This is a genomic window from Aneurinibacillus tyrosinisolvens (genome assembly GCF_001015055.1).
GTDB lineage: Bacteria > Bacillota > Bacilli > Aneurinibacillales > Aneurinibacillaceae > Aneurinibacillus_A > Aneurinibacillus_A tyrosinisolvens.
Genome location: NZ_BBWZ01000007.1, coordinates 57,672 through 172,782, shown reverse-complemented (window position 1 = coordinate 172,782; position 115,111 = coordinate 57,672). Strand labels below are relative to the sequence as shown.

Below are 115,111 nucleotides of genomic sequence, written 5' to 3'. Positions count from 1 at the left end.
ATCGATTTGCTGCTGCGTAAAGTACAGCCGTATAATTTCGAGCACATTTGTATCGTCTCTGCGACAAGAACTTTCGTGCGGTTCATACAACATTCCCCCTCCGTTCACGGACTTCCCTATTGTAACACATTCACATTGCTTTTTTTGAGTATAGAACGCGCAGAGAGGAAGGAAGTCCTAACCAGGTATATGAAAACAGCCGGCACTTATCGCACCGGCTGTTTTAGGAAGAAGAAGCGTGAAGCTTATATTAAATTTGTAAGTATTGTGTAAAACGTGAAGTTTTTAAGATAGAGACGGTAGTTTTTAGCTGGTCATATTTCATACAGGCGTTTTGCTCGTTTGTTCATTTTCAGGTGATGTCATTTCCATAGGGTACATCAGCTTACCGTCTTATGTGCCCGTCACCTCCTTATGCTTCTACTTTACTGCAGAAGTATGACCGGACTGTTTCAGAAGTTGGAATTTTTTTTAAACAAAATGTGATCATTGTATGTTCGCCTGTTTAATTTTTTGCTTTACATGCTCTTCCAATTGTTTTTCAGACATGCCGAAATGCTTCTGTAAATATTCATTGGTTAACTTTGTTGTCACCGCTTCCCATTTATATTTGTTCTTGCTCTCTTTGTCCCGGGGCACATCGCCCTTAATTGCAGACCAGGAGGTGCTGCTATACGATTGAATCAAGTCATTAAGCTTTTCCTGTCCATATGTTTCGATAATATATTTGACCATGCAGTACGAGAAAGCGTATTCCTGCTGCTGTTTTCTCCCGCTCACACCGAACCCTACCTCGCCAAGTTTTTCGCTTGCCGTAAGCTTAGTTAAATCAATCTCATTTAATCGTTCCATCCCGTCCGATCCCTTGAACACATAGGACATATCATCACCGCTGTAGTACATGGCCATCCCCTCAAGCAGCCATACGGGCACATAGGGAGGAAGCTGCGGGAATTGATACACATGCACGATTTCGTGTTTCAATGTCGTATAAACGCTGTCATCTTCATTGGATTGTTCAAGTGCCTCCATATTTAATGAGACAAATTGATTGGTTACTTTGTACCCTGCAGCGTTAATAAAATATTGCCCGGAAGCCGTTGCCACTGTATGCCCGCCCTGCCACATGCTTTCCTTAGGATAAACAAGCACCGGATACGGCGGATTGCCAGCCGCGTTTAGTGTCTTCCCAATCTCTTGATATGCCTGCTCTGTTTTTTCAATAATTTGCTCTATCTGCGGCTCGCTTTGCGCATGATAAAAGAAAAGAAAATTCTTACTTTTTCTTGCCTTTGTTTCTCCCATTTCGAAGAGGACGGGCTGATCCACTGGCCGGTAATTGCTAATTTTCCAGGGCTGACCATTCCTCTTTAGTAGATCAAAGGACCGTATCATCGGATATTCTTCGGATTCCTTTCCGCCGTTGTAGCGATACTTTATTTCTGCCTTCACGTTTTTCAGGATGGCTTCACCCTGTGCCGTCTCCAGGTTACCTGCACCTGTCAATTTAATTTTCACATGGCTTATCGGCGCAACTGCCAGCCTGCGGATAATCTGCTTGTTGTTTTCCGGCTCCATCCACTGCTCTACTGCACGCTCGTTCCGCCCGCCAATTGCTGCCGCCCATTGCTCCAATGCTTTCTTGGCTTCCCGGTGTGCGTCTCCTCTTGCTGATTTTTCACTTAATACACTAAGCCTATCATCTGCCAGTACAGAGGAAATCCACTTATTATTCTTCACCTGGCTTATCCACTCGGCCAGTGAGTCGGCTTGGAATCCTCCTTTATCTAGGGCGAAAAATCCACTGAAGAGGAAGAACGCAGCGGCAAGAACCAACAACATCCTTCCTGTTTTTTTCATTCAGGTCACCTCATGCTGTGCTTTGTTGTATTCTTCCATTACCACCTGTACATATGGCAAAAACCGGGGTATCATATCTTTAGAAAACATGGATTTTAATAGATAATGGAGGGAAATGGATGAAAGCATCGCTGGAAATTGTCGTGCGTTCGACAGAAATTGATGTGAATGGCCATGTAAACAATGCCAAATACCTTGAATATTTAGAGTGGGGCCGTGAAGAATGGTATGAGCAGGCCCATCTTGATTATGACACGTTCGACGCCATGGGAATTCAAACCGTTACCGTTAATATTACGATTAACTATCGTAAAGAATGCCGGCAGAACGACAGGCTGACGATTACGACATCCCCCGAAAAGCTAGGGCGAACAAGCTATGTGCTGAAGCAGGAGATACATAATCAGGATGGGGTCCCGGTGGCGGACGCGCTAGTTACAAGCGTAACGATGGATAGCGAAACCCGTACGGCACGTCCTGTGCCGGCCGAACTGGCACGGATTTTTGAATGACAACCGATAGACACCAAAAATCGGTTGTCTATTTGTATGTCATAAATACTGGGAATTAAATAACAAATTACTGGAAACAAAATAGTAGGAAGACCTTGTTATAACAGCATTTTTTATAAACCTGGTATATTCAAAAAAAATAGTAGCATAATTTACCACCTCATTCGTGGTCAAAGTTCCCTTATAATAATCCATGTTAGTGATTTTGGTCAACTCAGAAATAAGGTACTTTTCGGACATCAAGAAAACACAAAAAAACGGAGGTAATTTATGAAGAAGTTAATCCCATTAACATTCGCAACAGCATTACTTTTAGGTGGCGTAGTTTCTCCAGCAAGTGCAAGCAGCCCTCGCTACGATGATTATCAAGCAGGAAACGGAAACTATTCAGACCAGCAGGACGAGTCTAATTATATACACAATAGAGTGCATCATTACCGTTCACACCAGCCAAAAGTAAACCAGGAACCTCAGGATTTTGCTGTGGCGCCTGATACATCAACAACTGCACCAGCACCGCAAGCGAACCCGGCACCACAAGATTCTGCCGCAGCAGCGCCAGATGTATCAACGCCTGCACCAACGCAGCCAGCTCCCACAAACAGCAGCGCCAGTAAAGCTGACGGAATCGTAAACTATGCTCTTAGCCTGGTTGGCAAAGCGCGTTATGGACACACGAACCCTAGTACGCTGACATTCGATTGTTCAGGCTTTACTTATTATGTATTCCAGAAATACGGCGTTGACCTCCATTCACGCAGCCCGCAAGGACAAGCTAAGGTTGGCGTTCCTGTATCTAAATCACAGCTGCAAAAAGGCGACCTCGTATTTTTCAACAACAGCCACAAGCCATTAGGACACGTGGGAATTTACATTGGGAACAATAAAATCGTTCATGCCGCTAATTCACAAAGCGATATTAAAATCAGCGACTTAAATGGAAGCTGGTATCAACAGAATTACGCAACGGCACGCCGCGTTTTATAAGAGTAATAACTTATTAAGCAAGCAAGCTGAATCCTGCTCGATAAATTTAAAATCCTTATAATAATAAAGAGCAGCCAGCCTGGATACACCAGGCTGGCTGCTTTCTTTACCCGCCTATTAAACTAGGCGGCGGATTTAAGATGAATGGTAAATGTACTTCCCTTCCCTACTGCGCTTTCCACCTCAATTGTTCCCTTGTGCAATTCTACCAATTGCTTTGCAATGGGCAATCCTAAACCTGTACCCCCTGTTTTCCGTGAACGTGTTTTATCTACACGATAAAAACGGTCAAATATTTTAGGTATGTCTTCCTCAGGAATCCCGATGCCGGTATCCTGAACGCTGACTTTAACAATACCACGTTCCTGACATGCAGATACTTTCACGCTTCCCCCGGTATTGGTGTATTTTTTAGCATTTTCAAGTAAGATTACGATAATTTGCCTGAGTTGATCTGCATCACCCATTACACAAATCAGCTCATCTGCGTGCACTGATAACGATATGTCTTTGCTATTCTGCCACGACTGCTCCACCGCTTCTTTTATCACTGTCGCTACATTCACCTGCGTTTTTTTTATCTGCATATGATCGGAACGGGCTAACTCCAATAGCTGAACAATGAGGCGCTGCATCCGAATCCCTTCTTCATCCATTGATTCAATGGATTTCTCTAAGATATCAGGGTTATCTTTTCCCCAGCGTTTTAGAAGCTTTAGATGGCCTCGTAAAGCGGTAAGGGGAGTGCGCAATTCATGGGACGCATCAGCGATAAACCCTTTCTCACGTTCAAATTGTTTTTCCAGCTCGTTTAACATCGTGTTAAACGTAGTAGATAGGTTCGTTAGCTCCTGGGGACCTTTTGGTACCGGAATCCGCTGGCTAAGCGTAGAGAAATGCTTAATTTTATCAACTGCATCCGTAATCGCAAATAAAGGGCGCATATTGCGGCGTGTTAAATGATAAATCAAGAACGAACCAACAATCGTACCAACTAACGTAGTTAACCCTAATACTTTAACAATAAGGAGCAGCAAGTTTTCGATGTTGTTAAGCTGGACGGCAATATGCATCTGTCCATTTTTCCCGTTTTTCTGGCTCCAGTTTTTTTTGTCTATAAAGAATAAGCCATCCTGATCATCCCATAGCAATCCTTTAAACCAGTTCTTCTGGGCCTGCTGATCATCACTGTTAAAGTCCCTTTCCCAGCCGCGTGAATGGGCCAGTGTCTTTCCCGCTGCATCATTTATCTGAATATAATAGTTAGCATGGTCCGGGTACAATATTTCATCCAGTGTTTCCTGCCAATTTACTTTATCCTCCTGGGAGGCTGCCTGTAATTTGTACTGAATGGCCTCCATTTCCTGTTTCGTATTCTGGAACAAAAAATACCCGACGGTTCCAATCATTATGACTCCGATTAACAGGATAACAGCTAGCAGACTAACGATATACCATACAGTAAAACGAACCATCAGTGTACTATTGGAAATAGCAAATCTCTTTAGCCAAGCTTCCTTCACCGTTGCTCTCCTTTCTTATACGCATAGACGATTTATAGCACCTTTTCCGGCCGTTTACGAAGAACGAAGCACGTATCCTATCCCACGGACGGTCTGGATCAGCTTTGGTGTAAAATCCCGATCCAATTTATTGCGAAGATAGCGAATGTAAACATCGACAACGTTTGTTTCCCCAACAAAATCGAAACCCCAAACGTTAGATAGTAACTGTTCCCTGGTCAACACTGTACCCGCATTCTGCATCAGGTACAGCAACAAATCAAACTCCCGCTGCGTTAACTCTATCTGATTTTCCGAACGAAATACGAGCCGTTTTCTTTCGTCTAAAAGCAAATCTTCCAGTTGCATTATCCCCTCATTCGCTGCACCCTTTTCCTTGTTATGCCGCCGTAAATTCGCCCGTATGCGGGCTAGAAGCTCCTCGATTTCGAACGGTTTTGTAATATAGTCATCCGCTCCTGTGTCCAGGCCTGCGATTTTATCCCCTACATAATCCCGGGCGGTTAATACAATAATAGGTATCTCACTGAGTTTGCGAATCCTGCGGCACACTTCCAACCCGTTTAATTTGGGCAGCATCCAGTCCAAAAGAATTAAATCCCATTCTTTCTGCTGGGATAACTCCCAACCCTGCTGTCCATCGGAAGCCACCTCAACATAATAACCTTCAAATTCTAACTCTAACTGAATAAACCGTGCGACGTTATCTTCGTCTTCAACTAATAAAATAGATTCTTGTGCCATTTACCCCTCCCCTTTCACGGTTTTTGTACTGAACCAGGGTTAAGCAGGAAAAGTACAGACCGAATGCAGGATTCGACTGTACTTTTCGAAGAGAATGTATTTTTAACATATGAAGCGGCTCACAACCGAATATGAATTCGAATATTGCTATTGTATCATTTATAGAGTAACCAATGATCGTTAAAATAGCGGCAATAAATGTTACATCAACCTCTAATTTACGAGCACCCGCTGGATCCACGGCGGCTCGCTTGAAGCCGCCGGCTCTTGCTTTACTCCTCAGCTACGTTCGGACTCGGAAGCTGGTCTCTTCTCGTCTTGGTCAGGTAGATGACCAAGACCAGGATAATTACGAGGAAGATCGCACTGGTTCCCACAGTACCCAGACCAAGGCCGCCCGCATCGCGAGGCTGTGACAGGTAGTCGCCAAGAGAGGCGCCGAGAGGACGGGTCAAGATGTAGGCAATCCAGAAGGCCAGCACTCCATTCAGTTTGAAGAAGTAGTGGGCAATGGTCACCACCCCGATTAGTGCGGCGAACATGAGCGCTGAGTTCAAGTAACCCAGGTTGAGACCCTCTGCTGTGAGGTCACCGGCTGCAGTACCCAGGGCGAAGGTGAACAGGATGATCAACCAATAGAACGCTTCCCGCCTGGTCGTGTAGATGGAGTGAATGGACAGTGTCTTCTCACTCGCGTACCAGGCCGCAAAGGTCGCCAGCAGCGCGATGGTGAAGACGATGGTCGTCGTCTCCAGAGCGACTCCGAAGTTGTCCACGAGGTTGTCGGTGATCAGCGTGCCGACAACGCTAATCAGCACGACCGCAAGCCAGTAAATCCCTGGTACATACTTCCTCGCTTTGAACTGGAAGAACAGCGTGATAAGCAAGAGGGCACTCATGAGATAGGTCGTGTTGGTCAAGCCCCAGTTCAGGTTAAAGTTCAGGAAGTCTGCGGCCGTCTCGCCCACCGTTGTTGCCAGTATCTTGATGATCCAGAAGAAGATCGTAACTTCTGGAACCTTGTTCAACATCTGCCGATATTCCACTTTATAAACCCTCCTTATTCTGTCTTATCGTTCCCTTTTCCGTTAAAAGTAAAAGCGGTTTTTTGCATAAATAATTGCGTTTTCCTCCCACATATTTAATTGATATTATTCCGCATAAAGTTAGTGTATATAATTAATATGGCAGTTTCTATTACTGCCACATTAGATGCAAATGAGAATTTGATGAGAAAGCACCTAAATTAAATAAGGGCGTTTGAGCTCTATCCAGCACTTCTTCAGCATAAACGAAGGATCGCAAAAACAGCAAAAGCAAGAGCAGTAACAAAATAAGCCGTTTCATATTGCATCCGCTCCCTTAATCTGCGGGAAATCATCTGGAATCAAAGCAGCGTCTCCGCCCTCCATGTAAATCTGGTGCCATATGATGAAAATAATTATCGTCCACAGTTTCCGGCTGTAATCTATTTTTCCCTCCTTATGCTGTTCTAACATTTGCAATGCAGCGGATTTGTTTATAAAGTTTTCAACATTTGCAGAGTGAATCACTTCTTTTGCCCACCCATAAAATTCCCCCCGTAACCAAACTCGAATCGGAACAGGAAAGCCTAATTTCCTTCGGTGCTGCACCGAAGGCGGTAAAATATCTTTCATCGCTTCCCGAAGGACAAATTTTGTTGCACTGTTAGAAAGTTTATATTTTGTTGGAATCGCAGCAGCCAATTCAAAAACTTTCTTATCGATAAAAGGAACCCGCAATTCAAGGGAATGGGCCATCGACATTTTATCTGCCTTCATTAGAATATCTCCCCGCAGCCATGTATGAATGTCGATGTACTGCATCTTTGTTGCTTCATCATAGCCATGCGCGCGCTCGTAAAGCGGCTTTGTCACATCATAGGAAGAAATAGGCTCCTCTAATTTATTAAGGTGAAAACCGAGGATCTGTTGTTTTGCTTCCTCTGTAAAAATCTTAGCGTTGCCAAAGAAACGCTGCTCAAGAGGCTGGGCTCCCCTTTCCAGGAAGCTTTTTCCCTTCATCCCTTCAGGCAGCACATTGGCAAACTTTCTCAGCAGAATTTTGAGCCAGGCAGGCAGATACTGAAAGTGGCGCAGGGAATGAGGCTCGCCATAAATGTTATACCCACCAAAAAACTCATCCGCTCCTTCGCCGGAAAACACTACTTTGACAAAGTTACTTGCCAGCTGTGAAACAAAATAAAGCCCGATCGCCGATGGATCAGCAACCGGTTCATCCATATGCCAGATGATTTTTGGGAGAGTGGAGAGATATTGCTGTGAAGTTATGCATATTTCATGGTGATCCGTCCCCAGGTACTGCGCCGTTGAACTGGCCTGCTCTAGCTCGCTATATCCAAACATATCAAATCCGACCGAGAACGTTTGGGTCGGTTCGTGTTTTTGCAGCAGAGATACAAGGCTGCTGGAATCGATTCCTCCGGATAAGAAAGCCCCTCTGGATACATCACTTATGCGGTGAATGCTAACCGATTCCTGAAGAATATCGCGAACTCCTTCAACGAAATAGGAAAGAGGTTTTTCTTCATCCGGATTAAAGGTAACGCTATAGTAAGGCTCCATCATCAGTTTATCCTCTGAAATAAGAAAGAGGTGCCCGGCCTGGAGCTTAGAAATGTTCTGAAACATCGTTCCCGGTTCAGGAACGTATTGAAAAGTAAGGTAATGATAAAAAGAAGTTACGTCCACTTCACGTTTCGTTTTTTCTGCCAGAAGCAGGCTCTTTATTTCTGAACCAAAAATAAAGCCTTCCGGTGTTTCTGTCCAGTACAAAGGCTTTACTCCAAAGGGATCACGCGCACCAAATAAGACATCCTGCTCCTTATCCCAGATAACAAAGCTAAACATGCCACGCAAAAGTTTCGGACATTCCGTACCAACTTCTTCGTATAAATGAACGATTACTTCGGTATCGGACTGTGTATGGAAGGTATGCCCTTTCCCGATTAACCATTGTCTTAATTCTTGGTAATTATAAATTTCTCCATTAAAGGTAACCCAGATGTCTTTAGATGGATGGCGGAGAGGCTGGGCTCCATGGTTTAAATCAATAATACTAAGCCTGCGAAATCCTAATCCGACGTGTTCTGACACATGCACTCTTTCATCATCTGGCCCACGGTGTGCAATAACACGAGTCATTTCCAGTAATTGTTGTTGTGAAACAGGTCGTTGATTTTTATTATAAATGGTTACAAATCCACACATCGTTTTATTCTCTCCTTATATGTGATATCCCCTGGCAGCAATCGGCAGCAGCAAGCTTTCAATGAACCGAGAAAAGTACAGAGCGAATTTTAAGATTCGACTGTACTTTCGGAAGAGAATCTATCGATAGCGGGCTGGTTTTAAGTATTCCCCATAAAACAAGTCTATATAATTAATATGGTCCTTTCTATTACTGCCGCATGAGATGTTAATGAGAATTCGATGAGAACCCGTTTTCTACACAAAAAACGAGCGAGTGCGCATATTAAGTATGGTTGTACTTACTAAGAAAAGGCGGCCTGTGTGCGGGCCGCCTTTTCTCTAAGATAGATAGATTTATTTTAATTTGCCATTCTGGATTTACCATCTGCCTGGCCGGCTTGATGACGCAGCAGCCTGATCGGCCTGGCGATGCAGCAACCTGAAGAAAGGCGGCAGGATGAGAAAAATAGTAATAAGACGCAGCGATTGAACGGCTACGACAAAGCCGGCATCTGCATGAAGCGCGAGCGATGTTGTAGCCATCTCGGCGACTCCGCCGGGGGCAAATGCTAATACACATGTAACGAGGGGGATTTGTGTTACCTCAGATACCCCCGCTGCGCAAAGCGCCATGACAAGCACAAGCCCGAAAGAGCTTAGTACACCTACCACTACGATTCGCCCGGCTCCCGCAAACATCTCTTTATGCAGCCGGGAACCGATGCTTGCTCCGATAAAAACCTGGGCCAGTATGATGAATTCATGCGGCCACCAGGCCGTAACCCCTCCCCCTATAAAGGAAGACGCGAGCATCTGGGCAGCGGCGGTTCCCAGCATTCCGCCCACCAGCCAGGGAGCCGGCAGTTTTATTTTTTTTGCCACATAGTATCCCCCCCCTGCTGCCAGTGCCAGCAGACCTGTCCACAGAAGGGAACTGAGAGAGAAGGCTGCAATAGAATTCGCTGCGCTTGTATGCGGCGCACCTCCTGCCGGGGTATGAGACGTTCCGGTTCCTGAATTCCAATATAAAGCAAGAAATGGAATCGTACCTACAACAAGAAAAATACGAATCAACTGAACGATACTTACCACGACAGGATTGGCACCGACCTCTTCAGCAATGCTGGGCATAGCTGAAATTCCGCCCGGAGTCGTTCCGAAAAGACTCGTCATCATATCCGCTTTCGTGTATCGCCATAGAATTAACCCAGAAATCAAAGCAAAAACAATAGATAGAATGAGCATTACTGTAATCGTTATTGAATTGTCTTCAAATGCATCCAGCATCGATACATTCATACTTTGTCCTAATTCTATACCTAAAACTGCTTGTCCAATATACCGCCAATAAGGTGGATGCCTTTCTTTTGCTTTGCCATCCCCAACCACCCTGGCTTCCAAAAGGAAAGAATGCCGGCCATGAGCAGTGTTCCAACCATCCACCCAATCGACATCCCTGTTAAGGAAAGAACATATCCTCCAAGACCGCTGATCACGATAAGACCGCTGTTTTGCCAAAATGTCTTATTCTTCATGCGTATCGAATCTGCTCCCTTCCTGGAATTTATTCGAGCCTTCTATTTCATAATAAATAACATATATGACGTTATTGTTACATAAAAGTAAACATTTAATGAAAAACAAACTTTTTTTCTAAGAGAATTTTAAGCTTTTTCTAATGAAAATCTTGGGAGAATCCAATGCACTGTCCTATAAGATAAGACCTGTAAGACATCAAAAAAACTTAGGAGGAACATGATCATGAATAAAAAAATTGTCGCTTCAGCATTAGCACTAACTTTGGTTGGAGGAGGAGCTTTTACAATTGCACAAGCCAACGCAGCATCAACTCCTGCACCAAACCAACAAGTAACAGCAGATAACCAAAAAGACGGGGAAGTTCCTGACGCAGTAGAAAAAGCAGCTCCAGTTGCTGCAGCACCAAAGGCTACTGTTCAAACTAACGCCAAAGCAGCCGTAGACGACCAAAAAGATGGTGAAGTTCCTGACGCTCAAGAAAAAGCAAACGGAACAGTAGATGACCAGAAAGATGGTGAAGTTCCTGACGCTCAAGAAAAAGCAAACGGAACAGTAGATGACCAGAAAGATGGTGAAGTTCCTGATAGCCAGGAAAAAGCTGGAAAGTAAAACAATATAATCAAAAATGAGTAAATCCAGCAGAACTCTCCTTCAAAATTTGAGGAGAGTTCTGCTCTTTTTATGGTATGCTCGATTAGATGGTGTCTATTCGGAAATAATGCGGAATAACAATCCATAAAGAGGGGAAAGAAATGAAAGAAAAAATACTTGTAATAGAAGATGAAGTGAAAATCTCCAGGGTTATTAGTTTAGAGCTGGAGTACGGTGGATACGAGGTAAACTGTGCAGAAACAGGCAGAATTGGATTGGAGAAAGCATTAAGGGAAAGCTGGGATTTAATTCTTTTGGATGTGATGCTGCCTGAGCTCAGCGGGATTGAAGTATTGAGAAGGATTCGAACTACGGATTCCCATACACCGATTATTCTGTTAACAGCACGTGATACCATACCTGATAAAGTAATGGGGTTAGATCAAGGAGCAAACGATTATATAACGAAACCGTTTGAGATTGAAGAACTGCTGGCGAGGATACGAGCCTCTATTCGTTCCTCCCAACTACAAAAAGACGAATCAAATGAAAGTACAGAGGAAGAAGCTCTCTCGGTAGATGATTTAACTGTTCACATTGAAACACGTATCATTACGAGAAGCGGCCGGGAAATTTCTCTTACGCCAAGAGAATTCGATTTACTCGTCTATTTAATGAAACATAAAAACCAGGTTGTGAACCGCGAAAAAATCATTTTAAATGTTTGGGGAGATAACTTTTTCGGAGAAACAAGCGTTGTAGATGTCTATATTCGGTACTTGAGAAAGAAAATCGATGAGGGATTTTCTTATCCCCTGATTCATACGATTCGAGGCGTTGGGTATAGCATAAAGGAGAGGCAGGTATGAGGTTAAAAACCAAATTGAATTTGGTAACAACAGTGTGGTTACTTTTTATTTTAATTCTTTTGAATACAACGATTTACTATCTTTTCATAAGGATAACAACGGAAACAGAAACGGACATGCTGCAGAGAAAGGGACAAGAAATTGCTGAAAAACTGACAAATGGCCAGGTTAACGGGAAAACAGATAATATTCTTGCCTCGTTTTTACCTGAAAGCTCAATCATACGCATTGTAAACTTGAACAGACGTGTGATAAATGAGGTCACAAATGATCCTTCCCTACGGCAAATTGAGCCGGATTTTAATGTGCTACGAGAATGGGAATTAAACAGCCTGCAAGATTACCAGGTTCTCACCGTTCGTGTACCTATCCAATCAAATGGCCATACGGTTGAATGTATAGAGATTTCTGAAAAGCTAATAGCCCTGGCAGAAAGCGTGAACACTCTTCTTTATGCTCTTTTTATGTCTTCTGTAGCTGCTATTTTATTATCCCTGGTCGGAGGGACTCTTCTATCCCGCTTTATTCTCCGGCCCATTTCAAAAATGATTCATACAATGGAAGGCATTCAAAAAAGCGGTGTTTTAAAAAACATAGCAATTGAAAGAAAAGCTCAGGATGAACTTTCTATTATGGCTAAAACGTTCAATGGAATGATGGATCGACTCCAGGATAACTTTGATAAACAGCAGCAATTCGTTTCAGATGCTTCCCACGAATTGAAAACACCGCTAACGATTATTGAAAGTTATGCCAATTTACTGAGAAGATGGGGAATGAAAGACGAGGCTTTACAGCGGGAGTCGATTGATGCCATTTACTCTGAAGCAATTCGGATGAAAAAAATGACGCAGCAGCTCCTGGATTTAGCTTCATTAGAAAAAGAAAATACGTTAGATATCCAGCAGATTGACCTGCTTCCTTTCTGTGAAGAGGTAGCAAACCCTTTGCGAAAAGTATATAAACGAGAAATTAAGCTCATTTATCCGGATGAGCCTGTCGTTATTTGGGCGGATGAGATGAAGATGAACCAGGTTTTACTCATCTTACTTGATAATGCTTTGAAATATAGCAAGGGAAAAATCGAAATTTACGTAAGTAAAAAAAAGGAATGGGCTTTTATAAAGATAAAAGATTACGGGATTGGGATTCCTAAGGACGAACTGTCCATTATTTTTGAGCGTTTTTATCGCGTAGATAAAGCGCGCCATAGGGAAACAGGAGGATCAGGATTAGGATTATCCATAGCGAAGCATATTGTTTCCATGCACTTCGGAAAGATTAAGCTGGAAAGTGAGGAAGGAAAAGGAACAGAAGTAACTATATGCCTTCCTATTAAAAATTCGAGTAAGGGGAATAGCGAACTATAACAAAAAATCCCGTACACAGCATCCATTCGCCGGCACGGGATTTTCTTTCATATCATATTTGAAGGCAGTCAGACACCAAACCGATAGCCTGCCCCCCAGAGTGTCTCAATATATTGTGGATTCGAGGGGTCAACTTCAGTCTTTTCTCTTATCTTTCTTATGTGTACACTTACCGTTCCGTTGTCCCCTACAGAATCAAATCCCCATATTCGTTCAAACAACTCCTCTTTAGAAAACACACGGTTTGGATTGGACGCCAGCATAGTAAATAAGTCAAATTCCTTCGTTGTCAACGTTACTTCTTTATCATTAACGTAAACCCTTCTCGCGCTCTTATCGATAACAATGCCTCTAATCTTAATTTCGTCATGGAGCTGTTCCCGTTTTCCCATCAAACGCTCATACCGCGAAAGGTGGGCTTTTACCCTGGCGACCAATTCACTCGGGCTGAACGGTTTCGTAATGTAGTCATCTGCTCCAAAGCCCAATCCCTTAATTTTATCGATTTCTTCTTTTCTGGCGGAGACCATAAGAATCGGCATATCTTTTTCAATTCTAATCTGCTTGCATATTTCAAAACCATCCATCCCCGGCAGCATCAAGTCAAGAATAACCAGGTCATACTCTTCCGTTACGGCTCTTCTCAGGCCGCTATTTCCATCCTGCTCAATTTCAACGGCATAGCCGTTAATCTCAAAATAATCACGTTCAAGTTCGGCGATACTGAGCTCATCTTCAATAATGAGAATCCTCTTCATTCCCTCTCCCCCCTTCCTATGCCTGTACTCTTTTTAACGTAAACAAAATGTTTGTCCCTTTCCCCTCTATACTTTCCGCCCATATCCGGCCGCCATGTTCTTCAATAATGCGCCTGGATATAGCAAGTCCAAGCCCGCTTCCCCCTGTAGAAGAATTTCTGGATCCGTCTGCCCGGTAAAATATATCAAAGATAAAAGGAAGCATATCGCCTGAAATTCCCTGCCCGTTATCTTCTATTTTTATCGTCGCCATTGTTTGATTTGCAGTTAAATACACATTGATTTTTCCGTTCTCCCGCCCCATATATTTCACTGCATTTTCAATAAGGTTCGTCATTACCCGTTTTAGTTTTCCCTGTCCCCCATTATTATGAGCGGCTCTTGAATCTCTGTGTGGTAAGTAAGAGAAATCCCGCTTCTCTCTGTGTCAAACTGCATTTCTTCTGTACTGTCCGCTAAATATCGATGGATATCAATTTCTTCAAAATTAAAAGGAAGTTTCTTTACATCGAGTTTAGAAAAAAGAAATAGCTGTTCAATAAGTTTATCGAGATCGTTGGCTTTTACATACACGGTTTTAATATACCGCTCAATCTTTTCCGGAGAATCGGCCACCCCATCCATAATTCCTTCTACATATCCTTTAATCGCAGTAATCGGGGTTTTCAGATCGTGTGAAATACTGGAGATTAATTCTTTCCGGTTATTTTCATACTGCAGCTGTTGTTCTACGGAAGCTTTTAATTGAAGCCGCATTCCTTCAAACGCCCTGGCTAGTTCGCTAATCTCATCTTTGCCATATGGCTCCATCGCAAAATTCAAATTTCCTTCTTTGATTTGTTCGGCTGCTTTTTTTAAGGATTTCAATGGCTTCACAATGCTTCGAGAAACAATATAAGTCAGGATGCCATTTGTAAAAATAATAATCAATATGACCGCAAACACCATCGTGATGATGAGCTTATGCGCAAACTGGCCAATTGGCCCTACATTTGTTAATAAAAACACACTTCCCGGCTGTTGATTCTTGAAGTAAAAATCATGCTGCTTAATTAAATATAGATGATTACCAACAAATTCCGGATCATGATTTTCTTCATGGCGATACCCAAACTTCGGAAGATCATCCGCGATATTTTCTCCATTAAACAGCTTCGAAGCGTACATTACCTTATTATTCTGCCTAACAATAATTCCAGTATTAATAATGGACAGCTTTTGATCGAGCTGCGCAAGGTACGCTTCCTCTTTTAGCCGATCCGGATTTTTATTCGCTGTTAACTTTATATCTGTAAATATTTTAGCTCCTTCTAATAATAGGCTTTTTTCCGTCTCACCAAGGTGGGTAAGGTTACGAATGCTGCCTACGTTTGTTATGGTTAGGACTAGAGCAACGACAATTGTTAAAATGATCGGAACAATAAGCATGGCAACATAAGATAATAGCAAGCGTACTTTTATAGACATATCTCTCACCTACAGCTCTTTTCTGTCAAACAAATAAAATCCTCCAACAAAAAATAGTATACTGTAGGAAAGGAGATACATAAATGCTTGGAATATGTTTCCTATTCCAACCGTATGTCCAAGCCATAAGGAATACCAGTCTGTGTAAGTAAAAGGTAAAAGCCTGGCCAGCCAGGGAAAAATAAAGGGGATAGCTTTTGTACATAGATAGATTACAATAGAAGTCGTCAGGGCACTGGTTGCGCTTTTAAAAAACTGCGCAAAGAAAACCGCGGCGAAAGCCAATGAAATCATAGGGATAAAGGAGACTGTGTACGCTTTTATCCCTTCCCACAAGCCTGAAAGCAGATTTCCGCCTCCCTCTAAAAACAACCCGGAAATAACAGATGTTATAAAGATAATCGCTAAATGAATAGCAATTAACATTCCGACTGCGGCATTTTTAGAGAGAAACACTTTAAACCTTGTAATAGGCCGGGTTAGGACGATTTTTAATGTATGATCCCCCTGTTCACCGGCAAATAGATCTGAAGCCGTCATGAAAATAAGCAGGGGAAGAAGAAAATTAACAACAATTCCTAAAATAAAGAGCGGAAAGCTTGCGCCCGCAACGACTGTAACACCTGATTTGCTTTGCAAAAGAGAAAAAATAAAGGCCATGCCCACAGGGAAAACGGCGGAAAAGAAAAGAAAAACAGACGCTTTCTTTTTCAAAATTATTTTTTGTGTTTCATTTATCACGCCTGCAGATAAAGGACTCATTGTGCTGCCTTCCCCCTTTCTTCTCTCACCTGTTTAATAAAGAAACTTTCCAGCGTTTCTTCCTGGTTATTTATTAAATCAGAAACCAAACCTTCTTTGATTAATTGTCCATTGTTAATAATTCCAATTTTATTGCATATCATTTCAATCTCATGAATGAGATGGCTTGAAATAAAAAAGGTAACATTCTGCTCGCGAGCCAGGTGAGTGATAATATCCCTGACTTTTACGGTTCCTTCCACATCAAGCCCATTCGTCGGTTCATCAAGAATAACAAACGCCGGCTTTGATAGCAGGGCAGCTGCCAGCCCAAGCCTTTGCTTCATTCCTAAGGAATAACCGGCTGCTTTTTCATGCTTGAAGGGCAATAAATCAACAAGCTCTAACACTTCATCTATTCTTGCGCGTGTTACGTCTTTATAAAATCTGGAAGCAAGAAGTAAGTTCTTGTATCCGCTCATGTATTCATAGACAACCGCATTTTCAATCATGTTGCCTACCCTTTGCCAGGCTTTTTCTGGTTCGGCAGCAATATCGTATCCGAAAATTTTCACTTCACCCTTTTGCGCCCGGCACAGGCCCGTGATGATTTTCATCACCGTTGTCTTCCCGGCTCCATTCGGACCGAGAAAGCCATACACATCTCCCTCGAATATATCGAAATTGATATCGTGTATGCCTCTGCTGTTCTTATATATCTTCGTAAGATTTTTTACTTCGAGCACTTTCTCCATTTATTTCCCCATCCTTATAGTAACAGATAGAGCTCATCCTGAGCTCTACCTGCCAGTGTGTTACCTATTCTTGTTCATCGTGCTTGTTTACTATCTTTTCTACCTGTTTCCCTGTTAAATCTACTGTATCCGCTATGGTGTTATTGTAATTTGAGAAGTCAGCTGTGATATTGACGCTAATGTCATGGGCTTTGCCGCTTGCATCGTTCCCTGTAATTTCAATTACTGCCGTTTGCTGTTCAATTGTGTTGTCTTTGCTGACTTTTGCGGTAATATCAACATTGTCTACTTTGATATTGCCTACCAGCTTTGGCAGGGTGGATTTTAGATTGCCGATGAACGCATCCTCCGCTCCCTTACTCTGGTACCCTTTTTCGTTCATGCCATTTTGTACAGCAACGGAAGCAAGTGCGTTTACTACCGGCGGAAGCTCAGCGTTGGAAAGCTTTAATTCCATATTACTAGTACCATCAGCTTCGGTTTTTGACGTAATGTTGTTTTGCAGGTTTTGGGTAAGGGCGTCCACCACGTTTTCAACCGCATTGATTTTACCCTGCTATCCGCATTGTCTTTTTCTTCTTGTTTTTTCTGCCCATCGAAGGAAAGCACTTTGTACACATCACTATCGCTGTTTTTTATAATTCTCGTGCCATCCTGTGCATACATGTCCATCGTTTTTTGCTGATTCCCGGCAGTAATTGTGGTCGCTCCACTCATCAATTTCTTGTCGCGATTCATTTTCATTTCGGAAGTGACATCTGCAAGCTTGTTTCCATTGTCAGTTGCTGATACATGAACTGTGGTTGTTAGGCTTTTTGCCTGCTGTGTGTTTTTAAATGCTGTTTTGTACGTATCATACCCGGAAACACCCGATGCTCCCACATAGGCTGTTGTAACGAGCATCGCCGCTCCAACAGCAGCGCTTATGCCCATTGCTGCGAATTTTTTCTTCATAACATATTATCCTCCTGACCCAAAGTAAAAGAATGAGATTGCTTGTTGCATTCTCATTCTATCGGGCAATCCTAAAATTCACTTAAAGAAAAGTTTAAAATTTTCTTAAATGCTACCTTTGTTATATAAAGAAGCCATATGCTTTATTTTCCTGTATATCGTTTTGTCTTCTAGTCTTGCGAATAAGGCATGGGACGGGGTGCGGCGATTGGCCTCAATTAACCAAATCTTTCTGCTGCTGTCAATGCCGATATCATATCCAATTTGCCAATCGTAACGATAACGGTCACATATGCGGTTACAATCATACCCAAGGCGAATTATTCTTCCATGCTTTAATGATACCGATTCCCCGTGCTCCGACATCAGGCTTAATAAAAACAGTTTTATATTTATGAAGATACGATTTTAATGTAGATTGATTGCATATGGCTGTATTTGGCAAATGAGGACGAACCGAGGGGCTTTGGCTAAACCACTTAAACTTTCCGTATTTTCCCATATAATTACCCCCAAATAATACCCATCTACCTTTGTGACCACCTGCTGTCAGCTTTCTTTATTCAACCTATGCCTGCGTGTCGTTAAGGGAACGGCATTCGCCCAAAGTTATGATGAATAGGCGTCCGTACAAACGAAATATGTATTTTTCACATAGAATTCGGTACTATATAAGATTATTTTCGACGACGCCAGTCAATAAAGGAGCGATTCCATTCGTTATGCGAAGACTGATGTGCAAAGGGAAAATTCATAGAGCCACCGTGACAGAAGCTAATCTTGATTATGTGGGAAGCATTACGATTGACTCTCATCTCATGAAAGCAGCAAATATTCATCCTTACGAAATGGTGCAAGTCACCAGCTTACGCAGTGCAGCTCGTTGGAAGACCTATGCCCTGCCCGGAGAAGAGGGGTCAGGAAAAGTTTGCTTAAATGGTCCGCCTGCACATCTGTTTCAGCCAGGCGATCTGGTCATTATATTAAGTCTTGGAATTTACTCCGAAGAGGAACTGCACCATCTTGTACCGAGAGTCGTTTTTGTGGATAAAGACAATCAGGTCGTCCGTTACGAGGATCATTCCTTATTCAATGATAAAAAAGAAGTAAATTGGAATGGCCTCCAGCCCAGGCAGATGAGCTAAATGAGCACAACCAAACATTGGCTAGCCCCTGGAACCTCTTTCGATACGCCTTATTATGTAATTAAAGGAAACAGCAAAGGACCTACTTTTATGATAACGGCAGGTATACACGGAAGCGAAATTGCCAGCATTTTAGCAGCTCAAAAATTGACAAATATCCAAATTAAAAGAGGGACGATAATCTTAGTTCCAATTGTTAATATGCGCGCTTTCCACAGGCGCATTCGAGGAGTTCCTGATGTAAATCGAACTTTCCCACGTACGCCTAACGATGCAGCACGCGGCCTGCTCGCCAAAAATCTATTTCGCCTGACCAGGCATTTCCGTCCAAAATGGGTTCTCGATCTTCACGAAGCAATCGGATTTTCCAAAATAGATCCACGTAAGTTAGGTCAATCCATTCTTACTAACCCAAGAAGCATGGCAATATCAACCGCAAAACGTGTCATAAACCACATTAATCACAGTATACAAAGAAAATCCAGGCAATTTACTATTCATCTTTGGGAAAAACCAGGAACATTTCGGACAGCTACAGCACGCTTATTGGGCACTCAAGCTTTAACTGTTGAAACATCGATACATCTTCCTCTTTCCGTTCGAGTGAAATTTCAGGAGAGAATTGTGCGTAGTTTTTTGCGTGAGGCTGGATTGCTTTAAGATGTATATTCCCGAGAAAAAAGGGGTGCGTAACCGCACCCCTTTTTGCCATGATATTCGGTTTTAAGCGTTGTTTAGCGAGAAGTTCCGCTAGTTCCACCAAGAGTTCCGCCGAGTTGCGACTCAGCTAATGTAATCATACGCTTCACCATTTCTCCTCCAACGGAACCGTTCAAACGGGAAACTTGGTCAGCGCCAAGCTGGATACCGAACTCTGTCGCGATTTCATACTTGAATTGTTCCAATCCCTGTCTAGCCTGAGGAACAAGAAGCTTATTACGACCTCCACTACGTCCTGACATTCTTTTCACCCCCTTTGCTTATAAAACAGCTACAAGGTTTTGGCCTTGTAAGTGTAGTGTTGTATAAACAGCACCATCCTATGCATGGAGTTTTAAAGAAGAAAATAAAGAAAGAGGATGAAATCCGAAGATTTCATCCTCTTTCTTCTGTTGCGGTTCTGTAGGTGGAGAAATGACAAAACTGTCACCCCTTTAGCCTATCCAGCATCCCTTTAATTATACAACAACGGCAAAAACAAGATTGCCGGACATACATCCAAAAATACCAGATGAATGAATAAAAGAAACAGTAAAAAGGCAAAATAACCCCGATGGAGTTTAACGCTTAAAGGCCGGATAATGATTTCCGGTCTTTTTCACTACTTTACGTAATGAGGGACAACACATGAAAGAAGAAACAAAAAAGACACCAGACATTACCCACCCATCTTATTACAACAATAGAGAGCTTAGCTGGCTTGCGTTTAATGAACGGGTATTACAGGAAGCACAGGACGAGACGAACCCATTGTTGGAAAGACTAAAGTTTCTCGCCATTTTCAGTTCAAACCTGGACGAGTTTTTCATGGTCCGGGTTGCCGGTCTAAAAGACCAGGTTAAAGTCGGTTTTAACAAACCTGAAAACAAGGCAGGATTAACGCCGAAAAAACAACTGGAGCAAATTTCCAGGAAAACTTCCAGCATGGTTTTCACCCAGTACGAAATCTACAATCACGAGCTGCTTCCCCAACTGGAAAAGGAAAATATTCAATTTGTGACCATTAGCGATTTGACAAAGAAACAAGCGAAGTTTCTTGAAGAATTGTTCGAGAATACTCTACTTCCTATCCTTACGCCGATGGCCATTGACGCTTACCATCCCTTTCCCATGCTGCTAAATAAACGGATTAACCTGGCCATTCTTTTACGTCAGCAAAGGGAAGGCAAGGAGGAAGAAAAGCTGGCGATTGTTCAAGTACCCACCGTATTCAGCCGGTTTATTGAACTGCCTGGTGAAGGAGAAGCACGGCGATTTATTCTGCTTGAGGATGTACTGAGTCACTTTATTTACAGGCTCTTTATCGGTTTCACCGTTCTTTCGGTTTCCCAATTTCGGATTACGCGCAATGCTGATCTGACCATTCACGAAGAAGGAGCCCGGGACTTATTGCGTGAAATTGAAAAAGAGCTAAAAAAACGGGAACTTGGCACAGCCGTGCGTTTGGAAATTCGGCAGGACGGCATAGACGCCAGAATTCTTTCTTTGCTCATGAAAGTTCTCGATATTCATGAAAAGGACGTATATAACGTAAATGGTCCATTGGATCTTACTTTTCTCTTTGCATTTTACAATGAATTGGCCGATGAGAAAGAGCACCTTGTGTATGAAGACTTTATGCCGCAACAGCCAATGGATTTTTTAGAAAACGAGGATGTGTTCGATGTTATTTCTAAATACGACGTCTTGCTTCATCACCCGTACGAATCCTTTCATCCTGTCATTGATTTTCTGTCGGAAGCCGCCGATGATCCAAATGTTTTGGCCATTAAGCAAACTCTGTACCGGGTGAGCGGCCATTCGCCAATTATTCAAGCCCTGAGAAGAGCGGCGGAAAATGGAAAGCAGGTAACTGTACTGCTTGAATTAAAAGCCCGTTTTGATGAAAAAAACAACGTCAACTGGGCTAAAGCACTGGAACAGGCCGGCTGCCAGGTCATCTACGGTATGCACCATCTAAAAACGCATAGTAAAATCACACTCGTTGTCCGCCGCCAGGAAGAGAAGGTCCAGCGCTATGTTCACCTGAGCACCGGAAACTACAATGACATTACAGCTAAGATTTATACTGACATTGGTTTCTTCACTTCCAATCCTGAGTTTGGACAGGATGCAACGAACTTTTTTAACTACTTAAGCGGATTTAGTGAAAAACCGTCGTTTCATCATCTTCGCACCTCCCCTTTCGACATTCGGGAAGAATTAATGAGGCTAATCGACAGTGAAATTGATTTTCAAAAAAAGAATGGAAAAGGCAAGATTATGGCGACAATGAACGCCATTACCGATAAAAAGCTCATTATGAAACTGTATGAAGCTTCCCGTGCCGGTGTGCAAATCGATTTGATTGTAAGAGGAATTTGCTGTCTTCGCCCGGGAATCAAGGGAGTAAGTGAAAACATTACGGTGCGAAGCATTGTGGGAAGGTTTTTGGAGCATACGCGGATTTTATATTTCTTGCATGGCGGGGAAGAAAAGCTTTTTGTTTCTTCAGCAGACTGGATGACTCGAAATATGGAAAATCGCGTAGAAATTATGTTTCCCATCTATGAGCCCCGGCTAAAAAACCGATTAAAGGGCATCCTGCTCTGTATGCTAAGCGACAATGTAAAGGCCCGGGAACAGGATGAGAATGGCGAATACCATTATGTTCATGTTGATCAGAATGAAGAGCCGGTAAATAGCCAGCTCACATTTTTGGAAGTCATCTATGACACCCGGGGAATGGAAGAAGATTAGAGCAAAATCATATATAGCGGTGTGCATAAGGATGTGAATATTAGGCTGGTAATAAGGACAATTTAAAAAAAGAAAATAAGGCAGGGGGATTAAATATGAAAAAGAAAATTTTTCTGGGCACCTTTTTAGCCTTGATGTTATTCCAGGGAACAGGTTTTGCTGTTCCTTATGATCAATATACCACGACAGATGAGGATACGTTCTGGACGATTGCCCAGAAGGCCGGTGTTAGCCCCAATGAAATGAAAGCTATTAATCCAAATGTTGACGCAAGAAACATCTGGAAGGGACTGCTGATGAACCTTCCAAAGGGACACAAATCAATGACTGGATTAATTCCAGCGAGTCAAGTTTCGAGGAGAACCTACACCGTTCAGAAAAATGATACGTTCTGGACAATATCGAGAAAATTCCACATCAGCCTTTCGTACTTGATGAGTGCAAATCCCAAAATCAAAGATACAGACAGCATACATATAGGATTGATTCTAAACATCCCTACCGCCCCGATCTCAATCTCCCCATCTACAGATTGGAAGACGAAGGCGGATTATGTTATCGCACTGGCTAAAGATCAATTTGACGTCCCATACATATGGGGAGATGCGACACCGTGGGTTGGCCTGGACTGTTCCTCGTTCGCCCAGCACGTATTTAGTAAAATAGGGGTCAATCTTCCCCGGACGGCAAACTGGCAATTTCAATATGGTACCCCTGTGGCAGAGAATGATCTGCGTAAAGGAGACTTAGTATTTTTTAAGGAACACGGTTCTGCTACCATAACGCATGTGGGTATTTATATTGGAAACGACTTGATGATTAATGCCGATACAGGCCCTAAAGACGGTGTTCAGCTTGCGTACGTGTTTAGTGATGCTTATTACAATGCCTCTTATGCAGGGGCAAAGCGTTTTATCCATTAATGGAAACGAGACTTTCTGCAAGGAAAGTCTCCTGAGGGTTCATTTGCTTAACGGAAAGGCTCCGTGCGGCCCATATTGCGGATTAATGTTCCAACGCCATCGGCCTGTGTGCGAGCCGAATGTCCATTGCTTCGTTGTGTATTCAAAGTGCGAATTCGCTGGTGCAGTGCTCCATCGGTTGTTACATGAACGTTGTACCCGGGCTCTGCTGCTTGCACAGCCCGACGCACCTGAAATTCGATGTTAGGCCTGCTCACTGCAGTGTTGTCAACATCAAGCCCGACAACAGCGTTGTTCCCGTCCACAACTGCAGTAACATGCGTAACGCCGGGAACCTTTGCAGCCGCCTGGGTTATGCGTGCAGTAACAGTATGATTCCCGTCGCTCCTATTGTATGTGCGGCTTCCGTCATCAGGCATCCCCGCCCGATGAACAGAATTATAATGAGGAGCCGCACTATTGGTTCGATACCCGTTCACCTGGTTTTCCTGCGCCCGGTTCGTATTTGGAACTCCCCCCGGACTGCAGGCAGCCATAGAACCCGCGATTAAGGCTGTAAAAGATGCCACGGTGATCCTTTTTATCGTCTTCTTCATCTCTTCACCTCCCCTGTTAGTATGCGCAGTTCCCCCATTCCTAAATCGGCATGCCATCTCCAGAAAAGCCCGCAATAAAAACAAACCAAAATGCACGAGCTATAAAACAAACACGGCGGGAGATGATAACTATCCGGGAAAAGCGAAAAGAGGATAGGCTCCTCTTTTCGCACTCTTCTTACTCTTCAATTTCGCTTGCTCCGCCAAGACCTGTTTTAGGCATTCCCGGCTGGGTTGCAGCTTTTGTACGTGTACCGCCGCCGCGTGTTGATTTTGTGTGCATCTTGCCCTGTTGGGTTGATTTTGCGCGCATATGGCCCTGCTGTGTTCCTTTCGCGTGTTTCGTGTGCGTAGCACCCTGGTGTTGTGACTCAGCAAAGGCTGGTGCTGATGAGCATACAACACATGCCGCGAGAGCTAATGTGGCAATTTTTTTCATGGTTGTTCCTCCTTCAAAAGTAGTCGTCCTGCACCAATATTTTGCCCAATAGCCTTATTCATATTATGTGAATTTTTCCCTTGCACCGCCTTCTAAAAGCATGAATATTTCTCCCCGCTTCCTCTATATTTTCACAGGAAAAAACCCCTCTAACTCCAATTAGAGGGGCCTTCTGTTAGGAAAAATAAGCGTATGCTTACTCACACTACTACTGTATGATCCATTTTGAGAATTGACACAATGACAAAAGCAAATCAATTCCGGGGTTCTGTTATTTCTTGCGAACATCAACCTTAACGATTGTCCAGCGTTCGAGGGGAGAGGCTCTTCGCAGCAGAAATGTCCAAACCTCATTCTTTTTGCCTTCTCCCTCTTTGATATAACTCAGTTTAACCGGTATTTCAGCTGTGAGATGATCTGTCAATCCGCCCGCCCCTTTGCTTTCCTGCTTTTTTAGAAATGAAATCTTTTCTGGAGGAAAGGGAAGGGCCCCCTCCATAGTCAGGGCAAGTGTTGTAGCATCGTGCTCATTTAAAGCAATGAGAAAATAGTCGATAAGCCGGTGGGGATCTGCATTCATGATCGTCTTTCGTAATTGGCCGCTCGCTTTTAAAATCATAAGATGATGGGACGGATCCGGTTTTGAGCGCCGGTGTGTCGAACTGTCTTTAAAATGGATACAAAAATGGCCCCGGAATCCGTTGCCTCTAATCGCTCCCGCCCCGTGTGGCATCCCGTTCATAGAAGCTGCGTAACGTTTGCCATCGATGAGAACAACAATGGCCCGCCTTCTCCAGCTCCACTTCCCCTTATAAATGTCCTTCATAATTTTTGTATCCTGCAGAGTAACAGGCTGTACATCCGCGTGTCGGCTTCCTGCCCGCCTTTGTATTTCGAATGATTTTCCAGTCTCCATGTCCACAACCCGGGCATAAGACATTCTGCGGAATTCTTTTCTTATTTGTTCCCAGCTTAGCGCCTTCCCATAATGGCTGCTTTCCAATATCCCGACGCATTTCTCCAATTCAGTATGCGTTTGAACGGAAAGCAGAATTTTCTTATGCGTAGCTCTTTCGTACAATTGGGAATAGGAGTCGAAATCGTATTGGCGGTTACCAACCGTGAGCGTTGCGCGAATTAAATCCGGCTTTTGATGTCCCGGCGCTGTTTTACTAGCCAGAATGCGCTCGGCGAGGCCATTTTGAATACGCAGTGTTGAGGCTAATTCCGATTGGGGTGATGTCTTTACGGTTATGATCAAATTTAAAGGTGACTTTGCATGTGCTGCACTGCAAAAGGATAGGAGCAAAATAAAGAACATCAGCCATTTTTTCATGTTTTTATTCACCTAACGATTAGAATAAAAGATGCTCCTTATAGTATCCGTAAACTTTAAAATCAAATTCATATCACAACAAAAAAAGAACAAGCCAGTCCACGAATCAGACTGGCTTGTTCTTCTATAGGGGTACCCGGCCTCTCGGCTCGTATCCTTTATTTCTTTATTCTTTTCTTCGCAGGAGTCCCAGGTTTCCGCTGTGCCGGGGCAGAGACAAGTTTCCCCCGAAACAGCGTCCTTTCTCCGATTTCGATGCCGAGCTGTTTTCCGAGTTTTCCAGCCATGAATTTTTCCTTCGGCTCAAGCAGGGAAACGACGATGCCGCCTTTCCCCGCTCTGCCTGTCCTGCCTGCTCTGTGTATGTACCCGTCTGCATCAAGCGGCAGGTCAAAGTTAATGATATGGCTGACGTCTTCCACATCAAGCCCGCGGGCGACAAGGTCGGTTGCGACCAGGCATTGAATTGTTCCCTGGTGCAGCTGCCGCATCGCCTGCTCCCTGTCCAGTTTCTTTGTCTCACTGTGTATGCCTTCGATTTTTACGCCTTTACGCGCAAGCCATTCTGTAATGTCAGCCACCTGGTGCAGCTTTTTCACGAAAATAATCGCCCTCGAAGGCGCCAGAGCATGAAGCAGACGGCGTAACTCCTCGAATTTTTCGCGCTCAGGTGCCACAACAAAATAGTGTTCAATCTTCTCCGGCAGCCGCGACTGCTTTGTAATCTTCACAACGCGGAGGTCATCGCACCACTCCCTGCTCCATTTCTCTACTTCCGGAGAAATCGTTGCAGAGAAAACAGACAGCTGCCGCTCTCTCGGTGTGCGTTTTAAAATAGATTCCACTTCCCGCAGCATGCCCGCTTCAATCATCTGGTCCGCTTCATCAATAACGACCGTCTTCGTTTCATGCACCTTCAGCTTTTTCTTCTCAATCAAGTCATGCATTCTTCCTGGTGAGCCGATGATAATGTGCGGTTTTTCTTTTGCTTTTTCCATCTGCCGCTTTATATCGACACCGCCCATAATGACCTGGGAACGGATTTCGGTATCTTTCGTTAAATCCTCAACAACACGGGCAATTTGCATCGTTAACTCGCGAGTCGGTGCGAAAATAATCGCCTGGACTGTCGAGAGGCCGGTATGGATTTGTTGAAGCAAAGGAAGCAGATAAGCGAACGTTTTGCCTGATCCTGTTTGTGATTCCCCGACAATGCTTTTCCCCTCAAGCAAGAGCGGAATGGCCTGCTGCTGAATGGGGGTAGGGACGGAAATTCCCTGCCTGTCCAGCTCTTTCAGCAGAAAGGGATCAAGTTGAAGTGCTGCAAATGTTGTCGTCATTATAAAACGCTTCCTTCCTCATGGTGAATGAATAAATCGATGGAAAAAGTTGTACCTTCTCCAAGCTTGCTGTGCACAGTAATCGTCCCCCCGTGTGCCTGTACGATATTCTTCACAATCGACAGGCCAAGCCCGGTTCCCCCTCTTCTTCTCGTTCTTGCTTTGTCGGCCTTATAGAACCTCTCAAACACAAACGGAAGGTCTTCGGCAGGTATTCCACTCCCTGTATCAGAAACTTCGATCGTACAGCGGTCTCCGCGGGTGACGGTTCGCAGAGTGACGGTTCCGCCGCTTGAAGTGTGCCTGATTGCATTATCGATTAGATTTGTAAGCACCTGTTCCATTCTGTCGGCGTCAAGATAAAATGTATCTTGTGAGGAATCCCAGTCAAGCTGAAGCCTCTTCCCCTGTTCCTTTACAACTCCATTGAACTTGCGGATGACCTTATCCTCAAGCTGGAGCAAATTCATTTGCTCTATATTTAACTCAATATGGCCCGCTTCCATTCGCGCCAGATCAAGCAATTCATTAACGAGGCGCGACATGCGCACAGACTCATCATAAATAATTTGCGCCAGTTCCTTTTTTTCTTCTTGCGTTGGCGCAATATCATCTATGATCGCTTCGCTGTACCCTTGAAGCATAACAAGGGGGGTACGCAGCTCGTGCGAAACGTTCGCCAGGAAGTCTTTGCGCAGCTTATCCAGCTTGCGCTCCTGGGTCATGTCTCTCATCACGGCAACGGCTCCGCGCACCTGATTGTTATCATAGAGCGGACCCATGACAAGCGCATAGATTCTCCCCTGGATCATAACATCCGAAATAACGTCCTGTTCGTTTTTTACGACCTGATCCAAAATCGAACGCATAAATTCAGGCAGGCCTCTATTCAGTCTATCTTCCTGCTGCTCGGTTTCCCCCTGCTCAAACGACCAGGCTTTCAGGATGCTGTCCGCCGGCGGGTTCGTTACAATGATATTTCCCTGCCTGTCAACGGTGATAACCCCGTCAACCATACTCTTCAGCACGCTCGATATTTCTTCTTTTTCCCGTGATAGAGCGAGAATGAGATCATTTAACCGGCGCGCCATATGATTAAAAGTACCGGCCAGCTCTCCAATTTCGTCATTTGTCCGGATTGGGATTTGCGCAGTAAAGTCTCCATGCGAATAAGAATCGGCCGCCTTCTTCATCGTCCGGAGCGGCTGGGTTATCCGTGTGGAGAGGAAAAAAGCAAAAAAGGTCGTAAGGATAATACCGATAACGGCAGCATAAAAAATAAACCACGATGTTTCACTCATCGTCTGCCTCAGCTCGTCGAGCGTCTGGTATAGAATTAGTTCATTGTTTTTCCCGAGCGATGAATGCAGCGGCACGGATACGGCGAGAAACTCCTCCTTGTGCGGCGCCCCTCCATTGTTCGGCACAACCGTAAACAGGCTTCGCGCTGTTCCTACATTCCCTGAGAAGGCTTTCTTTAATGCAGGATGGTTCATAAGCTCTTTAGCGTCTACCTCGGGGATATCCGGATTAACCGAACTAAACTTCTGCCGGGCAAACTCCCCGGCGGAATTTATTACTACCATTCTTGTTCCATATCCATTCAATAGTTCCCGCGCGATGTGAACCGTCTGCTCTTGATCCTGGTATACGTTGAGTACATCAGCCATGTTTTGCGCCAGATGAACCAGATTTGACGTGCGCTGTTTTTCATAAAAGCCATCAAAAAACTGCATAAGGGTTAGGCTGAGGACGGTTAGTACGACGGCAACCAGTCCAAGAATTGTGATCCAAAGCTTAACAACGACACGATTATAGACCACTTATTTCGGCACCTCAAGTTTATACCCGATTCCCCAAACCGTTGCGATCATATTGGCTGCCACCGCAGAAATTTTGTTTAACTTCTCTCGCAAGCGCTTAATATGTGTATCAACCGTACGCAAATCCCCAAAAAATTCATAATGCCATACATCTTTCAACAAATCCTCGCGGGAAAAAACACGATCAGGATTTCGGGCAAGATAGTAGAGAAGTTCATATTCCTTTGGTGTTAGGCTAACCTCTTCACCGTTAACCAATACGCGGTGCGCATCATGATCGATGGAGAGTTCCGGAAAAACGAGCACATTATGCGCACTATTCGGGGTTGTTAAGAAAGCGGTTGCTGACGAGCGGCGAAGCAGCGCCTTTACTCTATATACAACCTCGCGCGGACTGAAAGGTTTTACCACATAATCGTCAGCGCCGGATTCAAACCCCTGCACGCGGTTGGCTTCTTCCCCCTTCGCAGTCAGCATAATGACCGGTGTAGCTTTTTGCTCGCGTAACTGTTGGCATACCTCAATGCCGTCAATCCCCGGAAGCATCAAATCCAGCAGGATGACATCATAATCGTTGACCACTGCCATTTCTAGCGCATTTTCCCCATCTTCCGCTTCTTCGATGACAAAATTCTCTCTCTCTAAATACATACGAAGCAAGCGGCGAATGCGCTCCTCATCATCTACTACCAATACTCTTGCCTGACGTTCCATTCCTCTTCACCTCGGTCAACATTTTGACAATAACGTTGTTTATTTGACTATTTTACCATTTTTCTGTTTGTAATGCTTCTGAAATAGTCGAGTGAATTATATTCCATGATGTAAGAATTTATCAACCTTTTTCTTTTCCGGTTTTCGTTTTAATATCCTGCAGTGTGGAAAAGAAAGAGAAAGCGAAAGGAGAGATCAGAATGGCAAAAGAAAAAAAGAAGATACAATACGATAACCGTGGTGACAAAATCGTTCACGATGAAATACAGGACACATTCCAGATCGGTGTGGTTGAAGACAAACAGAACCCAGACAATAAAGCTCCCTTGATGAAGGATGATGAGTTAGAAGAAAAAAGTCTGGATGACTTTGAGTAGGAAAAAGCCTTCCACGGAGGAAATTCTCCACCGGAAGGCTTTTTATCGGTATAGGAACTATATGTTGCTTTAAAGTAGTAGAGCAAAAGACCGCAAGGTCAGAAGTGTTAGAAAAAAGGGAGGGCCAGTCCACGCTGACCGGCCTTCCTCACCCAGCGGAACCTCCCGGAGAGCAGAACAAGCCCGCAATTGTCTCCATCCTCGAACGATCCAGATGTTTTGCGGGCTCTGCTCGCAGGGAGGTGGAGCGGACAGTTCTTCCTTCCTCGCGGAAGGGAAAGGCAAGTGGAATGAACTCCCTTTTTTCTTGCTGCTGTCATTCTTACGCGTAAGAATGCAATCCCGAGATGACTAAATTAACAAAGATAAGGTTAAACATAACGACGATAAAACCGAGAACCGCCATCCACGCCGATTTCTCCCCCTGCCAGCCGCGGGAAAGACGAAGATGCAGGTATGCGCTGTAGAACAGCCACGTAACGAGTGCCCATACTTCTTTCGGATCCCAGCCCCAGAAGCGGCCCCATGCCTCATGTGCCCAGATCATCGCAAAAATAAGCGCACCAAGCGTAAAGACGGGGAATCCAATCGCAACGGCCCGGTAGCTAATCTCGTCCACTAAATCGGAATCAAGCTCGCGCACCCATTTGCCCAGCGGGGCAGCAAGGCGGCGCCGTGTAGCAAGGCGCAGGGCAACATACAGAACCGTTCCGCCGATAACCGACCAGATCATCGTATTAAACTTCCGTGCCGCCTCCTTGCCTCTCATAAAGCCCGGAGCTTCAAATAGCGGCTTCATTTTATCTGTTGTGGTTAACTGTCCGCCCTTAGGCCCCACTATTGCCGGCATATCGTATTTCACCTCTGTTTCTGCCACTTGCCCGCCCATGGCCTGAACCGGGGCTTTAAAAACAGATTGGTAGCCGGTGCCCTGGAAATAAAACGTCATTCCGATGAAAGCGACGAGCGTAAGGATAACCCACATGACAAATTCCAGCCACTTGGTGGAACGCGAGCTTTCGTTCTGATTTACAGTACGCAGTAAGTACATAAGGCCGCCCGCAAATCCAACGGCAAACGCCCCTTCCCCGAGAGCTGCTGTCGTTACGTGGATTTGCAGCCAGTAACTCTGGAGAGCTGGAATCAGCGGGGTAATCTCCCGGGGAAACACAGACGCATACGCGATAACAAGAATGCCAAACGGCATAACGAACGCCCCGATTAAAGGAATGCGGTATATCGCATAAATGCCGAGAAAAGCAAGGGTCGTCGCAAAGCCAAGGAACTGCATAAATTCAAACATGTTACTAATCGGGAAATGCCCTCCCACATAGGTGCGGACCCCGATAAACACGGCCTGGCAGACAACGCCTACAGCCGCGGTGATATAAGCAATCCAGCCGAATTTCTCCGCGTGTTCCTGCGGGTTTCGATTGCTAAAGCGGCGCCCGGTAATGGCGATAAAGAAAAGAATGGTAGCGACGCAATATAAAATAAAAGCAATGAGGAGCATGGTGCTGCTGAATGAAACTAAATCCGTCACGATGGCTTCGCCTCCCTCTCCAATTGGGCATCTGAAATCGGGTATCCGTTCCCTTGTAGCATATGGGCAACCTCCCGCTTCACACCAAACCAGTTCTTGTTCGTGTGCGCTGCAACATACAGTTTTCCGCCTTCAACCTGGAACCAAATGCGGCGGTGCTGCCAGTAAAAACCCATAATAAGTCCGACCATAGAAACTCCTGCGCCGAAGAAAATAACCGGGATGCTGTTATCTTTGCGTACCATCAGACCGGTCATATCGACCAGATCAGGCTTAGCGAACTCATACGTTACCTTTGGCGCCTTCTGGTCTGCCGTCAGCGTGCGTCCGAGGAAAATCCATTGTTTCTCGCCCTGCGGTGTTTCCGGGCTAATCGTGTTAATAATAAACGCCGGATTGTTCGGTTCCTTCGTTTTGGTAATTGGGCGCTTGGCTTCATCTAAGGCAAAGTCAGGGAAATACTGCAGTACCTGCACTTTGACTTTATCGCCTACTTTTACTTCATCCGGCGGGCTGAGTAAGTCGAGCTTCACCGTACCGAGCTGGCTGTTCGTTTTTGTATCTACTAATCTCATATTCAACGCCTGAAGCTGATTTTCCTGTTCGCCCGATTGGTATAGTAATAAACCATCATGATCCAGTGGGTGGTTCACTTCGATATTCGCTTTCTGAATTTCTACGAGCTTCGGCTCCGCTCCGGGAATTCCGGCATTTTGATTTTCATAGAGCACTGCCTGTGTTTGGTATTTTTTTACGACCACGCCATCCAGGTTCAGCTTCTCAGGAAATTCATTATCCTGGTAGTATTCTTTCGTGTACTGCACGTTTTTTACGTAATAGTTTGTTTCCGGGACGGGAACCGTCTGGCCTTCCCTTACCCAAACGAACTGGTCCAGATAAAACCCCGGAATCAGCCGCATAAGGCAGCCGACGAGAAATAAAATCAGGCCGATATGATTCACATACGGACCCCACCTGCTGAAACGCGCTTTCTCTCCGAGCAGGGCGTCCCCTTCGCGGCGTACTTTATAACGCTTGCTTGCGAGCGATTTTTCCAGCGAGGCAACAAGAGCATCCGCGTCTTTTCCTTCTAAATCAATTTCAGTGCTGACGCGCTGGATTTTAAGAAACTTGCGGTCCCGTTTCACCCGCTGCTTTTTCAGAGCGCGGTAAAGGGGAATCACCCTATCAATGCTGCAAATAACAAGCGAAATCCCGATACCGAGCAGCAGCGCAATGAACCACCATGAAGAATACAAATTATGAAGACCGAGTCGATAATAAATAAGGCCGGGCGTTCCGTACGCTTCTTCATAATAGGTGCTTGCCGGTTTTGGAACTGGAATGTATCTTTCCTGCGGAAAAATCGTGCCGATTGCCGAAGCGACTAGCGTTAACACGATCATGATGACCGCGTTTTTTACGGAGGAGAAAAAATTCCAGACGTGATCGACGATTGTTTTCTGGAATGTTTGGGAGCGCCGCGCCGCGCCCTCATACCGCATATCGATGAACTGAGTATCGCCTTCATTTCCCAGGGGAATCCCACAGGATTCACAGAGTACGGTACCGACCGGATTGGCGTGCCCGCATTCGCATTTCACATTCTCTATCATATTCCCACCTCTGTTTTTAAGGAGCTATCTTCTGCATGTTGTCCCGAATCGTATCGATAGACATTGGGCCTCCTTCGACTTTTTTATAAAGGGTTCCGTCAGGCTTTATAAAAAACGTCGTTGGAAGCGGCCCGATTTGATATTTTCTCGTAATTTCTTCCGTAGAATCGAGCAGAATAGGGAACGTCAAATTATACTGCCTGGCGAACGAGCGGACAGCAATCTCTCCTTCCCCATCGTTCACAGCGAGAACAACAACCCCTTTATCAGAAAACTCCTTTGATGCTTTCTCCAGGTCAGGCATTTCCTCCCGGCACGGCGGGCACCAGGTCCCCCAGAAGTTTAATACAACGCCCTTTCCCTTCAGTGTGCTGAGCTGCACTTTCTCCCCCATTGCTTTCGGGGCGATAAAATCAGGTACAGGCTTACCGGCCTGCACGACAGATTTATCCTGAATAAACGCACGATAAAAAGTCCATCCCACGGCCAGTAGAATAACCAATAGTACAGCAATTCTGATAAACTTGCGCGACCTCATGGAGTACCCCCCGGTTAATGGCAATCGCTACTGTTTCCATTGTCAATTTAAGGTTAACAATAAACATTATAACGTGAATAAAAATTAACGTTCTCACAAAATTTCGAACGTTATGTGACAGCAACACGAGCTCGGATGCATAATTATGTATTTACATTTGTATTTATTCGTTGTAGAATGAATTTTATCTTATACAGACGAATAAAACTATTTATATGAAAGCAAGGAGTGGAGTTATGTTGGTGGCGACAGAAACACAGTGGAACGCTCTGCTGCAGCGTCACGCTACGATTACGATCAGCGCCTGTGGCCGGGTAATAACAGGTGATTTATACAATCTAACAGACAGCCAGGTCATTCTTATCGTCCACAACAAGGATGGCTTGTTTGAAGTTATTGAACGTTCGGACATTGTTGATATGTCCTGGTAATTTTAAAGTCTTACAGCGGGCATCAAACCCGGCGAAGGCGCTCTACTTCTTCGGGCGTCAGCGCGCGGTATTCCCCTTCCGCCACACCCTTCAGCGTTAAAAAAGCAAGGCGCAGCCTCCTAAGGCGTATGACGGGAAACCCCACCGCTTCGCACATCCTGCGCACCTGCCGGTTGCGGCCCTCATGAATCGTGAGGTGAATGACACTCGTTCCCTCGCTTTTATTTCTATTCATGCAAAGCGCCTCTGCGGGGGAGGTCATCCCGTCCTCCAGAAGTACGCCCTGCCTGAGCGTTTGAAGGGCTTTTTCCTCAATCATTCCCTTTACGACAGCCTCATACACTTTATCCATTTCATGCCGGGGGTGCGCAATATGGTTGGCCAGCTCTCCATCGTTTGTGAGCAGCAGCAGCCCGGACGTATCGTAATCAAGGCGGCCTACAGGGTAGATACGCTCCTCTATGCCTTGCATAATATCAAGCACCGTCTTCCTCCCCTGGGGATCCGTCACGCTTGTAATGTAGCCGGCCGGCTTATTTAGAAGGTAGTAGACATGGCTTTCACGCGCGATTTCTCTGCCGTCCACCTCAATCGTATCACGTGTGAAATCAGCTTTATACCCAGGCTCTGTTATAACCTGACCGTTGACCTTCACTCTCCCGGCGGCAATTAACTCTTCGCATTTCCGGCGCGAGGCGATACCGGCCTGGGCCATAATTTTCTGCAATCTTTCCATGTTATATTCAGCCTCCTTTACCATCATACCCCTGTCCATTTCCCGATACAACAAAAATAAACCCTCCCGCCGCTTTTTGGAAGAGGCAAGAAGAGTTTACCCAAAAACGAGGGAAACAATCATGACAGAGGCGATAACGCCAATCAAATCAGATAGCAGGCCGACTTTAAGCGCATACTTCGTGTTTCGTATCGCTACCGCGCCGAAGTAAACAGTCAGTACATAAAGCGTCGTATCGGTGCTCCCCTGTATTGTGCTCGCCAGGCGGCCGATGTAGGAATCCGGGCCATACTGCGCGATTAAATCCGTCGTAATGGCAAGCGAGCCGGAACCGGTAATCGGGCGAAGCAGCGCAAGCGGCAGCACTTCTCCCGGGAAATGAAGAAAGGTGAGAATAGGCTGGACACCTTTAAGCACCAGGCGAGTGCGCCGGATTCGCGAAAAATCGTAATTGCCACCATCATCCCAACAAGGTGGGGCATAATCTTAATGGCCGTCCCAAACCCTGATTTTGCCCCCGCAATGAAGGAGTCGTATACAGGCACTTTTTTATAAATCGCGTAGACAAGGACATAGGACAGCATAAGCGGGATGGCCCATATCGAAAGCTGTGTGATAAAGGCGTACACGTTAGCGCCTCCTCTCTCTTCGCTGATACCACCTGTCAATAAAAATCGCGCTGCAGGTCGCAACAAAAGTAGCCATTAAGGTTGTACCTACGATATCGGCCGGATTGGCCGAATTGTAATTCAAGCGTATCCCAATAATGGTCGTCGGAACGAGCGTCATGCTTGCCGTATTGATGGCAAGCAGCGTACACATAGCAGGTGTCGCTGTTTTCGGGTCGGGGTTCAGCTTCTGCAGTTCCTGCATCGCCCGAATGCCCATCGGTGTTGCCGCATTGCCGAGACCGAATAGGTTTGCCGTCATATTAGACAGAATATAACCGATGGCCGGGTGATCCTTTGGCACAGTCGGGAACAGCCAGCGAACGAGCGGCCCGAGCAGCCGGGCTATTTTCTTTAGCAGCCCCGCATCTTCCGCGATTTTCATCATCCCCATCCAGAAGATGAGGATACTAATCAAGCCGAATGTTACCGTAACACCTGTTTCTGCCCCTTTAAACACCGCCTTATTTACTGCCTCTCCGTGGCCGGTAATAAAGGCGGTCAGTATCCCGAAAAAAATCATGCCCGCCCAGATATAATTAACCACCTACATTCCCCCCAGCGTAAATCGCCAGAATGCGATCCATTCATTTTCTATCCGGTGGCCGATTGCCTGTGCCAGCGTCTCCTGCTCACCTTTAAGCGGCATCCTCCCAATCACCTGTCCCTGCAATAAAACTTCAACGATTCTCGAACCGTCCCCCTTTTTCACTACCCTTTTCTCAATCTGCTGCTTTTCCTCCTTCGTAAGCGGGTAGGAGAAAGCGCGGGTACTATATAATGCAAGCACTCCCTTGTCCGTTTTCTCTTCTGCAATGCGCTCGTTTTCCCTCAGCACTTCTGTAGAGGGGTAAGCAGCAAAACCATAATCCATCCACTTCATCGAATCGTCCCAGTCCTGCGGTGCGTTCAACACAACGATGGCCAGCTGCTGGCCATTGCGTGTAGCGGAAGAGGACAGGCAGCGCTTTGCCAGCTTTGTATACCCGGTCTTCACTCCATCCGCCCCTTCGTAGAGCCGGAGCATCTTGTTTTTATTAAGGAGCTTGCGGTCCCAGTTCTCCCCCTGCCAGGGGATGTATTTCACCTGGGTCGAGACAATTTTTTTGAATTCGGGATTTCTTAGAGCGTAAGCGGTAAGAAGCGCCATATCGCGGGCGGTGGAATAATGCTTGCTGCTGTCGTCGAGCCCGTGCGGGTTTGTAAAATGGCTCGATTGCATCCCGATATACTCGGCCTTCTCATTCATCAGGCGGGCAAAACCTTCAACCGAACCGCCTACGTGCTCTGCAATGGCGACAGCCGCATCATTCCCCGAGCGGAGCATTAAGCCGTACAGCATATCTTCCATTTTCATTTTTTCTCCTCTTTTCAAATAAATAGAGGATCCTTCCTTTCTGTAGGCACTATCCGATGTTGTGATGATATCACTGCTGCGTCCCGCCTCCAGCGCGACAATAGCCGTCATGATTTTGGTCAGGCTGGCAATTCTCATTCTTTTGTCCCCGTTTTTTTCCGCAATCATTCTTCCGGATTGCACATCAATTAACACAGCCGTCTCTGCCGATATCGCAGGCATGCTGGCCACTGCGGCGAACCCGGTTTGAGGCATAAGGAGCATAACGGCGGCCAATAGCAGAAAGAGTTTTCTCACTCATATCCCCCTTACCGTATCGAAAAGTATCTATTCTCTCCGTCTTTATCTGTACATGTATATGGCTTATCCTTGTAATTATGACAGGCTGTCCGGAAAGAAAAACGCAAAAAGGCGGAGGATGTAAAAAGTCACTTTTACACCTTCCGCCTTTTAGGTTTTCCGCTCAAACAGGTAAGAATCTTCATCAAATCCTTCCTCATCCGCCGGGAATTCAGGCGGTGGCGGCAGTTCATCCAGGCTGCGCAGCCCAAAATATTCAAGGAATTCTTTCGTCGTTCCATACAATATAGGCCGCCCTATCGTTTCAGCCCGTCCTACTTCCCGGATTAAATTCTTGCTATTTAACCGGCTAATCGAGCTTTCACACTTCACGCCGCGAATTTCTTCGATTTCAAGCCGGGTGATTGGCTGTTTATAGGCAACAATGGCCAGCGTTTCAAGGGCCGCCTGCGACAGGGTAGCGTGGGAAGGCGTTTGCGCCATCTTCTCGAAATACTCGGCAAACTCGGGCCGGGTCGTAAATTGGTATGCCTGGGCGACTTCTACAATTTGTAGTCCCCGCTGCTGGTCCCGATAATCCTTTTTCATTTCATCCATTAAAGCAATGACCTCGTCCACCTCAAGGTCAAGAATGGAAGCGAGCTGTTTGGCTTCAATCCCTTCGTCCCCCGCTACAAACAGCAGCCCCTCAACAATTGCTTTTAACCGCTCTACATCAATCATGAAACATCCCCCTGCGCTAGTAACACGACAATTTCTTTAAATAACCCATCCTGTTCACAATGAATCGTGTGCTTCTTCATCATTTCCAGTATGGCAAGAAAGGAAGTTACAATTTCCACCTTCGAGGAAGCGTTCTCAAGCAGCTCGGAAAACCGGACTTTCCCTCCCGCTATAGCAAGCACGCTCTTGATTTCTTCCATTCGATCCTTTAATGAAATCTCCTCGCGGTGCAGCTTCGCGGTTAATCCCTTTCGATTGACGCGCTTCAGTGCTTTTTGCAGCGCATCTACCAGATCATAAATCGTCACATTGGATATCGGATTGTCGTCCTCCGGAGAAATAAAGGGCGTAAGATCTTCCGCAGGACGGGTGTATACCTGGCTCTGTTCCCTTTCTTTTTCACGGAAGGCTTCCGCCAGCCCTTTATACTTTCTGTACTCGAGCAAACGCTGTACGAGTTCTTCGCGCGGATCGTTCTCGTCATAGAAATCATCAGCTATATCGTCAAAAAGCGGCTCCTCCCTGCGCGGGAGCAGCGTTTTGCTTTTAATAGCCAGCAGGGTTGCGGCCATTACAAGAAACTCGCTCGCAACATCGATTTGCAGCTGCTGCATAACATACAAATGACTCATATATTGGTCAGTGATTTCCACCATTGGAATATCATAAATATCCACCTCAGCCCGGTCAATCAGGTGAAGCAGTAAATCAAGGGCCCCTCAAACGTATCCAGTTTTATATCGAGCGACACTGAAAGCCTCCCCTTCTGTTTCTATTTTCTCAGACGATAATATTGTAAATTGCTTGCTGGACCCATCTATATGGCCCGTAAAGAATAAGCGCCCCAAAAGCCGGAATAAAAATGAGGAGCAGGAGAATAAAAGTTCCATACGGTTCCATTCTTTCAAAAAAGTGATCATACCTGCGCGGCAGGATATACCGCAGGATTTTCGATCCGTCCAGCGGGGCAACGGGCAATAAATTAAATACAAAGAGTGCCACGTTTATATTAAAACTCCATCCAATTACGTCCCTAACGAGTGTCCAGGCCCAATCCGGCCAGCCGGAAACAACCGACGAATGGGATAGCAGCACACCAAGCTCCAGAAAAGCAACGGCAAGAATCAAATTCATAATAGGCCCTGCCGCAGAAACATATACCATGCCAAGACGCCGGTTCCCCCTAAAATGAAAAGCATTGACCGGTACGGGCCTTGCCCATCCGAACGGGCCGAATAAAATCATCAGCATGCCCAGAGGCTCGACATGGCTAATCGGATTTAGCGTCAGCCTTCCCTGGTCCCTTGCTGTGTTGTCCCCCAGCTTATAGGCAACGAATGCATGCGCCCACTCATGTATAGCAAATGCGATCACAAAGGCGATAATTCGATAAAGAAGCGTATCCAAATCGAAGTTAAACAAAAGTGCTTCCCCTCCCCAAGTAAAGCTGCAACTCATTTTACCATAGGGCCGCAGGGTGTAGCAATGAACGCCTTCGTTTCTCCATTAGACTTCTTCCTCCTCCCCGGTTTCGGCTGCCGGATTATCCAAATCCGAAACGGCCTGCTCCTGCTCTTCTTCCCCTCCAGCTTCCACCGGCATTGTTTCTTCCGGCTCCATCGCTTCTTCGCATTCGATCGCCTCACCCACCGATTCTCCCTTAACTAGCTGCAGCTCGGCGCCTTGTGCAAGAAGGCCGGAATAAAAGCGATCATAACTCCCGGATACATTGTCCCAGTCGAATTGCTGGGCAGCTTTTCTCTCCGCCCCTTTTGACAGCACCCTTCCAAACGTCGGCATCGTAATAATTCTCTCAATGGCCCGGGCAAAAGCTGCCGGATCCTGATAATCCGCGACGAGAATTCCTGTCTGTTCGTCAATGATTTCCGGAATTCCGCCCCGTCTGGAGGCGATGACGGGCAGCCGGCTCGCCATTGCTTCAACGTTCACAAGGCCAAATGCCTCCTCATATTGTGTAGGGCAGACGAAACAATCTCCAAGCCAGTATACTTTGTGCATCCGGTGCGGCTTGACCGGACCAATAAAGCGGACAGGCACTCTGCAGCGCTGCGCTTCCGCCATAAGCCGGGCTTTATACTTCTCACTGTTGCACGGACCGGCAATGAGGAGTCGTACAAAAGGATATTTCTCTCTCACATAGCCAGCCGCTTTGATAAGAATATGGACGCCTTTGCGCGGGACAACCCGGCCTGCATATAGAATATTAAACGTACGTTCGAGGGAGTGACGCGATAATTCCCGATTCTTTCTGGCCATGCCAGGGAAGGAAAAGCGGGTCACATCCACGCCCAGGTGAATCGCGTGAAACTTGTGCGCATTATCGGGGAACTGCCGTTTGTACGCTTCCTGCACGTAATGGCTATTGCAAATGATAGCGTCTGCCTGCTGAATAACTGTTCTTCTTATTTCAATCGGAAGCGCATCTAAAAAGGTGAAGGAATGGAGAACAAGAATAAGAGGCGTCGAGGGGAAATGGACACGTAAATCAAGGATGTACTTCGGGCGGTTTTCTACCTGGATGCAGTCAAATTGGCCTTTCTTTGCATAACGAATCGCTCTCCTTACGTAGCCATTCCCCGGAAGGACTCTTACAAATGTGAGGTTCCTTCTCCGCGAAAAAGCCGGTAATCTCTCACCCTTCCTGCCGAGCACAGTTACTTCATGGGAACGAGAGATTCGCTTTGCGATTTGGTAAATGGCGATTTCCACTGAGCTGCCAGTTGTTGAGGAGACCGGATGCATGGGGGGCGCTATGATGAGCAGCTTCAAACCAATCACCTCCCCGTTTCCTTGTTGTTATATTCCTTTGTTCCTTTATAAGCGAGCCAGCGTTTCATCATCATTCCTGTTTGTTTCTGCCGCTGCAGGAGCATCCGCCTCATAAATATTCTTTGTTTTTCTTTCAGAAAGCCCTTCGGCACGCTGTACAGTGCAGCATCAATCTGCGTCCGATCCAGGCTCTCTATCCTCTTAATCATAGACTCAAGTGCAGGAAGAGAGGACTGCAGGCGAAGCAGCCCTTGCGGTACGTGGTAAAAACGCCACAGTTTTTGCCATAAGGGAGCATCCCATTTTCCTCTCTTCCATTTCCGTGGCGAACCATACAGAGCATGCCCGTGATCGATAAGGTACCAATTATATTTCTCGTCCGTCTGATTCCGGTAAAGAATGAGATTTTTCCCCATCGCCCTATCGATGTTAGCAATCCAGGCATCAAAAACAACAAGCCCGCACAGGTAATCCATTTGATTCACATACTTCTCCGGCAGTTTACGAATCTCTTCACCCGCATTACGCCACGTTACGACTTCAGCAGCCTTGTTTTCTATCGAAACGATTCCCTTCCGCACGCGCCCGTCCGGTCCCCGGACAACTGCGATTTCAAGCCTTGCTACAGGAAAACCGAGCTGCCTTGCGAGCGCTGCCGCAACCCATTCGTTTGCCACCATGGGCCCGGCATAATACCACTGGCTTCTTGTCGTAAATTTAAAATAACCGCGGTCCCCCTCCCGGTTCTCAACAATCCAGACATAGCCCTGCCGCTTTGCTTTCCAGGTTTCTTTAAGCTTCCATTCCTGTTCGTTCATCCTGCCCCCTCCCTGCCGGCAAATAAGATAGAAACAAATTCTGATAAGCGGCAGCCGCCCTGGTCCAATCGTATTGAAGGGCCGAACGGTACCCCGCTTCCACCCGTTTTTTAGTAAGCTCCCTGTTCTTCCACACCCTGTGGATTGCGCCCGCAATGGATGGGCCTGATACTGTCGGAATGACCTCCGCCACCTCCGCATTTACAAAGCTAGAAAGCCCGCCTGCCTGCGTAGCGATTAAAGGGACCCGATGAGCCAGCGTTTCCAGCGCTACAAGGCCGAATGATTCATGGCGGCTGGGAACAATAACAGCCCCATAGGAGGAGTATAACTTCTGTACCACCTGGGGTTTCTGAAAGCCATGCCACCGTATCCGCTTGCTTATTCCGTATTTTCGGGCCAGTGCATTCAACCGCCAGGAGTAGGCGGGTGATCCGCTTCCTACAACATCAAGCGTTACACGGCTGTTACTTTTCGCCAGAAGTGAAACGGCATGAAGCAGTTCCTCAATCCCTTTGGACCGGACCAGCCGGCCGATATAAAGAAGCTTGTAGCGAGAGGCGCCCCTGCTTCCTCCCGTCTTTTTTATCTGGATCCCATTCTCAATCACGTGCAGTTTATCGTTGCAGAACGGATAATACTGTTTTACTTTGGTTCGCTGCCATTCGCTCGGAACGACGATGGCATCGGCAACTTGAAGCAGTTTCTCCTGCCTCTTTGCGGCCGCATCCCTCAATGATGCCTTCCTTTCAATCGTAACAAGGGAATGGCACGTATAGATTACGGGAACGTTATATTTCTTTTTCAAGTACGCTGCCGTCTCTCCAAATTGCACACTATGCACATGGATAAGCTGCGGCGCGCTCCCTCTATTCTTTCTCAGCCAGCCTGAGAAGGCGGAGGGGAGGAAGGCGCGGTAGTTCTTTGAAAAGTACGGCATGGTGCGGGGAAAGCGAACCACTCGGACGCCGTTTCGCTGTTCCTCACTTGCTTTGTGAGAAGAATGTCCGGAATATACAGTGATATCCGTTCCGCTTTGCGCTGACATCGCTTTTGTGAGATTGGTCGCAACAATGCCAAGCCCGCCGATAATGTAAGGCTTATACTCATTTGTCAGAATCCACAACCGCATGCCCGTCACTCCTTGTTTGCGTAGTCATCATAGTACTTGAAGAACGCGGGAAGATGCTGCTCATCTTTTATTGATTTCTCAAGCTTTTGCTCAAGCTGTTTTCGGTACTTGAGTCCCGCATTCTCATAAGAAGCAAGGAGCTTGCAGGCTTTATGAGGAAATTGCAGCCACACTTGCAGAAGCTCATATTCAGCCGGCACTAATTCAGATACGGCCTGATACCCATCAAGGATATTGCGGGCGATGGAAAACTCCCACCCTTTATTTTTGCATGCCAGCCGAACGAGGCGGAACAAATCATACACGCGCAAATCAATTCGCAAGGTTTCAAAATCAATGAGGTAAGGTTCTGAACGTGCGATAACAAAGTTTTTCGGGCCGCTGTCCCCGTGACAGAGGGAACCGGTTTCTCCCGCCTTCTCACAAAGCTCGGTATAATCGGAACGTGCAAGTATATCAAGGGCATGATCGGCTCGCCCGATTAGCCATTCCCCGTGCTCCCGCAGTATTTCGTTTACCCCTGCCCTCTCGGAATTTTCCTTCGCTTTTTTCACATGGCGCTTCAGAAGTTCTGCCCTTGCTCCCAGTATTCGCGGCCATTCGCCAAGAAGGCTGGTCGCTCCGTGTGAAGGAATATCAATGCCTCGCCCCACATGGTGGAACCGGGCGAGTGCTTCCGCACAGGTGTACATTTGCCCGGCAGCATCCGGTTCAGGCGTACATCCGGGAATCCATGGTGTTAAAATATAAGGGTGCCGTTTCTGGCCAACCCTGACAAATAAAGTCTTTCCTGCTCTCGTTTTTGGATTTCTCCAGGCTAGTGCGGAAAAACCTTGTTTTTGAACCATCTGTAACACTTCATCCATCCAGCGCAAACGCTCGGGGGAATATCTCATACGCTTCAAGCAGTACGCCCGGCCGGTGGAAGTGACAAGGCGGTATACACCTGATTTGATAAAGTGAACTTCCTTGGGTGTGATGTTAAATTTACGAACCGTCCGAACAACCTGTTCTCTATTTTTCACGTAGGAATCCCGCTTTCTTCATTTCGCTTTCTTTTATCGTATGAAAACGTCCCATGATTAGGGATAAGGCTGCTGCCTAAAAAATAGGAAAACAAACAAAAAACAGCCAGATTGGCCGAGTCCAATTCGCTGCTTTTTGAAGGATTAGAGATTACCGTATATCGTAACGAGCTGCTTCGCAACGAGGCGGCTGTCATGATAGCTTTCTACAAATTTCCTGCCCGCCATGCCTTTTTGCCGCCGAACTTCCCCCGAAGATAGCAAATCTTTCAATACAGTATAGAGGGTATCTGGGTTTGCATTACAAATAGGCGGTGTTATTTCATAGCCCGATACCAGGTCATCCCGAATAAATGCAATAACAGGTTTGCCCAGTGCCATTGCTTCGACACTGAGCAGGCCGTAAGAACCACATAATATTTGATCAATAATAATATCAGCTTGATTATACAACCTGACAGCTTCCTCGTGACTCATGTTCTCTATACGCTTATATTGGAAAGTCGCAACCTTTTCAAGCTCCTTAATTACCTTTTCTACTGCTGCTGTGCCTTTAAATTCCGGGTTTGTTGGAGCGTGTATAACAAGGGGTACATTGTTAAATGGCTCGGGGTAGGCTGGGATAAACCTCGTAAGGTTAAGAGCCAGTGGCAGGACAAACACCTTTTTATAATAAGGAGCCACATACGGAAGCACTTCATAATCCTGTACGATCGCCGCTGAAGCGAACTTCCCTATCTTTGTCAACTTCCTATCGATTTCATCCTCAGAGGGAGAATCACCTGTATATACATAGGAGTTGTTTAGCAGGGCAATGCTTGTTTTACGTACATCATTTCCCCAGTGATGCATAATGATAGGTTTTCCGATCCGGGCTAACAGTTCCAGGTCCTTATAATCGGGTAAGAATGTTGAAGCATAATGAAAATGGAAAATATCAAAATAATTAATAACGTCCCCCGCAATTTTTCCGATTTCAAATAGGTCGGAGTTGATAATGTTTTCTTTGTATTGCAGATAGGTTTGGAAGTAATTGTACCCGTATGCATGGTGGCCCATCTCTTTTAAAGCCCCGCAAAGAATTCCCATCTGACCGGCAATTTCAATAGGACCATGAATGATTTTCATTTGCCTCACTCTTTCCTTTTTCTTATGGCAACAGCCGGCCGGGGTTTCCGACAATCGTTTTCCCCGCCGGAACATCGCGTGTCACAACGGTTCCAGCGCCTACAATGCTCTTCTCTCCGATTGTAATTGCGGGCAAGAGCGTAGCGTTATTTCCGATTTTAGCCCCCCGTTTTACTATCGGTCCCTGGTGTTTAAAATTCCCCATTCCCATATATTTGTCGTTGGAGGAGGAGCAGCAGGGACCAATGAATACTTCATCCTCAATAACCATATCTGCAGTAATATAGCTTCCCGTCTGTATCGTCACACGGCTTCCGATCGTTGTATTCGGCTCTACGATAACATTGCGTCCAATAATGCTTGACTGGCCTACATAGACCTCTTCCCGGATGCTTGCTAAATCGCCGACCAGCACATCATTATCCAATACAACACCGCAATAAATAACCGTATTGCATCCGATTTTCACATTGTCTTTAACATGTAGGGGAGGAAGTGTTTTTTGCGGCTTACGGGCCATTTTTTTACTTGACGCCGGCTCTTTTCCAAGTACGACCAGGTCGCCAATCATTACATCATTACCGAGAACGGTTCCCTTTTTTATCACGACATAATTTCCAATTACAGCATTATCTCCAACCAACACACCCGGTTCAATCACAACATGTTCTCCTAAAACGACATTTTTCCCAAACACGATTGAGGGATCATGGGGCAACTTAATTTCCTCCCAGCTTTTATTGGCTTAGTACCGTCTCATAAATTTTCAGCAGCTGCTGAATAACCCTTGACGCTTCATGGTGCGCCTCTACAAACTTTCGCCCCTGCCGGCCAAGGTGAATGCGGTGTTCTTTATCTTGCGCCAGTTCTTTTAACACATAATATAAAGTCTCAGGATTTGCTGAAACAATGGGCAAATCCTTTGGATAAAGAGAAACCAAATCGGGCCGTATATAGCAAATAACAGGTTTACCGAGCGCCATCGCCTCCACACTTAAATTCCCATACGCTCCGCAGAGAATTTGGTCAATAACAATGTCGGCTTTCTTATATAACTGCAGTGCTTCCTCGTGGCTCATTTGCTCGATCCTCTTGTACCGTAACGGTATCTCTGTTTGGAGCCGCTCGATTACCGCATCTATAATAGCTGAACCTTTAAAATCACGATTGGTAGGAGCGTGAATCACGAGTGGAGGTTCCTTTCTTTCCGCTGTATAAACAGGGAGAACAACAGATGTATCAATAAGCCTTGGCAAAACATACACGTTTTTCCCATGGGCCCGATAATAATCGATAACGTAATAATAGAGCTCGAAATCCTGAACAATGGCCGCCGACATTGTTTTTGAAAAACGGAGTAAGTTCTCATGAATTTGCTCGTCTGGTAAAGAGCAATCCGCATTCACATAAGGATTCACATAGCCTGCTCCTCTGGCAGCCAGGGTTCTCGCACGCACGTCATTTCCTCTATGGTGCATAATCATTTTTTTTCCTTTGCTGCCTATCATCTCAATATCCCGGTAGTCGTCGATAAATGTATACCCGTTGTGAAAGTGAAACAAATCATAGAATTCGATTGCAGGCTCTATTATTTTCATAAGTTCAAATACGTCGACGTTCATAATTTTTTGATAGTTTAAGTACGTAGTGTAATAATTGTACCCGGTGGCATGATAGCCTGCCTTTCGTAAAAATTCGCACAGTAATCCTACCTGGCCTGCAATTTCCAGCGGTGCATGAATTACTTTCTTTTTTTCTGTACTCACCCTTTTCACATCCTCGGTGAAACTAGAGTTGCCGGTAAATGGATAGTAAGTTAGCCGTTACCTTTTCAACAGCATGATACTTCTCTACATACTCCCGGCTTTTTTTTTCCTATCTCATGGCGCAGTTCGGGGTTCATGATTAAATATTTCAATACATCGTGCAGAGTATCCTGATTTGCGATAACGATCGGCAAATCTTCCGGCATTTCTTTGCGAACATCCTCTCTTATAAAAGCGACAACCACTTTTCCCAGCGCCATCGCTTCTACACTGAGTACGCCGTATGAGCCGCACATAATTTGGTCAATGATAATATCGGCGGCGGAATAAGCCTGCAGAGCCTGTTGATGACTCATTTTTTCTATCGCTATATACGTAAATTGAGATTCTTTTTTCACTTGTTCAATCGCCCGTTCAACATGGGCCGATCCTTTAAATTCGCGGTTGGTAGGGGCATGAATAATAATAGGATGCAAATTATCCGGCGATGGAAAAACAGGTGTGAATCGCTCCGTTCTGCATGCTAACGGAAGAACACACACATTTTTATAATAATCACGTACGTATGGATACACCTCGTAGTCTTGAACAATAGCGGTATCGATATAACGAGAAAAGAAGACAAGCTGATGATGGATGCTTTCATCGGACAGGTAGCTGGAGGGAAGAGGGTAGGGGTTTAGTTCTTTAACCCATTTTGAAGTGCGTACATCGTTACCCCAGTGATGCATGACAAGTTTCTTTCCGGTATTTGCAGCATAAGGTAAATCGTTATAATTAGCGACCATCGTGTTTCCATTGTGATAATGAATAACATCGCAGTGCTGAATAATTGGGTCGACGATTTTGGCCAGTTCATACGCATCTGTATTCATGATATTTTCTTTATATCCAATATAGGAATGAAACCAGTTATATCCATTTACCTCCATCCCTGCTTTGCGTAGCCCATGGCAAAGAATCCCCATCTGGCCTGCTATCTCCGTTGGTGCATGAACAATCCGCACACTGATTCCCCCTCGAAGGAAGCCTTTACTATGATGTATTCAGTCTTATGCCAACCCGTCATTCACTGAAAGGAAATTAGGCAAGAAAAGGAAAATTAGGCCAAAAGATAAATACGAATCCCTTCTGCCCTTCATATGCTGTACAAGTAGAATATTAACATTGGAAGGTGTGACATAGGCATGTTAAACACATCACCGTTAGGCTACTTGTCTTCCACGGATTCCCCGATTCAAAATCATATTTGTATGCTGCCATGCGGAGGTTTATTAGCAGGAGATAAACAGTCCTGGAATGCCGCTGATCTACAACCGTATGTTTCTTATATGATTAACGGAAAAGGAATTGACAGAATGTTTGGGGGTTTTATCTTTAATAGTATTTCCATAAGGGAAGGCTATTTTATTTATCCGCTCTACGTTGGGTTTGGGAAGCCTGCCGATCATATCGATTGGCTGCAGTGGATTGAAGCGTTGTTTGCACCGGAGCAAAACTTTCAAGCGCTCCTTCTAACCTCCCCGAAGTCCCCCCTTGATGTATGGGTATCCATTCCTTATCCATATCCGCCCCAAGATAATTTTGGAGTTATAGAAAATCAAAACCTGAATTTTAAATCAGACGATCACAGGTACATCGCTGTCACATGGTGGATTGACCGATTCTTAGACCGCTGGAAAGCGGAAACTTCCCTCCATAGTAAGCTGAATTTCCGCGGTTTTCATTGGCAAAGAGAAGCTATCGATCCGTATGATGCAGAGCTCGTTAAACGGGTAAATGGCTATATTAGAACGAAAGGTTTATACAGTATGTGGCTTCCTAATTATGGTTCGTACGGGGTGACAACCTGGAAAGAACTCGGGTTTGACGTAACCGCTATTAATCCTAACTATTACGGCAATACAAGCTATGATTATCAATGGATTACTTATGCTTCCCATTTCTCTAAATTCTATCACACAGGGTTGCAGATTACCTTTGGCAAGGGATTGCTATACAGCGATACCCACCTGCTGGATTATCTGAATTTAGGTCTTCCGGAAAAAAACAATTATATGAAGGAGTCAATTATCGTCTATCAGTTTCCAAATCAAATAATGAAAGAAATATACCAGACACGATTTGTCGATTATATCCGTTTATATACGTTTATCAGAGGGTTATACACGAAGATTTCCTACCCGGAAATAAAATACTAAATAAGAGAAGAAAAAATGGACACCACGTCAAGGCCCTGTTTCGGTAAGAAACAGGGCCTTTTTTCATCTTTATGTTGTTGTGATAAGAAGATAAGGCGGGTTTTCTTCGCTGCACACCGTGCCTTCCGCATTAGAAAACTTCACATATACTCCATGGTTTTCCAGGCTTCTAAACCGCCAGTCATATTCAAGCTCTTTTATATCAAACGTTGCGTCTTCACCGGAACGTATCGGTTCTGTCGGTTCAATTACAGCGGCCAGAGGCGGTCTATATCCTATTCGCATCAACCCCTCATCCCATCCGGCTGTAATTTCCTGCAACGTTATTTGAGAAAAAAAGGCAGCATCCGGGATAGGTACATGCAGCACCATTGCTGTTATCTGCATATCCGTTGGTATGTCCGCAATATTAAACGATACATACATCTCATCCCTGCTGGTGTACAATCGATTCGGGATAAAAAACATACTTTTTTCAAAAGGTAACACCGATGTCCCCTCCTCTACCGTTGTAATTCAGAATAAATGGCAAGCAGCTTATCGCCTATTACATCAATGGCGTGATATTTTTCTGCGTATATTCGTCCTGCAACCCCCCTTTCATATCGGAGTTCAGGATTATCGAGCAGCATTTTTATCTGCTCATAGATCGTATCCGGATTTGCATTAATGACAGGCAGCTCTGATGGAAATGATGGAATAAGATCCGGGCGAATATAAGCGACAACAGGCTTACCGAGAGCCATTGATTCGACGTTAAGCAGCCCATACGATCCGCAGAGGATTTGGTCAACAATAATATCGGCCTCTTTGTACAGCATAACTGCCTGCTCATGATTCATTTTTTCGATACGGCGATACTCAAAATCATGCGTGGCACGAAGCTTTTCAATTACTCTTTCAATGTGGGCAGTTCCCTTAAAAGCCGGGTTGGTAGGTGCGTGAACAATAAGCGGTTTTTCTTGCATTGTAGATGGAAATAAGGGGGTGAATCGCTTTAAATCGATAGCGATCGGAAGAATATGAACCTTTTTGTAATACGGTTTTACATAAGCAAGCACTTCGTAATCCTGTACAATGGCTTCATCAATATATTGGCTAATCTTTGACAGCTTCCTATCCATAACCTCATTGGGCGGGGAATCCCCGGTATATGCATAAGGGTTGTTTATTCGTGCCTGTTCATGAAATCGAACATCGTTACCCCAGTGGTGCATGATCATTTTTTTTCCTTTGTCTTTAATTAATGCGAGGTCAGAAAAATCAGGTATCATAGAACTTGCATAGTGAAAATGAAATAAATCAAAGAAGTTGATGAGGTGGTGATACGTGTTTTCGATTTCTATGACATTTGTGTTAATCAAGTGATCCCGGTAGCCTAAATAAGAATGGAAGGTGTTATACCCAACGGCAATATGTCCCCTTCTTTTTAGCTCACCGCTCAAGATCCCCATCTGCCCTGCAATTTCAATAATTCCATGGAAAATCTTCACACACTCCCCCCTCCTTTAAGCCAATGATACGTCTTGGCAATTCCTTCCTGGATAGAATAACGGGCAGACCATGCTATATCTGTTTGAAGCGCGGTTGGGTCTACTGCACGCCGGTAGACTTTATCCACTTCTCTCCCTGGAAGGAAACGTGTTGGATATGCTTTATACCCCATAATCTGTATAACTGTATCGGCTAACTGGTTTATCCTCGTTTCTGTGCCTGTACCTATGTTGTAAACTTTCCCCACTGTTGTTGGATGTGTGCTGGCCGCAATGACAGCATCGATAGCATCTTCAACAAACGTAAAATCTCTTGTCTGTGTCCCGTCATCATAAATAATGATAGGATCACCGGACATAATCGCTTCAAAGAACTTAGCGATAACACCGCAGTATGGATTGGATGAAAGCTGGCCAGGACCATATACGTTGGAGAAGCGAAGGATGGTGACAGGCAGGTTATACATATGATAAAACACCTGGCAGTAATGTTCGGCGGAAAACTTGCTTGCTGAATAAGGGAGGGTAATGCGGTAATAGGATTCAGGCGTTGGGATTGTCGAAGCATTACCGTATACGGAAGCGGTAGAGGTGTAAACAAATCGTTTTAAATTCGGGCAATAGTCTTTCGCTTTTTGCAGCAGCAAAAAGCCGCCAAGCAAGTTCACATCTAAATCTGACCGTAAGTCTTGTGCTGATAAAACAAGGTTACGGCAGGCCAGATGGAAAATCCATTCTACTTTAGGAAGCACTGTCTCAAGCAGCTTTTCATTCGTGATGCTATCTTCGTAAAACGTAAGATTAGCGGCTTTAGGCAACGATGCCCGATTACCTGTGGAAAGATCGTCAATTACGTACACGTGCTTCGCTTTAGTCACAAGCCTTTGCAGCAGTTGGGAACCAAGGAATCCAGCGCCGCCTGTAACAAGTACATTGCCATATTTCATAAAAACCACCCTGTTTCCCCTGCCATATTACTCGTTGAAAACGAGGGAAGGGGCAGTGGTACAGGCTGACGTGTAATGGCTGATTGGTATAAGCCAAAAATCGTTTCAATGGCCCGCTTACCCTCATTGGCATCAACAAGGACGTGTTTCTTCTTCTTTGCGAGAACGTGAAGTAAATCTTCATACATATAGTAATGCTCATCCCGGTTTTGCAAAAGCTGCTCTAAGCTCTCTTCTGTTTCCGGATGATCCGCGATAGACCAGCGGTAGATTTTATCAAAGGAAGCTCCGCCAATGGAAATGGTGCCCTTTTCCCCAAACAGGGAAATGGCGTTATCCAGATTTTTCGGGTACGTAATCGAATTTGCTTCAATAACCCCTTTGGCTTTGTTTTTAAAGGTAAGAATGCCGAGTGCCACATCCTCCGTCTGCTTGGGAAGTGCTCCCCTGGTCATCTCTCCATAAATTTGCTGCACATCCCCTAAAAACCATTGCAATAAATCAATAAAATGAATCCCCTGGTTGATGAGCATTCCACCGTCTTCTGCCCAACTCCCCCTCCAGGGGGCAGCTGAATAATACTCGGGGGAGCGCTGGATCCGCATGGTAACAACACCCAGATATATTTTTCCTATTGCTCCGCTGTCCACTAGCTGTTTGATTTCACACATAATGGGCCGGTAGCGAAGCTGCTGGCATACTAGAACATGCCGTCCGTTATCCTGTGCAAGTTCGATAATATCGTTCGCATCTTTCAATGAAAGCGCGATTGGCTTCTCCAGCACGATATGCTTATTCATGAGAAGCGCCTGTTTCGTAATGGATGCGTGAAGGCCGGACAGCGTTGAAATGACAATCACGTCAATATCTGGATTGAGAAGCAATTTGCTGTAATCTGCGTATTTGTGAATGGGTTTACTTTCACTCGTAAGCGTGCTGTATAAATGCTCCGCCTCATTCATTCTCTCTTCCTGAATATCACTAACAGCAATAAGTTCCGCTCCCTGGCACCGGGATAACGTTCGGATATGCCGTTCGGCAATTCTTCCGCATCCAATCAGTCCAAAACGCACAGCCATTTCTACTCACCCCCAAAACGGCGCAGCGTCTCGATAATATAATCCTGTTCACCTTCCAGCAGGAAAGGACTCATCGGCAGCGCCAAGAGCCGCTCAGACATTCTCTCTGTTACAGGAAAATCACCCGGCTTATACGAGAGATTGGAATACACTTCTTGAAGGTGAAGCGGGCACGGATAATAAACACCGCTCTGAATCTGGTGGCGGGTCAGCCATTTGATTGCTTCGTCCCGCCTGGAACTCTCAACACAGAAAAGATGGTAAATGTGTGTCCGATCCCGTTCTGCGGGGGCAATGTGCAGAAAGGATAGATTGTGCAGCTTTTGATGGTACCTTTCAGCTAACTCTCTTCTTTTTTCATTCCAGCTGTCTATTTTTTGTAAACAGAGCAGCAGTATAGCGGCATGCAATTCATCTAAACGGCTATTGGACCCGATAGAATCATGGTAGTATTTTTTTGTGCTGCCATGGTGGCGGAGTTTACGAATCCTTGCGGCGAGCTCTCCGTCTGATGTCGTAATCATTCCGCCATCTCCCATGGTCCCTAAGTTTTTCGTAGGGAAAAAGGAGAAACATGCAGCGTCTGCCAGGCTTCCAACCGGGCGCTCTTTATATGCAGCGCCAAAAGCCTGGCACGCGTCTTCAATGACGCGAAGGCCATGCTTGCGCGCGATCTGATTGATTTCATCCATATCAGCCGGCTGGCCGAAAAGATGGACAGGAAGGATCGCCTTTGTTATAGCTGTGATCCTCTCTTCTATTTTGCTTACGTCAATATTGTACGTGTCAGGATTAATATCCACAAAAACAGGAGTAGCCCCTACCCGCGAAATCGCTTCTGCTGTAGCAAAAAAGGTAAAGGGCGTGGTAATCACTTCGTCACCCGCTCCAATTCCATAGGCTTCGAGCGTGAGAACAAGCGCATCTGTGCCATTCGCTACGGAAACAACCTCACTGACACCTAACCTATGGGCAATCTTTTCTTCCAATTCGGCTACTTTAGGTCCAAGTATATAGCGGCCGTTTGTAATTACATTTTCCATCTCCCGTACGATGTCAGCTTTTATTGATTGAAATTGCCTTTGCAAATGAACCAACGGAATCATTTAGAAACTCACCTTCTTTTTTAAAATAGCCTTCTCCAGTTCCGGCCATATTTTCTTTAGTTGACGATCATACGTATAATTTTGAAGCACTTTTTCCCGGGCCCTTTCGCCGATTTCCTGCCTTTTTTCCGGCTGTGCTAAATAATGCGAAACAAGCTCGATTGTCTCTTCCGGACCACCTGATAACACAATGTCTATGCCATCTGAAAACAGGCGGCACAGCTCGGGTGTTTTGCTCGCAATCATGAATCCCCCTGCACCGAGAATTTCAAACGTTCGCTGCGTAACCTGATCCAGTGCATTCTGCACACCCAGGATCATTTTTGACTTATGGTAAATTTCTGCCGTATTTTTGTAGGGGAGAAAGCCATGTATCCATTCCTGCGGAATCTCAACTTCAAAGTGCCGGGCGATAACGTCTTGTTCCTCTTCCCAGCCGTATCCCCATATATCTGTTCGGATATTCGATTTCACAAGGGGGATAAGCAGTTGGCGCAAGCTGTCGTACCGGTATGTCTTTTCGCTAAGATGAGTCGTACCAATAAAGGAGATGTCATAATATTCATCGTTGGAAGGAGATTTTGCCGGAAAAAGGCGGGGATTGAAGCAGAAGTTTAAATAGCTGGCAGGAATGTTAATTGCCTGATAGCTTTCGGTACATTCAGGATGAATCGTCCATACGTAATCTGGTTGAACCCTCCGGACAAAAGGAAGAGACCATCTTTCGTGGTGAATTTTGTCTTCCGTTGCCCAGTACAAATGAAACACGCCATATTTCCGACAGATATCCGGAAGTGAATCGATGGAAGGAACGTAAAGCGGGCTGTCACATCCTGCGGTAATTAAAATATCCGGTTTAAAATGAGAAATCCCTTGCTCTATCTCCTCTATTCGCCATGATGATTGAAAAAAAATCTGATGGCCCAGCTGACCCAGCGCGTCACCCAAACTATTAATATAGTTAGAGCGGTGGTCTAAAAAAAAGATTTTGCACCCTTTCATTGTTTCCCCCCACCTATCCGGTTAAATACGAACGATGCGAGCATCCGATAAATGCTTCGTTGCATTACGCGTATCAATGACACGGCGGCTATGCTTGACAACCTGCTTCCAATCTACGAAGGAATGATCAACAAGAATGAGGGTGATATCAAATCCGCCTAATTCCTTTGCAGTTAATGAGAAGCGTTCCGTTCCCTGCCGGACATCCTCCAAGTAGACAGGATCATGTATCGACACCTTCATTCTCCTGTGCTGCAGCAGTTCAATTACTTTCAGCGAAGCCGACTCCCGAATATCATTCACATCTTTTTTGTACGTAAGACCGATAACGCCGATGTTTGCCCCCTGTTCGGGGATACTGTTAGCAGACAAAAGATCGGCTACCCGATGGACAATAAAATGGGGAATCATATCGTTAATAAGGCCGGCCTGGTGAATCATTGTAAGGGGAACTCCCTCCTGCATTCCTACCCACGACAGAAAAAACGGATCGACAGGGATGCAGTGCCCCCCTATACCGGCACTCGGATAATAAGGAGTGAAGCCCATCGGCTTTGTCTTTGCCGCCTCAATAACCTCCCACAGGTTGACCTTCATCTTGTTGGCAAGCAAATTCACTTCATTTATAAAGGAAATGTTAATCAACCGCTGGCTGTTTTCAATCATTTTTGAAAACTCCGCCACCCGGGGTGAAGACACCTGGACAACTTCCTTAAATACCGCGCTATACAAATCATCTACTCGTTTTAAGCACATGCTTGTTACACCACTAATAATTTTGGGAATTTGCGCAATGGACATTTCTTTATTTCCGGGGTCCACCCTCTCCGGTGAATAGCCAAGAAACAGATTTTCCCCTATTGTAAACGTTCCGTTTTCCAGAATAGGCTTCACATAATCTTCTGTTGTTCCGGGATATGTCGAACTCTCCAAAATAATTAATTGGTTTGACTGCAGGTGGGGGAGCATGTTTTGTATGGCGGAGTCGATGTAGGATAGGTTAGGCTTTCTATCATGCAGAGGAGTCGGCACGCATATAATCACACTGCCTGCCGATTGAACGGCAGCATAATCAGTCGTCGGGGTAAATCGCCCGCTTTCCATTAGGGCAGCAATTTCCCGGTCTTCCAGATCGGATAAATAGCTTTTTTTATCGTTCAATCGTTTAATCTTTCGGCCATCCAGGTCAATTCCAACTACGTAGCAGCCCTTTTTTACAAACAAGCCTGCAAGGGGAAGACCTACGTATCCCAATCCAATAACCGCTACAGACTTGCTGCGCGGCATATGTTCACCGTCTTTTTTTATGAGGCACATCCTATGTCCCTTCCTTTATTACCTGTTATATTTTTTAAGTCCCCCCATTTTTTCTACAGCGTATTAATGAAACTTCTCTTTCTAATTGTATCGGTGAGCAAGGAACGGCTCCCTCGTATCGATTGAACGTATTCCAGAGCTTCGAGGTGGTCGCCCAGTATCATATTTTCTACTTCATTTACTTCACCAAAATGAACGTCCCTTCGCCTGTTTGTTTTAAATACATTTACGCTGCCCCCATGCTCAATCTTTAATCCTTCCAGCGCAGCAATGGCCTGGGCTTTCGGGGGAACGGAAAGCTGCTCAAACCCGATGGCTTCTGCTGCTTCTTTCTTCATTGCGTGAGGAATTGCCGTAAGGGAAGAGTAGCCCAGATGCGGCAGCAGAAGTGCCCTGTTTAGAAAAGCTTTGGCCATGCTCACATAATCAATCATAGAAGAGCGTGTATAAAATAGGTTCAGGTTATTAAGCGCTATATCTGCCCCGGAATAGCATGCTGTGATAAAGGGGGCGAGTTCTTCTGCTTGAAAAGCAATATCGGCGTCCAGAAACAGCAGCACTTCCCCGGTCGCCTTTTGCGCGCCGATAGCCCGGCCAACGTCATGCCCTAATGTAAAACAATACGAGATACATTTCACATGCCGCTGCTGGCAGATTTCTTTTGTCTTATCGGTTGAGCCATTTTCAATGACAATAATTTCTTTTGGAAATAGAGCATATAAATTCGTAAGCAGTGGACCTATTGTTTCTTCTTCATTTCGTGCGCATACAATAATAGAAAGCTTTTGTGAGTTTTGCAGCAGAAGTTCAAGATTTTTCAGCCCTTCCATTACCATTCATCGCCTCCTGCCCCGCATGAACAGTTGTTTCTTCCTCACGTTCTGCGCATAAAACGTCCCTTTTTCGCAAAAAATCCGTGAATCCTCCCCTCTTTCCCTGGGATGAAAGTAAATAAGCAATCGCCTCGCAGTGGTCGCCAAGCACAAGATTCGTAACTTCCTCTCTGCGTGCCGCTCGCTTCTTATTTAATTTTGCTACATTGATTGTATCTGTCCTTGCAATTTTAAGTCCGGCAATGATCGCCTTTACCTGTGCCTGCGGGGGAACGGCCAGCGATTCATATCCAATAACTTCAAGTGCCCTTCTGCTTATCGCATGGGGAACCGTTGTCATCGAGCTCCCTTGTAAATCGGGGCGGCCGGCCATTTTATTTAACAGCCTTTTTGCCTGTGACGTTGAATGAATCGTCGTCTCCGTCCGGGATCCTGAATAGCCATTTAGCACAAGATCTGAGCCGCTCTTTACCTCCGTCACGTATTTGCACAATAAAGCAGCAGGGATAGTAAAATCAGCGTCAATAAACAACAGAATGTCACCCCTGGCATGTTTCGCGCCGATGGCTCGCCCAACATCAAGGCCGACTGCCTCTTCAATCACAAGGACCCTCGCCCCTGACTTTCTTGCTAAAGCCGCTGTTCTATCCGTTGTGCCGTTACAAACGACAATCACTTCCGTCATATCAGGCGAAATGCTTTTCGCTCCCCGGATGACCTGCACAATCGTTCGCGATTCATTTTTTGCCGGTATGATAACCGATACGAGTGGCGAACGTGAAACCTTCTCAATTCCCACGTCCCCTATCTTCACCTGCCCCATCTCCTTGTCTAAATTTATTTCCAATTCGTTCCTTACATACATTATGCCATTTGCTACCATATGGCACGGCGATTGTCCTGTGATAGATAAATATATGCACATAAGAAAGAGAGAGCCTTTTACAGCTCTCCCTTTACCTCCTTGCTTATTCAATTGCTCAGGTATCGAATACCTTAAGCTTTCTTATTCTGCATCAAATACTTCTACTTTCTCCATTTTATCTCCATTTCGCATAGCCTTAGCAGTCTCAAGGCCTGAGGTAACTTTACCGAAGACAGTATGGACGCCATTCAGATGGGGCTGCGGCTCATGGACAATAAAGAACTGGCTGCCGCCTGTATCTTTTCCTGCGTGTGCCATGGACAGGGAACCTGCCTCATGCTTATGAGGATTTCCTTGCGTCTCACACTTGATTGTGTAGCCTGGTCCACCCGTCCCGGTTCCATTTGGGCATCCCCCCTGTGATACAAAACCAGGGATGACTCTGTGGAAATTAAGGCCATTATAAAAGCCCTCATTAGCCAATTTCTCAAAGTTAGCTACTGTGCCAGGAGCCTCATTAGGGTAAAGTTCAAATTCAATTTTTTCTCCATTCGTCATCTGGATATATCCTTTTTTAGCCATTAGCAACATCTCCTTTATATGTAAATTCAATTGGTCAATCTTTATCATATCATTATTTGAAACATAAAGAAAAGGGAGGGGCTGCTTAGCTCCCTCCATTTACCAGAAGTAATCATATGAAATAAGGGCAAAGTAAGCACACGATCCTAGGTTCTGCAAAAAGGAGGAGCGGACAGTTGATTATGAAAAGCTTACTTGGTGCATTTATCCTTCTCCTCATCACTTTTCCCCTTCCTGTGAGCGCTTCACACAGTATCCACACCCCGGTTGATATCCTGATTGATGTCGGGCACGGAGGAGTTGACGGAGGAACATCGTATGGGGACGTGGTGGAAAAAGATATTACACTGGAGATTGCAACGATATTGTACAAACAGCTGGCAAAGAAAGGCTACACGGCTGCCATTAACCGGACAGGCGATTACGGGCTAAGTGAAGAGAACGGATGGCTTAAAACCGATTCGCGGCATCGAAAAGATTTGGCCCAGCGAAAACACCTGGCAAAGGAGCTGGCGCCAAAAATCATGGTCAGCCTTCATGTCAATTTCTCTCCCCGTTCCTCGGACAGAGGAGCCCTCGTGTTATATCAAAAAAACAACCAGAGCTTCATGCTTGCGGATATGGTCCAGCATTCATTAAATAATTTGTACAAAACGTCGGAGCTTCCCCGGAAGAGAAGGAGTTATACATACTGAACCACTCTATATGCCCGACTGTGCTTATTGAGATGGGATACATTAATAACAAGCAGGACTTAAAGCAGTTGACGGATCCGGCGCTTCAGCAGCACCTGGCCCACTCTATAGCATCGGCTATTGATTCTTACTTCTTGCTTCTGAATGACAGCCCGTCAATCGATCCGCCATCAGGAGCGAAGCCGTAGCAGTTAGTTGCACCCCGTCGTTCCTTTGCTAGGTAAACAATTTCAAGTTATTCATTTTTAGAAAACGAAAAATAAGATACGCGGTCACTCCCCCGTAAAAAACAAGCATGTGTGCTGCGTACCGAACAAACTCCAGAAGAGGAGGACTTACATGAAGCATAAAGTAATTTATCGCAAGATAGTATGCAAAACCGCCAAAAAGTAATAGCAGTGTTTCAAAAATCAAAGGAATCAATAAGAATATGGCCCTGTTGTCCCGTTTCAGAACCGCCATATTCCAGATTACTGCGACCACTTCCATTGAGAGAATTCCAATGACTGCCCCCTCATATCCAAACCCCGGGATTCCACTCAGCAAATAGCAAAGGGGAATCGAAACGCATGAACCGAGAATCAAACCGATGATGGGATCTTTCTGCCGCTCCTGTGCCCATAAAATCGTTGTTGTAATTTCGCGTACCCCTGTAAGCACTGGGATCAATGCCATATACCGGACCGCCATCACAGCCTGCTCGGTGCCGAATAACAAGCGGGAAATCTCATAAGGGTAAAGATAAAGGAAGAGAGAAGAGCCAATTCCCCACATCCACCCGAGGTTAATCGCCAGCTGGCACCGCCGCAAAAACTGCTTGCTTTTCTTATTTTTCCAATCCCCTGTAATTTTCGCTGCCAGCGTATGGGACAGAGCGGCCGTAATTATCGTCGGGAGATGCACGACCGTTGTCGCCATTCCTGCAATTTCACCGAATACGGCAGTCGACTGGGAAACCGTAAGGCCCGAGGCCTGCAGGCGGTGCGGAATAATAAGGACGTCCAAAAACTCCAGCGCTGGAACGATAAGGCGTGTCGTTAGAATCGCCAGCGAAGCCTGGAAAAGCAAAGAAAAAAGGGCCGGCGTACTTATCGTTGTCCTCTCCCCGCGTTTTCCGGCGATGTGAGCAGGGTTGTCTCTAAGAAGGATAAGCAGGAAAAGCAGCGCGACAATCCCGCCTGTAAATGCCCCGAAAACCGCCCCGCCTACGGCAAATCCATTCCCATAGCCCACCCAGAGAGCCGCAAGTGCCAGCATTGTTACGACGCGAACTACCTGCTCAATAATTTCTGAAATGGCGATAGAGCCGTACAGTTCCATTCCTTGAATGAATCCACGGGTAAGAGCGAGGAGAGGAGCGATAACAAGCGCCGGAGCGATACACTGGATGGCGGCGGTTAACTGAGAATCCCCCAGATAAAGGGCAATATCCGGGGAGAACTTATAAGCCAAAAACCCGATGACCATTCCTAAGATCCCCAGTAAAGAAAAGGAAAGTTTAAAGAGCCTGGCTCCCTGATTTGCATTTTTTGCTGTCATCAAAGAAAGAGCAGTGGGAAATCCACCAGCAATCAGGGTGAGGATTAATCCGTAGAACGAGTAGGCCATCTGGTATAAACCTACCCCTCCGCCCCAAGCAGTCGAAACAAAGGGATTCGAGCAAGAGCACCTAGCACCTTTACAATAAAAATGGCACCTGTTCGAAGTGCCATTTGCTGCAAAAAAATCGGAAGCCTCATTTTCCCCCTCCAACTCCCACCGAAGCGTTGTCCTACTCTAAAATATGACACGTGCGCTGGGAGTATGTCTTAGAGGGGAAAATGATCAGTCTCTGATATGAATGAGCACAAATTTATTCGTCTTATCCCACCCCAAATCCCAGGGAACATGATATCTGTCCCCTGTGTGAGAGTCGACAAGGGGGTATCCATTGCTGTCTCGCTCTACAACGATAGAGAAATGATCGACATCGCCGTGTGCTTCGTACCCAATTAAATCTCCAGGTTCCAGTTCAGCGAGAGCGCCTTCAGGGTGGCGGGAGGTTGGCTTTAGAAGATCAGGCAGGAAGCCCCGGGCAATCATCTTTCCATACCCGCTCCAAAGAAGAAAGTTTTTGAATGCATCTGTTTGGACCCAGGCTGTGCTCCCCCCTGCCTGTACCTGTAATACCATCCCCCCTGCATAGGCAGGCCTCCCCCTTCTTCCTTATCACCAAGAACCTGGGAGGCGAAGTTTGTACAATCTCCACCTATATAGTGGTAATCCTTATACTTACGGTTATACCTATTGTTATTCCCTGCTCCCCATGCAATTCCGGCATATTTATCAGCGTAGGCTACCGCTTTTTCCCTATCATACCTTCTTCCTGTCCCCATCCGCTTTTTTTGCAGAGTGGATTCCGTCTGATGGCTTTGGCGTGAACTCTGTACAATGCCGTCCGCAACCAAACGCTCATCCCCTTCAAGCGGATCGGAGTACCATTCCCTTAAGATATTCCAATTATTGTTAACCTTTTTTAACGTAATGCCGTGACGCGTTCCAACTCCAAACGACTGAGGCTTCAACTGTTTCCCCTCGTACTCATATGTGAGTTTTAAGGAATACAGTAACGACACTTTTGCCGTGTCTCCCTGTACATTTGTACGGACAATCCGGGTGTCTCCTACGGCTTCGGTAAATTTTACCCCCCTTTTTTTTGCCCAGGTACTCATATATTTAGCCCTTGTTATTTCATATTCCATTGCGTAACGACTTGACTTTTTACCGGTCGCATAGAAACTCTTTATCGTCTCCGGATTTTGATCAAGGATTAACCCGTTGCGTGCCTCGAAAACATTTTTTAAAAAGGAAGATATTTCCTCCTTTTGGTCAGGTACATTTTCTGCCAAAGCGGATACAGGGCACGTAAAAAGAAAAAGAGACAGCATAAAACAACAAATCATCCTATGTACCATTATATATTCCTCCCTTATTTTTCCATTACAATTGAAAATAAATTATAGAGATTAGCGTTCTCCTTGCTTTTTCTGTGTTAAAACCCTTCATCTAGTTTGCTCAGGTTGTGCAACTGTAGTAACGGAAATTTCAGGGAGAAAAAAAAAGCCGCCATAATTGAGGCGGCTTTTTCCATTCTGTATTTATTTAAGCATCCTGATTATAAACCTACCTTTGCTCTAGCTGCTGTTTCGATTTCATTTTCACTCCGCTTCGGAAAAATCACTTTATCATTGCGGGCAACTATGCAGCCGTTTTGATCGCGCAGTTCTCCTTCGATTTTAAGGATCCGGTGGTGGGCTGGTACCTTGATAGATGCCCTGTCGAAGCAGCGGGAGGAGTCCTCTTCAATCACCGGTGCAAGCACGATTCGTTCCTCAACAACGGTTCCGTTTTCATCCAGGAGACGGTATGAGACCTCATGCCCTTCCAGCTCCCTTCGGAAATCGTTCACAATCCACGCTTCCATTGTTACACGCGTGCTTTGTTCCCCTGCTTCCATCTCGCCCGCAAAGGAAAGCTGCAACGGCTCAAAAGCTTTTGCTACAGCGTAAAACGCCCGTTTCGGTTTCCGGTAGTAATCAATAATAGACCAGTCAATGGCCGGCCACGTATTTACGAAGTGGAATTGCAGGATCCCACTTACGTTTTTATACTTCTTTCTCCGCAGCGCTTCCGTGTGTTCTTTATAAAACCGGACCTGGTATTCCTGTGTGCGCTCAATCATCTCGGTAAGCGTAGCGGGATAATCTCCCATCATTTTCGTATAAATGTTATCTTGAAAGCCGCGCATCCGCCATGCGTCCAGATCCGCCGGCCACAGCTTCTCTTCAGAAATAAACTTGCGCAGCGATTCCTCATCCGGCAGCGACTGGGTCCCATACTCGGTTATGAAGAGGGGGTTGTAATGCTCGGCGTCGTTGATTTCACCCCAGTACCAGCCAACCCAGTTTACACTTAAATGGTTGGGGACATAGTCAGCGAAATCATCCCACGTTGCAAAAAAATCAGGAAGCTTCCCTTCGGCGGCGAGTACCGAGTTTCTGTGAACCGGGCGCGTCCTGTCATTTTGCTGCACCGTGCGCAGCAAAACGCTATCAAGCTTATTGTAGTCGTGGTACCGGGATTCGCTGTGACAGCACCACAATACTACAGACGGGTGATTGTACAGCATGCGGACGAACCTCGCGCTCACATCCGCCGCCCGGTTGATGAATTCTCCATCTGACCGGTATCCCCATTGGAACGGAAGATCCTGAAAAACTAACATGCCCTGTTCGTCGCAAAGGCTGTAGAACTCTTCACGTTCAGCGTGGGCAAACAGGCGGGTCATGTTCATGTTCGCCTGCGCCATCAGGTCAAGGTCCGTCTTATAGCCTTCCTCATTCATTATGGAGAGGAACTGGTCCGATACATAGTTGTTTCCTTTAATGAAAAGGCGCTTTCCATTCAAATAAAGGCCCCATGATTCATCAAGCTTTATTTCCCGGATGCCGAACGTGTGCGTCCGCGAATCAAGAAGCTTTTCATTCTGCCATAGTTCTGTGACGGCCTGATACAGATGGGGAGTACCGAGTTCCCGGCTCCACCACAAACGCGGCTGCTCCACCGTGAGCCTCGTTGTATGCTGGAGAGTACCCGGGCACTGCATAACGGTCTCTGTGAGAGAAATTATTTCATCGCCCACAAAGTTGTGTGGAATTACGCGTGTGCGAATTTCAAGCTCCTGTTCGAACCATGCCTCATTCTCGATTGAAATGTCCACATATACATTTGCTTTTTCATAATCGTCCTGCAGAAGGCTTGTAACGCGGACGTTATGAATGTTAGCCGCAGACTTCTGCAGCAAGCGAACACCCTGCCAGATTCCTCCCGGATTTATGAGCGGGTTTGGATACTGAGCATTCGCAGCCGAAGGCACCTCGGGACAATCCTTCAGCCCTTCCTGCCTGACGGGAAGGCAATCCCAGTGGTAAAGCCCCCCCTTGGCAATCGCTTTGCGTTCCGGGTTGTTATCTATAGTTGAAGTTACTTTTACAATGAGCTCATTATCCTGCTTTTCATGCAGTATATCGGTTACGTTGAATTGAAAACTGTCGAAGTCTCCTTCATGCGCCCCAAGGTAAATGCCATTCAGCCATGTTTCCGAGAAATAGTCAACAGCGCCGAAATAAAGATAAAAGCAGGTTCCGGCCTGCTTTTCAGGTGCGTTAAACTTCTTCCGGTACCACATGACACCCTGATGGTCTTCGAATCCGGCCTTCTGCCAGTGAGAAGGAACCATAATGTCATGCCATATCATATCATTTGAAGCATATACAATTTGATTTTCAATGCTGCCTTCCAGCACATTATCCACGTCAGGCAGGCATTGCCATATGCCATTTAAGTTTAACTCTTGATGCATCGTCGTCCACCTCAATCTGAGGAATTAATCAGGTGATAACCCGTCATTTTTTATCTGTTTTACCTATTGTTATGCTGTATATTTGTACTATATAAGGATGCGGCACCCTTGTCCAGCAAAAAAATCATACAGGAGTGCAGCTGTAAAACAACCGTTTCAATTCCGGGCAAGTGGGTGGTAAAATAAAGGGAACACAAAACAGAAAGGGTGATCGTATGTCACTTGATTCCACTTGTATTTTTTGCAAAATCATTCAGGGAGAAATTCCATCCGCAAAGGTTTATGAAAATGAAAAGGTGCTCGCCTTCCTCGACATTAGCCAGGTTACAAAAGGGCACACACTCGTGATCCCTAAGGTTCATATGAAGGATATTTTTGAAATGAGTACGGAAGTGGCTGCAGACCTGTTCAGCGTAGTTCCTGAGATTGCCTCCACCATTAAAAAGCAGTGTAACGCCGATGGCGTAAATGTGTTGAACAACAATGGGGAAACGGCAGGCCAAACTGTATTCCATCCTCATATTCACATTATTCCGAGGTATGGCAGACAGGACGGATTTCACCCAACGTTCCAGGAAAATAACAACAAATATACAGGCGAAGATTTGCAAAAAATCGCCGCTCAAATCGCGGCCGGATTCGAATTATAACGCAGGGTACATACATAAAACAGGCAGGACGCCTCATGCGTCCTGCCTGTTTTTTATTGCCTGTAGATTTATGATTTACTTAACACGTTCTGGCGAACCCGATCCATTCTTACAAGGTCTTCGTATGATTCTCTTTCCACAACCAGCTCCGCGCGGCCGTCCTTCACGAACACAACCGCAGGACGCCGGATCCGGTTATAATTATTAGCCATTGAATAACCGTACGCACCGGTGCATGACACCGCCAGAATGTCCCCTGGCTTTGCTTCGGCAAGCGGGTAATCCCAGATAAGCATATCTCCGCTTTCGCAGCACTTCCCTGCAATCGATACAACTTCCTCCGCATCGTCCGCCGCTCGGTTCGCGAGCAGCGCTTCATACTTCGCCTGATATAACGCCGGACGGATATTGTCGGACATTCCTCCGTCAATCGCTACGTACTTGCGGATGCCGGGAATGTCTTTAACGGAGCCAACCGTGTACAGTGTCGTCCCCGCATCGCCCACAATGCTGCGGCCGGGTTCAATCCATATTTCAGGAAGGGGATAGTTCCTCTCAGTGAACTGTTTCTTCACTTCCGCCGTGATGACCTTAACGTATTCACCTACCGGAAGCGGGTCATCCTCCGCCGTATAACGGATGCCAAATCCGCCCCCAACGTTCAATACTTTAACTTCGTAGCCTGTTTCTTTGCGGACGTCCTCTAAAAAGCTGCCCAGCACTTCAACCGCACCGACAAATCCGGCCGTTTCAAAAATTTGTGAACCGATATGGGAATGAATACCGAGGAGCTTATAATTGGGTTTATCGAGCGCAATTTTAACAGCCTGCAGGGCGTGCCCGCTGCTCACACCGAATCCGAATTTAGAATCATCCTGTCCGGTGGAGATATATTCATGCGTATGGGCTTCAATCCCGGGTGTCAGGCGAAGAAGAATAGCAACAGTTCGATTCTGTTCGCGAGCCAGTTCATGCAGAAGCTCCAGTTCCAGGAAGTTATCGACAACAAAGCAGCCAATCCCCGCTTCCAGCGCCATTGCCAGCTCTTCCAGCGTTTTGTTATTGCCGTGGAAATGAATGCGTTCAGCGGGGAACCCGGCCTGCAGCGCTGTATAAAGTTCACCGCTCGACACGACATCAAGCGACATATTTTCCTCCTCCACAAGCTGGCACATAGCCATGCACATAAACGCCTTGCCAGCGTAAGCTACTTGAAAAGGAACTCCGCTCTCCCGAAACGCTTCCACAAAAGCACGGCATTTGTCCCTGATAAGCACTTCATCGTATACGTATAGCGGTGTTCCGTACTGCCGTACAAGCTCCACAGTATCGCAGCCGCCGATTTCCAGGTGGTTCCGCTCGTTAATTCTGCTTGTTCCATGTAAAAACACAATGGTTCCCCCTTACATGCATCTCTTTATATAATGAAAGAAAGGCACCTGACAATTGATTACGTCAGCTGCCGCTACTAAGCTACGTCTGTGCCTGTTTATGCGCAAACTTTATTATGCAAAATTCCCTGCCCTATATGAATATCTTATACCGTACCACATTCAATCAGGCAATGACAACCCTAATTTTTATGTGCCTTCCGGTTGTAATGACCTGTAGCCGCTCTTTTCAAGAATGTACTCCACGGCTTTCGTCGTAATCGGACAGCCGTAACAGTGATCATCACGGCCCCTCATTTTCCCAATATCCCCGATTCCAACAATGACAGGAAGTTCGAGCATGTTCAGCACATCTACTGTGTCTCCCACAATATATGCCGTTGTCCCCCTCTCGACGACCCCATTTTTGTCAACGCGGTGTTTGACTTTCCTGCCATGCCTGTCGATACATATATCCACTTCTACACCATGTGCACCTTCCGTTTTAGAGGCAACGGCAACCGCTCCCAGCACTTCAATATCCGGGTGGGTAGAAACATAATAGAGCGCTTGCTCTCCCTTTCCCATGTAGGAATTGCCGTTATCATCGAACATGACAAGCACCGGGTCGTACAGCGCCTGTTTAATGAGTGCAACGAGCTGCGGCCCATCGAGCGGGGTTGGATTTCCGGAAGAACGCGAAATGCACCGCCCCCCGATTCTTCGCGCTACCTCTTCGACCGTACGCTTTGCTGCAAGGTCGCCGTCTGTTATTAAAATCACTTTGCGTTTAGTTTTCATGTGGCACCTATAAATGCTCCCTTCCTTATTTTGCAAAAAACAGCCAGTGAAACAAAGAACCCGCTATTTTTCCAAAGGCCATTGCAATAATAAACAAATATAGATATTCGTACATATGCATTCGCTTGGCAAGAATCGGAATCACGTTCAGCACTTCTGTCAGGGCTGCTGCCAGCAGTCCGACAAACAGCCCCATAAAAAAGCCGGGTATGCTTAGCCAAACCGGCTGCAGCCCAAGCATAGGCGAGAAAAAATCAAACAGGGTCGCAAACAAAGTACCCAGGACAACGGACCACTGGAAATAAATAATGTACCGGTTTGACTTCGTAATCTGTACCAGCCGGGGAATCAAATCAAGCACGGTCAGGAGGGCGACGGTCCCGCTCCCAACGATTAATCCGCCGCTCAGCCCGACAATCACCAGGAGCAGTTTACCGATCATGACGCTCTCCCTCCTTCTTCTCATGCGTAATAACATACTGATCAAGGTTTTGCTGGTACAAGAACATTTCAAGTTCCAGTGGGCTTGGTTCTTCATTAAATCGCTTGCGAAAAACGTGGTTAAAAAATAAAATCATTCCCGCCCCCACTCCGATGGAATACGGGATTTGAATGATTAATGGATGTTCGTTCTTTGCTCCTGTCACTAACTCGTACAGCCGCTGGTGAACCTTCATCATACTGACATCCGTATGAAAATTCATGATCGCAAGGCCGGATCCAATAAAAAGAACAATCCAAATGAACGCCACAAGAAGGATATTCATTTTTCTTTTCGGGTATACAATTTCAACAAGCGTTTGCTGTGAGCCCACAGGACAGACAACAAGACCGGGATCAAGTGTATGGATTACCTGAATTACCTGTATGACATCAACGACGTGCCGATTCCCGTCCCGTATGCTTAACATGTGAAGCGGCAGTCCGCGGATTGCTTGTTCCTGCTCACTGTTTGTAACGAGCTCAGCTACATGGTGGATACGTATTGTCTGCTTCGGCGGAAGTTGAACCTTTGCTTTTAGTTTAAGATAAATGTGGTCGCCCTCAGCCATACATCAACCCTCCTCATGTATGCCTATTATTTGTTTCCTGCATAGCTCCTATGCCTGTAGAAAGAAAAAGACCAGACGAGAGGCTACCTCTCGATCTGGTCTTTCATGGCACGCAATATTTTCTTCTCCAGCCTTGATACCTGAACCTGGGAAATACCGAGCCGCTCAGCGACCTCTGACTGTGTTTGGTCCTTGTAATAACGCAAATAAACGATAAGCTGTTCCCGCTCGGACAGCTTGCTAATGGCTTCTTTTAAAGCCAGCTGGTCGAACCATTTATTTTCGTCTTTGTCTGAAATCTGATCCATGAGCGTAATGGGGTCGCCGTCATTCTCAAACACGGTTTCATGAATGGAGGAGGGGGCACGATTTGCCTCCTGCGCATAAACGACTTCCTCCGGGGTTAGCTCCAGAACATCCGCAACTTCTTTCACTGTAGGGAGTCTGCCCAGTGTCTTGGATAATTCATCCTTCGTTCGCCGAACTTTATGGGCAATTTCTTTGAGCGTCCGGCTTACCTTTACCGTTCCATCGTCCCGCAGAAAGCGCTGGATTTCTCCAATAATCATAGGCACAGCATACGTTGAGAATTTAACATCAAAACTTAAATCAAACTTATCAATGGCCTTTAAAAGTCCAATGCAGCCGATTTGGAATAAATCGTCTGCTTCATACCCGCGGTTTAAAAAACGCTGGACAACGGACCATACCAGGCGAATGTTGCTGTTTACCAATGTATCTCGTGCTGTTGAATCTCCCGCCTGACTTGCAGCAAGCAACTGTTTTACCTCTTTATCTGACAAATAAGGATGATTGGCATTCCTTACATTGGTCTCCATTGGCATATCTCCTAATTACACAACGCTTCATTCTTTGTCAGTTTCTTTACTAAACGTATTCTGGTTCCCATTCCGATTTCAGTTGTAACTTCCATTTCATCTGTGAAATTTTCCATAATCGTAAAGCCCATACCCGAACGCTCCAGCTCCGGTTTGGTTGTAAACAGCGGCTGTTTTGCCTCTTCAAGATTAGCGATCCCGATTCCATTGTCCTCGATAACGATTTCAATCGCTGTATGGTCATAAGAAGTGACAATGCTAACCGTACCATTCTCATCTCCCTCATACCCGTGGATAATGGAATTGGTAACGGCTTCAGACACAACAGTCTTAATCTCCTCGACTTCCTCAAGGGTAATGGGAAGCCTCGATAAGAAAGAAGCAACAGCAATGCGGGCAAACCCTTCATTTTCGCTGCGAGCTGCAAAAGCCAGTGACATGAAGTTCCGCTCACTTTTGTTTATCACTTAAGCCACCCCCAATACAAGGAGAGCTTCCTGCTCGGATTCCTTGATTTTTATAATTTTAAACAATCCCGAAAGCTCAAACAGACGATAAATCACCGGGTTAATCGAGCAGACAACCATGTCTCCGCCACGTGCTGTAATTTGTTTGTAGCGGCCTAAAATCACACCGAGACCGGAACTATCCATGAAATCAAGATGAGCCAGACTTAATAAAATATGGTGAATATCAGCTTGCTGTATGTGCTGCTCCATTTCAACGCGCAGTTTATCAGCCGTGTGATGATCCAATTCCCCATCCAGCCTTACAATTAAAACTTCGCCAATCGTCTCCATGTCCACTCGTAAGCTCATGCTCAGCCCACTCCTTCACTAAAGGTGATAAATGGGAGATTCTACAGCTGGACTGGCAATTCCTGCCCTCCGACAAAACTAGAAAAAAACCGGGAAAAGGCGTCATATTTCTTCCTTTCCCGATTTTGTTTTTATCCTCCGAACATTTTTCTCGTTGTTCTTTTCATGAGGTCCCACCAGTTCGCTTGTTCTACGCTGGAAGCCGCCACAAGGTCAACCGTGCTGACTGTTTTGCCGTCCTTTCGGATGACGATTTCGCCCAGTTTGGCCCCTTTCTTTATAGGTGCGACAAGCTGGCCATTCAGCTGGACAACCTTCTCGTAGTGTTCAGCCTTTTTCGCCTTTTTTCACAAGCATACTGAACCGGTAGGGAACAACCACATCCACTGTCTCCTGCTTGCCCTTGCCAACCCGCACGGTTTTTACGACTTGTTTTTCCTTATAGAGCGGCTGGCTGTCATATTGATTAAACGCATAATCCAGCATCGCGCTTACTTCCTGGTTGCGGATTTTGGAATCAGGCTCCCCCATAACGACAGAAATAGCCCTCATGTTTCCGCGTTTTGCCGTTGCTGTGAGACAGAATTTCGCTTCGGACGTGTACCCCGTTTTCAATCCGTCCGCCCCTGTATAAAACCGGACGAGGCGGTTTGTATTCACAAGCCAGAAAGGTTTTTTCGAATCTTTGCGCAGGTAGTCCTGGTATAAGCCTGTATATTTTGTAATCTCTTCATGCTTCAATAGTTCACGTGACATTAAAGCGATATCGTGTGCAGATGAAACATGGCCGGCTACGGGAAGCCCATTCGCATTTTTGAACACCGTGTCGTCCATTCCAAGCTGCTTTGCACGTTCATTCATCTTCTTGACAAAGGCCTCTTCGGTTCCGGCCAGGTGTTCAGCCATCGCCACGGACGCATCGTTTCCGGAGGCAAGTGCAATGCCTTTTAGCATGTCATTTACGGTCATCTCTTCTCCCGGTTCCAGGAAGATTTGCGATCCGCCCATGGATGCGGCATATTCACTTGTCCGGATTTTATCTGTCATTTTCAACTCACCACGGTCTAGTGCTTCCATAATAAGCAGCATGGTCATCACTTTAGTGATGCTTGCAGGCGGAAGTGATTTATGCCCGTTTTTCTCATACAGAATCGTCCCGGTATCCCTATCTATTAAAACAGCCGACACCGCATTTGGCGCAAGATCAACACCTTGCTTCGCAGGCACTTTCGCCTTTTCCACCGCCTGGGCAATGCTGCTGATCGAGGGAAAGAATAATGTGAAACACAGCAGTACAACAGGTAACTTCTTCATGCAATAGACCCCTCCATTCAGACTTGTTACCTATTGTCGCCAGCAAGTTTGCCATTATATACCTTTAAAGCAGAAAAAAGTTCTGCGGTGCCTAAGGCCGCAGAACTTTATTTCCCATTACTTCTTCATTATATAAGTGGCAGGCCACGAAATGATCCGGTTTTACTTCCTGCCATACCGGTTCTATCTTCGCACATGACTCCATCGCGCGCGGACAGCGTGTGCGGAAATGACAGCCGCTTGGCGGATTCATCGGGCTTGGTACATCCCCTTCAAGCACAACACGCTGGCGTTTTCTTTCCACTTCCGGATCCGGAATCGGGATCGCGGATAAAAGCGCCTGGGTGTATGGGTGAAGCGGGTTCTCGTACAGTTCTTCACTCGCTGACAGCTCGGCCATCTTACCCAGGTACATAACAGCAACCCGATCACTGATATGTTTAACCATGGATAAATCGTGGGCAATGAATAAATAGGTAAGACCAAATTTGTCCTGTAAATCACTTAATAAATTCACTACCTGTGCCTGAATAGAAACATCAAGCGCAGAGATCGGTTCGTCACATACGATGAACTTAGGCTCAACGGCAAGTGCGCGCGCAATCCCAATCCGCTGGCGCTGCCCGCCGGAGAATTCATGAGGAAAACGGTTGATATGCTCCGGTCTTAGACCGACCAGCTTCAGCAATTCCTGAATGCGTTCCTTCCGCTTTGCCCCGGAAGCAAGGTGATGAAGGTCGAGCGCTTCGCCGATAATGTCTTCAATGGTCATTCTTGGATTTAAAGAAGCGTACGGATCCTGGAAAATCATCTGCATATCCCGGCGCAGTTTCTTTAATTCACCGGAACCTGCTTTGTGAACATTTTTCCCCTCAAACCATACTTCTCCTTCAGTCGCATCATAAAGGCGCAGGACGGTTCTCCCCATTGTTGATTTACCGCAGCCTGACTCACCTACGACACCGAGCGTTTCTCCCTTTTTTATCGTAAAGGAAACATCGCTGACTGCTTTGACAACGCCGCTTCCCGTATTAAAATACTTCTTCAGGTTGCGTACTTCAACAAGGGCTTCCTGGTTATTTTTCGTCTTCACGGGGGAATTATTTAGTATTACTTTCATTTATGCCCCTCCTCTTATTTTCCTGCTGCCACTTTCGCCATTGGATGGTGAAGCCAGCAGGCGGCAAATTGTTGTCCACCCATGTTTTCCAGCTGCGGCTTGTGGTCCTTGCAGACGTGCATCGCATAGTCGCACCGTGCATAGAACGGGCAGCCGACAGGCGGGCTAACCAGATCCGGTGGTGTGCCGATAATCGGTTTTAACGGTTCGTTTTTATTCATATCAAGGCGCGGGACTGACTGTAAAAGCCCTTTTGTGTAGGGATGCTCCGGACGATAAAAAATATCGTCTACTGTTCCGCTTTCTACTACTTCTCCTGCGTACATAACGATAACCCGGTCGCACATTTCAGCAACAACACCTAGGTCGTGTGTGATTAGGATGATAGACGTTCCAGTCTTTTCTTGAAGTTCCCTCATTAAATCAAGAATTTGCGCCTGGATCGTAACGTCCAGTGCCGTTGTCGGTTCATCCGCGATGAGAAGCTTCGGCCTGCAGGCAAGCGCCACAGCAATCATGGCACGCTGCCGCATCCCGCCGGAGAATTCGTGCGGATACTGGTTTGCCCGCTTATCCGGCTGTGGAATTCCTACAAGCTTAAGTGCATCCACGGCACGCTTATGAGCTTCAGAACGCGACAGCTTCTGGTGCTTAATTAGGCTCTCTGCAATCTGCTGTCCCACCTTCATTGTGGGGTTTAAAGACGTCATCGGATCCTGAAAAATCATCCCGATGTCATTCCCGCGGATTTTCTCCATTTCTTTTTCTTTCTTCTTTAACAGGTCCTGGCCATTAAAAACAATCTGTCCCTGTTTATAGTGGGCAGGCGGCTTCGGAATCAACTGCATAATCGATTGAGCGGTTACGCTTTTCCCACAGCCTGATTCCCCTACGATTCCGACCGTCTCGCCTTTTCTCACTTCAAAGTTTATACCACGTACCGCCTGTACTTCGCCCGCATACGTGTGAAAGGATATATGAAGATCTTTGACCTCTAATATATTTTCCATCGGTGTTCCACCTTCTTTATCACTTTATTTACGCATTCTTGGATCAAGTGCATCGCGCAATCCGTCTCCAAACACGTTAAACGCAAACATGGCCAATGAGATGAGGAGTCCCGGTATAAATAGCTGATATACGGTTCCAATCAATAAACTATCGAGCGAATCACTTGCCATCGTGCCCCAGCTTGCCTTCGGTGCCGGGATTCCGAGCCCGAGGAAGCTTAAGGTCGCTTCATTAAAAATCGCAGTTGGGATGGTTAATGTCATATTTACGAGAATCGGGCCCATTGTATTCGGGATAATATGCTTTTTAAGCACCCACCACGTACCGGCACCCAGCGCCATGGAAGCGTGAACGTATTCCAGCTCTTTTAACTGGAGCACCTGGCCGCGCACCAGGCGTGCCATCGGAATCCAGCCTGTTAGCGACATGGCAATAATAATCGTCCAAAGCCCCGGTCCCATAACAACCATCAATAAAATAACCATCAGAAGGTAAGGGATGCCGTATAATACCTCGGCAATGCGCATCATAATATTATCGATGCGCCCGCCTTTCAATCCGGAAATCCCTCCATAGACGACACCGATAACGAAGTCAAGGAATGCGGCCATAAAACCGATAAACAGGGAAATTCTTGCTCCATACCAGGCACGGGTAAACAAATCACGCCCCGCACCATCCGTACCAAACCAGAACTTTGCATCGCCCGGCTCTATGTTTTGTGAAGCGAAGTCCTGTTCATAGTACGTGTGGCCGCTGATCATTGGACCGATAATTGCCATAATAACGAGTCCCACAATGGTGAACATACCAAGCATCGCTAATTTATTCAGCCGCAAACGGCGCCATACATCCGCCCAATAGGAGATGCTGCGGCGCTGAATTTTTTCAGCGTCTTTAAAATTATCAGGTGCGGGCTGGAACATTTCAGGAGTTAATTTTAGATCTGGCTGCATTACTTGTTCCCCCCTGTCAGCTTAATCCGCGGGTCAACCCATGTATAGGCAATATCCACAATGAAAATCAGGAAGATAAGGATTGCGCTATAGAAAACGGTAGAGCCCAGAATAACGGGATAATCACGGTTGAAAATCCCCTTTACAAACAAGTCGCCCAATCCAGGAATCGCAAAAATACGTTCAACAACAAAGCTTCCCGTTATCGTATTTGCCGCGATAATTCCAAGTACGCTTACGACCGGAAGAATCGCATTTCGGATCGTGTGCTGTAAAATGACAATAAAACGGGTTAATCCTTTAGCCTTAGCGGTTTTAATATAGTCCTGATTTAATACTTCAAGCATACTGGAACGCATTAAGCGTGCGATGAACGCCATCGGCAGCGCGGCGAGTGCAATCGTAGGCAGAATCGTATTCATGAAGGTTCCCCATCCTGCCGCAGGAAAAATCGGATTGTTCACCGATAAGTAGTTAATGAGTAAGCTGGCGAGCACAAAACTAGGAACAGAAATCCCTACAATTGCTAAAATCATCGAAACATAGTCCGGCCATTTATTATGAAAGAGGGCAGCTGTTACACCGAACAATACTCCGAAAACGACCGCAACAACAATCGCCTGAAGGCCGAGCTCTAACGATACAGGAAATCCCTGTACGATCATGTCGTTCACTGTCTGGGTTTCCGACTTAAGAGACGGACCGAAATCAAAATGAAGCAGCGCTTCCAAATAGAGTCCATACTGAACAATTAACGGCTTATCCAAATGGTAATATCTCACCAAGTTTTGATAAACAGCCGGCGGCATATTTCCTTCCTTAGCGAAAGGATCCCCGGGGATAATATGCATGAGAAGAAAGGTAAGTGTTACTACTGCCCACAGCGTTAACAGCGCCCATCCAAACCGCTTTATTATATACGTAAACACTGGCGTACCTCCAAATCTATCAAATCATTCGTTTATATTAACGCTTGCTTTCTTTTTTCTTTAATAGACAGCTTAGCTTTTAATAAGGGTATGCCCACACTTAGGCATACCCTTACCATGCTGTGTATAATGTATTACTTTGTAATTTCCGCGTACATTACGTCCGGATAACGGTTAGAGGTACAGAACACACCTTTAACATTTGATTTTACAGCATATGGCTGCGTATAGTAGTAGATCGGAATAAGCGGCATTTCTTCAACGAGAATTTTCTCAGCATCATGCATGTATTTCAGACGTTCTTCCGGGTTTAATGCTTCATTTGCTTTTTTAACTAAATCATCATACTGCTTGTTGTTGAAACCAGAGAAGTTCTGTGTGCTTGTTGAAATTTGCTGTCCGAGGAATGTCATCGGATCGATGTAATCCCCATTCCATCCGTCACGTGTGATTGCATAATCATGTTTATGGTTGCGTTCGAGCCTTACTTTCATTTCTACGTTTTCGAGTGTAACGTTAAGGCCGAGATTCTTACGCCACATTTCTTGAACCGCTTCAGCAATCTTCTTGTGAAGGTTCAGTGTGTTGTAAAGAATAGGGATTGGCGGCATCGCTGTGATGCCTTCCTCTTTCATGCCTTGTTCCAACAATTTTTTAGCCTCTCCAACATCTTCCTTGAAGAGAGCCCCTGTATTATCAGCAAATTCCTTGCCGTTTGGCTCTACATAGCCGTAAGGAACATAGCCGTATGCCGGTTTTTGTCCACCCTGTGCAATTTTTTTCCGTAATGGTTTTACGGTCGATTGCCATCGCGAGTGCCTTACGAATGTTCTTATTCTGCAGTACTTTGTATTTCGGATCTTTAGACTTTAAGTTGACGTCGTAATAGTATGTTCCGAAGTTCGGCTGTGGGATTACAGTCGGATCTTTTGCCGCCAGCAGCTTACCGGTAACTTCAGTCGGCATTGGGAAAGCTACGTCCAACTGTCCGGATCTATACATCTGGTAAACCGTATTCTCATCCTGAACGATAGCCCAATCGATTTCGTCTAACTTGATCTTATCTTTATCATAGTAGTTTTCATTTTTAACCATCTTCATGCTTTGCTTGTGCTTCCACTCAGTAAACTTGAACGGTCCATTGGAAACGTATGTTTTCGGATCATCTGCCCATTTCGGGTTAGCTTCCTGAACCTTCTTGTCCACAGGGTAGAAAGTAGCCTGCGTTAACACGTCCGTAAAAAACGGAGTTGGATTTACGAGCTTAACTTCAAGCGTCTTATCATCAAGCGCTTTTACGCCAACAGCATCCTCTAGCTTCTTCAGCTTTGCCGCGTCTTTTTCTGTAGAAGTGTTATAAGCTTCTGCTCCCTGGATAAACATCATCTGATAAGAGTACGGAGAAGCAGTTGCGGGGTTGATCACATACTTCCAGGCATATTCAAAATCGTGGGCTGTTAGCGGGTCTCCATTAGACCATTTCAAGCCATCGCGCAGGGTAAACGTATAGGTTTTTCCATCCGCGCTTACTTTCGGGTCTTCTTTCGCCATACCCGGTACGATTTTTGCCTCCGGTGTCTTCGTCATGAGCCCTTCCATCATGTGTTCAATCGGATATGTTTCAGTCATGGCCTCGGCTTTACCTGGGTGCAATGTGCCTGGCTCATCACCGTCGACGATGCGGATAACTTGCTTCACATCTGAACTTCCAGCCTGCTGGCTTCCGCCGCCGCTTGTCTGCGCAGAGTTTCCGCCGCAGCCCGTAAGCGCAAGAGACATGGTGAGCACCACGCTTGATAAAACTGCAAAAGGTTTCTTCACTGCATTAACCTCCATATTGTTTAAATTTATATGAGCTAGGACCTATGTAAGTTTATGAGCCTACCGTGTCCTGTAACCCCTCAGTTGGAACATACGAGAATGAATCCTTATACTGCTTTAGTTCAATCGAAACCTCGGCAGAAGCGATTCCTTCGATTCTTGAAAGATCTTCATTGACAAAGGCAACGAGATCTTCGTTGGAACGAAAATAGGCCTGAATAATCAGATCGTTTCGGCCGGAAAACGCGCCGATAAAGCGAACCGCTCTTAGCTTGCCCAACTGTTCGGCAACTTTTTCCTGCTGCCCCAGCTTTGTCGACATGCTGATAATGGCCTGTACATGCAGCCCTACCTTAAGAGGATCAGTATGAATAATAAATTGGAAAATGCCATCTTCCAGCATCCTGTTAATTCGTGACCGAATCGTTCCCTCACTGACTCCAAGGTTTTGTCCCATATCAGTATATGCACGGCGGGCATCAAACTGAAGCATTTGAACAATCTGAAAATCAAGTAAATCTAGTTTTCTCAATTAGGCACCCCCTCTCGGCCCTTCAGCCTGCGGATATGAATAATCATTCAGAAAGCTTCGCAATTACGATTATAGCACTCTTTTCAGAAATATCTACGCTTTTCGAAAGAAAGTTTTCTGAATAAGCATTATAAATATAAAATAATTAATAGTTTTTGTAAATAGAAAATCCTATAATTTTTCATTTAGAAAACGCTTGCAAATAAACGATTGCCAGGGGGTTATTACAAAAAAAGAATCTCCCATTTGTCTGAGAGATTCGTAATGTAAGAAATTACGGTTTTGAAGTTACAATTACTTTTTCAATCAGCTTTGGCTGAACAGGTTTATTTTGCCTGATTTGATAAGCATTTTGGACCATAGCTGCCGCTTCTTCCAGGTTTTCCTCATTATTACAGTGAATTTGAGCAATAACATCTCCTGCTTCTACCCTGTCACCTATTTTTTTATGAATCACAATGCCGACTGCCATATCGATTGCGGATTCTTTCGTCTCCCTTCCGGCTCCCACCTTCATGGCTGCAACCCCGATTTGTTCGGCAGCAATTTGTTCTACATAGCCGGAAGCAGAAGCGCGGATCGGCTCAATGCGGGAGGCTTTCGGCAAATGTTCATCCGGCCTGTCGATCGCCTCCGGACTTGCGCCCTGGGCTGTGATGAATTGTTTGAACACATCCAGCGCCTGGCCCGTTCGAATAATCTCCTCCAGCTTTGAACGGGCCTCTTCATAGGAGGACGCTTTTCCGCCAAGATGAACCATATGCGCACCTAAGACAAGAGAGAGTTCAGTTAAGTCTTCCGGTCCTTTTCCCTGCAGCGTATCAATCGCTTCTTTTACCTCGAGGGCATTCCCGACAGCAAAACCGAGCGGCTGCTCCATGCTGCTGATGATCGCAATGGTCTTTCTGCCAACCTCCTCGCCGATGCTTACCATCGTCCGGGCAAGCCGCTCGGCTTCTTCCGGCGTTTTCATAAACGCCCCGCTTCCGTATTTTACGTCAAGCACAATGGCATCCGCACCGGCAGCGATTTTTTTACTCATGACGGAGCTGGCAATAAGCGGAATCGTATCAACCGTTGCTGTTACGTCCCGCAATGCGTATAGCTTTTTATCCGCTGGAGTCAGATTGCCGCTCTGCCCGACAACAGACAGCTTGCACCGGTTTACCGTGTTAATGAATTCTTCCCGTGTTAGCTCCACGTGAAAGCCTGGTATCGATTCCAACTTATCGATCGTCCCCCCGGTATGGCCAAGCCCCCTGCCTGACATTTTGGCTACAGGCACTCCCGCAGTTGCCACGAGCGGGCCAAGCACGAGCGTAGTCGTGTCGCCTACTCCGCCGGTGCTATGTTTGTCAACCTTAATTCCGTGGATAGGCGACAGATCGATTTGATCCCCCGACTTCACAATCGCGTCTGTCAGGACGGCGATTTCTTTTGCGTTCATTCCTTTAAAATAAACGGCCATCGCCCAGGCAGACACCTGATAGTCAGGTATTCTGCCTTCCGTGTATTCGGAAATAAGAAAGCGGATTTCAGCTTCGGTTAACTCTTCTCCATTTCTCTTCTTCTGGATAATGTCGACCATGCGCATTAACCGTTCACCCCCGGTAAAACGGCCTTTACAAGAGAAATGAAGTGCGGACGCGTTCTATTCGCTACTTGTACTACCTGCTCATGTGTAAGCGGCTCCAATTGTTCACCGATTGCCATATCCGTGACACAGGAAATGCCGAGCACCTTCAGCCCTGCATGCCGTGCCGCGATGACTTCTGGAACCGTAGACATACCGACTGCGTCCGCCCCCAGGCGTGCCAGCATAATTAATTCAGCCGGTGTCATATAAGTCGGACCTGTAATGCCCGCGTACACCCCCTGCTGTATAGTAATGGCAAGCTCTTCCGCTTTTTCCCTGGCAAGCGCGGTGTATTCCCTGGAATACGCTTCAGACATATCAGGGAAGCGCGGCCCAAGCTCTTCCAGATTCCCGCCAATCAAAGGATTTGCCCCTGTGAAATTCAGGTGGTCTGTAATGAGCATCAAATCGCCGGGTGCGAATGCCGCATTCATTCCACCGCAGGCATTCGTAATGACTACGGAGTGAATTCCGAGCTTCTTCATCACATAAACAGGAAAGGTAACCTGCTGCATCGTATACCCTTCGTAGAAGTGAAAGCGGCCCTGCATCGCCGCCACTGTTTTTCCGTTCAACCGGCCGATGACAAGCTGGCCCGCGTGCCCTTCTACGGTGGACACCGGAAAATGGGGAATTTCGTGGTAGTCGATTCGTACCGCCGCTTCTATTTCATCAGCAAGCACCCCAAGTCCTGAACCTAAAATAAGGCCGATTTCCGGCGCCATGCTTACACGCTTTGCAATATATTCGGTTGCTTCATTGATTTTCAACATAGGGGATTCCATCTCGTGCCCTCCTCATCAATTATGCAGGTTCTTATCCAGTAGAAAAGCCTGAAACGACTGTTTTGTCAAACCACGCTCGTCTCAGGCTTTTTTATGCAAAAAGTTTACATCGCTTCAATAATTCCTTTGACCAGTGTTAGGAAAGTATGCTTTACCTTTTCCGCCGTTTCCATCACCTCTGCGTGGGAAAGCGGCTGCGGCAGTATTCCTGCAGCCATGTTGCTAATACAGGAAATTCCGAGCACACGCATTCCGGCATGGCGGGCAACAATGACTTCCGGAACCGTAGACATGCCGACCGCGTCCCCGCCAAGAATGCGGAGCATGCGGATTTCAGCCGGTGTTTCATAGGATGGACCCGTCAGCCCCGCGTACACACCTTCCTGAACGGATATGCCGTGCTGACCCGCAACCCTGCGTGCTATCTCCCGCAATTCAGGGCAATACGCCGCGGACATATCGGGGAAGCGTGCGCCAAGGCTTTCGTCGTTCGGTCCGATTAACGGGTTGCGGCCTGTGAGGTTAATATGATCTTTGATGAGCATTAAATCGCCGGGTGCGTAAGCTTCATTAATGCCGCCCGCCGCGTTCGTAACGATGATTTTCTCCACACCCATCGCTTTCATTACCCGAACAGGGAAGGTAACAACGTCCAGTTCGTGTCCTTCATAATAGTGAAAGCGGCCCTGCATCGCTACTACTGTTTTTCCGTTCAGCGTCCCGATAACAAGCTGGCCTTTATGCCCCTCCACTGTAGACACTGGAAAATGAGGAATTTCATGATAAGGAATAATCGTCGGATTTTCGATTTCATCCGCAAGAACCCCAAGGCCGGAACCAAGGATGAGGCCGATTTGCGGCCGATAATCTGTCCGGTTCTCAATATACTGTGCTACCTCAACTGTTAACGCCTGATTAGACATAGCTGCTCTCTCTCCTTTTACTCTTCTGTTAACTGCTGTAAAAAGCTCGTGCCGATTTCCGGCTGTGTAACCTGAAAATTATCTGCAATCGTTGCACCAAGATCCGCAAACGTTCCCCGAACACCGAGCGATTGTCCATGTTTCATTCCTTTGTGGTATACCATAAGCGGCACGTATTCCCGGGTATGATCCGTTCCGTGGTGTACCGGGTCATTGCCGTGATCCGCTGTAATGATGAGCAGATCATCTTCGCGCAGCGACTGAATAATTTCGGGCAGCCGCTTGTCGAACGCCTCAAGCGCTTCCCCATATCCAAGCGGATTGCGGCGGTGGCCGTACAGCGCATCAAAGTCAACCAGATTAACAAAACTCAGGCCTGTGAAATCCTGTTTCATTGTTTGCAGCAATTTATCAACTCCATCCATATTGGATTTGGTTTTCATCGATTCGGTTACCCCTTCACCGGCGTAAATATCGGAAATTTTGCCAATAGCAATCGAAGCATAACCAGCATCCTCAAGGGAGTTCATCACTGTCTTTCCTGGGGGTGATACAGAATAATCGTGGCGGTTTGCCGTACGGGTAAAATTCCCAGGCTGTCCGATAAACGGACGCGCAATGACTCTTACGACAGAATGTTCATCATCAAGCGTAAGTTCACGGGCCACTTTACAAATTTCATACAATTCCTCAAGCGGGACAATTTCTTCATGAGCCGCTACCTGGAAGACGCTATCCGCCGATGTATAGACGATAACATCGCCCGTTTTCATATGCTGTTCCCCAAGCTCGTCGAGGATTTCGGTTCCCGAAGCGGGTTTGTTGCCGAGAACGTCCCGGCCAATTTTTTCGGTAAATGGACCAATCAAGCTATCTGGAAAACCATTGGGCCATGTTTTAAAAGGAGTCTCAACTTTCAGACCCATGATTTCCCAGTGTCCGGTTGATGTATCTTTCCCTACTGATATCTCTTTCATTTTGCCAAAGTAACCGGCTGGATTCTCTTCCGCCGGCACACCTTGCAGCTTTTCTATGCGTCCAAGGCCAAAGGAAGCCATGTTTGGGACAGTAAGCCCGTTCATTTTTTCAGCAATATGTCCGAGCGTGTGGGCGCCTGTATCGTTATACTCTGCCGCATCAGGCAGCTCCCCGATCCCCACGCTGTCCAGCACTATTAAAAATACACGTTTAAACTTCTTCAATTGAATTCCTCCTAACTGTAAAAGAGCGGAAGATGCTAAGAAACATCCAACAGCTAAAATTTCCGCAAGAAAGCATAAAGAAGGTACTTCTTTGTCGTTATGAAGTACCTTTTCCTTTCTTATGCCCTTGGATGAGCCTTTGCATACACTTCCTTTAAGCGTGAACGCGTCACATGCGTATAAATCTGTGTAGTCGAAATATCCGCATGCCCCAGCATTTCCTGAACAGAACGAAGATCCGCTCCATTCTCAAGCAGATGCGTAGCAAATGAATGGCGCAGGGTATGCGGCGTAATCTCTTTCTCAATACGTGCCAGCTGCGCGTATTTCTTAATAATCTTCCAAAACCCCTGCCGGGAAAGCCTCCGGCCGTGGTGATTAAGAAAAAGCGCTTCTTCCTGCCCCCGTTTCTTAAGAATCGAACGGCTGGACTCTATGTAGTTCTGTACATTCGAAATAGCGAGACGGCCGAGTGGAATAATCCTTTCCTTCGAACCTTTCCCCATACACTTGATAAAGCCCATTGATAGATTAACATCCGTAAGATTAAGTGACACAAGCTCGGATACCCTGATGCCTGTCGCATAGAGCAGCTCAAGCATTGCTTTATCACGCTGTCCCGCAGGCAAGCGGGTATCCGGACCGTTAAGCAGCATCTCTACCTCCGTAACGGACAGTACATGCGGCAATCGTTTCTCGATTTTCGGCGACTCCAGATTAATGCTCGGATCTTTCTCAATAAATCTTTCCCGTACTAGAAATTGATAAAAAGCGCGAATCGAAGCAAGGTTGCGCGAAACGGTAGCCGTTGCCCGCCCCCGCTCCCGCAGATTGAGCAGGTACCCCATAATTTGCATTCGGCTTGTATGGTTTAGGTCGGCATATCCTTCCTCTGCAAGGTAGCTGCAATACGTGGAAAGATCCCTATGATATGATTCAAGTGTATTCTTAGCTAACCCTTTCTCCACAGTTAAGTAATGGATAAACTGGGTAATTAGATTTTCCATTGCTTTGTTCTCCCTCAAACTACCAAATGTATCGCTTCTTACTCCCAATGGCAGGAAGAGCGATAGAGAAATATTCTCCCATAAACTACTTAATTCCACAATAGACCGCCGTTTCCTTCCTAAGCATAAAAAATTATCATTCACCATACCAGTAAAAAGCAAACAGCCGCTGTTTCACATCTTCATACGCTAATTCACTGGAATGCGCCTGCTTGATTACTTTGAGCGCCTTGCCTTCCGGTTCTTTGTACGGCTCTGCCGGCCGAATCATTCCACTCATATAAGTAACGACACGATAAAATATAAACGTTAAAACGAGAAAAACAACAACGAGCTTCATCGCTTCCCTAAACCTGTTATACGTGATATACATTAGCATCACCGCCCGGACAAGATGTTTTACCAACATCCTATTCATCCTGGCAGTTTTTTATACCATTGTTCTGTTTTCATTTAAGTGGGGGCATGTTACAATTTATTTTTGAGTCAATTATTTGAGTAAGGTGGGTACAACGGTGTATAACCATGAAGAAAAAGGAAACCACAGGGTTAAACAAGTATTCAATCGACTAAACGTTCTCCTTGTGCTCGTATTTTTAATTTTTGCCCTCGTTATCTTCCGCCTCTCTTACGTGCAAATCGTGAAGGGAGAACAATACAGCCAGGAGGCGACAGCAAAATCGGATATCCGGATTCCAATTCCTGCGCTTCGTGGAAACATTTACGACAGATTTGGCAACCTGATTGTGCACAGCAGCGGTTCATTTACAGCCATCTTTGAGCATAAGGACTATATGACAAAAGAATATTATTTAGAGCTTGTTACCAAGCTGGAAAAAGTTCTTAAAGGGACAACAAAAGAAGACTTATTGAAGAAAATGGACGTCGGATACGAGCTTAAGAATGGCAAGCTTGAAAGAGTGCCACGCCAGACGTCCAAATTCCTGGAAAGGGATTTAAAGCACGACCTTTCCCAGCAGGAAATCGCCTACCTGGCAGAGCACCGCAGTGAACTGGGCGGAATTACGGTAGCAACCAAGCCGATTCGCAAGTATGATCCAAAGCAAGTTGCCGTCCAGGCTATCGGGTATGTCCGGCCTTTCAACGTGGCTGTGTCTGATAGTAGTAAAATCAAGTTCTATATGGATCAAAAAGACTTCTATCTTCCTACCCAAACGGTCGGATTTGACGGAATTGAACGGAGTTATGAAAAAGATTTACGTGGTGAGAACGGATACCGCGTGTACCAGGTGGCAGCCAATCAGACGATCCTGCAGGAAATTAGCGAGATGCCTCCGAAGCAGGGGAACAATCTGTATTTAACGATTGACGAGCGGGTGCAGCTTGAGACACGCGATTTCATTAAAAACTTCCTGCCCAAGTTACGGGCAACAGGGAAAAATGCGTCCAACGCCAAAAATGCCTACGCCGTTGCGATGGAAGTAAAGACAGGGAAAATTGTCGCCATGGTAAGCTATCCAGAGTACGACCCAACCATATGGACGAACGGGCCGGATAAGAATACATATTATGCAAATATGTATTCAATTACAAACGGAACGATCCGTGAGGCAACGCATGATGTTCGCCCGAAAACAGGAAAAGATGCTGAGAAGGAAGCTCAGAAACACCCGGGCTCTATTGTGCCGACAGGTTCTGCTATCAAACCGGCTACCGTTTTACTGGGGTTATCGGAAGGTTTAATTACACCGTATGATTACTGGCCGGATCCGGGCGTATATGTATATGGCAGAAGTGATAAAGTACGGAATGATAGCGGCCATAATTATGGGATGCTGACACCGCAAATTGCGCTTCAGAAATCTTCCAATACGTATATGGCGCGCATTGGGGAAGCTTTTTCTAAGAAATACCACAAAAAGTCCGCTGCCATATTGCAAAATTACCTTCACTCCTTTGGTCTCGGCACAAGCACCGGAGTCGATTTGCCCGGTGAGAACACCGGAAATGAAGACTATATTAACATGAACAAGGAATATGGTTCGCTCGCGGCCATGGTGCAGGCTTCGTTTGGCCAGCAGGAAAGATATACGGCGATGCAGCTTGCCCAGTATGTCGCTACAGTAGCAAATAAAGGAGCCCGTATGAAACCCCAGCTTGTCGACCGGGTTGTTGATAAGAACAACAAGGTTGTCCGTCCGTATAAACCGGAAATACTAAGCACATTAAAAGAGCCGGATCTTTATTGGAGAACGGTGCAGCAGGGAATGGGGCTTGTTACTTCCCCCGGCGGTACGGCTTCCGGTATATTCTCCGGGTTTCCTTACAAAGTCGCGGCAAAAACAGGGACTTCGCAGCAGGATATTTATATTGAGGCTGACAAATATATCGACAAAAAAACAGGCAAGGAAAAGTCCCACTGGAAAAAGTATAATGCTGTCAATAACGGTGTTTTCATCTCTTTTGCACCGTTAGACAATCCGAAACTTGCTGTAGCCGTTATCGTACCTGAAGGCGGCTACGGGGCATCATCTGCCGGCGCAATCGCACGTGCTGTCTATGACTCGTACGATAAACATATCGGGCTGGGCGCAGATAAGCCGTATGCTCCTGCTACTCCCGCACAGCAAACAGCCGGGCCAAAAACACACTAATATTTCAAAAAGGGCACTCATTGCGGTGAGTGCCCTTCTTATTACTTACGTCTTCGATTGTATATTAATTAAAATCAGGGTTTGTCCATTCCATCAAAACCGCATGGTTGGCTTGGTCCTTTGGCTCTATATGAAATACTACAAGGCTTGCAAAGCAAAACAAAAGAGCAGCAACCCTTTCGAGGCCCTGCTCTTTAGCTCGGAATGTTTGTTTTAACATTCGTAATATCATTAATATCAACTTTATCAATGCAGCGATGGCAAACTCCATGGAATGACAGGCGATGGTCAAGAATGTGGAAATGAAATTTATCACTGACAGACTGTTCCACTTCCCCAAGTAAATCGTCGTGTATTTCATCGACCGCACCACACATAACACAAATTAAATGATGGTGGTGGTGCTCTGCGTTCTCATTACGGAATTCGTAACGGGCCACCCCGTCCCCAAAATTAATTTTGTGCAAAATGTGCAATTCGCTCATTAGTTCCAACGTACGATAAACGGTAGCCAACCCTATCTCAGGAGATTTTTCCTTAACAAGTAAATAAACATCCTCAGCGGACAGATGATCCTCTTCATGCTCCAGCAATACGCGGAGTGTAGCTTCACGCTGCGGAGTTAACTTGTAGCTATGTGTATGCAGCTGTTGTCTGATTCTATCAATTCTCTCTTCCATTCCAGACCCTCCCGAGCGGCTTAGTACATCACCATTATAGAGGAGTTTTGGATACCAAGTCAAATATAATTCTTATTATATAATAATTATTATAAAGTTTAACAACGTAGCGCTTGCATGCTTCATCAGCGAGGGAGATACAAACGCTTCAAAAGCAGCGGCAATGGCCATAATCGCGCCCATAATAAGGATGAGGCTGCTGTAGGCAAGAAACTGCGGATAAATCGGGCCGCCTCGTTTCTTAAAGCGGGACTGGACAAGCCGTAAGGAAAAAGAAACGCCCGCGGTAGCGACAATAATGATAGCCGGAATCACCAGTAGATTTTGCGGGAGAACAGAAACAGCTGCAAAGTAAAGCCCCTGCCATTTTAGCTGGTTCACAAGAAACCCGACCGTAAAACCAACGACGACCCCCTTCAGAAAAACCATAATAAGAATTAAAGGAAGCCCGATGATAGAAAGGCCAAGAATCCACATAAGCCCGACATATTTTAAATAGTGTCCGAGCGAGCTTTGGAAACCGCGCACAGGATCGGTAATATTATCACTCTTTAATTCATGAAAAAATTGGCTCACATACATGAATAGCTCCTGCTTCTGCGTAAGCCCCAGGGAGTTTACCACAATCGCGCCAAATCCCACACCCATAATGAACAATACGATGGTAAATAAGTACAGCGAAGAATTCTCCCGTATATTTTGCTGTAGTGTTTGTCCAAGTTTACTCCTTACCACTGGGTATCCCCCCTGTCCGTCTCTTACAACCAGTGTATGACAGACAGGGGGTGAATATTACTCCATGCTGATTTTGCCGTAAATCCCTGCCCCTCCCTCCAGGAATGTCACATCACCGGTGCGGCTTCGTTCAATACGGGCAGCCAGTTCCTCCCCCACTGCACCTTCCAGCTGCTCATAAGAAGCATGGTGCAGGATGTTCATCTCGGTGCCGAACGCTGCAAGCAGCTTCTTCATCCGGCCCGGTCCTAGGCCCGGGATGAATTCAAGCGGGATGTGGTACCGATACGGCGGGCGGTGGGGCGGATGTGTTCCGGGCGCCTGTGTTGAAATTTCCAGAAACCGTTCATACACGCCCTTCGTGATAACGCTTTTCCCTTCTTTCCCACAGTACGGGCAGCGAGGTGAATCTGTTTGCGCGACCAGCTCATCACAATTCGTACAGCGGGTGCGATAGTACTTTCCAAGCTGGGGATGGAGCCCATAGTTTTCCGCCACACATCTGCCCCCCTCTCGGCGAAGAGCACGGACAAGCTCAGTGAAATTCGCTTCTTTTATATAGAGATTTTGATATTCCCGCGCAATTTTCGCTGTGGAGTGGGCATCAGAATTCGTAACGAAAGTAAGGCTTCTTAGTTCGCCAATCCCATCGGCGAGCCTCGAATCTGAACTTAAACCGAGTTCGATCGCAGCCAGCCTGCTTACATCTACCACCGACGATAGCTCATCGACGCATGCGCCATAGATGCTCTTGTGGGGGGTAAACGCATGGGCGGGCAGGATAATTCCTCCATGGATTTCTACCTGCTCAATCAACTGTGCAAGATCAGCGTACATGCGCTGTGTGCTTAAATGGACGTTTTTTACCTTTGTCGCATACCATTGCCGGAACGACGCAAAGGAGGTGCGATCCGGAAGATATGCGAGGAAATGGGCGGCACCTCTGCCGATGCGAAGCTCAATCTCAACCCCAGCGATCATCGTGATTTCGCCTTTTTCTGAGGTGTAGCGGTACCCGCCCCCTGGAAGCTCCCGGACAGTCCCCTCTTTGATTCTCAAATCGATTTCTTCCTGCACCTCTGGAGAGTGGCAGTCAATTACGCCGACCATATGCATTCCTTTGTGATGCAGTGCTTCTTCCATAATCGAACTGATGGTCAGGCTGCGGGATGCTGTTATTTTTACGGGCCGGTTATGGATGGTCCTTCCCACATGGATGTGCAGATCAGCGAAGCATTCCTTCATAAATTCCATACGCTATTTAGGGTCCAGCTGCCAGGCATACACAGCCATGATCGTTTTCGCATCCTGAATTTCTCCGCTCGCAATCATGTTTTGCGCTTCTTCCAGCGTAACGTGAAGCAGTTCCACAAACTCATCCTCATCCGGCTGGGCCTCTCCCCCTGTTAGCCCTTCAGCGCGATACATGTGAATGATTTCGTCAGCAAAGCCGGGGGACGTATAGAAAGATGCCAGCAGGCGTATGCCGGAGGCGGTATATCCTGTCTCTTCCATAAGCTCCCGCTTCGCACAGGCTTCGGGGTCTTCATTTTTCTCAAGCTTACCCGCCGGTATTTCGACAATGATCCGCTCCAGCGGTTTGCGGAACTGCCGGACCATTACCATTCGGTTATCATTCGTGATGGCCATTACCGCTACGGCACCGGAGTGGTTGACGATTTCTCTCGTCGCTGTTTTTCCGTTCGGAAGTTCAACTTCATCGACTTTCAGCTTGATTACCTTCCCGTCATAGATCGGCCGGCTTACTATTGTTTTCTCAATCATTGCTCCTTCACTCCATTCGTTTTGCTCATATGTTCTCTGTCTTCTCTCTTCTATTGAAGCACAGTCAGGAAAACAAATCCATTGGGGCCGCGGCCTTGTTGTGCTGCTGTATGGCACAGGCGAATTGCGCGGCATAATAAGCATGGGCAAAAAAAACCGGGTCTTCTTTTATTGTTCTACCCATTGTTGTAAGAGGCAGCGGGTATTTATCCGTTATTTGCTGCCACAATTCTATGTCAAGCGGCTCGTGCTCGATAACTGTATGGCACTTGGAATACGGTACTGTTTTTCCTCCATCCAGGAGTGTCTCTTCAAAATTGAGAACAAATGGGACATGGGCAGCATAGCGAACGATCGTTTTTGTATGGTGGCTGATCCCCAGGTGGCGCTGCCGGCGCTCACTCCCGCTCACCCTCGGTACCATCACCGGAATGCCCTGGAGCTGATGAACGGCCTGGAGTATAAACACCTGCTCGATCCCGCTAAAACCAAGCGGAGTACCTGTTCCGACAATACCCGGTCCGGGCATGACAAGCACGATATCGGCCTGCCATATATGAACCGCCGCCAGGAGCGCGGTGTAAATATTAATACATTCCGTTTCGCCGCCAAACGCATGGCCGCACGTTATGGTTCCTGTTAGCAGACCACACTCCCGGAGCACGTGAACATGAGAGCTGAGTGCCATCGGAAGCGCCCCGCTGTCCGTCATAATATAGCAAATACGCGGAGGCTGCTCCCTCCCCCGTTTTCTGTATATGTACTGGGCAGAAAGGCAAATCGCCGGCAGCATGCTGTGCAGTTCCCCAACGAGTACAGGAACGCCGGACAGTTCATTGCCCACTACCGTTTGAAACCGCTCATGGTGGGAACTGTTTACCTCTTCCGCTGCACAGATAGCCAATTGAAGCGGTGTATACCGAAGCTTCATAATATGCCCTCTGTGCAAGGTACCGGTTTGCATAAGAGGCTTTCCCTGCCGTGAAAAGCGGGCCGCAACATAATGAAAACCGCCTGTTCCAAGCGATAGACAATGGGCCGTCGTGTTAAGCACCACAAGTTCTCCTTCTTTTATTTTCCCCATAAGCGCCGGATAATGCAGCGCTTTTACCGTCTCAGATGGCAGTTCGACTCTAATCTCCTGCAAGCGATCCGTTTCGTTCACGATTTCAGTGACCTGCCCTGCCGACCACATAATCATCTCTCATTCTTCCCCTCCCTGAATGGTAGTGAAGACAGCGGGAAAGCTAAGTATAACTTTACTTGGAGGATATGTAACGATGGATAAAAAAATCCACGCAACCTTTGCGACACAGGAAGAGGCGCAGCAGGCCAAAGAATACCTGGCACAATTCGGATACGAGCACACCCATCTGGAAGAGGGGGGCACGCACTCCTTATCCGTTCCTGTTACTTCAGATAACTGGGAAGGCGCCTTTCAAATTCTGAACGGGTTCGGAGGCGATCCGCTCGCTGTGAATAACGGTGAGTTTACACAGGAAATGAATGAGTATTACAATTTAAATGAGAAGAATGAGGAGCAGCCGATTCCCTCGTTAAGTAAAGACGCCTTTTTCGATCCCAATATCGGGCCCGGCGATACCGAGCTAAAGGAGCCTTATATTCTGCATACGTACCATGCAATAACGGAAGAAAAAAAGGATGAACCCATGTCTTAGAGGGTTCATCCTTTTTTCTTCTTACCTGGTTGCTTCCTTACAAAGAGCGACCACAAGCTCAGCTGCTTTTACCAGTTCCTCGACTGGAATCTTCTCATTCGTCGTATGAATATCCTCGTAGCCTATTGCCAGGTTTACCGTCGGGATGCCATGCCCGGCAATGACATTGGCATCACTGCCTCCGCCGCTGGCCAGAATGCGATGTGTGCGGCCTACCGCTTTCACCCCGTCCATTGCTTTCTTCACAACGAGATCTTCTTCGGAGAATTTAAAGCCAGGGTACATCACTTCAACGGCAACCTCGGCTGTTGCGCCAAATTCCTGCGCTGTTTCTTCAAACGCCCGCTTCATTTTCTCAGTCTGTTCCACCATTTTTTCATGCACAAGGCTGCGCGCTTCTGCGAGGATCTCGACTTGATCGCACACTACGTTCGTTGGTCCAATCCCCTGGAAGCTTCCGATATTCGCCGTTGTTTCTTTGTCAATCCGGCCAAGCGGCATGCGCGACACCGCCTTGCTGGCCACCTGGATGGCACTGATGCCAGCCTCCGGCTCAACGCCTGCGTGTGCAGATTTGCCCCGGATCATCGCTTTTACCTTAGCCTGGGTAGGTGCGGCCACAATAATGTCGCCTACCTTGCCGTTGCTATCCAGCGCAAAACCGTACTTCGCTGTAAGGTGTACCGGATCCAGTACCTTGGCCCCCTGCAAGCCGGATTCTTCCCCTACGGTAATGACAAACTGGATCGTTCCGTGCTCGGTGCCCTGTTCTTTCAAAATCCGAATCGCTTCCAGCATGGCTGCGATGCCCGCTTTGTCGTCGCTCCCAAGGATCGTTGTACCGTCTGAAACGATATACCCGTCCTTCACACTCGGCTTAATTCCTTTCCCTGGAACAACTGTATCCATATGACACGTAAAGTAAATCGTTGGGCAATCATCGACCGTTCCCTTTAATGTCGCGATGAGGTTTCCCGCGGCATGGTCCGTTTTTTCCGCTGCGTCATCCTCCATCACTTCAAGACCCAATGAAGAAAACCTTTCCTTAAGAACATTGCATATTTCACGTTCGTTCCGCGTTTCACTGTCCACCTGGACGAGTTCCATGAATTCGTTCACGATCCGCTCTTGCTGTACCATAAAAAACACCCCCGGTTGGTATATGTACACGAACAGGCTACCTGTCCATTATACACAACAACCGGGGGCGTCTTCTAGTTTTGCCGTACTGCCGTCTTACAAAGGAATGTTCCCGTGCTTTTTGGCAGGCCGGGTTTCTTTTTTCGTGCGCAGCATATCCAGCGCTTCACGCAGCTTTTTCCTCGTTTCCCGCGGGTCGATTACATCATCCACCATGCCGCGGCTCGCTGCGACATACGGGTTGGCAAACCGCTCGCGGTATTCCTCGATCTTCGCTTCGCGTGTTGCCGCCGGGTCTTCGCTGTTCTCAATTTCGTGTGCAAAAATAATGTTGGCTGCGCCCTGCGCTCCCATGACGGCGATTTCTGCGTTCGGCCAGGCAAATACCATGTCCGCGCCAATCGCTTTTGAATTCAGCGCTACATAAGCTCCGCCGTATGCTTTCCGAAGGATAACGGTAATTTTCGGTACCGTTGCTTCCGAGTAGGCATACAGGATTTTAGCCCCGTGGCGAATAATGCCGCCATGCTCCTGATTGACGCCGGGAAAGAATCCGGAAACATCCTCAAACGTAATGAGCGGGATATTAAAGGAATCGCAGAAACGGATAAAGCGGGACAGCTTATCCGAGGAGTTAATATCGAGGCCCCCGGCCATAAACTTTGGCTGGTTGGCAATAATCCCTACGCTGTGCCCGTCAATCCGGCCAAAACCGACCACGATATTTTTCGCGAAATCAGGCTGTACTTCCATAAAATCCTCGTTATCAATAATTTTATGGATAACCTTGCGCACATCGTATACTTTCGTTGCCGCAATCGGCACGATTTCCGCCAGCTCGTCGTCCCATCCGTTGTCCGGTTCCGCGGGAAGAACAGGAGGTGCCTCGTTGTTATTCAGCGGCAGAAAGCTGATTAAACGGCGAACCTCTTCAAGTACTTCCGGTTCTGTCGGCGCTGTGAAGTGCGCATTCCCGCTAATGGAAGCGTGGACCTTGGCCCCGCCGAGATCCTCGGAGGAAATCTTCTCTCCCGTTACGGCCTCGATTACCTTCGGCCCGGTAATAAACATCTGGCTTGTTTTCTCCACCATAAACACAAAATCCGTAATCGCGGGAGAATACACCGCACCCCCCGCACATGGACCCAATATGACGGAGATTTGCGGGATGACCCCGGAATAAATCGAGTTGCGGTAGAAGATGTGGCCGTAGCCGTCAAGCGACTCGACGCCTTCCTGGATGCGGGCGCCGCCGGAGTCATTCAGGCCGATGACAGGCGCGCCGTTCTTCGCGGCCAGGTCCATAATGCGCGCAATTTTGAGCGCGTGCATCTCGCCGAGGGCACCGCCAAATACTGTGAAGTCCTGCGAAAAGATAAACACGAGCCGGCCGTTTACTTTTCCGTATCCGGTAACAACCCCTTCGCCCGGTCCTTCCATTTTGTCCATGCCGAAACTGGTCGCACGGTGCTCAATAAAAGGATTCATCTCCACGAATGTGTCCCTGTCAAGAAACAGATCAATTCTCTCCCGCGCCGTCAGCTTCCCGCGGTTGTGCTGGGCGTCGATTCGCCTATCGCCCCCGCCGAGTTCCACTTTTCTGCGCCGTTCGTACATCTCATCGATTTTCTCATACATGCTGCTCATTGATTTTTCGAAAGCCTCCTATCCAAAGAACAATCTCTATCTCTTTATCATCGTGTAAAATAGCGTGTATTATTTATGGCCGTCTGCGTGGCCTTGTAACTCGGCTTTTTCTGCCTGCTGGCAAAGTTCAAGCAGAACGCCGTTCGTTGCCTTCGGGTGCAGGAATGCGACCATATTGTTATGGGCTCCGAGCTTCGGCGTTTCATGGATGAGCCGCACACCCGCGTTCTTTAAAGCATCTAATCGCTCCTGCTGATTGTCAACGTTCAGGGCAATATGGTGGATTCCTTCTCCTTTTTTTGTGATGAATTTAGCGATCGCGCTGTTTTCGTCTGTCGCTTCCAGCAATTCGAGGCGCGTTTCCCCAATTTCAAGGAAGGCTACGCGCACCTGCTCGCTTTCTACTGTTTCGAATCCCAGCAGTTTTAGCCCGAGCATTTGCGTATAAAATTTAACGGCTTCCTCTAAATTCTTCACAGCAATCCCGATATGTTCAATCTTGTTTGGCGAATCCATAATCGGTGCACTGATACCGTCTTTTTCGTCAATTTTATGGCGGATAAAGTCGGCTGTATCTTTTGTTTTTGTTCCCGGCGTAAATACTTTCGCGATGCCGTTCTCCTCAAGGAATGGGATATCCTCATCCGGGATAACGCCCCCGCCGACAACAATAATGTCCTCCGCTCCCTGCTCTTTTAGGAGCCGGACAACCTCAGGAAAGAGTTCATTATGGGCTCCGGAAAGACAGGAAAGGCCGATAACATCTACATCCTCCTGAACCGCACTTGCTACGATTTGGGCAGGTGTTTGGCGCAATCCGGTATAAACGACTTCCATTCCTTCGTCACGCAGGGCCTGTGCAATGACAAGCGCACCGCGATCGTGCCCGTCAAGACCTGGTTTCGCTACTAAAACACGTATTTTTCTCTCCATCCTATTTCTACTCCTCCCCTGTTATACTGCGCGATACTCGCCGAATTCTTCGCGCAATATCCCGCAGATTTCGCCGATCGTCGCATACACTCTTACCGCCTCGAGAATGAGCGGCATTAAATTATTGCTGCTGCGTGCCCCCTCGCGGAGCGCCGCGAGCTGTTCCTGCACCTTATCATTGTCGCGGCGCGTCCGGAGTTCTTCCAGCTTCGCCCGCTGCACCTTGCCGAGGCTCGGATCAACGCGAAGGAGTTCCGGCTGTTTCTCGCCTTCAATCCGGAATTTATTAACCCCTACGACGACTTCCTCTCCGCTTTCTACCTTACGCTGGAACTCATACGCCTTGTCATGAATTTCACGCTGCATATAGCCCTGTTCAACAGCGGCAACCGCACCGCCCATGTCCTCGATTTTCTTAATATAGTCAAGGACCTGTTCCTCTATTTGATCGGTCAGGCTTTCGACATAGTAAGAACCGGCAAGCGGATCCACCGTATCGGTTGCTCCTGTTTCATACGCAATGATTTGCTGGGTCCGCAGCGCAATGCGGGCCGACTCTTCTGTAGGCAATGCCAGCGCCTCATCGCGCGAGTTTGTATGGAGGCTCTGGGTTCCGCCAAGGACAGCAGCAAGCGCTTGAATGGTTACCCGCACAATGTTATTGTCCGGCTGCTGGGCAGTCAGCGTCGATCCGCCTGTCTGCGTATGGACGCGGAACTGCCATGATTTTGGATTTTTCGCACCGTATTTCTCTTTCATGAGACGCGACCAGATGCGGCGTGCGGCTCTAAACTTCGCAATTTCTTCAAAGAAATGGTTATGTCCGTTAAAGAAGAAAGAAAGCTGCGGAGCGAAATCATCCACATCGAGCCCCGCTGCCACGGCTGCGTCTACATAGGCAATCGCATCAGCCAGTGTAAAGGCTACTTCCTGTACAGCGGTAGACCCGGCTTCGCGAATGTGGTAGCCGCTGATGCTAATCGTGTTCCACTTCGGCACGTTCTGTGCGCAGTATGCAAAAATATCTGTAATTAAACGCATAGAAGGTTTAGGCGGGAAAATATACGTGCCACGCGCAATGTATTCTTTTAAGATATCATTCTGTATCGTACCTGAGATTTTATCCGGAGAGATACCCTGTTTTTCAGCAACAGCAATGTACATTGCCAGGAGCACGGAGGCCGGTGCGTTAATGGTCATCGAGGTACTTACTTTGTCCAGCGGAATGCCGTCGAATAGAATCTCCATGTCTTCCAGCGAATCAATGGCGACCCCTACTTTGCCGACTTCACCGGTCGACATCGGATCATCCGAGTCATACCCAATCTGGGTAGGCAGGTCGAATGCGCAGCTGAGGCCGGTCTGTCCCTGTTCAAGCAAATATTTAAAGCGCTTGTTCGTCTCTTCCGCCGAACCGAATCCGGCATACTGGCGCATCGTCCAGAAGCGGCCCCGGTACATCGTAGGCTGCACGCCCCGTGTATAAGGGTATTCCCCCGGAAGTCCGGATTTTTCCATGTATTCTTCTGTAAGTTCTTCCGGTAAGTACACGCGTTTCACTTCAATGTCGGAGGACGTTTCGAATTTTTCTTTGCGTTCCGGCGCTTTTTTTAGCCGCTCTTCTACTTTATCCTGCCATTTCTCGAACGCTTTCTTTCCCTGCTTCTTGCTCATGGGTTTCACTCCTTATAGTACAGTGGTCTCTTCTCTCTATCCGTATTATAACAGGATAATTATTTTAATCTTTCTACATATTCGTCTCCGGCCTGTAAAATCCTCCTTGATTCGACATTTTTTAAGGGTGGAAAAAAGAGGAGGCGGACCGCATTCGGACCGCCTTCTTGTGTTTTCTTCCTAGTATATTGACGTTTCGGGACCGTACGATTCCATTTTCTTCTTCACGCTCTGGAGGAATTTGCCGCATACGAGTCCATCAAGCACTCTATGATCAAGAGAGAGGCACAGATTCACCATATCCCGTATTGCGATCATGTCATCGATGACAACCGGGCGTTTAACGATCGATTCGATGCTAATAATGGCAGCCTGGGGCTGGTTAATAATCGGCATCGACTGGACAGAACCGAAGGAACCTGTGTTGTTGACCGTAAAAGTCCCTCCCGACATATCTTCCATGGATAGCTTGCCCTGGCGTGTTTTTGCAGCAAGCTCATCCACTGCATGGGCGATGCCGTAAATGCTTCTCTGGTCCGCGTTCTTAATGACAGGAACGAACAGCGCATCGTCTGTCGCTACTGCGATTGATATGTTAATATCTTTGCGCATAATAATTTTGTCGCCGGCCCATACGGAATTCATAATGGGGAACTCTTTAATCGATTCAACAACCGCTTTAATAAAGAACGGAAGGAAGGTTAGGTTAAATCCTTCTTTTGCTTTAAATTCGCCCTTAACCTTATTGCGGAACTTAACAAGGTTCGTTAAATCCGCTTCCACCATCGTCCACGCATGTGGCGCTTCGTGCTTGCTCTGCACCATGCGGCTGGCAATGGTTTTGCGAATGTTGCTTACCGGGATTTCTACATCTCCCGGATAGGCAGACAATGCGGGGGTAGAAACAGCCGGACGGACCGACGGCGGCTGGGTCACCTGTTGTTCAGGAACAGAAACCTGCTGTTTCTCCTCTACTGGAGACTGCGCTGCCGGCTGGACAGAAGGCTGTGCCGCCTGCTGGGCAGCTCCGCCATTTTCAATAAAGGCAAGCACATCTTTACGTGAAATCCGGCCTTCTTTTCCTGTGCCGTTTACAAGATTCAAGTCAATATTGTTTTCCTGCGCAAGGCGCATAACAGCAGGGGAATAACGTTTCCCGGCCGCCTTTAACACAGCTGAAGAAACGGTTCCCTGGGCTGCTGCGGGTGGCGCGGTTTTCACATCTGCCGGCGGCGCGGCCGCTGGCTGAACAGCAGCGGGTTCTTCACCCGTCCCTTCCGTTTGGATGTAGCAAATTAAATCGCCAACCGCCAGCGTATCTCCTTCGGCGGCGACGAGTTCGGTTACCGTCCCTTCCACAGTGGAAGGGACTTCGGCATTTACTTTATCTGTCGTTACTTCACATAACGGTTCATACTTTTTCACCTTATTACCAGGCTTTACAAGCCACCGGGCGATTGTACCTTCTGTGACGGACTCCCCCAGCTGGGGCATTACGACTTCCGTTGCCATACGTTTAACCCTCCTCGGTTCTCCTGTGCTTAGAACTCGGCCAGTTCTCGCATTGCGTTTATCACTTTCTCCGGATTAAGCATAAAGAATTTCTCCATCGGAGGACTGTACGGCATGGCCGGTACATCCGGTCCTGCCAGGCGCTTAATCGGCGCATCCAAATCAAATAGGCATTCTTCAGCGATGATGGCGGCAACTTCTCCGCCCAGTCCGCCTTCCTTGTTGTCTTCATGGATGATAAGAACTTTTCCGGTTTTCTTGACGGCTTCGACGATGCTTTCTTTATCCAGCGGATAAAGAGTGCGCAAATCGAGAATATGTGCGCTAATTCCTTCCGCCTCCAGCTTTTCTGCCGCCTGCAGCGCGAAATGAAGGGTCAGCCCGTAACTAATAACCGTAATATCCGTCCCTTCCCTTTTCACATCGGCTTTGCCAAGCGGCACGGTGTAGTCCGTTTCCGGCACTTCTCCTTTAATCAGGCGGTAGCAGCGCTTATGCTCGAAAAACAGGACCGGGTCTTCATCGCGAATGGCCGCTTTCAGCATGCCTTTGACATCATACGGTGTGGAAGGGGCAACTACTTTTAAGCCTGGTGTGCTTGTAAATATCGCTTCCACACTCTGGGAATGATAGAGCGCGCCATGTACTCCGCCACCATACGGCGCACGGATAACAAGCGGGCAATGCCAGTCGCTGTTGGAGCGATAACGCATCTTAGCTGCTTCACTTACAATCTGGTTTACTGCGGGCATAATAAAATCTGCAAACTGCATTTCAGCTACCGGCCGCATTCCGTAGGCGGCAGCACCAATCGCTACCCCGGCGATGGCGGATTCCGCAAGCGGTGCGTCAATGACACGCTGTTCGCCGAACTCTTCATACAAGCCGTTCGTTGCGCGGAAAACCCCGCCGCGCACGCCTACGTCTTCCCCTAGAACAAAAACACGTTTATCACGCTGCATCTCTTCGCGTAACGCCTGGGTTACTGCATCAATATATGAAATCATCGCCATACGTACAGCCTCCTATTCTGCGTACACGTGACGCAATGTAGATTCAGGTGCCGGATACGGAGCGTTCTCTGCGTATTCGGTCGCTTCCTCTACCTCGTATGCGACCCGGTCGTGAATTTCTTTTTCCTTTTCCTCGCTCATTACGCCCGTTTCTCTAAGGTACTTCTGGAAACGAATCAATGGGTCGTTTCGCTTCGCTTCCTCCACTTCTTCACGGGAACGGTATGCCCTGTCATCGTCGTCACTGGAGTGTGGGACGAGGCGGTAGGTTACCGCTTCAATTAATGTTGCTCCCTCTCCCCGGCGCCCGCGTTCTACCGCTTCTTTCGTCGCTTTATATACCTCGATCGGATCATTTCCGTCGATCGATACGCCCGGGAATCCGTATCCCTTCGCCCGATCGGCCACGCTTTCACAAGCGATTTGCTTGGAAAGCGGGACGGAAATTGCATATTTATTGTTCTCACAGAAGAAAATAACAGGGAGTTTGTGTACACCGGCAAAGTTAGCCCCTTCATGGAAGTCCCCCTGGTTGCTGGAGCCTTCTCCGAAAGAGGTGTAAACAGCCAGATCCTTGCCTTCCATTTTGCCGGCCAGCGCAAGGCCTACCGCATGCGGCACCTGTGTAGTAACCGGGCTTGATCCTGTAAGGATGTTGTATTTCCGGCTGCCGAAGTGCCCGGGCATTTGTCGCCCGCCGCTGTTCGGATCCTCCGCTTTAGCGAAGGCGGACAGCATCATATCGCGCGCTGACATGCCGAACACCATGACAACACCCATGTCACGGTAGTACGGACAAGCATAATCTTTCTTCCTATCAAAAGCGAACGCTGCGCCAACCTGCGCCGCCTCCTGCCCCTGGCAGGAAATAACAAACGGGATTTTTCCCGCCCGGTTTAGCAGCCACATGCGTTCATCTACCTTGCGCGCGACCAGCATATAATAGTACATATCAAGCACCTGTTCATCGGTTAATCCAATGGATTGATGACGATTTTCCGCCATGAAGGACCCGCCTCCTTTGATTGTTTATATCGTGTTTCTTACGAATGAATCGCTTTACCCTCCACCGCGAGCGCTGCTTCACCCATGATTTCAGATAGGGTGGGATGCGGGTGAACGGTATGGGCAATTTCCCACGGCGTCGCATCGAGAACACGGGCAAGCGCTCCCTCCGCAATTAAGTCCGTAACGTGCGGACCAATCATATGAACGCCGAGCAAATCATTCGTTTCTTCGTCGACCACCAGCTTGACAAAGCCATCATGCTCGCCATAAACGAGCGCCTTTCCGATTGCACGGAAATTAAATTTACCGGTCTTTACTTTGTGTCCTTTGTTTTTCGCTTCCGTCTCAGTTAATCCAACGTTCGCGACTTCAGGACGGCTGTACGTACACTTCGCGATCATTGTATAGTCAATTGGTTCAGGGACCAGGCCGGCCATATGCTCAATCGCTGTAATTCCTTCGTGCGAGGCTACATGCGCCAGCTGCAGGCCGCCAATTACATCTCCAATCGCATAAATGTGCGATTCCCCTGTTTGGAACATGCTGTTCACCTGGATAACGCCATTTTCGATCCGGGCGTCTACGTTATTAATCCCGATGTCTTCAATGTTTGCCTGTCTGCCGACGGAAACAAGGATTTTATCTGCGGTGAATTCCATGTCTTTTCCGTTTTGATCGGCTTTAATTGAGACGCCGTTTTCAGTATGTACAAGCGTTTCAGGGAGGACCCTGGCGCCGGTATGAACTTTAATTTTCCGCTTCTTCAGAAGTCTTGCCATTTCCTTGCTAATTTCTTCATCTTCGAGCGGAAGAATGCGATCGGCGAACTCAACAACCTCGACTTCTACCCCAAGATCATTGAAAAGAGAAGCCCATTCGATGCCGATAACACCGCCGCCAACGATAAGAACGGACTTCGGCAGCTCCTGCAGCTGAAGCGCTTCATCGCTCGTAATGATTCTTTCCTTATCAATCGTAAGCCCCGGAAGCGTACGCGGGCGGGAACCTGTCGCAATTAACACAAATTTTGGAACGAGGATTTCCGACTCGCCGCCGGCATATTCAACCGTGACTGCACCTGCCTGCGGGGAGAAAATGGAAGGTCCCATAATGCGCCCGGTACCTTCATATACATCGATTTTTCCCTGCTTCATCAGATGCTGTACCCCTTTGTGAAGCTGGTCTACGATGCTCTGCTTTCTTTCCTGCATGCGTGCAAAGTTAATGCCGACTTCACCGGTTACGACACCAAATTGTTCGCCGTTCTTTAGCGTGTGGAACACTTCTGCGCTCCGAAGCAGCGCTTTGCTTGGAATACAGCCGCGGTGAAGGCACGTTCCGCCCAGCTTCCCCTTCTCGACAACCGCTACTTTCATGCCCAGCTGCGAGGCACGGATGGCGGCCACATAGCCGCCGGTGCCTCCGCCGAGTACCACTACATCATATTCATTCGACATGGTACCACCCCCGTATTTTCCTTCGAGCACTTCTACTCTACGTCTATTTTACATTACTTGTTATGAATGCGGGATAATTCATGCTTTCCGTTCTGCAGGAATGTACTGCGCGATTTCTGTACGCTTGCAATCCGCTCTTCACACATGCGGTCGGCTGCTTTATATGTCGGGATGTTGTCGCGCTTGGAGATTTCGATAACCTTCTGAATGTTATCGTAAATCGTTTCCACTTTCTTCATCGCCCGGTCAAGGTTGTAGCCCTGGAGTTCGTCCGCTACGTTAATAAGGCCGCCGGCATTGATAATATAATCGGGAGCGTAGACAATTCCCATTTCCTGAAGGGAGTCTCCATGGCGCTCTTCTTTCAACTGGTTATTTGCCGCGCCGGCAATCACTTTGGCCGTAAGCTGCGGCAGCGTCTCGTCATTAATAATGGCACCAAGGGCACACGGGGAGAAAATATCACACTGCTGCTTATAAATATCCGCAGGGTCAACCGCCTTTGCACCAAACTCATTAGCCGCGCGCTGCACATTTTCCTTGTTAATGTCGGTTACAATCAAGTTCGCCCCTTCTTCATGCAGATGGCGGCACAAGTTGTACGCCACGTTGCCGACACCCTGGACAACGATGGTTTTCCCGCTCAACTGGTCGCTTCCGAACGCTTCCTTCGCGGCCGCCTTCATGCCGCGGTACACACCGTAGGCAGTAACAGGAGAAGGGTTTCCGCTGCTGCCAAACGCAGGCGATACGCCGGTAACATAGTCTGTCTCCATATGAATCAAATCCATATCAGCCACAGTCGTGCCCACATCTTCAGCTGTAATGTAACGGCCATTCAACCCCTGGATATAGCGGCCGAAAGCACGGAATAGTTCTTCGCTTTTGTCCTTTCTCGGATCGCCGATAATGACGGTTTTTCCTCCGCCCAAATTCAGGCCCGCTCCCGCCGCCTTATATGTCATTCCACGGGCAAGACGCAGGGCATCTACAATCGCATCCTCTTCTGTATCATATGTCCACATGCGCGTACCGCCAAGCGCCGGGCCGAGTGTTGTATCGTGAATGGCAATAATCGCCTTTAGTCCTGAGTTTGTATCCTGACAAAATACAAGCTGTTCGTAATCATATTTCTCAAGGTATTCAAAGATTTTCATTCGCTCGCTTTCCTCCTGGGTTTTCGTTTATCCGATTTTCACGAATGCACCATATGTTTTCCTATATTACCTTATATGCAAACAACATGCCAAAAAAACATTGAAAACGCTTCCTTTAGATACAGCATTTCCCTTGAAGAAAAAGGAACTCTTTTCCATAATCCGAAATAATTGCATGCAAAAAATTTCACACCAGGCAACTTTTTGCATGCAATTACATTCTCACAAGCCGTATTTTTCGAGTTTATAGTATAGGTTGCGTATGGAGAGACCGAGTTGTCTGGCGGTTGCTGTTTTGTTGCTTTTATTGTGCAACAAAGCATTTTTAATTATTTGAGCTTCCACTTCCTCCAGCATTTCGTTCAAGGTGCGGCCATTTTCTAAAGGAAGTTCTGCGTCGCCCTTCGTCATGCCGCGTGTCGAACCCGGCACATCGCCCGCTGTCAGTTCCGGCAAATGGCGCGGGAAAATGGTCGTCTCCTGAAACCTCATATTAATAAGCGAGCGGCTGATTACGTTTTCCAGCTCCCTTACGTTGCCTGGCCAGGCGTACGCTGTAAGAGTATCCAGTACTGCCGGAGCAATATCCGTTACCCCTCTGCCATATTCCTGATTGTATTTTCGGATCAAGTGGTAGACGATTTCTTCAATATCCTGCGTGCGGTAACGCAAAGGCGGAATGACAATCGGGAGTACATTGATGCGGTAATACAAATCTTCGCGGAAAACACCGGTCTGAATGGCCCGCTCCAGATTGACGTGTGTAGCGGCGATAACCCGGACATCGACCGGGATCGCCTTGTTTCCGCCAACCCGCACGATTTCTTTTTCCTGCAACACCCTCAGTAATTTCGCCTGGGTACTCATGGACAGTTCGCCAATTTCATCGAGGAAGATCGTCCCGCCGCTCGCTTCTTCAAACATGCCTTTCTTGCCGCCCCTTCGCGCGCCTGTGAATGCTCCCTCTTCATAGCCGAACAATTCACTCTCCAGCAGGTTATCCGGTATGGCGGCACAGTTTACCCTTACGAACTGATTGTATTTTCGGCTGCTCTCATTGTGAATCGCATGCGCAAACAATTCCTTGCCGGTGCCGGATTCTCCGCGGAGCAGTACGGTCGCCGGCGTAAGCGCTGCCTTTCTTCCCTGGTCTACCGCGTGCACCATGCCTTCGCTTTTCCCGATAATGTTGTCAAACGTATACTTAGCTTCCAGTGTCCGGATGAGCCTTTTCACGTTCTCCAGCTCATCTGTAAGCTTTTTGATTTCCGATACGTCATGAATGACACCGACGCTCCCCTTAAGCACCCCATCCACAACAACGGGGGCTACATTCACAATAATATCCCTTTTTCGCGGCCCGACTTTCAAAGGAACTCCGCGGACCGGTTTTCCCGTCCGCAGCACTTGCAGATGCATGCTTTCGCCTTCGGAAATGTCCACATCCGCCGGCTTTCCAATCACGTCTTTTTCTGTAAGGCCGGTCAGCCGGGTGTAGGCCGGGTTAATCATCAGCCCATTCCCCTGCGTATCTACGACTGAAATTGCATCGTTCGACGACTGGATAATAGCCTGGAGTAAGCTTTGAATGTCTTTTAAATCGGTAATTTCATCCGTTAACGCGGCTACCTGGGTAACGTCACGAAAAACGGCCACCGCACCGACTACGTTCTCGCTCTTGTCAAAAATCGGAACCCGGTTGGTTACAATGCGTTGTCCGCCGGTCAACCTCTGTTCCTGGTTAAGTTCGGCAACGCCCGAATCAAGCACAGCATGCAGCCGTGAGTTAGGGATGACGTCCTCAGCCGCTTTGCCGAGGGCCTCCTCCCTGGAAATCCCCAGAATCCGTTCTGCCGCTTTATTGTAAAGCGAAATAACGCCTTGCCCGTTCACTGCCACCATTGCATCGTGCGTTGAATTAAGAATGGTATCAATCTCACGCTGTTTCCTATGCAGTACATCGATCAATTGTTCTCTTTCATCTATCAGTTTCATAATCACGGAGGAAACGGTACCAGGTATGATAACCGATCCTTCCGGTTTATCGCGCTTTAACTGTTCATATACTTCACGGTTCCCTGTCGCTTCCAGTACCATATGGATTTTCTGTTCGAAGAAAGGGCTATGGGATACAGAAACCGGAACTCCCCATTCCCGGGCCAATAAAATCCCCGGGGCCGTCTCATCTTTATCCACAACACCAACGATCCGGGTGCTCTCCATCCTGTATAACAGCTTTAGCAGAGCGGTTCCTCCCCGGCCTGCGCCCACGATGACTATATTCATCTTACCCTCTCCCATGCTATGAAAAAAATTGCACACTCCTATTATTTAACCAAACTTTCCGCCTGTACACAATGGTGGACAAATAACAGGGAAACGGATAAAATCATGTCGTAAAAGGAACAGGAAAGCAGGGAGATACATGCTGTTACGCTTTATCGCTGTTATGATTATTTATGTGATTCCCGGCGCGGTGGCCGCCTATGGATTTAAAACGATGCGGGACACACTGTATTTGTACTTCGACCCGGCCATTCACCATTTCCTTCTCGGGCGCTTTCTCACCGGTCTTGTCTTTTTCATTCTCGGTGTCGCTTTTATAGCTGGATTTATCCTTCATAAAGACCGCAAAAAAAACCTTGTGCAGAAAAGGTTCCGCAGGAAAACAGACGTTTAATTTTCCGCTTTTGCTTATCCGCTTCTTCCCCATGCATCCATCCTGCGAAGAAATCGATTGTTTTCAATCGCTGCACTAATAGAGGCCCGCTCCGCATAATAATGGAGCACCAAAAGAAGAACCAGCAGAATGATTTTTACATAGAGGTTCAGGGAATAGGCACAAAGCGCACCCGCCAGAAACCCGAGCAGATTGGCTCCGCTGTCCCCAAGCATCGCCTTTGCTGAGAAATCAAACGGTGCCATAATGACGGTGAGCAGTAAAACATAGTACGTGAACGGAGCAAGGGCCGCCGGTATCGTTCCGGCAGTGAGGCAGAGAGACTGAAGCAGCCAGAATCCTTTGAGCGCACGCCCGGGCCGAAGATCGAGCAGGTTCATGGCGTTCGTCGCCAGCGTGATGAGGAGCGTATCGACGGCAAAATCCCCCATTGCCGTATAGAAAAAAGAAGCTGCGCAAACAGCAAACAGGAAAGCAGACACCGCTTTCAGCATACCCGTCGTCATTCTTCTCTCTTTCCATAATGCAAGGAAGTGACCGCGCAATCCTTTCGTCCCTTTGTCTCCCATCCGATCGTCTATCCATCCGACAAGGCAAATCCCGGCGGCGCACACGACGAGGCGCTCCGTCGCTCCGTTCGGAAAGAAGCCGGCAAATAACAGGAAGCAGAAAGGAAAGAGAATTCCGCAGCCGTGGGGAACTTCTGTCTTCTTATAGTTAAATGAAACCCAGCCTTTTTTGCGAAACACGCCGCACAGGCCGATCATCATCCCATATGCGGTGATCCCGGCTGCTGCCAGAAAAACGAGAAAGAAGCTATCCTTCATTTTAATGCCGCTTGCTTTTGTTTAATGGCCCTGCGGATATGCAAATACTGTTTGCCACGGTGCAGGAATCCGGCGGCTGTTTTTCCGTACGATCTGTGCGAGAATGGAATGGCCGTTTCGCAAACCGACAGGCCGGCGTGCATAATATCAATCGTCATTGCGACCTCAATCCCGAAACCGTAATCCCACGAAGAAACCGCCTCAGATGCGCGCCGCGTTAAGGCCCGCTGCCCCGATAACGGCTCCTTTAGAAACACGCCGGTCATCTTGCTGATCTCCCGCTGTGCCATTCGCTTAACAAGGCCGAAACCTTCTTTTTTCGCTGCCGGCGGACAGCCGATTATCATATCAGCACCGCAGGCGTGTAAATTTTCCAGCAGGTAGCTCGCAAGCACCGATGTTTTTTGTAAATCGGCATCAAGAAAAAGCAGCGTATCTCCGGAGGCGGCCCGGGTCCCCTGCCAGAGCGCAAAGCCCTTTCCCTTCCTTTGTTCGCTCCTTATTACCTGGTCAGCCCAATTGGCAGCCAGCTTTCTTGTCCCATCTGTGCTTCCATCATCCACAACAATGAGTTCGAGGTGTCGGAGCAAAGGATGCGCGCGTACGGCCCGGAGCGTTTCCCCGATAAACAATTCCTCGTTGTATGCGGGAATAATGATGCTGGCGTTCCACATTAACGTATCACTCTTTCCTTTTCTGCCGCTTGCTGTACAGCAAATGAAATCCTTTGGCGTCGATCACTCTGTCGCCAACCTGCATCCGAACGAGCAGCGTGCTGGCCATTCCCTGCCTTCCTTTCTCTAAAAACTCCACCATGTTCGTATGAGTCCCGACGCTAACGAGCCATTCAGCTCCGTAATGATACGCATAAAGCATAGCGGCATCCTCGCTTATGCCGGGCGCACGTAGTTTGTAGTATGGAATTCCAAGTTCGCGCACTCTTTTCTCGCCGGGCGCCGTTCCATCGTAGTAAGCATGGATAATCACATCCTTTGCCGCTGCAAGGGCATCGTTGCTTACACTATCCATGTCTCCTATTACAATATCAGGGACGAGGCCGTTTTCAAGCAGCGCGTCAGCCCCGCCGTCCACTCCGATGAGAATTGGCTTTTCTTTCAGTATGTAAGGCCGGATCGCACGCAAATCTTCTTTATAGTATTTGCCCCTTGAGACGATAACAACGGTCCTGCCGGCAAGGGGCGTATGAAGCGGCAGCGGCGGCAGCGGAAGCATAATATGCTCTTTTTCCACTGCTGCATAGGCGAGCGTGTTCTCAACAAAACGATATAACCGCTCATTCATCTTTTGTTCGGCAGCCGAGCAAGCCTGCTGCCAGTATTCCTTTGTTATCGGGCTTAAACGCGCCAGAAGATGGCGGTCTTTTTTTCGAAAGAGGTAATGCCCGTCGATGATAATCTGTTCGCCGTTGTGTAATTGTTCGAATACATTGTCCTGTGAATCGCAATCGTAGAGCGGAATATGATGGTCAAGCAGGATTTTGGCTCCGCGCGCCATATACTCCCCTGTAAATGAAGGGGCACAATTCACAACAGCCTTGACCCGTCTTTCAAGTAACCCACGGGCAGCCAGCTCGTCGATGTCGGTATGGGAAATGACGGCAATTTCTCCGGGCTTGATGGATGCTACGAGCTGCTTCGTAAGCGCCCCACACCTGACGCTGCCGTTCACTGTGCGATTTTTATTCATCAGGCGGGAAAGCAACGTAATCATCTCCTTCTTTTCCTAGTATGGAAGTTACGAATCTATTCCATACGGATTTGAAGAAATCCGGAAATCTTACGGGAAGTCGTCCGGCGGATTTTCTGTTCCACCTGTTTTAAGGATGGGAGAGCGATTCGGATTAGTTAGCAATAGTAAGTGAAGCTGAATTCGAGGAATTTAGGTTTTCGTAGGCGATTTAGCATACCATTGATTACCCAAACGCGGACTTGAAATCTAATATTATTGCCGATATGTATGTAACTCCAGGAAATGTATATGATTTGGCTCCTTGTCTTGAACGGCTGGACCGACAAAGGAACTGCTTTTTAAAGTGGAAACTGCGACACTAGATTTTAGTTATTTAGTGGAGATTTTTGTCCACGTCTGGAAAGACGACATGTAAAAAGAGGAGAGAAATGATTGAGCGAACCCTTGCGGATGCAAAAAAACTCTATGTCCTTTACTTTTACCATTTAGGGGAGGAGAAAATATTTAGAGGTAGACGTTGATGACAGGAACCTGCTAAAAAACCCCAACCACCTAGCCAAGTGAAGATAGGTGGTTGGGAAAATTTTCTCAAAAAATATTTGTTCAAAGGTTTCGTTTTTTCTCCACGGTATAAAAGAGAGTATAGAGAAACTTATGGGGCTTCTCTATACTCCATAGCCAGCCTAATTAAGTTGGCTTTTCATCTGTTCGCAAAAGCAAGGTAGTTATAAAACAATAGAGGTAACTTTATATTCTATTCCGAAAATCTTGCACCAAGAGGAACATTAATTACAGCGTCTTTGGGGCTGTAATTAAATTCTATTGAAGGAGGATAAGAAACCGCTATAGTAAAGGAAACTTGGGTGTCTGTATAGGTATGAGCCAGTTCCCCTTCGGCATATCCTTCCTTACCTGATTTTGTCTTTTTGTTTGTAACTACATTCAACGATACTTGCGGAGGAACATAAGTAGAGTTATAGGTATCATTGTAATAGAGTGCCACCTTATTTGCCTGATAAATATGACGATTTTGGCTAATGTTTACAGTAGAATATCTGTCTGGATTAGTACTGTAATCTGTATAGGTTACAACCCCACTATATGATTCAACATACATCGGTTCACTAGATGACCATCCCATAGAAATATAATCTTTTGCACTATCACTTCTGTTCGGTATAAGAGATATACCACTACACGCGTGTTGATTATCCAGTTTCAGGAAGAATATTCCCGTATAATTGCTGATAGTCCTTTACGAATGCCTGGATAATAAGCTCCCATTCTACAGGAAGTTGTGCCTCAATAAACTGGCGGGTAAAGCTGACAAAGCTTGCGCTTCGAATGAAGGGATGCTGTTTCCCTTCTTCATAGAGTGTTTTCAATACTACATAAGCAAGGAGTGCAGCGTATAGCTGATTAAATACGGCATTCCCCGTTGTGCCAAACAGGGTGGGGATGTTCAGATGCTGCTTTATCCAACGGAAAAACACCTCAATGGCCCAGCGGGCCTGGTACATAGAGGCAATCGTTTCGGCATCTACATCATAAAGATGGGTGACGACGCGCATCACTTTCCCTTCCATGTCGGTGAATTCCACAATACGATGGCGGGATTCAGAACGCGCTTGCGGCGTGCCGAGTTTACAGGTGAAGTCACCTAGAATATTGGAGTCCGCCGGACTCCATCGCCGTAATGACTTTTTTCTATACAGGGCCACATTCATCTTTAACCGAATGACAAACGGCTGGTTCGTTTCTGGTTTTACAAAGGTATCGATCCGCTTGATTTGAAAATAAGCACGGTCAGCCACCAGGATGAATTGCGGGTCAACAAACTCGTTCATCACAGGACTATCATGGCATAGGGTACATCGCTTGTTTTTGTAGACAGGGCTGAATAATGAACCTGCGGAAGTCCGTAAGCCGTAGCCACATCAGCCGTATGGCGAAAACTTTTCCATTCATGTGTGGCCGCCATCATAAGGAATCGCAACAACATGGAAACAGAAAGTTTGCGGGCTGTATCCTTATACTTGTGGGTCTGTAAAATCTCTTGTATTTCTTCTTCGGTAATGAGGTGTTCCAGGACGTCCAAAAGTGTGATAGACTTTTTCATAGGAGGTCGCCTCTTTTCGTAATGAGTTTGTAGTGGTATACAAACTCTTTTCCCGAAAAAGGCACCTCTTTTTCATTTTTCCGCTTACTTTTTTTGGTTAATCAACACCCGTGATTGTATAAGTTTCATTGTATAAGTTTCATTGTATTTATTTACTCATTTATACATTTATTTACTGATATAATATCTGCTAATTGTACAGTCGTAAACTAAAACAACCGGATCTATTAATCCGAGCCAGTTACCAAGTTATCGAAAAAGTCTGGACAACTTTATCACTTCATTCTATTCTTTGTATGGGCACTAATTTGGTGAAAAATATTTTTGAAAACCTTCGATTTTTCTCCCTGATATAAAAAAGAGTGTAGAAAACCTTGCAGGTTTCTCCACACTCCAAATAGAACGAATAGGCACTCTCTTTACTTCTTAACGGTTTTTCCTTTCCACTGTTTCATCCCACCGGAAACATTGTAGAGATTGGTGAACCCTTCCTTCTTCAGGATGCGTGCAGCCTGTCCACTTCGAAAGCCGCTCGCACATACGAGGTACGTTTCCCTATCCTTTCGAATTCCGCCTGTCGCTGACTTAATCTGGCCGAGCGGGATATTCCGAGCCCCGTGGATATGACCGCCTCTATATTCATCCGCCTCGCGGACATCAATAATTTGCTTGCCCTTTGATTCTTTCATCGCTTCCTCGAGCTGCGCTGTGGAAATCCGTTTCACTCCGCGCGGCGGAAGAATTCTAAAGAGAATAAATGCAACAAAAAATGCCAGTATAGCTACCGTTAACCAATCCATCACTGTCTCCCCTTTTCAATCATGCCAATAAGAATATCGTACTACACGATATTTTCACTTGCAATAAACCAGGGACAATAATTCGGCTTTTTTTATAAAAAAGGAAAAAAGAAAGTTCAGTCCACTTGCCTTTCCCTTCCGCGAGGAAGGAAGAACTGTCCGCGTGGTCTGCCCTTCCTTTTTTCAAACATTTTTGACCTTTCGGTCTTTTTCTCTACTACTCTAAAGCAATATATGCTTTCTACTAAAAAACCTGCAATGCTGGCATTTACAGCATTGCAGGTTTATGACTAGGATTGCTGGCTTTCCTCTTCTCGATTTCCCGAAGTCTGTCCTGAAGACGCTCCCTGATCAGGCTGGGTTCCGTAAGCCGGGTATCCCTGCTGGCTTCCCTGCTGTGTCCCCGGTATCGGGGTCCCCTGCTGGTAGCCCGGCTGTGTGCCACCATACGGTGAAGACCACTGTTGATCCCCTTGCATCATGCCGCCTCCCTGACCGCTATACGGTTGCTGCCATGGGGATGTTTGCGGTAATTGCTGGCCATACGGAGGGTATGTAGCCGTCCCTTGCCCCTGCGGCATTGCCTGTTGCGGTGAGAAAGGCATCTGCATCTGCTGTTGCATTGGATTCATAAATGGAGCAGATCCGTGCCCCTCCTCCATATACATTGCATGGCACTGCATTTTTGCCAGATTCGGAATGTTTACCTGGTCCCCGGCACTAAGCGCATTCGGGTTTTGAATGTGCGGATTCGCAGACGTCAGGATAGGGAGCGGGACGTTTTGCTCCTCTGCAATTGTCCCCAGTGTATCACCCTGTTTTGCAGCATAGATGCCGGCATTTGCCCGTAGTCCATCCTCTCCATCTTCTCCTCTGAACAGGAATGGAAGAAGAAGGAAGAACGGAAGCAGGCGCGGACGATAATATCCATAATATGGATACGGATAATAATACGGATACGGATAATACCCGTATGGTGGATAGCCATAATATTGACGCATGTTATTTCCTCCTTTAAATCTTTATCTCCCGACGAAATTATCCTATGTAGGCGTGAAAAAAATGTGCATTTGTCCCGGTTTTTTGTTATTCCGCCTCTTAAAAAAATAAGAAAAACCTCTTATCGTACGCGAAAAGAAATATTTTCGCCTTGCGGTAAGAGGTTATGATAAAGAACTGCCAGATTTATTCCTTTAAGGACCAACATAATGTGAAAGTGCCGGAAGGGTTCGTACACCTAGCGCCATAGCTGATTGGCATAGAGGACAGGTAGGCGTATCCGAAAATGAAAATTCGCGGCGCATCCACCCGTTGCAATCTTCACTGCCGCAGTTCCATACGTCGAACTCGAACGTCTCAATCTCCTCCGGCTGCTGTCTTCCGCGCATAAAAGCCATAATGTACCACCCCTTTACATACAATAACGTTAGTATACCGGGAAGCGGCCTTTTTATTCCTGCTTTGTCGAAATCTCGAAATAACACTTGTTTTGATAACCTTTGTCGATAAGGTAGGAACTGCCTCATTTTTGACGTATTCTTTTTGTAAGCAACCGATTACAAAGGGGGATACGGATGATGCCAGGGAATAGCATGTGGATGGCTTCCAAAGATGTGGCGGAAAAACTTGATATACACGTTCGTACCGTTCGCAATTGGATTGATACGTTCAGCCCGTATATGGTGCTGCAGAAAAACAGCCAGGGGCATTTTCTTCTTAGCGAACAGGCCTTTAACTTATTAATCGAGATTAAACGGGTAAAAGATTCCGGCGTACAAACACTGAAAGAAATAGAAGAGGTCCTTCTGGCGGAACACATCCTCCCTGAACGTAAAATGCTGAAAACAGAGCCGGATGAAATGATCCAGACGCTCTCTTTCCCGGAGGAAACTACTTTCCTTCTGATGGAAAAAATAAACGAATTGGAATCCCACTTAAGCAGGCAGTTGTGCGATACGTTAAACGAACTGACCCAGGCACACCGGCAATCAGCTTCTCTGCAGGAACATACGCCACTGGAGCCTAATTTAATGTTCACCCAGTACTATAAAGAAATCCTCCGCAAAATAGATGAGATGGAGAAAAAGCAAGATACATTGCGCCTTGAAATGAGAAAAATGAATTTTGAGGTTCAGATGCTCAGCGTGACAACAAAACAGGAGGAAAAAAAGAAAAAACGCTTCATATGGCCTTTTTCCCGTAAGTCACCCGATATATCCTCACCCTCGTAAGCATGCGCGCAAACGATAAAAGGCGCATAATAAAAGACCTTCCGAAAGAAAGGTCTTTTATTATGGAGTGACAGGGGATTAGCCGCGGCGTTCCCCTGTATAGGTTTCACCCTGTTCTTGTTCCTTTAGTTTTTCCAGTTCATCTTCTTCCAATCGCCGCAGCGTAAGCCGGACAATACGCAGATGATCAACTTCCGTCACCTTAAATTCAAAGCCATGTGAACAAATCGTCTGGCCGACTTCCGGAGGAAACTCAACCTGGGAAAATACCCAGCCGCCGATCGTATCATAATCCTCCGAATTGACATCCAAACCAAAGCGATCGTTTACTTCTTCAATAAGCAGGCGGCCGTCCACTGAATACGCTTTGCCTGCCCCTTTTTCAATATGGGGCCTTTCTTCATCAAACTCATCCTGAATCTCGCCCACAATTTCCTCCAGTATATCCTCAATCGTCACAAGGCCTGCCGTCCCGCCGAATTCGTCAATCACGATCGCCATGTGAGACTTTTTACGCTGCATGAGCTTTAGCAAAGCACTTATTTGGATGGATTCCGGCACACGTTCTACAGGGCGGATAATCGAATCCAGATCATTTTTTTTATCGCTCATATACAAACTGTACATATCCTTAATATGTGCAAAGCCGATAATATTGTCCTTATCGCCGGCGGCTATCGGATAGCGTGTGTGCATTTCCTCCATCACAATGGCAAAATTCTCATCGAAGGTAGCCTCTTGAAACAGGCAGACAATTTCAGTACGCGGAATCATAATTTCACGCGCATTGCGTTCCGCAAATTCAAACACATTGTCAACAAGCGTTAGTTCAGTCTGATCAATTAACCCGCTCTTGTGGCTCTGCTTCATAAGAATACGGATTTCTTCTTCCGTATGCGCCGCAATGTGATCGTCTGTCGGTTCAATCCCGACAAAGTGAAGAAAGAAAAAGGCTGAACGGTTCAGCAGCCAGATAAAAGGATAGGCAATTTTATAAAAGAACATAAGAGGCCCTGAGGTCCACATTGTAACAGTTTCCGCTTTCTGAATGGCCATTGACTTCGGAGCCAATTCCCCCAGCACAATATGCAGGAACGTAATAACGGAAAACGCAATAATGAATGAAATCGTATGAACGACCGTGTCCGGCACATGGAGCTGTTCCAGAAGAGGTCCGACGGCTGAAGCAATCGCGGGCTCTCCGATCCATCCAAGCCCGAGAGAGGCCAGCGTAATGCCAAGCTGGGTAGCGGAAAGATATGCGTCTAAGTTCTCGACAAGGTTTTTCGCCCGTTCTGCCCGCTTGTTCCCTTCTGTTGCCAGCTGGTTAATTCTTGAACTCCTTACTTTTACAATGGCAAACTCTGCCGCTACAAAAAATCCGTTTAAGAAAACGAGAAGGAAGACGGCAGCAATATAAAGTATGACGGACACTGGGTCAGTACTCAACTAGTCTCTGTCACTCTATAGAATGACAGATACACCTCCTTTATAAATTGCAAAAGATATGTTATTTATACCACATACATACTTATTTATAAACGGACTGCCTAAGCAGCCCGTTTTCTTAATCGTCATCACTGGAATTAAAAATCCAAACGTACTCCAGCAGCTGGAGTACGGACATGAGGGCAGCCGCTACGTATGTGAGCGCAGCAGCCCCAAGCACCTTATCTACACCGCTCTTCTCATTGCCGCCAATGATTCCTTCCGCCAGCATCAATCGCTTCGCCCGGGAGCTTGCATTGAACTCAACTGGAAGGGTAACAACCTGGAAAGCAACGGCCGCTGAGAAGAAAAGAATCCCGATCAGCAACAGGCCTGGCAGTTTAAATAAAAATCCTCCGAGCAGCAGAAACGGGGCAATGCCGGATGTCAAATTAACGAGCGGAAACATCCGGTGGCGCAGCACAAGCATACTGTAGCCTTCTTTATGCTGAATCGCATGGCCCACCTCGTGCGCAGCCACAGAAATCGAAGAAATTGAATCCCCGTAGTATACGGGTTCGGAAAGACGCACGACCTTAGAAATCGGATCATAGTGGTCGGTGAGCGCTCCGGGAACCGGTTCAATCGGAATGCTTCGCAGGCCGTTATCGTCAAGAATGTGGCGGGCGACATCCCGGCCCGTCAATCCGGACTGTGCAGGAACCTGAGACCATTTGTTGAAGTTTCCTTTTACTTTAAATTGCGCCCATACCGTCAGGGCGAAAGCTGCTAAAATAAGCGGAGTCATCCACGTAAACATCACGTCTTATCTTCCTCCTTTGTCCTCTTGCTTTCTGTTTTCTACCACGGGGTCTCCCCCAGCAAAATCATAAGTGTATGCAAAAACGAGCCGCCATGTATGGAGATTTGCCTCGCTACCATTTTCGCCTGTTTCTCATCCATTGTTTTTAAACGGGACATGAGTTCCAATAGCTTCTGTTCTAAATCGCTCATGTTCAGTTGAATTTCCTCAAGGTCCTTCTCCACATTCATGGGATCCACGGCAATGGATCGGCTTTGCCAGTGCTCGATTCGTTGTTTAATTTCTTCAAGGGTCAGTTTTTGTCTTTTTAAGCACTCAATGAACCGCAGCCTCTCTACCGCATCATCGGAATAAAGACGATAGTTAGCATGCGTGCGCTCTGCCTTCAGCAGGTGTAAATTTGTATAATAGTCAATCGTTCTTCTGCTTACGCCTGCCAGGTCTGCTAATTCGCCTATGCGATACAACTTCCCATTCCGTTTCACCCCTTTCTGTCTATACATTGATTTTACCACAAATCGAACAAACCATACAGTGGAACGTTA

The 115,111-nt window shown here is 46.7% G+C and carries 116 protein-coding genes and 6 pseudogenes (1 of these 122 running past the window's edge); 19 read left to right on the top strand and 103 right to left on the bottom strand.

Annotated elements, in window-relative coordinates:
• Both MBEAL2_RS09300 and MBEAL2_RS09295 read right to left on the bottom strand, forming a co-directional pair.
• Positions 1-86, bottom strand: a pseudogene (locus MBEAL2_RS09300) (response regulator transcription factor); it reaches 624 nt to the left of the window's first position.
• Positions 87-486: 400 nt separating this feature from the next.
• The gene (locus tag MBEAL2_RS09295) at positions 487-1,860 is read right to left on the bottom strand and encodes a peptidase MA family metallohydrolase (RefSeq protein ID WP_047152013.1); all 1,374 of its coding nucleotides are present in this window, start codon (positions 1,858-1,860) and stop codon (positions 487-489) included.
• 119 nt (positions 1,861-1,979) lie between these two features.
• Between MBEAL2_RS09295 and MBEAL2_RS09290 the strand changes: the two genes are divergently transcribed.
• The gene (locus MBEAL2_RS09290; RefSeq protein ID WP_047152012.1) at positions 1,980-2,372 is read left to right on the top strand and encodes an acyl-CoA thioesterase; all 393 of its coding nucleotides are present in this window, start codon (positions 1,980-1,982) and stop codon (positions 2,370-2,372) included.
• 270 nt (positions 2,373-2,642) lie between these two features.
• Positions 2,643-3,359: a C40 family peptidase gene (locus MBEAL2_RS29125; RefSeq protein WP_052947613.1), complete on the top strand. Its 717-nt coding sequence runs from the start codon at positions 2,643-2,645 to the stop codon at positions 3,357-3,359.
• A 122-nt stretch (positions 3,360-3,481) separates the two neighbouring features.
• On the opposite strand, the gene MBEAL2_RS09280 is transcribed toward MBEAL2_RS29125, so the two are convergent.
• The 6 genes and pseudogenes from MBEAL2_RS09280 to MBEAL2_RS09255 form a co-directional block, all read right to left on the bottom strand.
• On the bottom strand, positions 3,482-4,882 hold the full coding sequence (locus MBEAL2_RS09280; RefSeq protein ID WP_236692738.1) for a sensor histidine kinase: 1,401 nt from the start codon (positions 4,880-4,882) through the stop codon (positions 3,482-3,484).
• 54 nt (positions 4,883-4,936) lie between these two features.
• On the bottom strand, positions 4,937-5,626 hold the full coding sequence (locus MBEAL2_RS09275) for a response regulator transcription factor (RefSeq protein WP_047152011.1): 690 nt from the start codon (positions 5,624-5,626) through the stop codon (positions 4,937-4,939).
• A 130-nt stretch (positions 5,627-5,756) separates the two neighbouring features.
• Positions 5,757-5,846 (bottom strand): annotated as a pseudogene (locus MBEAL2_RS33965) (hypothetical protein); the annotation flags it as partial.
• Between the two features lie 52 nt (positions 5,847-5,898).
• Entirely contained in the window at positions 5,899-6,657 is a 759-nt protein-coding gene (locus tag MBEAL2_RS09265; RefSeq protein ID WP_082129859.1) for a COG4705 family protein, read from the bottom strand.
• 312 nt (positions 6,658-6,969) lie between these two features.
• A complete protein-coding gene (gene asnB / locus MBEAL2_RS09260; RefSeq protein WP_047152008.1) occupies positions 6,970-8,877 on the bottom strand; it encodes an asparagine synthase (glutamine-hydrolyzing) in 1,908 nt (635 codons plus the stop codon).
• Between the two features lie 360 nt (positions 8,878-9,237).
• Positions 9,238-10,394, bottom strand: a pseudogene (locus MBEAL2_RS09255) (AbrB family transcriptional regulator).
• A gap of 226 nt (positions 10,395-10,620) precedes the next feature.
• On the opposite strand from MBEAL2_RS09255, the gene MBEAL2_RS09250 reads away from it, so the two are divergent.
• The 3 genes from MBEAL2_RS09250 (at position 10,621) to MBEAL2_RS09240 (ending at position 13,228) form a co-directional block, all read left to right on the top strand.
• Positions 10,621-11,007 (top strand): hypothetical protein, encoded by a 387-nt coding sequence (locus tag MBEAL2_RS09250; RefSeq protein ID WP_047152007.1) that lies wholly within the window; start codon positions 10,621-10,623, stop codon positions 11,005-11,007.
• Positions 11,008-11,150: 143 nt separating this feature from the next.
• Positions 11,151-11,858 carry a response regulator transcription factor gene (locus MBEAL2_RS09245; protein ID WP_047152006.1) on the top strand — a complete coding sequence of 236 codons (708 nt, stop codon included), beginning with the start codon at positions 11,151-11,153 and terminating at the stop codon, positions 11,856-11,858.
• A complete protein-coding gene (locus MBEAL2_RS09240) occupies positions 11,855-13,228 on the top strand; it encodes a sensor histidine kinase (protein WP_047152005.1) in 1,374 nt (457 codons plus the stop codon). Before MBEAL2_RS09245 ends, MBEAL2_RS09240 begins: the two co-directional genes overlap by 4 nt.
• A gap of 68 nt (positions 13,229-13,296) precedes the next feature.
• Here the strand turns inward: MBEAL2_RS09240 and MBEAL2_RS09235 are convergent, their stop codons facing one another.
• The 9 genes from MBEAL2_RS09235 to MBEAL2_RS09205 form a co-directional block, all read right to left on the bottom strand.
• The gene (locus tag MBEAL2_RS09235) at positions 13,297-13,986 is read right to left on the bottom strand and encodes a response regulator transcription factor (RefSeq protein WP_047152004.1); all 690 of its coding nucleotides are present in this window, start codon (positions 13,984-13,986) and stop codon (positions 13,297-13,299) included.
• Between the two features lie 16 nt (positions 13,987-14,002).
• Entirely contained in the window at positions 14,003-14,323 is a 321-nt protein-coding gene (locus MBEAL2_RS30105) for a sensor histidine kinase (protein WP_082129848.1), read from the bottom strand.
• Between the two features lie 8 nt (positions 14,324-14,331).
• The gene (locus MBEAL2_RS09230; RefSeq protein ID WP_082129847.1) at positions 14,332-15,453 is read right to left on the bottom strand and encodes a sensor histidine kinase; all 1,122 of its coding nucleotides are present in this window, start codon (positions 15,451-15,453) and stop codon (positions 14,332-14,334) included.
• A gap of 9 nt (positions 15,454-15,462) precedes the next feature.
• Positions 15,463-16,215, bottom strand: a complete 753-nt coding sequence (locus MBEAL2_RS09225; RefSeq protein WP_047152003.1) for an ABC transporter permease — start codon at positions 16,213-16,215, stop codon at positions 15,463-15,465.
• Positions 16,212-16,949: an ABC transporter ATP-binding protein gene (locus MBEAL2_RS09220; protein WP_047152002.1), complete on the bottom strand. Its 738-nt coding sequence runs from the start codon at positions 16,947-16,949 to the stop codon at positions 16,212-16,214. The genes MBEAL2_RS09225 and MBEAL2_RS09220 overlap by 4 nt, the downstream gene beginning before the upstream one ends.
• 64 nt (positions 16,950-17,013) lie before the next feature.
• Positions 17,014-17,406, bottom strand: coding sequence for a hypothetical protein (locus MBEAL2_RS09215; protein ID WP_047152001.1), 393 nt, complete (start codon positions 17,404-17,406; stop codon positions 17,014-17,016).
• On the bottom strand, positions 17,397-17,903 hold the full coding sequence (locus MBEAL2_RS09210; RefSeq protein WP_047152000.1) for a hypothetical protein: 507 nt from the start codon (positions 17,901-17,903) through the stop codon (positions 17,397-17,399). The genes MBEAL2_RS09215 and MBEAL2_RS09210 overlap by 10 nt, the downstream gene beginning before the upstream one ends.
• A gap of 105 nt (positions 17,904-18,008) precedes the next feature.
• Positions 18,009-18,269 carry a YheC/YheD family protein gene (locus tag MBEAL2_RS33960; protein ID WP_369405486.1) on the bottom strand — a complete coding sequence of 87 codons (261 nt, stop codon included), beginning with the start codon at positions 18,267-18,269 and terminating at the stop codon, positions 18,009-18,011.
• Positions 18,208-18,456, bottom strand: coding sequence for a YheC/YheD family protein (locus MBEAL2_RS09205; RefSeq protein ID WP_369405487.1), 249 nt, complete (start codon positions 18,454-18,456; stop codon positions 18,208-18,210). Before MBEAL2_RS09205 ends, MBEAL2_RS33960 begins: the two co-directional genes overlap by 62 nt.
• Before the next feature lie 169 nt (positions 18,457-18,625).
• On the opposite strand from MBEAL2_RS09205, the gene panD reads away from it, so the two are divergent.
• Entirely contained in the window at positions 18,626-19,048 is a 423-nt protein-coding gene (panD, locus tag MBEAL2_RS09200; protein WP_047151998.1) for an aspartate 1-decarboxylase, read from the top strand.
• Entirely contained in the window at positions 19,049-19,708 is a 660-nt protein-coding gene (locus tag MBEAL2_RS09195; protein WP_047151997.1) for a M14 family metallopeptidase, read from the top strand.
• 74 nt (positions 19,709-19,782) lie between these two features.
• Here MBEAL2_RS09195 and MBEAL2_RS09190 read toward each other — a convergent pair whose 3' ends face one another.
• Positions 19,783-20,010 carry an alpha/beta-type small acid-soluble spore protein gene (locus MBEAL2_RS09190; RefSeq protein WP_047151996.1) on the bottom strand — a complete coding sequence of 76 codons (228 nt, stop codon included), beginning with the start codon at positions 20,008-20,010 and terminating at the stop codon, positions 19,783-19,785.
• 385 nt (positions 20,011-20,395) lie between these two features.
• Between MBEAL2_RS09190 and MBEAL2_RS09185 the strand changes: the two genes are divergently transcribed.
• Together MBEAL2_RS09185 and MBEAL2_RS09180 are read left to right on the top strand one after the other, a co-directional pair.
• A complete protein-coding gene (locus MBEAL2_RS09185; RefSeq protein WP_047151995.1) occupies positions 20,396-22,507 on the top strand; it encodes an RNA degradosome polyphosphate kinase in 2,112 nt (703 codons plus the stop codon).
• 95 nt (positions 22,508-22,602) lie between these two features.
• Positions 22,603-23,430: a C40 family peptidase gene (locus tag MBEAL2_RS09180; RefSeq protein ID WP_047151994.1), complete on the top strand. Its 828-nt coding sequence runs from the start codon at positions 22,603-22,605 to the stop codon at positions 23,428-23,430.
• A 47-nt stretch (positions 23,431-23,477) separates the two neighbouring features.
• On the opposite strand, the gene MBEAL2_RS29120 is transcribed toward MBEAL2_RS09180, so the two are convergent.
• The 6 genes from MBEAL2_RS29120 to MBEAL2_RS09150 all read right to left on the bottom strand — a co-directional run bounded on the left by MBEAL2_RS29120 (position 23,478) and on the right by MBEAL2_RS09150 (position 29,678).
• On the bottom strand, positions 23,478-24,026 hold the full coding sequence (locus tag MBEAL2_RS29120) for a YhcN/YlaJ family sporulation lipoprotein (protein ID WP_052947612.1): 549 nt from the start codon (positions 24,024-24,026) through the stop codon (positions 23,478-23,480).
• 178 nt (positions 24,027-24,204) lie between these two features.
• On the bottom strand, positions 24,205-24,465 hold the full coding sequence (locus MBEAL2_RS09170; RefSeq protein WP_047151993.1) for a hypothetical protein: 261 nt from the start codon (positions 24,463-24,465) through the stop codon (positions 24,205-24,207).
• A 271-nt stretch (positions 24,466-24,736) separates the two neighbouring features.
• Positions 24,737-25,801, bottom strand: coding sequence for a DEAD/DEAH box helicase family protein (locus MBEAL2_RS09165; RefSeq protein ID WP_047151992.1), 1,065 nt, complete (start codon positions 25,799-25,801; stop codon positions 24,737-24,739).
• A 158-nt stretch (positions 25,802-25,959) separates the two neighbouring features.
• Positions 25,960-27,141 carry a DEAD/DEAH box helicase gene (locus tag MBEAL2_RS09160; RefSeq protein WP_047151991.1) on the bottom strand — a complete coding sequence of 394 codons (1,182 nt, stop codon included), beginning with the start codon at positions 27,139-27,141 and terminating at the stop codon, positions 25,960-25,962.
• Positions 27,141-28,877, bottom strand: coding sequence for an ATP-binding protein (locus MBEAL2_RS09155; protein WP_082129858.1), 1,737 nt, complete (start codon positions 28,875-28,877; stop codon positions 27,141-27,143). Before MBEAL2_RS09155 ends, MBEAL2_RS09160 begins: the two co-directional genes overlap by 1 nt.
• An 87-nt stretch (positions 28,878-28,964) precedes the next feature.
• On the bottom strand, positions 28,965-29,678 hold the full coding sequence (locus MBEAL2_RS09150; protein ID WP_047151989.1) for a response regulator transcription factor: 714 nt from the start codon (positions 29,676-29,678) through the stop codon (positions 28,965-28,967).
• Between the two features lie 200 nt (positions 29,679-29,878).
• On the opposite strand from MBEAL2_RS09150, the gene MBEAL2_RS31710 reads away from it, so the two are divergent.
• Complete coding sequence (locus MBEAL2_RS31710) at positions 29,879-30,055, top strand: hypothetical protein (RefSeq protein WP_161798194.1); 177 nt, start codon at positions 29,879-29,881, stop codon at positions 30,053-30,055.
• A gap of 322 nt (positions 30,056-30,377) precedes the next feature.
• On the opposite strand, the gene ccsB is transcribed toward MBEAL2_RS31710, so the two are convergent.
• Genes ccsB through resA form a run of 3 tightly spaced genes read right to left on the bottom strand, consistent with a single transcriptional unit; the run spans position 30,378 to position 33,752 of the window.
• Positions 30,378-31,568, bottom strand: coding sequence for a c-type cytochrome biogenesis protein CcsB (gene ccsB, locus MBEAL2_RS09145; protein WP_047152056.1), 1,191 nt, complete (start codon positions 31,566-31,568; stop codon positions 30,378-30,380).
• Between the two features lie 26 nt (positions 31,569-31,594).
• Complete coding sequence (gene resB / locus MBEAL2_RS09140; protein WP_236692737.1) at positions 31,595-33,214, bottom strand: cytochrome c biogenesis protein ResB; 1,620 nt, start codon at positions 33,212-33,214, stop codon at positions 31,595-31,597.
• 16 nt (positions 33,215-33,230) lie between these two features.
• Complete coding sequence (gene resA, locus MBEAL2_RS09135; RefSeq protein ID WP_047151988.1) at positions 33,231-33,752, bottom strand: thiol-disulfide oxidoreductase ResA; 522 nt, start codon at positions 33,750-33,752, stop codon at positions 33,231-33,233.
• Between the two features lie 242 nt (positions 33,753-33,994).
• Here resA and MBEAL2_RS09130 point away from each other — a divergent pair, with 242 nt between their 5' ends.
• Positions 33,995-34,183: a hypothetical protein gene (locus MBEAL2_RS09130; protein WP_152667739.1), complete on the top strand. Its 189-nt coding sequence runs from the start codon at positions 33,995-33,997 to the stop codon at positions 34,181-34,183.
• A gap of 22 nt (positions 34,184-34,205) precedes the next feature.
• Here MBEAL2_RS09130 and MBEAL2_RS09125 read toward each other — a convergent pair whose 3' ends face one another.
• The 15 genes and pseudogenes from MBEAL2_RS09125 to MBEAL2_RS09055 all read right to left on the bottom strand — a co-directional run bounded on the left by MBEAL2_RS09125 (position 34,206) and on the right by MBEAL2_RS09055 (position 47,633).
• Entirely contained in the window at positions 34,206-34,919 is a 714-nt protein-coding gene (locus tag MBEAL2_RS09125; protein WP_047152054.1) for a pseudouridine synthase, read from the bottom strand.
• A gap of 96 nt (positions 34,920-35,015) precedes the next feature.
• Positions 35,016-35,548: pseudogene (locus MBEAL2_RS09120) on the bottom strand (spore maturation protein).
• Between the two features lies 1 nt (position 35,549).
• A complete protein-coding gene (locus tag MBEAL2_RS09115) occupies positions 35,550-36,134 on the bottom strand; it encodes a nucleoside recognition domain-containing protein (RefSeq protein ID WP_047151986.1) in 585 nt (194 codons plus the stop codon).
• Positions 36,135-37,241 carry a serine hydrolase gene (locus MBEAL2_RS09110; RefSeq protein ID WP_369405485.1) on the bottom strand — a complete coding sequence of 369 codons (1,107 nt, stop codon included), beginning with the start codon at positions 37,239-37,241 and terminating at the stop codon, positions 36,135-36,137.
• A 153-nt stretch (positions 37,242-37,394) separates the two neighbouring features.
• Complete coding sequence (gene scpB, locus MBEAL2_RS09105) at positions 37,395-37,964, bottom strand: SMC-Scp complex subunit ScpB (RefSeq protein WP_047152052.1); 570 nt, start codon at positions 37,962-37,964, stop codon at positions 37,395-37,397.
• A complete protein-coding gene (locus tag MBEAL2_RS09100) occupies positions 37,964-38,644 on the bottom strand; it encodes a segregation and condensation protein A (protein WP_236692736.1) in 681 nt (226 codons plus the stop codon). The genes scpB and MBEAL2_RS09100 overlap by 1 nt, the downstream gene beginning before the upstream one ends.
• Before the next feature lie 103 nt (positions 38,645-38,747).
• A complete protein-coding gene (locus tag MBEAL2_RS09095) occupies positions 38,748-39,425 on the bottom strand; it encodes a site-2 protease family protein (protein WP_047151985.1) in 678 nt (225 codons plus the stop codon).
• Between the two features lie 48 nt (positions 39,426-39,473).
• Positions 39,474-40,757, bottom strand: a complete 1,284-nt coding sequence (locus MBEAL2_RS09090; RefSeq protein ID WP_052947611.1) for a glycosyltransferase family 4 protein — start codon at positions 40,755-40,757, stop codon at positions 39,474-39,476.
• A gap of 5 nt (positions 40,758-40,762) precedes the next feature.
• Complete coding sequence (locus MBEAL2_RS09085) at positions 40,763-41,575, bottom strand: HipA family kinase (RefSeq protein ID WP_047151984.1); 813 nt, start codon at positions 41,573-41,575, stop codon at positions 40,763-40,765.
• Positions 41,550-42,707: a glycosyltransferase family 4 protein gene (locus MBEAL2_RS09080; RefSeq protein WP_047151983.1), complete on the bottom strand. Its 1,158-nt coding sequence runs from the start codon at positions 42,705-42,707 to the stop codon at positions 41,550-41,552. Before MBEAL2_RS09080 ends, MBEAL2_RS09085 begins: the two co-directional genes overlap by 26 nt.
• A gap of 5 nt (positions 42,708-42,712) precedes the next feature.
• On the bottom strand, positions 42,713-43,732 hold the full coding sequence (locus MBEAL2_RS09075; protein ID WP_047151982.1) for a YutH/CotS family kinase-like spore coat protein: 1,020 nt from the start codon (positions 43,730-43,732) through the stop codon (positions 42,713-42,715).
• Positions 43,733-43,876: 144 nt separating this feature from the next.
• The gene (locus tag MBEAL2_RS09070; RefSeq protein ID WP_047151981.1) at positions 43,877-44,860 is read right to left on the bottom strand and encodes a glycosyltransferase family protein; all 984 of its coding nucleotides are present in this window, start codon (positions 44,858-44,860) and stop codon (positions 43,877-43,879) included.
• A gap of 22 nt (positions 44,861-44,882) precedes the next feature.
• Complete coding sequence (locus MBEAL2_RS09065; protein ID WP_047151980.1) at positions 44,883-45,578, bottom strand: acyltransferase; 696 nt, start codon at positions 45,576-45,578, stop codon at positions 44,883-44,885.
• Between the two features lie 19 nt (positions 45,579-45,597).
• Positions 45,598-46,626 carry a glycosyltransferase gene (locus MBEAL2_RS09060; RefSeq protein WP_047151979.1) on the bottom strand — a complete coding sequence of 343 codons (1,029 nt, stop codon included), beginning with the start codon at positions 46,624-46,626 and terminating at the stop codon, positions 45,598-45,600.
• 65 nt (positions 46,627-46,691) lie between these two features.
• A complete protein-coding gene (locus MBEAL2_RS09055) occupies positions 46,692-47,633 on the bottom strand; it encodes a glycosyltransferase family protein (protein WP_052947610.1) in 942 nt (313 codons plus the stop codon).
• Between the two features lie 180 nt (positions 47,634-47,813).
• Here MBEAL2_RS09055 and MBEAL2_RS09050 point away from each other — a divergent pair, with 180 nt between their 5' ends.
• Positions 47,814-48,827, top strand: coding sequence for a DUF4855 domain-containing protein (locus MBEAL2_RS09050; protein WP_047151978.1), 1,014 nt, complete (start codon positions 47,814-47,816; stop codon positions 48,825-48,827).
• A gap of 69 nt (positions 48,828-48,896) precedes the next feature.
• Here MBEAL2_RS09050 and MBEAL2_RS09045 read toward each other — a convergent pair whose 3' ends face one another.
• The 10 genes from MBEAL2_RS09045 to MBEAL2_RS09000 all read right to left on the bottom strand — a co-directional run bounded on the left by MBEAL2_RS09045 (position 48,897) and on the right by MBEAL2_RS09000 (position 58,051).
• Positions 48,897-49,316, bottom strand: coding sequence for a hypothetical protein (locus MBEAL2_RS09045; RefSeq protein ID WP_047151977.1), 420 nt, complete (start codon positions 49,314-49,316; stop codon positions 48,897-48,899).
• A gap of 14 nt (positions 49,317-49,330) precedes the next feature.
• Positions 49,331-50,320, bottom strand: coding sequence for a glycosyltransferase family protein (locus tag MBEAL2_RS09040; RefSeq protein ID WP_047151976.1), 990 nt, complete (start codon positions 50,318-50,320; stop codon positions 49,331-49,333).
• The gene (locus tag MBEAL2_RS09035; RefSeq protein WP_047152050.1) at positions 50,317-51,267 is read right to left on the bottom strand and encodes an NAD-dependent epimerase/dehydratase family protein; all 951 of its coding nucleotides are present in this window, start codon (positions 51,265-51,267) and stop codon (positions 50,317-50,319) included. Before MBEAL2_RS09035 ends, MBEAL2_RS09040 begins: the two co-directional genes overlap by 4 nt.
• Complete coding sequence (locus MBEAL2_RS09030) at positions 51,264-52,346, bottom strand: Gfo/Idh/MocA family protein (protein WP_047151975.1); 1,083 nt, start codon at positions 52,344-52,346, stop codon at positions 51,264-51,266. The genes MBEAL2_RS09035 and MBEAL2_RS09030 overlap by 4 nt, the downstream gene beginning before the upstream one ends.
• Before the next feature lie 2 nt (positions 52,347-52,348).
• On the bottom strand, positions 52,349-53,452 hold the full coding sequence (locus MBEAL2_RS09025) for a DegT/DnrJ/EryC1/StrS family aminotransferase (RefSeq protein WP_047151974.1): 1,104 nt from the start codon (positions 53,450-53,452) through the stop codon (positions 52,349-52,351).
• A complete protein-coding gene (locus MBEAL2_RS09020) occupies positions 53,453-54,454 on the bottom strand; it encodes a CgeB family protein (RefSeq protein WP_047151973.1) in 1,002 nt (333 codons plus the stop codon).
• A 21-nt stretch (positions 54,455-54,475) separates the two neighbouring features.
• Complete coding sequence (locus MBEAL2_RS09015) at positions 54,476-55,771, bottom strand: nucleotide sugar dehydrogenase (RefSeq protein WP_052947609.1); 1,296 nt, start codon at positions 55,769-55,771, stop codon at positions 54,476-54,478.
• Between the two features lie 53 nt (positions 55,772-55,824).
• Positions 55,825-56,607: a glycosyltransferase family 2 protein gene (locus MBEAL2_RS09010; protein ID WP_052947608.1), complete on the bottom strand. Its 783-nt coding sequence runs from the start codon at positions 56,605-56,607 to the stop codon at positions 55,825-55,827.
• Positions 56,579-57,418, bottom strand: a complete 840-nt coding sequence (locus MBEAL2_RS09005) for a glycosyltransferase family 2 protein (protein WP_236692734.1) — start codon at positions 57,416-57,418, stop codon at positions 56,579-56,581. Before MBEAL2_RS09005 ends, MBEAL2_RS09010 begins: the two co-directional genes overlap by 29 nt.
• Before the next feature lie 192 nt (positions 57,419-57,610).
• A complete protein-coding gene (locus tag MBEAL2_RS09000; RefSeq protein WP_047151972.1) occupies positions 57,611-58,051 on the bottom strand; it encodes a peptidylprolyl isomerase in 441 nt (146 codons plus the stop codon).
• 182 nt (positions 58,052-58,233) lie between these two features.
• Here MBEAL2_RS09000 and MBEAL2_RS08995 point away from each other — a divergent pair, with 182 nt between their 5' ends.
• Together MBEAL2_RS08995 and MBEAL2_RS34465 are read left to right on the top strand one after the other, a co-directional pair.
• Positions 58,234-58,746 (top strand): N-acetylmuramoyl-L-alanine amidase family protein, encoded by a 513-nt coding sequence (locus tag MBEAL2_RS08995; RefSeq protein WP_236692745.1) that lies wholly within the window; start codon positions 58,234-58,236, stop codon positions 58,744-58,746.
• A gap of 32 nt (positions 58,747-58,778) precedes the next feature.
• Entirely contained in the window at positions 58,779-58,934 is a 156-nt protein-coding gene (locus tag MBEAL2_RS34465; RefSeq protein ID WP_236692733.1) for a hypothetical protein, read from the top strand.
• Positions 58,935-58,962: 28 nt separating this feature from the next.
• On the opposite strand, the gene MBEAL2_RS08990 is transcribed toward MBEAL2_RS34465, so the two are convergent.
• The 4 genes from MBEAL2_RS08990 to MBEAL2_RS08980 form a co-directional block, all read right to left on the bottom strand.
• Positions 58,963-60,354: an oligosaccharide flippase family protein gene (locus MBEAL2_RS08990; protein ID WP_052947607.1), complete on the bottom strand. Its 1,392-nt coding sequence runs from the start codon at positions 60,352-60,354 to the stop codon at positions 58,963-58,965.
• 216 nt (positions 60,355-60,570) lie between these two features.
• Positions 60,571-60,918 (bottom strand): amidase domain-containing protein, encoded by a 348-nt coding sequence (locus tag MBEAL2_RS34335; protein WP_439644846.1) that lies wholly within the window; start codon positions 60,916-60,918, stop codon positions 60,571-60,573.
• The gene (locus tag MBEAL2_RS34330) at positions 60,825-61,700 is read right to left on the bottom strand and encodes an amidase domain-containing protein (protein WP_052947605.1); all 876 of its coding nucleotides are present in this window, start codon (positions 61,698-61,700) and stop codon (positions 60,825-60,827) included. Before MBEAL2_RS34330 ends, MBEAL2_RS34335 begins: the two co-directional genes overlap by 94 nt.
• Before the next feature lie 200 nt (positions 61,701-61,900).
• Positions 61,901-64,147 (bottom strand): glycoside hydrolase family 2 protein, encoded by a 2,247-nt coding sequence (locus MBEAL2_RS08980; RefSeq protein WP_047151971.1) that lies wholly within the window; start codon positions 64,145-64,147, stop codon positions 61,901-61,903.
• Between the two features lie 215 nt (positions 64,148-64,362).
• Between MBEAL2_RS08980 and MBEAL2_RS08975 the strand changes: the two genes are divergently transcribed.
• Positions 64,363-64,797, top strand: a complete 435-nt coding sequence (locus MBEAL2_RS08975; RefSeq protein WP_047152046.1) for an HIT family protein — start codon at positions 64,363-64,365, stop codon at positions 64,795-64,797.
• A gap of 68 nt (positions 64,798-64,865) precedes the next feature.
• On the opposite strand, the gene lysA is transcribed toward MBEAL2_RS08975, so the two are convergent.
• The 21 genes and pseudogenes from lysA to MBEAL2_RS08875 form a co-directional block, all read right to left on the bottom strand.
• Positions 64,866-66,188 (bottom strand): diaminopimelate decarboxylase, encoded by a 1,323-nt coding sequence (lysA, locus tag MBEAL2_RS08970; RefSeq protein WP_047151970.1) that lies wholly within the window; start codon positions 66,186-66,188, stop codon positions 64,866-64,868.
• A 189-nt stretch (positions 66,189-66,377) separates the two neighbouring features.
• Positions 66,378-66,968 carry a stage V sporulation protein SpoVABEA gene (gene spoVAEA / locus MBEAL2_RS08965; protein ID WP_047151969.1) on the bottom strand — a complete coding sequence of 197 codons (591 nt, stop codon included), beginning with the start codon at positions 66,966-66,968 and terminating at the stop codon, positions 66,378-66,380.
• 25 nt (positions 66,969-66,993) lie between these two features.
• On the bottom strand, positions 66,994-67,410 hold the full coding sequence (locus MBEAL2_RS08960; RefSeq protein ID WP_047151968.1) for a stage V sporulation protein AB: 417 nt from the start codon (positions 67,408-67,410) through the stop codon (positions 66,994-66,996).
• Positions 67,400-68,020: a stage V sporulation protein AA gene (locus MBEAL2_RS08955; protein ID WP_047151967.1), complete on the bottom strand. Its 621-nt coding sequence runs from the start codon at positions 68,018-68,020 to the stop codon at positions 67,400-67,402. Before MBEAL2_RS08955 ends, MBEAL2_RS08960 begins: the two co-directional genes overlap by 11 nt.
• An 83-nt stretch (positions 68,021-68,103) precedes the next feature.
• The gene (gene sigF, locus MBEAL2_RS08950) at positions 68,104-68,859 is read right to left on the bottom strand and encodes an RNA polymerase sporulation sigma factor SigF (RefSeq protein ID WP_047151966.1); all 756 of its coding nucleotides are present in this window, start codon (positions 68,857-68,859) and stop codon (positions 68,104-68,106) included.
• An 11-nt stretch (positions 68,860-68,870) separates the two neighbouring features.
• Entirely contained in the window at positions 68,871-69,299 is a 429-nt protein-coding gene (spoIIAB, locus tag MBEAL2_RS08945) for an anti-sigma F factor (protein WP_047152045.1), read from the bottom strand.
• Positions 69,300-69,326: 27 nt separating this feature from the next.
• Positions 69,327-69,677 (bottom strand): anti-sigma F factor antagonist, encoded by a 351-nt coding sequence (spoIIAA, locus tag MBEAL2_RS08940; RefSeq protein WP_047151965.1) that lies wholly within the window; start codon positions 69,675-69,677, stop codon positions 69,327-69,329.
• 131 nt (positions 69,678-69,808) lie between these two features.
• Positions 69,809-70,991, bottom strand: a pseudogene (locus tag MBEAL2_RS08935) (D-alanyl-D-alanine carboxypeptidase family protein).
• 91 nt (positions 70,992-71,082) lie between these two features.
• Positions 71,083-72,111 carry an ABC transporter ATP-binding protein gene (locus MBEAL2_RS08930; RefSeq protein WP_047151964.1) on the bottom strand — a complete coding sequence of 343 codons (1,029 nt, stop codon included), beginning with the start codon at positions 72,109-72,111 and terminating at the stop codon, positions 71,083-71,085.
• A gap of 14 nt (positions 72,112-72,125) precedes the next feature.
• On the bottom strand, positions 72,126-73,121 hold the full coding sequence (locus MBEAL2_RS08925; RefSeq protein ID WP_047151963.1) for an ABC transporter ATP-binding protein: 996 nt from the start codon (positions 73,119-73,121) through the stop codon (positions 72,126-72,128).
• A gap of 24 nt (positions 73,122-73,145) precedes the next feature.
• Complete coding sequence (locus MBEAL2_RS08920) at positions 73,146-74,078, bottom strand: ABC transporter permease (RefSeq protein WP_052947604.1); 933 nt, start codon at positions 74,076-74,078, stop codon at positions 73,146-73,148.
• The gene (locus MBEAL2_RS08915; protein ID WP_047151962.1) at positions 74,078-75,007 is read right to left on the bottom strand and encodes an ABC transporter permease; all 930 of its coding nucleotides are present in this window, start codon (positions 75,005-75,007) and stop codon (positions 74,078-74,080) included. The genes MBEAL2_RS08920 and MBEAL2_RS08915 overlap by 1 nt, the downstream gene beginning before the upstream one ends.
• Positions 75,008-75,141: 134 nt before the next feature.
• Positions 75,142-75,783 carry an ABC transporter substrate-binding protein gene (locus MBEAL2_RS33545; protein WP_269082457.1) on the bottom strand — a complete coding sequence of 214 codons (642 nt, stop codon included), beginning with the start codon at positions 75,781-75,783 and terminating at the stop codon, positions 75,142-75,144.
• Entirely contained in the window at positions 75,704-76,828 is a 1,125-nt protein-coding gene (locus MBEAL2_RS33540) for a peptide ABC transporter substrate-binding protein (RefSeq protein WP_052947602.1), read from the bottom strand. The genes MBEAL2_RS33545 and MBEAL2_RS33540 overlap by 80 nt, the downstream gene beginning before the upstream one ends.
• Before the next feature lie 52 nt (positions 76,829-76,880).
• Positions 76,881-77,360, bottom strand: coding sequence for an Lrp/AsnC family transcriptional regulator (locus MBEAL2_RS08905; protein WP_047151961.1), 480 nt, complete (start codon positions 77,358-77,360; stop codon positions 76,881-76,883).
• 274 nt (positions 77,361-77,634) lie between these two features.
• Complete coding sequence (locus tag MBEAL2_RS08900; RefSeq protein WP_047151960.1) at positions 77,635-78,954, bottom strand: pyrimidine-nucleoside phosphorylase; 1,320 nt, start codon at positions 78,952-78,954, stop codon at positions 77,635-77,637.
• On the bottom strand, positions 78,954-79,781 hold the full coding sequence (locus tag MBEAL2_RS08895; protein WP_047151959.1) for a purine-nucleoside phosphorylase: 828 nt from the start codon (positions 79,779-79,781) through the stop codon (positions 78,954-78,956). The genes MBEAL2_RS08900 and MBEAL2_RS08895 overlap by 1 nt, the downstream gene beginning before the upstream one ends.
• Before the next feature lie 104 nt (positions 79,782-79,885).
• Positions 79,886-80,704, bottom strand: coding sequence for a purine-nucleoside phosphorylase (locus MBEAL2_RS08890; RefSeq protein WP_047151958.1), 819 nt, complete (start codon positions 80,702-80,704; stop codon positions 79,886-79,888).
• 17 nt (positions 80,705-80,721) lie between these two features.
• Positions 80,722-81,906 (bottom strand): phosphopentomutase, encoded by a 1,185-nt coding sequence (gene deoB / locus MBEAL2_RS08885; RefSeq protein WP_047151957.1) that lies wholly within the window; start codon positions 81,904-81,906, stop codon positions 80,722-80,724.
• Between the two features lie 119 nt (positions 81,907-82,025).
• Positions 82,026-82,913, bottom strand: a complete 888-nt coding sequence (gene xerD / locus MBEAL2_RS08880; RefSeq protein ID WP_047151956.1) for a site-specific tyrosine recombinase XerD — start codon at positions 82,911-82,913, stop codon at positions 82,026-82,028.
• Positions 82,914-83,049: 136 nt separating this feature from the next.
• Complete coding sequence (locus MBEAL2_RS08875; RefSeq protein ID WP_047151955.1) at positions 83,050-83,322, bottom strand: DUF4227 family protein; 273 nt, start codon at positions 83,320-83,322, stop codon at positions 83,050-83,052.
• 106 nt (positions 83,323-83,428) lie between these two features.
• Here MBEAL2_RS08875 and MBEAL2_RS08870 point away from each other — a divergent pair, with 106 nt between their 5' ends.
• The gene (locus MBEAL2_RS08870; protein ID WP_082129844.1) at positions 83,429-85,528 is read left to right on the top strand and encodes a peptidoglycan D,D-transpeptidase FtsI family protein; all 2,100 of its coding nucleotides are present in this window, start codon (positions 83,429-83,431) and stop codon (positions 85,526-85,528) included.
• A 194-nt stretch (positions 85,529-85,722) separates the two neighbouring features.
• On the opposite strand, the gene fur is transcribed toward MBEAL2_RS08870, so the two are convergent.
• The 5 genes from fur to MBEAL2_RS08845 form a co-directional block, all read right to left on the bottom strand.
• Positions 85,723-86,208: a ferric iron uptake transcriptional regulator gene (fur, locus tag MBEAL2_RS08865; protein ID WP_047151954.1), complete on the bottom strand. Its 486-nt coding sequence runs from the start codon at positions 86,206-86,208 to the stop codon at positions 85,723-85,725.
• 75 nt (positions 86,209-86,283) lie between these two features.
• Entirely contained in the window at positions 86,284-86,943 is a 660-nt protein-coding gene (gene spoIIM / locus MBEAL2_RS08860; RefSeq protein ID WP_047151953.1) for a stage II sporulation protein M, read from the bottom strand.
• A gap of 57 nt (positions 86,944-87,000) precedes the next feature.
• A complete protein-coding gene (locus MBEAL2_RS08855) occupies positions 87,001-88,197 on the bottom strand; it encodes an endonuclease Q family protein (RefSeq protein ID WP_236692732.1) in 1,197 nt (398 codons plus the stop codon).
• Between the two features lie 3 nt (positions 88,198-88,200).
• Positions 88,201-88,728: an NUDIX hydrolase gene (locus tag MBEAL2_RS08850; RefSeq protein WP_047151952.1), complete on the bottom strand. Its 528-nt coding sequence runs from the start codon at positions 88,726-88,728 to the stop codon at positions 88,201-88,203.
• A 64-nt stretch (positions 88,729-88,792) separates the two neighbouring features.
• Positions 88,793-89,929, bottom strand: a complete 1,137-nt coding sequence (locus MBEAL2_RS08845) for a DUF3866 family protein (protein ID WP_047151951.1) — start codon at positions 89,927-89,929, stop codon at positions 88,793-88,795.
• 79 nt (positions 89,930-90,008) lie between these two features.
• On the opposite strand from MBEAL2_RS08845, the gene MBEAL2_RS08840 reads away from it, so the two are divergent.
• Positions 90,009-90,407 carry a hypothetical protein gene (locus MBEAL2_RS08840; protein ID WP_047151950.1) on the top strand — a complete coding sequence of 133 codons (399 nt, stop codon included), beginning with the start codon at positions 90,009-90,011 and terminating at the stop codon, positions 90,405-90,407.
• 21 nt (positions 90,408-90,428) lie between these two features.
• Here MBEAL2_RS08840 and MBEAL2_RS08835 read toward each other — a convergent pair whose 3' ends face one another.
• From MBEAL2_RS08835 to MBEAL2_RS08790, 10 genes are all read right to left on the bottom strand, one after another.
• Entirely contained in the window at positions 90,429-91,547 is a 1,119-nt protein-coding gene (locus tag MBEAL2_RS08835) for a M20/M25/M40 family metallo-hydrolase (protein ID WP_047151949.1), read from the bottom strand.
• Positions 91,548-91,643: 96 nt separating this feature from the next.
• Positions 91,644-93,194: an acyl-CoA carboxylase subunit beta gene (locus MBEAL2_RS08830; protein WP_047151948.1), complete on the bottom strand. Its 1,551-nt coding sequence runs from the start codon at positions 93,192-93,194 to the stop codon at positions 91,644-91,646.
• Positions 93,195-93,263: 69 nt separating this feature from the next.
• The gene (mce, locus tag MBEAL2_RS08825) at positions 93,264-94,127 is read right to left on the bottom strand and encodes a methylmalonyl-CoA epimerase (protein ID WP_047151947.1); all 864 of its coding nucleotides are present in this window, start codon (positions 94,125-94,127) and stop codon (positions 93,264-93,266) included.
• A 21-nt stretch (positions 94,128-94,148) separates the two neighbouring features.
• Positions 94,149-95,801: an acyl-CoA mutase large subunit family protein gene (locus MBEAL2_RS08820; protein WP_047151946.1), complete on the bottom strand. Its 1,653-nt coding sequence runs from the start codon at positions 95,799-95,801 to the stop codon at positions 94,149-94,151.
• Positions 95,802-95,981: 180 nt separating this feature from the next.
• The gene (locus tag MBEAL2_RS08815) at positions 95,982-97,313 is read right to left on the bottom strand and encodes a dihydrolipoamide acetyltransferase family protein (RefSeq protein ID WP_047151945.1); all 1,332 of its coding nucleotides are present in this window, start codon (positions 97,311-97,313) and stop codon (positions 95,982-95,984) included.
• 29 nt (positions 97,314-97,342) lie between these two features.
• A complete protein-coding gene (locus MBEAL2_RS08810; RefSeq protein WP_047151944.1) occupies positions 97,343-98,326 on the bottom strand; it encodes an alpha-ketoacid dehydrogenase subunit beta in 984 nt (327 codons plus the stop codon).
• A gap of 12 nt (positions 98,327-98,338) precedes the next feature.
• A complete protein-coding gene (locus MBEAL2_RS08805; RefSeq protein ID WP_047151943.1) occupies positions 98,339-99,331 on the bottom strand; it encodes a thiamine pyrophosphate-dependent dehydrogenase E1 component subunit alpha in 993 nt (330 codons plus the stop codon).
• Between the two features lie 38 nt (positions 99,332-99,369).
• Positions 99,370-100,791, bottom strand: coding sequence for a dihydrolipoyl dehydrogenase (lpdA, locus tag MBEAL2_RS08800; RefSeq protein ID WP_047151942.1), 1,422 nt, complete (start codon positions 100,789-100,791; stop codon positions 99,370-99,372).
• 53 nt (positions 100,792-100,844) lie between these two features.
• Complete coding sequence (gene bcd / locus MBEAL2_RS08795; RefSeq protein ID WP_047151941.1) at positions 100,845-101,948, bottom strand: branched-chain amino acid dehydrogenase; 1,104 nt, start codon at positions 101,946-101,948, stop codon at positions 100,845-100,847.
• 222 nt (positions 101,949-102,170) lie between these two features.
• Positions 102,171-104,234 carry a sigma-54 interaction domain-containing protein gene (locus MBEAL2_RS08790; protein WP_047151940.1) on the bottom strand — a complete coding sequence of 688 codons (2,064 nt, stop codon included), beginning with the start codon at positions 104,232-104,234 and terminating at the stop codon, positions 102,171-102,173.
• Positions 104,235-104,373: 139 nt separating this feature from the next.
• Here MBEAL2_RS08790 and MBEAL2_RS08785 point away from each other — a divergent pair, with 139 nt between their 5' ends.
• The gene (locus MBEAL2_RS08785; RefSeq protein ID WP_369405482.1) at positions 104,374-104,628 is read left to right on the top strand and encodes a DUF2627 domain-containing protein; all 255 of its coding nucleotides are present in this window, start codon (positions 104,374-104,376) and stop codon (positions 104,626-104,628) included.
• Between the two features lie 14 nt (positions 104,629-104,642).
• On the opposite strand, the gene MBEAL2_RS08780 is transcribed toward MBEAL2_RS08785, so the two are convergent.
• The 8 genes and pseudogenes from MBEAL2_RS08780 to MBEAL2_RS08740 form a co-directional block, all read right to left on the bottom strand.
• Positions 104,643-105,455 carry an MraY family glycosyltransferase gene (locus tag MBEAL2_RS08780; protein WP_052947601.1) on the bottom strand — a complete coding sequence of 271 codons (813 nt, stop codon included), beginning with the start codon at positions 105,453-105,455 and terminating at the stop codon, positions 104,643-104,645.
• Entirely contained in the window at positions 105,452-106,129 is a 678-nt protein-coding gene (locus tag MBEAL2_RS08775; protein ID WP_047151939.1) for a glycosyltransferase family 2 protein, read from the bottom strand. The genes MBEAL2_RS08780 and MBEAL2_RS08775 overlap by 4 nt, the downstream gene beginning before the upstream one ends.
• Positions 106,130-106,136: 7 nt before the next feature.
• The gene (gene steA / locus MBEAL2_RS08770) at positions 106,137-107,186 is read right to left on the bottom strand and encodes a putative cytokinetic ring protein SteA (RefSeq protein WP_052947600.1); all 1,050 of its coding nucleotides are present in this window, start codon (positions 107,184-107,186) and stop codon (positions 106,137-106,139) included.
• 733 nt (positions 107,187-107,919) lie between these two features.
• The gene (locus MBEAL2_RS08765; protein ID WP_047151938.1) at positions 107,920-108,306 is read right to left on the bottom strand and encodes a hypothetical protein; all 387 of its coding nucleotides are present in this window, start codon (positions 108,304-108,306) and stop codon (positions 107,920-107,922) included.
• 67 nt (positions 108,307-108,373) lie between these two features.
• Positions 108,374-109,284: pseudogene (locus MBEAL2_RS08760) on the bottom strand (IS4 family transposase).
• Between the two features lie 419 nt (positions 109,285-109,703).
• Entirely contained in the window at positions 109,704-110,084 is a 381-nt protein-coding gene (locus MBEAL2_RS08755; protein ID WP_047151937.1) for a rhodanese-like domain-containing protein, read from the bottom strand.
• A gap of 290 nt (positions 110,085-110,374) precedes the next feature.
• Entirely contained in the window at positions 110,375-111,085 is a 711-nt protein-coding gene (locus tag MBEAL2_RS32230; protein ID WP_052947597.1) for a LysM peptidoglycan-binding domain-containing protein, read from the bottom strand.
• A gap of 192 nt (positions 111,086-111,277) precedes the next feature.
• Positions 111,278-111,481 (bottom strand): cold-shock protein, encoded by a 204-nt coding sequence (locus MBEAL2_RS08740; RefSeq protein WP_047151936.1) that lies wholly within the window; start codon positions 111,479-111,481, stop codon positions 111,278-111,280.
• Between the two features lie 177 nt (positions 111,482-111,658).
• Between MBEAL2_RS08740 and MBEAL2_RS08735 the strand changes: the two genes are divergently transcribed.
• Entirely contained in the window at positions 111,659-112,315 is a 657-nt protein-coding gene (locus tag MBEAL2_RS08735) for a helix-turn-helix domain-containing protein (protein WP_047151935.1), read from the top strand.
• 78 nt (positions 112,316-112,393) lie between these two features.
• On the opposite strand, the gene MBEAL2_RS08730 is transcribed toward MBEAL2_RS08735, so the two are convergent.
• The 3 genes from MBEAL2_RS08730 to MBEAL2_RS08720 form a co-directional block, all read right to left on the bottom strand.
• A complete protein-coding gene (locus tag MBEAL2_RS08730; protein WP_439644844.1) occupies positions 112,394-113,749 on the bottom strand; it encodes a hemolysin family protein in 1,356 nt (451 codons plus the stop codon).
• A 133-nt stretch (positions 113,750-113,882) separates the two neighbouring features.
• Positions 113,883-114,566, bottom strand: a complete 684-nt coding sequence (locus MBEAL2_RS08725; RefSeq protein WP_439644843.1) for a zinc metallopeptidase — start codon at positions 114,564-114,566, stop codon at positions 113,883-113,885.
• Positions 114,567-114,604: 38 nt separating this feature from the next.
• Entirely contained in the window at positions 114,605-115,069 is a 465-nt protein-coding gene (locus tag MBEAL2_RS08720) for a MerR family transcriptional regulator (protein ID WP_047152036.1), read from the bottom strand.
• Positions 115,070-115,111 lie beyond the last annotated feature (42 nt).

Coding starts and splice junctions, on each gene's coding strand:
- bcd (WP_047151941.1), bottom strand. CDS start 101,948: ATGAAAATCTTTGAATACCTTGAGAAATATGATTACGAACAGCTTGTA.
- MBEAL2_RS08925 (WP_047151963.1), bottom strand. CDS start 73,121: ATGGAAAATATATTAGAGGTCAAAGATCTTCATATATCCTTTCACACG.
- MBEAL2_RS08755 (WP_047151937.1), bottom strand. CDS start 110,084: ATGGATTGGTTAACGGTAGCTATACTGGCATTTTTTGTTGCATTTATT.
- MBEAL2_RS08765 (WP_047151938.1), bottom strand. CDS start 108,306: ATGGGATGGTCATCTAGTGAACCGATGTATGTTGAATCATATAGTGGG.
- MBEAL2_RS08855 (WP_236692732.1), bottom strand. CDS start 88,197: ATGGAATTTATGAAGGAATGCTTCGCTGATCTGCACATCCATGTGGGA.
- MBEAL2_RS31710 (WP_161798194.1), top strand. CDS start 29,879: ATGGCAAAAGAAAAAAAGAAGATACAATACGATAACCGTGGTGACAAA.
- MBEAL2_RS08830 (WP_047151948.1), bottom strand. CDS start 93,194: ATGAGCAGCATGTATGAGAAAATCGATGAGATGTACGAACGGCGCAGA.
- MBEAL2_RS08780 (WP_052947601.1), bottom strand. CDS start 105,455: ATGAAGGATAGCTTCTTTCTCGTTTTTCTGGCAGCAGCCGGGATCACC.
- MBEAL2_RS34465 (WP_236692733.1), top strand. CDS start 58,779: ATGGGATACATTAATAACAAGCAGGACTTAAAGCAGTTGACGGATCCG.
- MBEAL2_RS09290 (WP_047152012.1), top strand. CDS start 1,980: ATGAAAGCATCGCTGGAAATTGTCGTGCGTTCGACAGAAATTGATGTG.
- MBEAL2_RS33960 (WP_369405486.1), bottom strand. CDS start 18,269: ATGTCGGAGCACGGGGAATCGGTATCATTAAAGCATGGAAGAATAATT.
- MBEAL2_RS30105 (WP_082129848.1), bottom strand. CDS start 14,323: ATGACGAACCTTATTGAAAATGCAGTGAAATATATGGGGCGGGAGAAC.
- MBEAL2_RS08815 (WP_047151945.1), bottom strand. CDS start 97,313: ATGGCAACGGAAGTCGTAATGCCCCAGCTGGGGGAGTCCGTCACAGAA.
- MBEAL2_RS08720 (WP_047152036.1), bottom strand. CDS start 115,069: ATGTATAGACAGAAAGGGGTGAAACGGAATGGGAAGTTGTATCGCATA.
- spoVAEA (WP_047151969.1), bottom strand. CDS start 66,968: ATGAAAACTAAACGCAAAGTGATTTTAATAACAGACGGCGACCTTGCA.
- MBEAL2_RS09180 (WP_047151994.1), top strand. CDS start 22,603: ATGAAAAAGAAAATTTTTCTGGGCACCTTTTTAGCCTTGATGTTATTC.
- xerD (WP_047151956.1), bottom strand. CDS start 82,913: ATGGAAAATCTAATTACCCAGTTTATCCATTACTTAACTGTGGAGAAA.
- MBEAL2_RS09240 (WP_047152005.1), top strand. CDS start 11,855: ATGAGGTTAAAAACCAAATTGAATTTGGTAACAACAGTGTGGTTACTT.
- MBEAL2_RS09235 (WP_047152004.1), bottom strand. CDS start 13,986: ATGAAGAGGATTCTCATTATTGAAGATGAGCTCAGTATCGCCGAACTT.
- spoIIAB (WP_047152045.1), bottom strand. CDS start 69,299: ATGTCACTGGCTTTTGCAGCTCGCAGCGAAAATGAAGGGTTTGCCCGC.
- MBEAL2_RS08995 (WP_236692745.1), top strand. CDS start 58,234: ATGAAAAGCTTACTTGGTGCATTTATCCTTCTCCTCATCACTTTTCCC.
- MBEAL2_RS09000 (WP_047151972.1), bottom strand. CDS start 58,051: ATGGCTAAAAAAGGATATATCCAGATGACGAATGGAGAAAAAATTGAA.
- MBEAL2_RS09230 (WP_082129847.1), bottom strand. CDS start 15,453: ATGTCTATAAAAGTACGCTTGCTATTATCTTATGTTGCCATGCTTATT.
- MBEAL2_RS09295 (WP_047152013.1), bottom strand. CDS start 1,860: ATGAAAAAAACAGGAAGGATGTTGTTGGTTCTTGCCGCTGCGTTCTTC.
- lpdA (WP_047151942.1), bottom strand. CDS start 100,791: ATGTCGAATGAATATGATGTAGTGGTACTCGGCGGAGGCACCGGCGGC.
- MBEAL2_RS08840 (WP_047151950.1), top strand. CDS start 90,009: ATGGATAAAAAAATCCACGCAACCTTTGCGACACAGGAAGAGGCGCAG.
- MBEAL2_RS08805 (WP_047151943.1), bottom strand. CDS start 99,331: ATGGCGGAAAATCGTCATCAATCCATTGGATTAACCGATGAACAGGTG.
- MBEAL2_RS29125 (WP_052947613.1), top strand. CDS start 2,643: ATGAAGAAGTTAATCCCATTAACATTCGCAACAGCATTACTTTTAGGT.
- MBEAL2_RS09185 (WP_047151995.1), top strand. CDS start 20,396: ATGAAAGAAGAAACAAAAAAGACACCAGACATTACCCACCCATCTTAT.
- MBEAL2_RS08810 (WP_047151944.1), bottom strand. CDS start 98,326: ATGGCGATGATTTCATATATTGATGCAGTAACCCAGGCGTTACGCGAA.
- MBEAL2_RS08740 (WP_047151936.1), bottom strand. CDS start 111,481: ATGGCTTTTATGCGCGGAAGACAGCAGCCGGAGGAGATTGAGACGTTC.
- MBEAL2_RS09245 (WP_047152006.1), top strand. CDS start 11,151: ATGAAAGAAAAAATACTTGTAATAGAAGATGAAGTGAAAATCTCCAGG.
- MBEAL2_RS08955 (WP_047151967.1), bottom strand. CDS start 68,020: ATGGCTGAGGGCGACCACATTTATCTTAAACTAAAAGCAAAGGTTCAA.
- MBEAL2_RS09085 (WP_047151984.1), bottom strand. CDS start 41,575: ATGAACGAACAGGAATGGAAGCTTAAAGAAACCTGGAAAGCAAAGCGG.
- MBEAL2_RS08890 (WP_047151958.1), bottom strand. CDS start 80,704: ATGTCTAATCAGGCGTTAACAGTTGAGGTAGCACAGTATATTGAGAAC.
- MBEAL2_RS08895 (WP_047151959.1), bottom strand. CDS start 79,781: ATGGAATCCCCTATGTTGAAAATCAATGAAGCAACCGAATATATTGCA.
- MBEAL2_RS08920 (WP_052947604.1), bottom strand. CDS start 74,078: ATGCAGCCAGATCTAAAATTAACTCCTGAAATGTTCCAGCCCGCACCT.
- MBEAL2_RS09035 (WP_047152050.1), bottom strand. CDS start 51,267: ATGAAATATGGCAATGTACTTGTTACAGGCGGCGCTGGATTCCTTGGT.
- sigF (WP_047151966.1), bottom strand. CDS start 68,859: ATGGAGACCAATGTAAGGAATGCCAATCATCCTTATTTGTCAGATAAA.
- MBEAL2_RS08785 (WP_369405482.1), top strand. CDS start 104,374: ATGCTGTTACGCTTTATCGCTGTTATGATTATTTATGTGATTCCCGGC.
- MBEAL2_RS09220 (WP_047152002.1), bottom strand. CDS start 16,949: ATGGAGAAAGTGCTCGAAGTAAAAAATCTTACGAAGATATATAAGAAC.
- MBEAL2_RS09010 (WP_052947608.1), bottom strand. CDS start 56,607: ATGGTAATGGAAGGGCTGAAAAATCTTGAACTTCTGCTGCAAAACTCA.
- resB (WP_236692737.1), bottom strand. CDS start 33,214: ATGATAGAGAATGTGAAATGCGAATGCGGGCACGCCAATCCGGTCGGT.
- MBEAL2_RS08930 (WP_047151964.1), bottom strand. CDS start 72,111: ATGAAAGTAATACTAAATAATTCCCCCGTGAAGACGAAAAATAACCAG.
- MBEAL2_RS08960 (WP_047151968.1), bottom strand. CDS start 67,410: ATGATCGGTAAACTGCTCCTGGTGATTGTCGGGCTGAGCGGCGGATTA.
- mce (WP_047151947.1), bottom strand. CDS start 94,127: ATGGAGAGAAAAATACGTGTTTTAGTAGCGAAACCAGGTCTTGACGGG.
- MBEAL2_RS09030 (WP_047151975.1), bottom strand. CDS start 52,346: ATGGCTGTGCGTTTTGGACTGATTGGATGCGGAAGAATTGCCGAACGG.
- fur (WP_047151954.1), bottom strand. CDS start 86,208: ATGGAAGAGAGAATTGATAGAATCAGACAACAGCTGCATACACATAGC.
- MBEAL2_RS09095 (WP_047151985.1), bottom strand. CDS start 39,425: ATGAGTTGCAGCTTTACTTGGGGAGGGGAAGCACTTTTGTTTAACTTC.
- MBEAL2_RS09020 (WP_047151973.1), bottom strand. CDS start 54,454: ATGAAAGGGTGCAAAATCTTTTTTTTAGACCACCGCTCTAACTATATT.
- MBEAL2_RS09190 (WP_047151996.1), bottom strand. CDS start 20,010: ATGTCAGGACGTAGTGGAGGTCGTAATAAGCTTCTTGTTCCTCAGGCT.
- MBEAL2_RS08835 (WP_047151949.1), bottom strand. CDS start 91,547: ATGGTACAGCAAGAGCGGATCGTGAACGAATTCATGGAACTCGTCCAG.
- MBEAL2_RS09225 (WP_047152003.1), bottom strand. CDS start 16,215: ATGAGTCCTTTATCTGCAGGCGTGATAAATGAAACACAAAAAATAATT.
- MBEAL2_RS34335 (WP_439644846.1), bottom strand. CDS start 60,918: ATGGTATTACAGGTACAGGCAGGGGGGAGCACAGCCTGGGTCCAAACA.
- MBEAL2_RS09080 (WP_047151983.1), bottom strand. CDS start 42,707: ATGCGGTTGTGGATTCTGACAAATGAGTATAAGCCTTACATTATCGGC.
- MBEAL2_RS08850 (WP_047151952.1), bottom strand. CDS start 88,728: ATGATTGAGAAAACAATAGTAAGCCGGCCGATCTATGACGGGAAGGTA.
- MBEAL2_RS08975 (WP_047152046.1), top strand. CDS start 64,363: ATGTCACTTGATTCCACTTGTATTTTTTGCAAAATCATTCAGGGAGAA.
- MBEAL2_RS08875 (WP_047151955.1), bottom strand. CDS start 83,322: ATGTTGGTAAAACATCTTGTCCGGGCGGTGATGCTAATGTATATCACG.
- MBEAL2_RS08775 (WP_047151939.1), bottom strand. CDS start 106,129: ATGTGGAACGCCAGCATCATTATTCCCGCATACAACGAGGAATTGTTT.
- steA (WP_052947600.1), bottom strand. CDS start 107,186: ATGATTACGTTGCTTTCCCGCCTGATGAATAAAAATCGCACAGTGAAC.
- MBEAL2_RS08845 (WP_047151951.1), bottom strand. CDS start 89,929: ATGATTATGTGGTCGGCAGGGCAGGTCACTGAAATCGTGAACGAAACG.
- ccsB (WP_047152056.1), bottom strand. CDS start 31,568: ATGCTCCTCATTGCTTTTATTTTATATTGCGTCGCTACCATTCTTTTC.
- MBEAL2_RS09265 (WP_082129859.1), bottom strand. CDS start 6,657: ATGTTGAACAAGGTTCCAGAAGTTACGATCTTCTTCTGGATCATCAAG.
- panD (WP_047151998.1), top strand. CDS start 18,626: ATGCGAAGACTGATGTGCAAAGGGAAAATTCATAGAGCCACCGTGACA.
- MBEAL2_RS08900 (WP_047151960.1), bottom strand. CDS start 78,954: ATGCGCATGGTCGACATTATCCAGAAGAAGAGAAATGGAGAAGAGTTA.
- MBEAL2_RS09155 (WP_082129858.1), bottom strand. CDS start 28,877: ATGCAGTTTTTTGATGGCTTTTATGAAAAACAGCGCACGTCAAATCTG.
- MBEAL2_RS08980 (WP_047151971.1), bottom strand. CDS start 64,147: ATGCATCAAGAGTTAAACTTAAATGGCATATGGCAATGCCTGCCTGAC.
- MBEAL2_RS09275 (WP_047152011.1), bottom strand. CDS start 5,626: ATGGCACAAGAATCTATTTTATTAGTTGAAGACGAAGATAACGTCGCA.
- resA (WP_047151988.1), bottom strand. CDS start 33,752: ATGAGGTCGCGCAAGTTTATCAGAATTGCTGTACTATTGGTTATTCTA.
- MBEAL2_RS09070 (WP_047151981.1), bottom strand. CDS start 44,860: ATGAAAATCATTCATGGTCCTATTGAAATTGCCGGTCAGATGGGAATT.
- MBEAL2_RS09050 (WP_047151978.1), top strand. CDS start 47,814: ATGTTAAACACATCACCGTTAGGCTACTTGTCTTCCACGGATTCCCCG.
- MBEAL2_RS09165 (WP_047151992.1), bottom strand. CDS start 25,801: ATGAAAAAATGGCTGATGTTCTTTATTTTGCTCCTATCCTTTTGCAGT.
- MBEAL2_RS09215 (WP_047152001.1), bottom strand. CDS start 17,406: ATGGAATTAAAGCTTTCCAACGCTGAGCTTCCGCCGGTAGTAAACGCA.
- MBEAL2_RS09250 (WP_047152007.1), top strand. CDS start 10,621: ATGAATAAAAAAATTGTCGCTTCAGCATTAGCACTAACTTTGGTTGGA.
- MBEAL2_RS08735 (WP_047151935.1), top strand. CDS start 111,659: ATGATGCCAGGGAATAGCATGTGGATGGCTTCCAAAGATGTGGCGGAA.
- MBEAL2_RS09025 (WP_047151974.1), bottom strand. CDS start 53,452: ATGATTCCGTTGGTTCATTTGCAAAGGCAATTTCAATCAATAAAAGCT.
- MBEAL2_RS08820 (WP_047151946.1), bottom strand. CDS start 95,801: ATGAGCAAGAAGCAGGGAAAGAAAGCGTTCGAGAAATGGCAGGATAAA.
- asnB (WP_047152008.1), bottom strand. CDS start 8,877: ATGTGTGGATTTGTAACCATTTATAATAAAAATCAACGACCTGTTTCA.
- MBEAL2_RS09150 (WP_047151989.1), bottom strand. CDS start 29,678: ATGGAACGTCAGGCAAGAGTATTGGTAGTAGATGATGAGGAGCGCATT.
- MBEAL2_RS08790 (WP_047151940.1), bottom strand. CDS start 104,234: ATGAATATAGTCATCGTGGGCGCAGGCCGGGGAGGAACCGCTCTGCTA.
- MBEAL2_RS09125 (WP_047152054.1), bottom strand. CDS start 34,919: ATGGAAAGATTGCAGAAAATTATGGCCCAGGCCGGTATCGCCTCGCGC.
- MBEAL2_RS34330 (WP_052947605.1), bottom strand. CDS start 61,700: ATGGTACATAGGATGATTTGTTGTTTTATGCTGTCTCTTTTTCTTTTT.
- MBEAL2_RS09210 (WP_047152000.1), bottom strand. CDS start 17,903: ATGAAGAAAAAATTCGCAGCAATGGGCATAAGCGCTGCTGTTGGAGCG.
- MBEAL2_RS29120 (WP_052947612.1), bottom strand. CDS start 24,026: ATGAAGAAGACGATAAAAAGGATCACCGTGGCATCTTTTACAGCCTTA.
- spoIIAA (WP_047151965.1), bottom strand. CDS start 69,677: ATGAGCTTACGAGTGGACATGGAGACGATTGGCGAAGTTTTAATTGTA.
- MBEAL2_RS09170 (WP_047151993.1), bottom strand. CDS start 24,465: ATGAAAAAAATTGCCACATTAGCTCTCGCGGCATGTGTTGTATGCTCA.
- MBEAL2_RS32230 (WP_052947597.1), bottom strand. CDS start 111,085: ATGCGTCAATATTATGGCTATCCACCATACGGGTATTATCCGTATCCG.
- MBEAL2_RS09160 (WP_047151991.1), bottom strand. CDS start 27,141: ATGACGACAACATTTGCAGCACTTCAACTTGATCCCTTTCTGCTGAAA.
- MBEAL2_RS09015 (WP_052947609.1), bottom strand. CDS start 55,771: ATGTGCCTCATAAAAAAAGACGGTGAACATATGCCGCGCAGCAAGTCT.
- MBEAL2_RS09195 (WP_047151997.1), top strand. CDS start 19,049: ATGAGCACAACCAAACATTGGCTAGCCCCTGGAACCTCTTTCGATACG.
- MBEAL2_RS08990 (WP_052947607.1), bottom strand. CDS start 60,354: ATGGCCTACTCGTTCTACGGATTAATCCTCACCCTGATTGCTGGTGGA.